At 62.4% G+C, this 113,438-nt stretch carries 107 protein-coding genes, 2 tRNA genes and 1 pseudogene (2 of these 110 only partly in view); 43 read left to right on the plus strand and 67 right to left on the minus strand.

The genetic code is table 11. From position 1 onward, the window contains the following. A protein-coding gene (locus HPQ62_RS13495) for an arylsulfatase (RefSeq protein ID WP_280516280.1) crosses the window boundary here: on the minus strand, positions 1–1,019 show its 5' portion. The gene continues 760 nt to the left of window position 1, outside the view; the window shows 1,019 of its 1,779 coding nt (coding positions 1–1,019); it begins with the start codon at positions 1,017–1,019; its stop codon lies off the left edge, out of view. A gap of 315 nt (positions 1,020–1,334) precedes the next feature. On the opposite strand from HPQ62_RS13495, the gene HPQ62_RS13500 reads away from it, so the two are divergent. Beyond that, entirely contained in the window at positions 1,335–2,369 is a 1,035-nt protein-coding gene (locus HPQ62_RS13500; RefSeq protein ID WP_174803094.1) for an AraC family transcriptional regulator ligand-binding domain-containing protein, read from the plus strand. 5 nt (positions 2,370–2,374) lie between these two features. Here the strand turns inward: HPQ62_RS13500 and HPQ62_RS13505 are convergent, their stop codons facing one another. Next, positions 2,375–2,977, minus strand: coding sequence for an exopolysaccharide biosynthesis protein (locus tag HPQ62_RS13505; RefSeq protein WP_342343714.1), 603 nt, complete (start codon positions 2,975–2,977; stop codon positions 2,375–2,377). A gap of 139 nt (positions 2,978–3,116) precedes the next feature. Here HPQ62_RS13505 and HPQ62_RS13510 point away from each other — a divergent pair, with 139 nt between their 5' ends. Continuing rightward, a complete protein-coding gene (locus tag HPQ62_RS13510) occupies positions 3,117–3,371 on the plus strand; it encodes a hypothetical protein (protein ID WP_174803096.1) in 255 nt (84 codons plus the stop codon). Between the two features lie 63 nt (positions 3,372–3,434). After that, positions 3,435–3,701, plus strand: coding sequence for a DUF7218 family protein (locus HPQ62_RS13515; RefSeq protein ID WP_174803097.1), 267 nt, complete (start codon positions 3,435–3,437; stop codon positions 3,699–3,701). Positions 3,702–3,716: 15 nt separating this feature from the next. Here HPQ62_RS13515 and HPQ62_RS13520 read toward each other — a convergent pair whose 3' ends face one another. After that, positions 3,717–4,184, minus strand: coding sequence for a MarR family winged helix-turn-helix transcriptional regulator (locus HPQ62_RS13520; protein ID WP_174803098.1), 468 nt, complete (start codon positions 4,182–4,184; stop codon positions 3,717–3,719). A gap of 186 nt (positions 4,185–4,370) precedes the next feature. Between HPQ62_RS13520 and HPQ62_RS13525 the strand changes: the two genes are divergently transcribed. The 3 genes from HPQ62_RS13525 to HPQ62_RS13535 are packed head-to-tail and all read left to right on the plus strand — an operon-like array spanning position 4,371 to position 9,162. Then, positions 4,371–6,146: an N-acetylglutaminylglutamine amidotransferase gene (locus HPQ62_RS13525; protein WP_174803099.1), complete on the plus strand. Its 1,776-nt coding sequence runs from the start codon at positions 4,371–4,373 to the stop codon at positions 6,144–6,146. 10 nt (positions 6,147–6,156) lie between these two features. Next, complete coding sequence (gene ngg, locus HPQ62_RS13530) at positions 6,157–7,965, plus strand: N-acetylglutaminylglutamine synthetase (protein ID WP_174803100.1); 1,809 nt, start codon at positions 6,157–6,159, stop codon at positions 7,963–7,965. Between the two features lie 3 nt (positions 7,966–7,968). Further along, on the plus strand, positions 7,969–9,162 hold the full coding sequence (locus tag HPQ62_RS13535; RefSeq protein WP_174803101.1) for an osmoprotectant NAGGN system M42 family peptidase: 1,194 nt from the start codon (positions 7,969–7,971) through the stop codon (positions 9,160–9,162). 41 nt (positions 9,163–9,203) lie between these two features. Here the strand turns inward: HPQ62_RS13535 and HPQ62_RS13540 are convergent, their stop codons facing one another. The 23 genes from HPQ62_RS13540 to HPQ62_RS13650 all read right to left on the minus strand — a co-directional run bounded on the left by HPQ62_RS13540 (position 9,204) and on the right by HPQ62_RS13650 (position 33,421). Then, positions 9,204–10,136: an acetamidase/formamidase family protein gene (locus HPQ62_RS13540; RefSeq protein WP_174803102.1), complete on the minus strand. Its 933-nt coding sequence runs from the start codon at positions 10,134–10,136 to the stop codon at positions 9,204–9,206. Between the two features lie 358 nt (positions 10,137–10,494). After that, positions 10,495–11,274: a FadR/GntR family transcriptional regulator gene (locus tag HPQ62_RS13545; protein WP_174803103.1), complete on the minus strand. Its 780-nt coding sequence runs from the start codon at positions 11,272–11,274 to the stop codon at positions 10,495–10,497. After that, on the minus strand, positions 11,271–12,260 hold the full coding sequence (locus tag HPQ62_RS13550; protein WP_174803104.1) for an ABC transporter ATP-binding protein: 990 nt from the start codon (positions 12,258–12,260) through the stop codon (positions 11,271–11,273). The genes HPQ62_RS13545 and HPQ62_RS13550 overlap by 4 nt, the downstream gene beginning before the upstream one ends. After that, positions 12,253–14,187 carry a dipeptide/oligopeptide/nickel ABC transporter permease/ATP-binding protein gene (locus HPQ62_RS13555; protein WP_174803105.1) on the minus strand — a complete coding sequence of 645 codons (1,935 nt, stop codon included), beginning with the start codon at positions 14,185–14,187 and terminating at the stop codon, positions 12,253–12,255. Before HPQ62_RS13555 ends, HPQ62_RS13550 begins: the two co-directional genes overlap by 8 nt. Then, a complete protein-coding gene (locus HPQ62_RS13560) occupies positions 14,187–15,131 on the minus strand; it encodes an ABC transporter permease (protein WP_174803106.1) in 945 nt (314 codons plus the stop codon). Before HPQ62_RS13560 ends, HPQ62_RS13555 begins: the two co-directional genes overlap by 1 nt. 501 nt (positions 15,132–15,632) lie before the next feature. After that, the gene (locus tag HPQ62_RS13565; RefSeq protein ID WP_174803107.1) at positions 15,633–17,192 is read right to left on the minus strand and encodes an ABC transporter substrate-binding protein; all 1,560 of its coding nucleotides are present in this window, start codon (positions 17,190–17,192) and stop codon (positions 15,633–15,635) included. Between the two features lie 251 nt (positions 17,193–17,443). Then, positions 17,444–18,025, minus strand: a complete 582-nt coding sequence (gene phnN / locus HPQ62_RS13570; protein ID WP_174803108.1) for a phosphonate metabolism protein/1,5-bisphosphokinase (PRPP-forming) PhnN — start codon at positions 18,023–18,025, stop codon at positions 17,444–17,446. Between the two features lie 3 nt (positions 18,026–18,028). Continuing rightward, on the minus strand, positions 18,029–19,168 hold the full coding sequence (locus HPQ62_RS13575; protein WP_174803109.1) for an alpha-D-ribose 1-methylphosphonate 5-triphosphate diphosphatase: 1,140 nt from the start codon (positions 19,166–19,168) through the stop codon (positions 18,029–18,031). After that, the gene (locus tag HPQ62_RS13580) at positions 19,168–19,875 is read right to left on the minus strand and encodes a DUF1045 domain-containing protein (protein ID WP_174803110.1); all 708 of its coding nucleotides are present in this window, start codon (positions 19,873–19,875) and stop codon (positions 19,168–19,170) included. Before HPQ62_RS13580 ends, HPQ62_RS13575 begins: the two co-directional genes overlap by 1 nt. A gap of 237 nt (positions 19,876–20,112) precedes the next feature. Continuing rightward, positions 20,113–21,495, minus strand: a complete 1,383-nt coding sequence (locus HPQ62_RS13585; RefSeq protein WP_174803111.1) for a S41 family peptidase — start codon at positions 21,493–21,495, stop codon at positions 20,113–20,115. Further along, the gene (locus HPQ62_RS13590; RefSeq protein WP_174803112.1) at positions 21,485–22,852 is read right to left on the minus strand and encodes a murein hydrolase activator EnvC family protein; all 1,368 of its coding nucleotides are present in this window, start codon (positions 22,850–22,852) and stop codon (positions 21,485–21,487) included. The genes HPQ62_RS13585 and HPQ62_RS13590 overlap by 11 nt, the downstream gene beginning before the upstream one ends. A gap of 126 nt (positions 22,853–22,978) precedes the next feature. Then, positions 22,979–23,461: a 23S rRNA (pseudouridine(1915)-N(3))-methyltransferase RlmH gene (gene rlmH, locus HPQ62_RS13595; RefSeq protein WP_174803113.1), complete on the minus strand. Its 483-nt coding sequence runs from the start codon at positions 23,459–23,461 to the stop codon at positions 22,979–22,981. A gap of 94 nt (positions 23,462–23,555) precedes the next feature. After that, on the minus strand, positions 23,556–23,978 hold the full coding sequence (gene rsfS, locus HPQ62_RS13600) for a ribosome silencing factor (RefSeq protein ID WP_174803114.1): 423 nt from the start codon (positions 23,976–23,978) through the stop codon (positions 23,556–23,558). A 109-nt stretch (positions 23,979–24,087) separates the two neighbouring features. Beyond that, entirely contained in the window at positions 24,088–24,954 is an 867-nt protein-coding gene (locus tag HPQ62_RS13605) for a hypothetical protein (RefSeq protein ID WP_174803115.1), read from the minus strand. Further along, positions 24,951–25,532 (minus strand): nicotinate-nucleotide adenylyltransferase, encoded by a 582-nt coding sequence (locus HPQ62_RS13610; protein ID WP_174803269.1) that lies wholly within the window; start codon positions 25,530–25,532, stop codon positions 24,951–24,953. Before HPQ62_RS13610 ends, HPQ62_RS13605 begins: the two co-directional genes overlap by 4 nt. A 34-nt stretch (positions 25,533–25,566) precedes the next feature. After that, positions 25,567–26,835, minus strand: coding sequence for a glutamate-5-semialdehyde dehydrogenase (locus HPQ62_RS13615; protein WP_174803116.1), 1,269 nt, complete (start codon positions 26,833–26,835; stop codon positions 25,567–25,569). Then, entirely contained in the window at positions 26,828–27,973 is a 1,146-nt protein-coding gene (proB, locus tag HPQ62_RS13620) for a glutamate 5-kinase (RefSeq protein WP_174803117.1), read from the minus strand. Before proB ends, HPQ62_RS13615 begins: the two co-directional genes overlap by 8 nt. Position 27,974: 1 nt before the next feature. Then, on the minus strand, positions 27,975–29,033 hold the full coding sequence (gene obgE / locus HPQ62_RS13625; RefSeq protein WP_174803118.1) for a GTPase ObgE: 1,059 nt from the start codon (positions 29,031–29,033) through the stop codon (positions 27,975–27,977). A gap of 118 nt (positions 29,034–29,151) precedes the next feature. After that, a complete protein-coding gene (locus HPQ62_RS13630; RefSeq protein ID WP_174803119.1) occupies positions 29,152–29,706 on the minus strand; it encodes a GNAT family N-acetyltransferase in 555 nt (184 codons plus the stop codon). After that, positions 29,703–30,341: a GNAT family N-acetyltransferase gene (locus HPQ62_RS13635; protein WP_174803120.1), complete on the minus strand. Its 639-nt coding sequence runs from the start codon at positions 30,339–30,341 to the stop codon at positions 29,703–29,705. Before HPQ62_RS13635 ends, HPQ62_RS13630 begins: the two co-directional genes overlap by 4 nt. A gap of 144 nt (positions 30,342–30,485) precedes the next feature. After that, complete coding sequence (rpmA, locus tag HPQ62_RS13640; RefSeq protein ID WP_174803121.1) at positions 30,486–30,758, minus strand: 50S ribosomal protein L27; 273 nt, start codon at positions 30,756–30,758, stop codon at positions 30,486–30,488. Between the two features lie 39 nt (positions 30,759–30,797). Next, positions 30,798–31,112, minus strand: a complete 315-nt coding sequence (gene rplU, locus HPQ62_RS13645) for a 50S ribosomal protein L21 (protein ID WP_174803270.1) — start codon at positions 31,110–31,112, stop codon at positions 30,798–30,800. Between the two features lie 326 nt (positions 31,113–31,438). Further along, positions 31,439–33,421: an alkyl/aryl-sulfatase gene (locus tag HPQ62_RS13650; protein WP_342343715.1), complete on the minus strand. Its 1,983-nt coding sequence runs from the start codon at positions 33,419–33,421 to the stop codon at positions 31,439–31,441. Between the two features lie 351 nt (positions 33,422–33,772). Here HPQ62_RS13650 and HPQ62_RS13655 point away from each other — a divergent pair. Next, a tRNA-Ser gene (locus HPQ62_RS13655) sits at positions 33,773–33,862 on the plus strand. Positions 33,863–34,010: 148 nt separating this feature from the next. On the opposite strand, the gene HPQ62_RS13660 is transcribed toward HPQ62_RS13655, so the two are convergent. The 4 genes from HPQ62_RS13660 to HPQ62_RS13675 form a co-directional block, all read right to left on the minus strand. After that, on the minus strand, positions 34,011–35,459 hold the full coding sequence (locus HPQ62_RS13660) for a DUF6880 family protein (protein WP_174803122.1): 1,449 nt from the start codon (positions 35,457–35,459) through the stop codon (positions 34,011–34,013). 281 nt (positions 35,460–35,740) lie between these two features. Further along, positions 35,741–37,441, minus strand: a complete 1,701-nt coding sequence (locus HPQ62_RS13665) for a flotillin family protein (protein WP_174803123.1) — start codon at positions 37,439–37,441, stop codon at positions 35,741–35,743. A gap of 23 nt (positions 37,442–37,464) precedes the next feature. Further along, positions 37,465–38,085: an OB-fold-containig protein gene (locus HPQ62_RS13670; RefSeq protein ID WP_174803124.1), complete on the minus strand. Its 621-nt coding sequence runs from the start codon at positions 38,083–38,085 to the stop codon at positions 37,465–37,467. Between the two features lie 5 nt (positions 38,086–38,090). After that, complete coding sequence (locus HPQ62_RS13675; RefSeq protein ID WP_174803125.1) at positions 38,091–39,227, minus strand: PspA/IM30 family protein; 1,137 nt, start codon at positions 39,225–39,227, stop codon at positions 38,091–38,093. 159 nt (positions 39,228–39,386) lie between these two features. Between HPQ62_RS13675 and HPQ62_RS21195 the strand changes: the two genes are divergently transcribed. Further along, positions 39,387–39,515: a hypothetical protein gene (locus tag HPQ62_RS21195; RefSeq protein WP_280516281.1), complete on the plus strand. Its 129-nt coding sequence runs from the start codon at positions 39,387–39,389 to the stop codon at positions 39,513–39,515. Positions 39,516–39,537: 22 nt separating this feature from the next. Here the strand turns inward: HPQ62_RS21195 and HPQ62_RS13680 are convergent, their stop codons facing one another. The 4 genes from HPQ62_RS13680 to HPQ62_RS13695 all read right to left on the minus strand — a co-directional run bounded on the left by HPQ62_RS13680 (position 39,538) and on the right by HPQ62_RS13695 (position 43,089). Next, positions 39,538–40,788: a cysteine desulfurase-like protein gene (locus HPQ62_RS13680; RefSeq protein ID WP_174803126.1), complete on the minus strand. Its 1,251-nt coding sequence runs from the start codon at positions 40,786–40,788 to the stop codon at positions 39,538–39,540. Positions 40,789–40,810: 22 nt separating this feature from the next. Further along, positions 40,811–41,554, minus strand: coding sequence for an amino acid ABC transporter ATP-binding protein (locus tag HPQ62_RS13685; protein ID WP_174803127.1), 744 nt, complete (start codon positions 41,552–41,554; stop codon positions 40,811–40,813). Beyond that, on the minus strand, positions 41,554–42,225 hold the full coding sequence (locus tag HPQ62_RS13690; protein WP_174803128.1) for an amino acid ABC transporter permease: 672 nt from the start codon (positions 42,223–42,225) through the stop codon (positions 41,554–41,556). The genes HPQ62_RS13685 and HPQ62_RS13690 overlap by 1 nt, the downstream gene beginning before the upstream one ends. A 78-nt stretch (positions 42,226–42,303) precedes the next feature. Continuing rightward, complete coding sequence (locus HPQ62_RS13695) at positions 42,304–43,089, minus strand: ABC transporter substrate-binding protein (RefSeq protein ID WP_174803129.1); 786 nt, start codon at positions 43,087–43,089, stop codon at positions 42,304–42,306. Between the two features lie 157 nt (positions 43,090–43,246). On the opposite strand from HPQ62_RS13695, the gene HPQ62_RS13700 reads away from it, so the two are divergent. Genes HPQ62_RS13700 through HPQ62_RS13710 form a run of 3 tightly spaced genes read left to right on the plus strand, consistent with a single transcriptional unit; the run spans position 43,247 to position 45,311 of the window. Then, the gene (locus HPQ62_RS13700; RefSeq protein ID WP_174803130.1) at positions 43,247–43,936 is read left to right on the plus strand and encodes a FadR/GntR family transcriptional regulator; all 690 of its coding nucleotides are present in this window, start codon (positions 43,247–43,249) and stop codon (positions 43,934–43,936) included. Between the two features lie 28 nt (positions 43,937–43,964). Beyond that, positions 43,965–44,378 (plus strand): DUF3830 family protein, encoded by a 414-nt coding sequence (locus tag HPQ62_RS13705; RefSeq protein ID WP_174803131.1) that lies wholly within the window; start codon positions 43,965–43,967, stop codon positions 44,376–44,378. 30 nt (positions 44,379–44,408) lie between these two features. After that, positions 44,409–45,311 (plus strand): LysR family transcriptional regulator, encoded by a 903-nt coding sequence (locus tag HPQ62_RS13710; RefSeq protein ID WP_174803132.1) that lies wholly within the window; start codon positions 44,409–44,411, stop codon positions 45,309–45,311. Positions 45,312–45,324: 13 nt separating this feature from the next. On the opposite strand, the gene HPQ62_RS13715 is transcribed toward HPQ62_RS13710, so the two are convergent. Continuing rightward, entirely contained in the window at positions 45,325–46,101 is a 777-nt protein-coding gene (locus tag HPQ62_RS13715) for an HpcH/HpaI aldolase family protein (RefSeq protein ID WP_206678077.1), read from the minus strand. A gap of 179 nt (positions 46,102–46,280) precedes the next feature. Here HPQ62_RS13715 and HPQ62_RS13720 point away from each other — a divergent pair, with 179 nt between their 5' ends. Genes HPQ62_RS13720 through HPQ62_RS13730 form a run of 3 tightly spaced genes read left to right on the plus strand, consistent with a single transcriptional unit; the run spans position 46,281 to position 49,134 of the window. Beyond that, positions 46,281–46,841, plus strand: coding sequence for a TRAP transporter small permease (locus HPQ62_RS13720; protein ID WP_174803133.1), 561 nt, complete (start codon positions 46,281–46,283; stop codon positions 46,839–46,841). Further along, positions 46,838–48,118, plus strand: a complete 1,281-nt coding sequence (locus HPQ62_RS13725) for a TRAP transporter large permease (protein ID WP_174803134.1) — start codon at positions 46,838–46,840, stop codon at positions 48,116–48,118. Before HPQ62_RS13720 ends, HPQ62_RS13725 begins: the two co-directional genes overlap by 4 nt. Positions 48,119–48,162: 44 nt before the next feature. Then, on the plus strand, positions 48,163–49,134 hold the full coding sequence (locus tag HPQ62_RS13730) for a TRAP transporter substrate-binding protein (protein WP_174803135.1): 972 nt from the start codon (positions 48,163–48,165) through the stop codon (positions 49,132–49,134). Between the two features lie 60 nt (positions 49,135–49,194). On the opposite strand, the gene HPQ62_RS13735 is transcribed toward HPQ62_RS13730, so the two are convergent. Then, positions 49,195–50,136, minus strand: a complete 942-nt coding sequence (locus HPQ62_RS13735) for a dihydrodipicolinate synthase family protein (protein ID WP_174803136.1) — start codon at positions 50,134–50,136, stop codon at positions 49,195–49,197. Positions 50,137–50,140: 4 nt separating this feature from the next. Here HPQ62_RS13735 and HPQ62_RS13740 point away from each other — a divergent pair, with 4 nt between their 5' ends. Genes HPQ62_RS13740 through HPQ62_RS13750 form a run of 3 tightly spaced genes read left to right on the plus strand, consistent with a single transcriptional unit; the run spans position 50,141 to position 53,129 of the window. Next, positions 50,141–50,323 (plus strand): hypothetical protein, encoded by a 183-nt coding sequence (locus HPQ62_RS13740; RefSeq protein WP_174803137.1) that lies wholly within the window; start codon positions 50,141–50,143, stop codon positions 50,321–50,323. Positions 50,324–50,341: 18 nt separating this feature from the next. After that, positions 50,342–51,757 (plus strand): dihydropyrimidinase, encoded by a 1,416-nt coding sequence (gene hydA / locus HPQ62_RS13745; protein ID WP_174803138.1) that lies wholly within the window; start codon positions 50,342–50,344, stop codon positions 51,755–51,757. 1 nt (position 51,758) lies between these two features. Then, positions 51,759–53,129: a flavin monoamine oxidase family protein gene (locus HPQ62_RS13750; protein ID WP_174803139.1), complete on the plus strand. Its 1,371-nt coding sequence runs from the start codon at positions 51,759–51,761 to the stop codon at positions 53,127–53,129. Positions 53,130–53,241: 112 nt separating this feature from the next. Here HPQ62_RS13750 and HPQ62_RS13755 read toward each other — a convergent pair whose 3' ends face one another. The 9 genes from HPQ62_RS13755 to HPQ62_RS13795 form a co-directional block, all read right to left on the minus strand. Then, positions 53,242–53,958 carry an SDR family NAD(P)-dependent oxidoreductase gene (locus HPQ62_RS13755; protein WP_174803140.1) on the minus strand — a complete coding sequence of 239 codons (717 nt, stop codon included), beginning with the start codon at positions 53,956–53,958 and terminating at the stop codon, positions 53,242–53,244. Then, positions 53,958–54,740, minus strand: a complete 783-nt coding sequence (locus tag HPQ62_RS13760; protein ID WP_174803141.1) for an SDR family oxidoreductase — start codon at positions 54,738–54,740, stop codon at positions 53,958–53,960. Before HPQ62_RS13760 ends, HPQ62_RS13755 begins: the two co-directional genes overlap by 1 nt. Before the next feature lie 11 nt (positions 54,741–54,751). After that, positions 54,752–56,170, minus strand: coding sequence for a diaminopimelate decarboxylase family protein (locus HPQ62_RS13765; protein ID WP_174803142.1), 1,419 nt, complete (start codon positions 56,168–56,170; stop codon positions 54,752–54,754). Between the two features lie 24 nt (positions 56,171–56,194). Continuing rightward, positions 56,195–57,100, minus strand: a complete 906-nt coding sequence (locus HPQ62_RS13770) for a dihydrodipicolinate synthase family protein (RefSeq protein ID WP_174803143.1) — start codon at positions 57,098–57,100, stop codon at positions 56,195–56,197. A 1-nt stretch (position 57,101) separates the two neighbouring features. Then, the gene (locus HPQ62_RS13775; protein WP_174803144.1) at positions 57,102–58,511 is read right to left on the minus strand and encodes an aminotransferase; all 1,410 of its coding nucleotides are present in this window, start codon (positions 58,509–58,511) and stop codon (positions 57,102–57,104) included. A 17-nt stretch (positions 58,512–58,528) separates the two neighbouring features. Next, entirely contained in the window at positions 58,529–59,614 is a 1,086-nt protein-coding gene (locus tag HPQ62_RS13780) for an ABC transporter ATP-binding protein (protein ID WP_174803145.1), read from the minus strand. A 17-nt stretch (positions 59,615–59,631) separates the two neighbouring features. Next, positions 59,632–60,465, minus strand: coding sequence for a carbohydrate ABC transporter permease (locus HPQ62_RS13785; RefSeq protein ID WP_174803146.1), 834 nt, complete (start codon positions 60,463–60,465; stop codon positions 59,632–59,634). Beyond that, complete coding sequence (locus tag HPQ62_RS13790) at positions 60,462–61,358, minus strand: ABC transporter permease subunit (protein ID WP_174803147.1); 897 nt, start codon at positions 61,356–61,358, stop codon at positions 60,462–60,464. The genes HPQ62_RS13785 and HPQ62_RS13790 overlap by 4 nt, the downstream gene beginning before the upstream one ends. Positions 61,359–61,483: 125 nt before the next feature. Continuing rightward, the gene (locus HPQ62_RS13795; RefSeq protein WP_174803148.1) at positions 61,484–62,833 is read right to left on the minus strand and encodes an ABC transporter substrate-binding protein; all 1,350 of its coding nucleotides are present in this window, start codon (positions 62,831–62,833) and stop codon (positions 61,484–61,486) included. Positions 62,834–63,106: 273 nt separating this feature from the next. Between HPQ62_RS13795 and HPQ62_RS13800 the strand changes: the two genes are divergently transcribed. Both HPQ62_RS13800 and HPQ62_RS13805 read left to right on the plus strand, forming a co-directional pair. Then, positions 63,107–64,561 carry an NAD-dependent succinate-semialdehyde dehydrogenase gene (locus tag HPQ62_RS13800; protein WP_174803149.1) on the plus strand — a complete coding sequence of 485 codons (1,455 nt, stop codon included), beginning with the start codon at positions 63,107–63,109 and terminating at the stop codon, positions 64,559–64,561. Next, positions 64,561–65,349: an IclR family transcriptional regulator domain-containing protein gene (locus HPQ62_RS13805; protein WP_174803150.1), complete on the plus strand. Its 789-nt coding sequence runs from the start codon at positions 64,561–64,563 to the stop codon at positions 65,347–65,349. Before HPQ62_RS13800 ends, HPQ62_RS13805 begins: the two co-directional genes overlap by 1 nt. 27 nt (positions 65,350–65,376) lie before the next feature. Here HPQ62_RS13805 and HPQ62_RS13810 read toward each other — a convergent pair whose 3' ends face one another. Then, on the minus strand, positions 65,377–66,516 hold the full coding sequence (locus HPQ62_RS13810) for an NAD(P)/FAD-dependent oxidoreductase (protein ID WP_174803151.1): 1,140 nt from the start codon (positions 66,514–66,516) through the stop codon (positions 65,377–65,379). Further along, entirely contained in the window at positions 66,513–68,198 is a 1,686-nt protein-coding gene (locus HPQ62_RS13815; RefSeq protein ID WP_174803152.1) for an FAD-dependent oxidoreductase, read from the minus strand. The genes HPQ62_RS13810 and HPQ62_RS13815 overlap by 4 nt, the downstream gene beginning before the upstream one ends. A 173-nt stretch (positions 68,199–68,371) precedes the next feature. On the opposite strand from HPQ62_RS13815, the gene HPQ62_RS13820 reads away from it, so the two are divergent. From HPQ62_RS13820 to HPQ62_RS13840, 5 genes are all read left to right on the plus strand, one after another. Then, positions 68,372–69,127: an SDR family NAD(P)-dependent oxidoreductase gene (locus HPQ62_RS13820; RefSeq protein WP_174803153.1), complete on the plus strand. Its 756-nt coding sequence runs from the start codon at positions 68,372–68,374 to the stop codon at positions 69,125–69,127. A gap of 144 nt (positions 69,128–69,271) precedes the next feature. Continuing rightward, positions 69,272–70,081: a transporter substrate-binding domain-containing protein gene (locus HPQ62_RS13825; protein WP_174803154.1), complete on the plus strand. Its 810-nt coding sequence runs from the start codon at positions 69,272–69,274 to the stop codon at positions 70,079–70,081. Positions 70,082–70,150: 69 nt separating this feature from the next. Beyond that, positions 70,151–70,834 carry an amino acid ABC transporter permease gene (locus HPQ62_RS13830; protein ID WP_483308174.1) on the plus strand — a complete coding sequence of 228 codons (684 nt, stop codon included), beginning with the start codon at positions 70,151–70,153 and terminating at the stop codon, positions 70,832–70,834. Next, the gene (locus HPQ62_RS13835) at positions 70,834–71,514 is read left to right on the plus strand and encodes an amino acid ABC transporter permease (protein WP_174803156.1); all 681 of its coding nucleotides are present in this window, start codon (positions 70,834–70,836) and stop codon (positions 71,512–71,514) included. Before HPQ62_RS13830 ends, HPQ62_RS13835 begins: the two co-directional genes overlap by 1 nt. Next, positions 71,501–72,238, plus strand: coding sequence for an amino acid ABC transporter ATP-binding protein (locus HPQ62_RS13840; RefSeq protein ID WP_174803157.1), 738 nt, complete (start codon positions 71,501–71,503; stop codon positions 72,236–72,238). The genes HPQ62_RS13835 and HPQ62_RS13840 overlap by 14 nt, the downstream gene beginning before the upstream one ends. Positions 72,239–72,274: 36 nt before the next feature. Here HPQ62_RS13840 and HPQ62_RS13845 read toward each other — a convergent pair whose 3' ends face one another. Further along, entirely contained in the window at positions 72,275–73,411 is a 1,137-nt protein-coding gene (locus HPQ62_RS13845) for an NAD(P)/FAD-dependent oxidoreductase (protein WP_174803158.1), read from the minus strand. 215 nt (positions 73,412–73,626) lie between these two features. Between HPQ62_RS13845 and HPQ62_RS13850 the strand changes: the two genes are divergently transcribed. Beyond that, positions 73,627–74,754 carry an NADH:flavin oxidoreductase/NADH oxidase gene (locus HPQ62_RS13850; RefSeq protein WP_342343716.1) on the plus strand — a complete coding sequence of 376 codons (1,128 nt, stop codon included), beginning with the start codon at positions 73,627–73,629 and terminating at the stop codon, positions 74,752–74,754. A 109-nt stretch (positions 74,755–74,863) separates the two neighbouring features. Further along, positions 74,864–75,676: an IclR family transcriptional regulator domain-containing protein gene (locus HPQ62_RS13855; RefSeq protein ID WP_174803159.1), complete on the plus strand. Its 813-nt coding sequence runs from the start codon at positions 74,864–74,866 to the stop codon at positions 75,674–75,676. 124 nt (positions 75,677–75,800) lie between these two features. On the opposite strand, the gene HPQ62_RS13860 is transcribed toward HPQ62_RS13855, so the two are convergent. Both HPQ62_RS13860 and HPQ62_RS13865 read right to left on the minus strand, forming a co-directional pair. After that, entirely contained in the window at positions 75,801–76,739 is a 939-nt protein-coding gene (locus HPQ62_RS13860) for a dihydrodipicolinate synthase family protein (protein ID WP_174803160.1), read from the minus strand. Positions 76,740–76,878: 139 nt separating this feature from the next. Beyond that, the gene (locus tag HPQ62_RS13865) at positions 76,879–77,649 is read right to left on the minus strand and encodes an SDR family NAD(P)-dependent oxidoreductase (protein ID WP_174803161.1); all 771 of its coding nucleotides are present in this window, start codon (positions 77,647–77,649) and stop codon (positions 76,879–76,881) included. Between the two features lie 98 nt (positions 77,650–77,747). Here HPQ62_RS13865 and HPQ62_RS13870 point away from each other — a divergent pair, with 98 nt between their 5' ends. From HPQ62_RS13870 to gcvPB, 4 genes are all read left to right on the plus strand, one after another. Next, positions 77,748–78,686, plus strand: coding sequence for a 3-hydroxyacyl-CoA dehydrogenase (locus HPQ62_RS13870; RefSeq protein WP_174803162.1), 939 nt, complete (start codon positions 77,748–77,750; stop codon positions 78,684–78,686). After that, a complete protein-coding gene (locus HPQ62_RS13875; protein WP_174803163.1) occupies positions 78,632–79,774 on the plus strand; it encodes an ATP-NAD kinase family protein in 1,143 nt (380 codons plus the stop codon). Before HPQ62_RS13870 ends, HPQ62_RS13875 begins: the two co-directional genes overlap by 55 nt. Before the next feature lie 68 nt (positions 79,775–79,842). Then, positions 79,843–81,225 (plus strand): aminomethyl-transferring glycine dehydrogenase subunit GcvPA, encoded by a 1,383-nt coding sequence (gene gcvPA / locus HPQ62_RS13880; protein ID WP_174803164.1) that lies wholly within the window; start codon positions 79,843–79,845, stop codon positions 81,223–81,225. Continuing rightward, positions 81,222–82,736, plus strand: a complete 1,515-nt coding sequence (gene gcvPB / locus HPQ62_RS13885) for an aminomethyl-transferring glycine dehydrogenase subunit GcvPB (protein WP_174803165.1) — start codon at positions 81,222–81,224, stop codon at positions 82,734–82,736. Before gcvPA ends, gcvPB begins: the two co-directional genes overlap by 4 nt. Before the next feature lie 22 nt (positions 82,737–82,758). Here gcvPB and HPQ62_RS13890 read toward each other — a convergent pair whose 3' ends face one another. The 7 genes from HPQ62_RS13890 to HPQ62_RS13920 all read right to left on the minus strand — a co-directional run bounded on the left by HPQ62_RS13890 (position 82,759) and on the right by HPQ62_RS13920 (position 88,964). Further along, positions 82,759–83,667 carry an N-acetylglucosamine kinase gene (locus tag HPQ62_RS13890; RefSeq protein WP_174803166.1) on the minus strand — a complete coding sequence of 303 codons (909 nt, stop codon included), beginning with the start codon at positions 83,665–83,667 and terminating at the stop codon, positions 82,759–82,761. 4 nt (positions 83,668–83,671) lie between these two features. After that, complete coding sequence (locus tag HPQ62_RS13895) at positions 83,672–84,343, minus strand: N-acetylmannosamine-6-phosphate 2-epimerase (protein ID WP_174803167.1); 672 nt, start codon at positions 84,341–84,343, stop codon at positions 83,672–83,674. Next, positions 84,340–85,197: a carbohydrate ABC transporter permease gene (locus tag HPQ62_RS13900; protein ID WP_244629691.1), complete on the minus strand. Its 858-nt coding sequence runs from the start codon at positions 85,195–85,197 to the stop codon at positions 84,340–84,342. Before HPQ62_RS13900 ends, HPQ62_RS13895 begins: the two co-directional genes overlap by 4 nt. Continuing rightward, entirely contained in the window at positions 85,194–86,114 is a 921-nt protein-coding gene (locus HPQ62_RS13905; RefSeq protein ID WP_174803168.1) for a carbohydrate ABC transporter permease, read from the minus strand. The genes HPQ62_RS13900 and HPQ62_RS13905 overlap by 4 nt, the downstream gene beginning before the upstream one ends. Positions 86,115–86,179: 65 nt before the next feature. After that, on the minus strand, positions 86,180–87,421 hold the full coding sequence (locus HPQ62_RS13910; RefSeq protein ID WP_174803169.1) for an extracellular solute-binding protein: 1,242 nt from the start codon (positions 87,419–87,421) through the stop codon (positions 86,180–86,182). A 58-nt stretch (positions 87,422–87,479) separates the two neighbouring features. Continuing rightward, a complete protein-coding gene (locus HPQ62_RS13915) occupies positions 87,480–88,538 on the minus strand; it encodes an ABC transporter ATP-binding protein (protein WP_174803170.1) in 1,059 nt (352 codons plus the stop codon). Between the two features lie 352 nt (positions 88,539–88,890). Then, positions 88,891–88,964, minus strand: a tRNA-Gln gene (locus tag HPQ62_RS13920). A 260-nt stretch (positions 88,965–89,224) separates the two neighbouring features. Between HPQ62_RS13920 and HPQ62_RS13925 the strand changes: the two genes are divergently transcribed. From HPQ62_RS13925 to HPQ62_RS13935, 3 genes are all read left to right on the plus strand, one after another. After that, positions 89,225–90,721 (plus strand): Ppx/GppA phosphatase family protein, encoded by a 1,497-nt coding sequence (locus HPQ62_RS13925; RefSeq protein WP_174803171.1) that lies wholly within the window; start codon positions 89,225–89,227, stop codon positions 90,719–90,721. Between the two features lie 2 nt (positions 90,722–90,723). Further along, on the plus strand, positions 90,724–91,428 hold the full coding sequence (locus HPQ62_RS13930) for an RlmE family RNA methyltransferase (RefSeq protein ID WP_174803172.1): 705 nt from the start codon (positions 90,724–90,726) through the stop codon (positions 91,426–91,428). A 280-nt stretch (positions 91,429–91,708) separates the two neighbouring features. Then, the gene (locus HPQ62_RS13935; protein WP_174803173.1) at positions 91,709–92,800 is read left to right on the plus strand and encodes a GGDEF domain-containing protein; all 1,092 of its coding nucleotides are present in this window, start codon (positions 91,709–91,711) and stop codon (positions 92,798–92,800) included. Positions 92,801–92,814: 14 nt separating this feature from the next. Here HPQ62_RS13935 and HPQ62_RS13940 read toward each other — a convergent pair whose 3' ends face one another. Then, entirely contained in the window at positions 92,815–94,110 is a 1,296-nt protein-coding gene (locus tag HPQ62_RS13940) for an alpha/beta fold hydrolase (RefSeq protein ID WP_174803275.1), read from the minus strand. Between the two features lie 135 nt (positions 94,111–94,245). After that, on the minus strand, positions 94,246–94,644 hold the full coding sequence (locus tag HPQ62_RS13945; protein ID WP_174803174.1) for a DoxX family protein: 399 nt from the start codon (positions 94,642–94,644) through the stop codon (positions 94,246–94,248). A 230-nt stretch (positions 94,645–94,874) separates the two neighbouring features. Here HPQ62_RS13945 and HPQ62_RS13950 point away from each other — a divergent pair, with 230 nt between their 5' ends. Together HPQ62_RS13950 and HPQ62_RS21100 are read left to right on the plus strand one after the other, a co-directional pair. Next, entirely contained in the window at positions 94,875–97,199 is a 2,325-nt protein-coding gene (locus HPQ62_RS13950; RefSeq protein ID WP_174803175.1) for an NADP-dependent malic enzyme, read from the plus strand. A 444-nt stretch (positions 97,200–97,643) separates the two neighbouring features. Further along, the gene (locus HPQ62_RS21100) at positions 97,644–98,369 is read left to right on the plus strand and encodes a helix-turn-helix transcriptional regulator (protein WP_244629692.1); all 726 of its coding nucleotides are present in this window, start codon (positions 97,644–97,646) and stop codon (positions 98,367–98,369) included. An 83-nt stretch (positions 98,370–98,452) separates the two neighbouring features. Here HPQ62_RS21100 and HPQ62_RS13960 read toward each other — a convergent pair whose 3' ends face one another. After that, positions 98,453–99,034: a thymidine kinase gene (locus HPQ62_RS13960; protein WP_174803176.1), complete on the minus strand. Its 582-nt coding sequence runs from the start codon at positions 99,032–99,034 to the stop codon at positions 98,453–98,455. Between the two features lie 162 nt (positions 99,035–99,196). Here HPQ62_RS13960 and choV point away from each other — a divergent pair, with 162 nt between their 5' ends. From choV to HPQ62_RS13985, 5 genes and pseudogenes are all read left to right on the plus strand, one after another. Next, entirely contained in the window at positions 99,197–100,276 is a 1,080-nt protein-coding gene (gene choV, locus HPQ62_RS13965) for a choline ABC transporter ATP-binding protein (protein ID WP_174803177.1), read from the plus strand. Then, a pseudogene (locus tag HPQ62_RS13970) lies at positions 100,269–100,760 on the plus strand (HugZ family pyridoxamine 5'-phosphate oxidase); the annotation flags it as partial. The gene choV and the pseudogene HPQ62_RS13970, both read left to right, overlap by 8 nt. A 222-nt stretch (positions 100,761–100,982) precedes the next feature. After that, positions 100,983–101,303 carry a metalloregulator ArsR/SmtB family transcription factor gene (locus tag HPQ62_RS13975; protein WP_174803179.1) on the plus strand — a complete coding sequence of 107 codons (321 nt, stop codon included), beginning with the start codon at positions 100,983–100,985 and terminating at the stop codon, positions 101,301–101,303. Between the two features lie 157 nt (positions 101,304–101,460). After that, on the plus strand, positions 101,461–102,789 hold the full coding sequence (gene aptA, locus HPQ62_RS13980; RefSeq protein WP_174803180.1) for an omega-aminotransferase AptA: 1,329 nt from the start codon (positions 101,461–101,463) through the stop codon (positions 102,787–102,789). Between the two features lie 74 nt (positions 102,790–102,863). Next, the gene (locus HPQ62_RS13985) at positions 102,864–103,736 is read left to right on the plus strand and encodes an aldose 1-epimerase family protein (RefSeq protein ID WP_174803181.1); all 873 of its coding nucleotides are present in this window, start codon (positions 102,864–102,866) and stop codon (positions 103,734–103,736) included. Positions 103,737–103,739: 3 nt separating this feature from the next. Here the strand turns inward: HPQ62_RS13985 and bglA are convergent, their stop codons facing one another. After that, complete coding sequence (bglA, locus tag HPQ62_RS13990; protein ID WP_174803182.1) at positions 103,740–105,383, minus strand: beta-galactosidase BglA; 1,644 nt, start codon at positions 105,381–105,383, stop codon at positions 103,740–103,742. A 189-nt stretch (positions 105,384–105,572) separates the two neighbouring features. Between bglA and HPQ62_RS13995 the strand changes: the two genes are divergently transcribed. Continuing rightward, a complete protein-coding gene (locus HPQ62_RS13995) occupies positions 105,573–106,604 on the plus strand; it encodes a glycosyltransferase family 4 protein (RefSeq protein ID WP_174803183.1) in 1,032 nt (343 codons plus the stop codon). Between the two features lie 29 nt (positions 106,605–106,633). Here HPQ62_RS13995 and HPQ62_RS14000 read toward each other — a convergent pair whose 3' ends face one another. Together HPQ62_RS14000 and HPQ62_RS14005 are read right to left on the minus strand one after the other, a co-directional pair. Beyond that, a complete protein-coding gene (locus HPQ62_RS14000; protein WP_174803184.1) occupies positions 106,634–107,980 on the minus strand; it encodes a GAF domain-containing protein in 1,347 nt (448 codons plus the stop codon). Beyond that, the gene (locus tag HPQ62_RS14005; protein WP_174803185.1) at positions 107,974–108,447 is read right to left on the minus strand and encodes a hypothetical protein; all 474 of its coding nucleotides are present in this window, start codon (positions 108,445–108,447) and stop codon (positions 107,974–107,976) included. The genes HPQ62_RS14000 and HPQ62_RS14005 overlap by 7 nt, the downstream gene beginning before the upstream one ends. A 197-nt stretch (positions 108,448–108,644) precedes the next feature. On the opposite strand from HPQ62_RS14005, the gene HPQ62_RS14010 reads away from it, so the two are divergent. After that, on the plus strand, positions 108,645–109,346 hold the full coding sequence (locus HPQ62_RS14010; RefSeq protein ID WP_174803186.1) for a hemerythrin domain-containing protein: 702 nt from the start codon (positions 108,645–108,647) through the stop codon (positions 109,344–109,346). Between the two features lie 108 nt (positions 109,347–109,454). Further along, a complete protein-coding gene (locus HPQ62_RS14015) occupies positions 109,455–110,057 on the plus strand; it encodes a YceI family protein (protein WP_174803187.1) in 603 nt (200 codons plus the stop codon). Between the two features lie 15 nt (positions 110,058–110,072). Here the strand turns inward: HPQ62_RS14015 and der are convergent, their stop codons facing one another. The 4 genes from der to sbmA form a co-directional block, all read right to left on the minus strand. Further along, positions 110,073–111,500, minus strand: coding sequence for a ribosome biogenesis GTPase Der (gene der, locus HPQ62_RS14020; RefSeq protein WP_174803188.1), 1,428 nt, complete (start codon positions 111,498–111,500; stop codon positions 110,073–110,075). A gap of 56 nt (positions 111,501–111,556) precedes the next feature. After that, positions 111,557–112,243: a tetratricopeptide repeat protein gene (locus tag HPQ62_RS14025; RefSeq protein ID WP_174803189.1), complete on the minus strand. Its 687-nt coding sequence runs from the start codon at positions 112,241–112,243 to the stop codon at positions 111,557–111,559. A gap of 92 nt (positions 112,244–112,335) precedes the next feature. Then, entirely contained in the window at positions 112,336–112,923 is a 588-nt protein-coding gene (locus tag HPQ62_RS14030; RefSeq protein ID WP_174803190.1) for an NnrU family protein, read from the minus strand. Positions 112,924–113,044: 121 nt separating this feature from the next. Continuing rightward, on the minus strand, positions 113,045–113,438 hold the end of the coding sequence (gene sbmA, locus HPQ62_RS14035; RefSeq protein ID WP_174803191.1) for a peptide antibiotic transporter SbmA. The gene runs 881 nt beyond the window's last position; the window shows 394 of its 1,275 coding nt (coding positions 882–1,275); the start codon falls outside the window, past its right edge; its stop codon occupies positions 113,045–113,047.

Below are 113,438 nucleotides of genomic sequence, written 5' to 3' on the forward strand. Positions count from 1 at the left end.
ACGAGACCGATATTGTCGTCAACCTGCTTCATCGCAGCTTCGTTGACGCCCCAGTCCTTGCCGCCCTGCGTGCCGAGCATGGCCTTGTACTTGTCGGACAGGACAGTGGTCACATGCATGCGTGCAGGATTGTACCAGACGAAGAAGGGCTTGCCGGTCTTGTCCGGGTCCTTGCGATCCAGGAAGTCGACGACCTTGGCCGAGATTTCCTCGTCAATGGTCGCCGAGCGGTCGAGCGTGATCGGACCTTCATCCGTGCAGCTCTGGTTTTCCTGCGAGCCATCGGAGGACGTGCAAGCGATCACCGGACGCGGCGGGGTCATGCACAGACCCTGGGACGGATCGATCGCGCCGTCGGGATCGGAAAGGCCGGGCACCGGCGTATTGGTGCAGGGCGGCACGATCGACTGAACGGTCGGGCTGGAGTTGATATCGGGGAAGCTTGCAGCCTGCATGGCGTCGAGGTGGTAGAGATAGCCCCAGAATTCCTCGAAGCCATGGGCGGTCGGCAGCGATTCAGCGGTATCGCCCAGGTGGTTCTTGCCGAATTCGCCGGTGGAATAGCCGAGGTCGCGCATGAATACGGCAAGCGAGGGCGTGCCCTTGCGCAGCCAGGATTCGGAGCCCGGAATTTCGGGCAGCAGCATGCCGACGCGGACGGGGTTCATGCCGGTGAAGAAGGCGGTACGGCCAGCCGTGCAGCTCTGCTCGGCATAGTAGTCGGTGAACATCATGCCTTCTTCGCCGATGCGGTCGATGTTCGGCGTTTCGCCGACCATCAGGCCACGGTGATAGATCGACGGCTGCATGTAACCGACGTCATCTGCCATGATGAAAAGGATGTTGGGCTGGCTTCCGGCCGGCTTGGCCGTGTCGGCGGTTGCAGCCGGCGCGCTGCTCTGGGCCGGCGCTGCGTCTTGAGCTAGCGCTGTCACGCTCGTCAGCGCCGACGCGCAAAGCGCTGTCGCGAGGAAGGCGGACGCCGCCTTCGCGCCTGTGATCCGGGGTAGTTTCATCATGATATTCCCTCCTTCGCGCATGGCTGATGTTCCATGACGCTGGTCATATGTTGCCTTTGAGGTTTGGCAACGTTAAGCTGTATAAAAGGGATGTGAGATCCACACGGTGTGACCCCGGCGCGACAATCACGCCCACCATTTTGATGCAAATAAAGCTTCTTAAACAATCGCTTAGTTAGCCTGAGTTACATGTAGACCGAGTTTGTGGCCAGCTTGCTCCTATCCCCACTCTGATATGGGATAGGATGTAATTCACCTGGCAGCTTTTCATTTCGCGTCAATCGGGAGATTATCTTGTCAGGAAATCGGGGCTTGGTGGGGCTTTCCAGAGCGCGGGGCATGGGTCTCCTGCCCAATTTCCTCGAAACAGGCGGAGGAGAAAAAGGGCTGTTCAAGGCGTTCCGCGCTGCCGGTCTGCCGATACAGACCCTGGATAACCCGAACATGCCGATCCCGGTTGCGGTGATGGCAGAACTGTTTGCCCAGGCCGGCGCCATTCTGGACGACCGCACTCTCGGCTTCCGGGTCGGGCGGGACACCAATTACCAGGGCTGGGGCGGATGGGCGCAGTACGGCACCCAGGCGCCCACGCTCGGCACCGGCATCAATCGCCTCAATGCCACCAACTGGGCGCACATGTCAGCCTTCGAGATGACGCTTCAGCCGGTTGGTCGCGGTTTCGTCTGGCGGGTCGTCCCCCCGCTCAGGCAAGACCGCATCATGCACTACACCGATCACCTTCTTTTTCCGATGTTGAGCTATGCGCGGCTTTATCTCGGCCGGGCATGGGTTCCGGAGTGGATCGAGGTGAACTATCCGCGCGACCGCGAGGCCCAGGTGATAGAAACCCTGCTCCAGGCGCCGCTGCGCTGCGGAGGAAAAGGCGTTGCGCTGCCGTTTTCAGCCGAGCAGCTGGCGCGCAAACAGCCTGAAGGAAAACTCGCCGCGCTGCAGGCTTTGACATTGAAGGATATCGCCGCCGATGTGGTGCTGCCGGAGGCGCAGGAACCCGCACGCTCCTTCTCCGCCATCGTTGCGATGCGGCTTCTGGAAGGCAAGAGCGATATCGAAGGGGCTGCACAAACGGTCGGGTACGGCGTGAGGGGGTTGCAACGCCGTCTGTCGACCGCGGGCTACACCTACAAGGATATTCTGGAGGCTGCCCGCCGCACGCGCGCGCTCGAGCTTCTCGCCCAGACCAATGTCTCGGTCGCCGAGATCGCTTTTTCGCTGGGCTATGAAGAACACGCCAATTTCTCGCGCGCGTTCCAGCGCTGGATGGGCATTTCCCCGTCAGCCTATCGCGCGAAGTTCGGCATTGATCGGCCGCGCACCTCACTGGCGGGCTGAGCGCCTCAGAGCGCGGAAAGCACGCTGGTCATGCCCCAGATCACGACGCCGAGCGGCACGAGGGCAAGAAGCGCGAAGATCCCGTCCCGGGTCAGGATCGAGAATGCAATCAGCGTCACCGACACCCCGATCAGCGACGATGAAAACGGGATGAATTCCATCACCGGCATCAATGCGCCGAAGATGACGCAGGCAAGCGGGAGCAGCCACAGGAGCGGCGGCTTGAACAGGAATGTCAGGCGCTCACGGGCAGCCCTGTCGATAAAACGGGTCATGGGGAGCAGCTTCTGCATGGCGGCGTGGAACTTGTCAGATTGCATTTCTCGGTTGCGGATCCAGCCGGGAAGCCAGATCTGGCTATGACCGACAAGCTGCTGCGCCGCGATCAGCAGGATGATCAGACCGCACAGCGTGGAAAGGCCGGGCACGCCGCTCAAGGGCGTGATCAGAACGAGCGCCGGCAGGATCAGCAGCGGCACGAAGGAGGCATGTCCGAAGGAGGAGACCAGATGGTCCACGGATACATGGTCCTCTCCTGCTTCCCGCATGGTCTGCTCAACAATTTCCGTCAGCGAATGAAACTCGCGCGGTGGTTCGGCGACGGACACGAAATGCTCCTGCTGAGTGCAATGCAATTCCTTCAAAAACGCCTGGCGCACGGCTTGGTTCCGCTGCCGGCGATACCGCCATTGCTTTTGGCCCCGGGCTGTGTACCTCATGGCAACAGAAGAACAGAGCGAGGAAATCATGTCAGAGCAACGTCTGGAACGTCTGGAAGCCCAGATCGCCGCCCATCAGGAAGTGCTGATCGCGCTTGCCGCAGCACTCGCGGAAGGCAAGGATTATTCGGTATTCCGCCGCGCACTCGATGGACTGCTGACGGTGAAGGGCCAGGAGGAGGATCCTGGCTTCGAGCCAGACGAATCCTTCGCCTTCGCCTATCGGGTCGCAGACACCATCCGCGCCATCGTGGACGGGGCGGAAGCACGCGCTAACCGCTGACTGCCCGGAACCAAACGCGCGCTCCGGTCGTTGCATCAAAATGACCGATCGGAGAGAGCGCCCATGGCAGCCGCGAAAGACAATGCTTCCATCAAGGACGAGGATACCTACGAAGCCCTGAGGCGCAACGGCGCATCCAAGGAGAAGGCCGCGCGGATCGCGAACGCGAAGGCCAATCCCGGCATATCCCCCTCGAAAAAAGGCGGGAAAGCATCGCCTTACGAGGAGTGGACGCGCGACGAACTGTATGAGCGCGCGCGCGAGATCGGCATCGATGGCCGATCGTCCATGAAGAAATCCGAGCTGATCGCGGCCCTTCGCAACCACTGAGGGACCGCGCTTGGCTTATGTCTTTTCCACGTCGTGTCGATCCAGCAGATCGGCCACCATTGTGAACGCGGCGACGATGTCCTGCTGTTTGGTCTTGCTGAAGGACGCGAAATCCGAGGCGAAACCGTCGGCAAAAAACGCAGGCGAGGAAAGAAGCGCCTCACGCCCCGTTTCCGTCAGCTCGGCCTGGACTGTGCGGCGGTCGCTGGTGGAGCGGTTGCGCCGGATCAGGCCCTTGGCCTCAAGCTTGTCAAGAATGGTCACGGTGGTCGCGGCGCTGAGATCGGCCTGGCGCGAGATCGCCGCCGTCGTCAGCGCGCCCTGGTCGCTGACCGCCTTCAAAACCACGATCTGCGGTATGGTCAGCCCGGATTCCCGCCCTATCTGCTTGGAGCGGGTGTCGATTGCGTGGGCGATGCGCCGGATCGCCTTCATCACCGCTTCCGCATTCACTGCCGCCATGTCCGTCTCGATGTCCATCATGATGGCAATCAGTTACAGCAGAAATGATTTGAACTCAAATGATTTCTGCTGTAACTAAACACAACCCTTAAGCGCGGGCCCAGGCCCGTCGCCGACCAGAAACTGCGCCGCGCGATGATCGCGACGGCGCTTTCACCCATGGCCCGTTCAGGCGGGCCGAACGTTCAAGGAGCGACCGAGCCGACCATGTGTGGTATTGCCGGAGAGATCAGATTCGATGGAACACTTGCCGATTCCGAAGCCGTGGCCCGCATCACAGAGGCGCTCGCGCCGCGTGGGCCGGATGGCAGCGGCATATTTGCACAGGGGCGCTTCGCCTTCGGCCACCGCCGCCTGAAGATCATCGATCTTTCGGAAAAGGCCGCCCAGCCGATGACCGATCCGGAACTCGGCCTCACCATCGTCTTCAACGGTTGCATCTACAACTACCCGGAGCTGAAGCGCGAGCTGGAGGACAAGGGCTACAAGTTCTTCTCCACCGGCGATACCGAAGTCATCATGAAGGCCTATCATGCCTGGGGTCGCGACTGCGTGAAGCGGTTCCACGGCATGTTCGCCTTCGCCATCGTCGAGCGCGACAGCGGCAAGGCGATGATCGCGCGCGACCGGTTCGGCATCAAGCCGTTCTATTATGCGACCAGCGGCCGCAACATCCGCTTTGCCTCGACGCTGCCTGCGCTGTTGAAGGGCGGCGGCATCGACAAATCGGTCGATCCGGTGGCGCTCCACCATTACATGTCGTTTCACGCCGTCGTGCCGCCGCCGCATACCATCATCAAGGGCGTGCGCAAGCTGCCGCCGGCCACCACCCGCTGCTTCGAGCCCGATGGTTCGTTCGAGGATATCCGCTACTGGTCGCCGAAGCATGAGCGCGATACCGCGACGGCCAATCTCAGCCGCGAGGAATGGCGCGACCGGGTTCTCGATGCGCTGAGGACCGCCGTGCGCCGCCGCATGGTTTCCGACGTGCCAGTCGGCGTGCTGCTGTCAGGCGGCGTCGATTCCTCGATCATCACCGGACTTCTCGCCGAAGAAGGCCAGAAGGACCTGATGACGTTCTCGATCGGCTTCGAGGAAGCCAATGGCGAAAAGGGCGACGAGTTCACCTATTCCGACCTGATCGCCGAGCGCTTCGGCACCGATCACCACAAGATCTTCGTGCCGTCCTCCGAATTGATGAGCGCGCTGCCCGATACCATCAATGCGATGTCGGAACCGATGGTGTCCTATGACAATATCGGCTTCTTCCTGCTGTCGCGCGAGGTTTCCAAGCACATCAAGGTGGTCCAGTCCGGTCAGGGCGCGGACGAGATTTTCGCCGGCTATCACTGGTATCCGCCGCTCGAGAACTCGAATGATGTCGTCGGCGATTATGCCAAGGGCTTCTTCGACCGCGACCATGCCAAGATGGCCCGCCACCTTTCGCCGGAATGGCTGGCGCAAGAAGATGTCAGCCGCGCCTTTGTCGAAAGCCATCTGATGGCGGGGGGCGCCGAAGGCCCCGTTGACCGGGCGCTGCGTCTCGACAGCCAGGTGATGCTGGTCGACGACCCGGTCAAGCGCGTCGACAACATGACCATGGCCTGGGGCCTCGAGGCGCGCGTGCCGTTCCTCGATCATGAGCTTGCCGAGCTTGCGGCCACCATTCCGCCGGAGTTCAAGCTCAATGACGGCGGCAAGGGTGTGCTGAAGGATGCCGCGCGCCTGGTCGTGCCGCATGAGGTGATCGACCGCAAGAAGGGCTATTTCCCGGTGCCCCAGCTCAAATATATCTCCGGCGAATATCTCGACATGGTGCGCGACGTCCTGACGAGCCAGGTGTCGAGCGAACGCGGCCTGTTCAACAAGGCCTATCTCGACGACCTGTTCATCGATCCGATCGGCCACATCACGCCGCTGCGCGGTTCGGAACTGTGGCAGGTCGCGCTTCTGGAAATGTGGCTTCAGTCACACGACATCTGAGGGTAGGCCGATGAGTTCGGACAAAGGCTCCAAAGACGACCACCGCGGGCGCGATGCCTATTCGCATCGTCTGAAGCGGATGCGTTCGCAGGGCATGAAGCCGCCGATCAGCAATGATGGCGGCGGCATGACGGCGGATGCCTCGATCGATTGCGGTTGGGGGCGCGTGGTCTTCGGCCAGACGTTTTCCGATACCAAGCTTCTGATCGAGACCCTGCGCGCGGAAGTGCCGGACCACCGCGATATCGCGATCTATGTGCGTGATCCGCATGTGGTGCTCGCCAATGCGCCGCAGGAGGTCTTCCTCGACCCATCCCACACCTACCGGCTGGAGCTTTCCACCTACCGCCCGGCCTCAAAGCCACCGCAGGGCTTCTTCATCCGCCGGTTGACGTCGGAGATCGATGCACAGGCGATCAACAGGATCTATGCCTCGCGCGGCATGGTCGTGGTGCGGCCCGATTTCTTCTGGCGCCAGCGCGATGCCCGCTCGATCTCCTATTTCGTGGCGGAAGAAGAGCATAGCGGCGACATTCTCGGCACCGTAACCGGCATTGACCACACCCGTGTCTTCAACGATCCGGAAAGGGGCTCATCGCTCTGGTGCCTTGCAAGCGACCCACAGGCCCGACAGCGCGGCATCGGCGAAGCGCTGGTGCGCCGGCTTGCCGAGCATTTCATCGCGCGCGGCGCATCCTATCTCGACCTGTCGGTGCTGCACGACAACGACCCGGCGATCCGGCTATACGAAAAGCTCGGCTTTCGCCGCGTGCCCTACTTCACCGTCAAGCGGAAGAACCAGATCAACGAGAAGCTGTTCACCGGCCCGGAAGCCGAGGATTACGAGGCGCTCAACCCCTATGCACGGCTGATCGTGACCGAGGCGCGCCGCCGGGGCATTTCGGCGGAGATCACCGACGCCAAGGGCGGCTTCTTCCGCCTTTCCTATGGCGGCCGCTCGATCCACTGCCGCGAGAGCCTTTCCGAACTCACGACGTCGGTCGCCATGTCTATCTGTGACGACAAGTCCGTGACCAGACGGTTCGTCGAGGAAGCAGGCGTTAAGGTTCCGCGCCAGATGACCTCGGATGCCGGCGATGACGCCATTCGCGGGTTTCTGGAAGAGGCGGGCCACCTCGTGGTCAAGCCCGCGCGCGGCGAGCAGGGCCGTGGCATTTCCGTCGGCATCACCACATTCGAGGACCTTCAGGCCGCCGTGAAGGAAGCCAAGGACTATTGCGACACGGTGCTGATCGAGGAGATGGTCGATGGCGAGGATCTTCGCCTGATCGTCATCAATTACCGGCTCGTGGCGGCAGCCGTGCGCCGTCCCGCCCATATCGTGGGTGACGGCAAGTCGACGATCGAGCAGCTCATTGCCAACCAGAGCGAGCGGCGCAGGGCCGCCACGGGCGGCGAATCCTCGATACCGCTCGATGCCGAAACCGAACGCACCGTGCGCGATGCCGGCTACACCTTTGCCGATGTGCCCAAGGCCGGCACCGAGATCCGGGTGCGCCGCACCGCCAATCTCCACACCGGCGGCACCATTCACGACGTCACCGACATCGTGCACCCCAAGCTTGTCGATGCCGCGATCTCGGCCGCGCGGGCGATCAACATTCCCGTGGTGGGGATTGACCTGATGATCAAGTCCCCGCAAAACCCTGATTATGCCTTCATCGAGGCCAATGAGCGGCCCGGGCTGGCGAACCACGAACCGCAGCCGACGGCAGAACGGTTCATCGACCTGCTCTTCCCGCTCTCCATGCCGGCCGGCATGCGCCACTCCGCGCGTGAGGCCCACAAGAACGAGTGAGACATGAAACGACTGACGATAGACGCCGATTACCTCGCCGATATTCTCAAATCGCTGCTCGCGATCCCCTCGCCCACAGGCTACACCGACCCGATCGTGCGGTTCGTGACCGGCGAACTGGAAAAGCTGGGCCTTTCTGCGGAACTGACGAGGCGGGGCGCAATCCGCGCAGTCCGCCAGGGCATCGACAGCCGCGGCGCCCGCGCCGTCGTCTCCCATGTCGACACGCTCGGCGCCCAGGTAAAATATCTGAAGTCCAACGGCCGGCTCGAACTCGTCCCGATCGGAACGTGGTCGGCCCGCTTTGCCGAAGGTGCACGCGCAACGATCTTTACCGAGAAGGGTTCCTATCGCGGCACTATCCTGCCGCTGAAGGCCTCCGGGCACACCTTCAACACCGAGATCGACGAGCTGCCGGTCGGCTGGCAATATGTCGAGTTGCGCGTCGATGCGCTGACCCGCGACGAGCAGGATCTTGACCGGCTCGGCATCGAGATCGGCGATATCGTTGCCATCGACCCGCAGCCGGAATTCATGGAGAACGGCTTCATCGTCTCCCGCCATCTCGACAACAAGGCGGGTGTTGCCCTGATGCTGGCCGCCCTGAAGGCGATGCAGGAGGAGAAGGTGGAAACGCCCGTCGCAAGCCACTGGCTGTTCACCATCGCCGAGGAAGTCGGCGTCGGCGCCTCCTCGATCGTCTCGCCCGAGGTCGCCTCGCTGGTCTCGATCGACAATGGCACCACCGCGCCCGGCCAGAATTCCTCCGAATTCGGCGTCACCATTGCCATGGCCGACCAGACCGGGCCGTTTGACTGGCACCTGACCAAGAAGCTGGTGGATGTCTGCAAGGCCAATGACATCCGCTACCAGAAGGATGTGTTCCGCTATTACCGCTCGGATTCAGCAAGTGCGGTGGAGGCAGGCGCCGACGTGCGCACGGCACTCGTCGCCTTCGGCGTCGATGCCTCGCATGGCTATGAGCGCATCCACATGCATGCGCTGCGCTCGATTGCGGAAATGATCACCGCCTATCTGACCTCCGATGTCGAGATCAAGCGCGACTTCCAGCAGTCCGGCCCGATGGCAGGGTTCACACGCCAGCCGATCGGCAAGGCGAAGCAGGATCTTTCGGCCGACGTGGAAAGCGACAAGATCGACGATGCCGCCCATCCGCACCACGCGGGTCATGCCTGAGGTAACGATGGCGCGCGCCCCGCAGAACAGCGGCGGCGCGCCTAGCCGAAGACGATGCGCGGAAAATAGAACGACACCACCCAGTTCGGCGCATCCACGATTTCGCTGATCCTGAGATCGCCCGCAACCGAGCACAGCATGTAGGCGTCTTCGGGCGAAAGTCCGCGCGATGCCGAAAGGTGATCGATCATGCCGGAAACGGCGTCACGGGCGGCCGCCATCAGATCCGGGCCGACGCCGGTCGTCACCTCGTAGCCCCTTTCATCGAGATGGCGGGCGATCGGCCCCCTTGTCTCGAAACGCGGAAATTTTGGGGCCGCGCCCTTCACCACCTCGACCGTGATTTCGACATCCATCGCGCTTTCGATCGCCGTGCCGCAGACCTCGCCATCGCCCTGTGCGGCGTGGGTGTCACCCAGCGACAGCAGCGCGCCCTCGACGGCGACCGGCAGATAGAGCGTCGCACCTGCTGCAATGTCGCGAATGTCGAGATTGCCGCCGACATGGCGCGGCGGGATCACCGAATGATTGCCGGGTTCCGCCATCGCGACGCCGATCGTGCCGATGAAGGGGCGCAGCGGGACGCTGGCGATATCGTTGAAGACGGCAGGTGTTTTCGCCGTGGTGTCATAATCCCAGAGCTTCAGCTTCGGTTCTGCGAACTGATCCGCCAGCAGTCCGAAGCCGGGGATGACCGCGCTCCAGCCGAAGCCGGACGGCGAGAATTCGTGGATCGTCACCTTCAGCGCATCGCCGGGCTCGGCACCGTCCACATAGACCGGGCCGGTGAGCGGGTTGGCGTTGGCAGGTTCTGCGGTCAGGATATCGGCGGCGGTGCTTTCGTGGTGATAATGCCCATTCCCGGCGTCACGGCAGGAAAAGGCAATGGTTTCGCCCGACCTTGCAAAATGCACCGGCTTGATGGAGCGGTCCCAGCCAAGATGGCAATGGTCTGAATGAATTGTGCGGATCATCGAGCGTTCCCATCATGGGCAGAGTTGGTCGGGTGACGGAGTTTCAGACATGCTTCCCGCAGATCGAAAGCGAGCAAATGCCCTCGTAGCTCTCCCTTCGTGTCAGGCTCGGGCTTCACCCGAGCATCCAGGCCACACGGAGAACGCTGCCTGGACCCCCGGGTCAAGCTTGAGGGTGACGCGGAAAGGCGGAAGGCACGCCGCTCCCGACAGGCGAGAAGCCTCGCAAAGGTCTGGCCTTCACTTGGACGGGATAGGCGATCCATCAATTGCCGTGCCTTTCGTCATCGGTTGCGCGCGCCGAACGTTAAGCGCCATCCATCTCCATGTTCGGCGCTTCCTCACCATACAAGCGCCCTCAACGCTCCGTCTCCCGGTTCAGCCGCGCCCGCTCAAGCATATAAGCCTCGGCTTCGGCCATATGTTCCGCCATGATCTGGCGCGCCTTGTCCGGATTGCGGCTGCGGATCGCCTTGATCAGCTCGACCTGGTAGAAGATGCCGGTTTCCTTGAGGCCGGGATTGGGGGTCTGGTAGATCTTGCGGCATTCGGGAAGGTCACGCAGAAGGTTCAAAAGCAGGCCGCAGGTAAAACCCAGAACCGCGTTCGTCGCATGGCGCGAAAGCTCCGCGTGGAAATCAAGCTCGGCAAGGCGCTGGAGATATTCCTCTTCCACGGTGACCGGCTCGGCTTCATAAAGGCGGAGTTTCGCCTGCAGGTTTTCGATGGCTGCCTCCGGCAGCGCCAAGGCGGCCTCTGCCGCAAGCTCCGGCTCAAGCGATTTGCGCAGCGCATAGATATCGGAAAGCGAAGGCGGATTGCCGAGGAACAGGTTGGTGACCGTCTGGATCGCCTCACCCGGCGCCACTGCCCTTGCAAAGACACCGCCTCCGGGCCCGGTCTTGCTCGCGATCATGCCCTGGAATTCGAGGATCTTCAGCGCCTCTCGCACCGTGCCGCGCGAGGCGGAAAGCTGTTCCGGCGAAAGCCACTCGGACGGCACCCTGTCTCCCGGCTTCAGCCCGGCATCGACGATACGCTCGCGCAGCATGTCGGCGATGATATCCGGGCGCTTGCGCTTCTTTTCGGCAAAGGGCGGTGCAAATGCGTGACGGCTCTCGTCGCTTGGTTTCCTCATGGCGCTCTTTTGGTCATCGGATGAAAACAGGCAGCCCTGTGACCCGGTCCTGCTGCCGCTTCCTCTATCGGCGGAACGCTCTGCTGACAATGCTCCGTTCCGTTCGGACAGCGCGCGAAGAAGGCGCAGCCCTTCGGCGGATTGTAGGGGTCGGGCAGTTCGGCCTGCCGGTCGCCGCCGGACACCGCCTTGCGGCCGGGCGCGGGCGCAGAATTGAGCAGCAGATGGGTATAGGGATGCAGCGGCTCGGCAAACACCTGATCGCGGCTGCCAAGCTCCACGATCCGCCCGAAATACATCACCGCGACCCGGTCCGAGATTGATTCCACCACCGAGAGATCATGGCTGATGAACAGATAGGTGAGCCCGAAACGGGCCTTCAGATCATCGAGAATGTTGAGCACCTGCGCCTGCACCGAGACGTCGAGGGCAGAGACCGGCTCGTCGAGCACGATCACTTCCGGATCGGCGGCCAGCGCCCGGGCTATGCCGATCCGCTGGGCCTGTCCGCCGGAAAACTCATGCGGATAGCGCTCGAGAAATTCGGGCGCGAGATTGACCGCCTCCATCAGCTCTTCCAGCCGCTTCTCGCGGTCGGCCTTGTTCATCTTCAGGAGATGGATGAGCGGGGCTTCCAGAATGGTGCGGATCTTCTTGCGCGGGTTGAGCGAGGAGACCGGGTCCTGGAACACATACTGCACCTGACGGGCAAGCGCCCGCGGGTTTTTTCGGGCCTCGTGGGCGAGATCGCGGCCCTCGAGGGTGATCTTGCCGCCGGTCGGCAAATCGAGGCCCGAGAGCAGGCGCGCGAGCGTCGACTTGCCGCAGCCGCTCTCGCCGACAATGCCGAGCGTTTCGCCCTTGCGCACATTGATGGTGACATCCTGGACGGCGTGGACGGCGGGCAGCCTCTTGCCGAACAACGTCTTGCCGCCGCCGAAAATACGCTCGGCGCGGTCGATTGCGATCAGCGTTTCCTCAGGCATCGGCAGTCTCCCGGTTGAGCGGATGGATGCAGCGCGCGCCGCGCTCATCGCCGAAGGACAGCATCGGAATGTCGCCCTTGCGGCAATCGGCCTGCACGTAAGGACAGCGGTCGGCAAAGGCGCAGCCATCCGGCAGGTCGTTGACCACCGGCGGACGGCCCTTGATGGCGTCGAGCCTGCGGTCGGGTTCGCCCAGAACCGGCACGCAATCGATCAGCTTGGCGGTGTAGGGATGGGCAGGATTGGCGAGGATCTCCTCGGTCGTGCCGGTCTCCACGATCCGCCCCGCATACATCACCGCCACCCGGTCGCAGATTGCCGAGACCACGCCGAAATCATGGGTGATGAACAGGATCGCGGTGTTGCGCTCCTTGCGCAACCCGTTCATCAGCTCAAGGATCTGCGCCTGCACGGTGACGTCGAGCGCGGTCGTCGGCTCGTCGGCGATGATCAGCTTCGCGTCATTGGCAAGCGCTATGGCAATCGAGATGCGCTGGCGCATGCCGCCGGAAAGCTCGTGCGGAAATGCCTTCAGCCGCTCGGCCGGGTTGGGGATCCGCACCGATTCCAGAAGCTGCGTAGCCTCGTCGCGGGCCTCTGATTTCGACAGCGGCTGATGCGCCTGGATCGCCTCGATCAGCTGATCGCCGACGGAATAAAGCGGATGCAGCGTCGACAGCGGATCCTGGAAGACATGGCTGACCGCCCCGCCGCGCAACTGGCGGATGCGTTCGTCGCTTGCGGCAAACAGGTCCTCGCCGTCAAACCACGCTGCGCCGCCCGCGATACGTCCGGGCGGCGTCGGCACCAGCCCCATCAGCGACATCGCCGTCACGGATTTTCCGGAGCCCGATTCGCCGACAAGCCCGAGACATTCGCCATCTCTCAGATGCAGATCAACGCCGCCGACGGCCTTGTAGATGCTGCCGCCGACATGAAACTCGGTGCGCATGTCCTGCACATCGAGCACCGCGCCAGCGCGCGGCTTTTCGGCGGGTGCCTTCTCGCGCTTGACCGCCGTGCGGGCGCCGGGGCGCGCCAGCGCGCCGGATTTCAGGCGCGGATCGAGTACATCGCGAATGCCGTCGCCGAGGAGGTTGATGCTCATCACCAGCGCGAAGATCATCAGGCCCGGCACCATCGAGACATGGGCATCGGTGAACAGCACCTTGCGCCCATCGCCCAGCATGGAGCCGAGATCGGCCTGCGGCGGCTGCGCGCCGAGGCCCAGGAAGGAAAGGCCGGCCGTCTCCAGGATCATCCAGCCGATCGTGGTCGACATGGTGATGATGATCACCGGCAGGACATTGGGCAGAACTTCGCCGAACAGGATGGCAGCATGCGATTTACCGGAAAGCCGCGCCGCATCCACGAACTCCCGCCGCGACAGGCCAAGCGTCATGCCGCGAATGTTGCGGGCAAAGAACGGAATGTTGACGACGGCGATCGCATAGAGCGCGTTCAGGAGGCCGGGGCCCAAGACGGCAACGATCGCGAGCGCCAGCAGGATATAGGGAAAGGCCATGACCATATCGATGCCGCGCATCAGGATATTGTCGGTCTTGCCGCCCGCATAGCCGGCCACGAGGCCGATCAGCGAGCCGAAGAAGGCTGCAATCAGCGTCGCCGAGACGCCGACGGCAAGGCTGACGCGTGTGCCCCAGACGAGCCGCGACAACAGATCGCGGCCAAGCGCATCCGTTCCAAGCAGATGGCCTTCGGAAAGCGGCGGCAGCAGGCGGACAGAGGGATCAGTCACGTTCGGCGGCTGCAGCGGCAGGATCGGCGCTGCAATCGCCACCAGGACGATCAGCGTCAGCACGATCAGTCCGGTGGTGGCAAGCGTGTTGTTCAGCAGCAGCTTCAACGTGCTCGGACGGCTGCTCTTCTTCTTTCTGACGGGGGTGGACATCGTGGCATCGGTCATCAGCGCAACCTCGGATCAAGCATGGTCTGGACGACGTCGGCGGCAAGGTTGAACAGCACATAGGCTGCCGCCACGATCAGCACGCCCCCCTGAACGGTGAGCAGGTCGCGGGTGGAGATCGCGGTCACCAGCATCGAGCCGATGCCCGGCCACTGGAACACGGTCTCGATATAGACCGCGCCGCCGAGCACGAAACCGGCCTGGATGCCGAGCACCGGAATGACGGAGACCAGCGCCGCCTTGAAAGCGTGGCGCATGATCACCCGGCGCTCCGTGAGCCCCTTGGCGCGGGCGGTGCGGATATAGTCCTGGCGCAACACTTCCAGCATGGATGTGCGGGTAAGCCGCGCCACCACGCCCGTTGCCACGACCGCGAGGGTAAAGGCCGGCAGGATCAGGTGTTTGAGAAGATCGAGTGGACCACCGCCGCCATAGATCGCGTACATGCCGCTTGCCGGCAGCCATTGCAGCTTGACGGCAAACAGCAGGATCAGCAGCAGGCCGAGCCAGAAGGACGGCACCGAAATGCCGATCAGCACGAACAGCGTCACCAGCTTGTCGGTCACGCCATACTGGCGCACCGCCGAGACGATGCCGGCCAGCAGCCCGAGGATGGAACAGAGCACCAGCGAGGTTCCGGCCAGGATCAGCGTATTGCCGAAACGCTCGGTGATGATGTCGATCACCGGACGGTTCTGGGTATAGGACCGGCCGAAATCACCGTGGAGAATATTGCCGAGCCAGATGAAGTATTGCTGCACCAGCGGCTTGTCGAGCCCGAGCGCCCGGTTGATACGATCGACATTTTCCGGCGTCGCATAGGAGCCGAGAATGGCGGTTGCCGGATCGCCCGGGATCATCGCCATGATCGCGAACACGATGATGGTGAGGCCGAACAGCACCGGTATGACCGTCAGGAGCCGCTTCAGGATGTATTGTGCCATGGCATGTTCTCCATATGGGTGGCCATGAAACGAAGGACCAAGGGCCGATGGCGTCTGCCGCAAAGCCCCCGAATCGTCTCGCCCCGGAGGGGAGAGATGTCGCGAAAGCGACAGTGAGGGGAGAGTGTCTCCCCACGAACGGCCTCACGATCCGATCCGATACGCTGCATCACCCTCACTGCCCCTTTCGGGGCATCTCTCCCGCAAGCGGGAGAGAATATGGGGAGCAAGCAGCGCAGCCCTGCGACGAGGCCTGCCCCGCTCTCTGTCGTCACCCTCGGGCTTGTCCCGAGGGTCTAAGCACGTACCAGTACGATTGGCGTTTCGGGTCAGAAAAGGTCAGAAGGAACTGCCTTGCTGACTGACCATGGACTCCGCTCGCATGGAGAGGGGATTAGATCCTCGGGACAGGCCCGAGGATGACGCCCGTCAAGAGGACAGGTTAGCGCCCGAACACTGGACAGGTTTGTCGCCAATCCGGGCGCTTGGGCAGCCGCCCGATCAGTTCGGCTTCGCCACCTTCTGCAGCTGCAGGAAGAAGGACGGCTGGAGCTTGAAGTTTTCGACGCTCGCCTTGGTGACGGCGTTCTGCTTCCAGTTGGCGACGAACACCCACGGAGCGTCTTCCTGCACGATCGCCTGCATCTTCTTGTAGAGTTCAGCGCGCTCGGCCTGATCGGTGGAGGTCCGGGCCTGTTCGAGAAGCGTGTCGACATCCGGGTTGGAATAGTAGCCGGAGTTGAAGCCGCCCTTGTCGGGGAAGGCCTCGGAGCGCAGCGCCAGATAGGGCAGCGTGTCCGGGTCGTTGGTCATCCAGGCCATTTCGGCCATGTCGGCCTTGCCTTCGAGACCGGGGTTCACCTTGCCGAGGAAGGTGTTCCACTCATAGGTCTCGATCTTGACCGGAACGCCAACGGCCTGGAGGTCGGCCTGGATCTGGGTGGCCATCGCCTGCGGCTCCAGCATGCCCGAACCGCCTTCAGTGACGTAGAAGGTCAGCTCGGAACCGTCATAGCCGGCTTCTTCCAGGAGCGCCTTCGCCTTTTCCGGGTCGTAGGGGTAAGGCGACAGGCTGTCGTCATACGCCCAGGCGAACGCCGGCGGCGTCGGGCCTGCGGCAACATCGGCCGTGCCCTGCAGGATGTCGTTGACGATCGCTTCCTTGTTGATCGCGTAATTGACCGCCTGACGGATCTTCTTGTCGGCGAAGACGCCATCCTTGGTGTTCAGGATCAGGAACCAGACATGCGGTCCGGCCTGCTCGTAGACCTGGTAATTGTCATTGCCGGAAAACTGCTGCAGCGCATCCGGCGGCACCTCGACCATCACATCAAGACCACCCGAGAGCATTTCGGCAACACGGGTATTAGCATCGGTGATCGGGCGGAACACGACAGCCTCAAGCGGCGGCGCGCCGTCCCAGTAATCGGCGTTCTTCGACACCACGACCTTGGCGTTCGGATCCCACTCCTCGAACTTGAAGGCGCCGGTACCGGACGGGTGGCGGCCGAAATCCTTGCCATATTCCTTCACCGCTTCCGGCGATACGATCAAACCTGTCGGATAGGCGAGGTTCGAAAGAAACGGAGCATAGGGCTCGGTCAGCGCGAACTTCACCGTCATGTCATCAACCACCTCGACCGTGTCGATCGAGGAGAAGAAGAAGGCCAGCGGGAACGGTCCGGTGTCGTAATATTCGCTGTCTTCGTTCAGCATGCGGTCGAAGTTGAACTTCACCGCCTCGGCGTTGAAATCCGAACCGTCGTGGAATTTTACGCCCTCGCGCAGCTTGAACGTATAGGTCTTGCCGTCCTCGGAGATGTCCCAGCTTTCCGCAAGCGCCGGCTCGACTTCGAGCGTGCCGTCCTTGTAGCGCACCAGGCCGTCATACATGTTGACGAGGATGCGGAAGTCGTTGACGGCGGTGTCGGTTGCGGGATCGAGCGATTTCGGTTCGGCGATCTGACCGACAATCAGCACGTTGGGTGGCGTCTGTGCCATCGCCGGTGCGCCGAATGCGAGCGACGCGGCAGCCAGCGAGGCTGCGAGGATGCGTTTCATCTGGCGGTTCTCCTTCGTTGGTGGTTACCTTAATTAATTATGAAGAATCTGTAATTGACAAGTATTTATTATGATAAATTTTTACGCGCATCACCTTGCCCTCCCCGATTGCCGAGAGCTGTCAAGCACTTAACGATGAGCGAAAATGGGCAGAAACGGCCCGATAAAGGCGTCGATCAACGCCGTCCAGCAGGCGATCGTCGCTGAATGCGAGGCAGGAGAAAACAGCTGGCTGGAAGCCGGTAGCGCCCTCAGGCCGTGCCGCGTTTTCCGTCAGGCTGCCGGTCGAGGAAGCCTTGAATGAGTGCCACCAGCGCTTCTCCGGCAACCTCGAGCGCATCCGAATTGTCGATCGTCACCGCATCGAAATCGTCGTGGACGGCAAGCGTGGAGCGGGCGAGACGGGCGGTGATCTCGTCGCCGCTTTCGCGTCCCCGCGCATTGAGCCGCGCGGCGAGGATCTCCGGCCTGGCGGTGACATTGACGATGGTGAGGTCGGCAAAGGCTGCACGGAATGCGCCGAGCGCCTTGCGCGATCCGTTGCAGAGCGCCACGCCACCCTTCTCGACAAAACTACGGTGCTCGACGGGGATGCCATAATGAAGCCCATGAGCGCACCAGGAGACCGCAAAGCCGCCTGCGGCCTTCTCGGCGGCAAAGGCTTCGGGCGTCATTGTATCATGAACTTCGGTTGCGCCATCGCTATGGCGCGTGATCACCCTACGCACCACCGCAAAACGCGGGTGACCGGAAAGCCGCGCGGCCACGTGGTTGATCAGGCTGTCCTTGCCCGCACCGCTGGGGCCGACGATGACGATCACCCTCCCCCGCATCGCTCACGCCACCCGTTTTCCGGACCGCCAGACGGACCGGACCACAGGCGCACCGGATGGGCGGAAGACCCGCACGAAATCGGCGCGCAGACCTTGCGCGATCCGCCCACGGTCATCAAGGCCAACCGCCCTGGCCGATGTCGCCGTCACCATGCGGATTGCACGCGGCAGCGTTACCGTCTCGATCGTATCGGCAAGGAGAAACGGCGCATAAAGCAGGCTCGATGGCACATAGTCGGAGGACAGAAGATCAAGCACATCGGCGCTCGCAAGGTCGCGTGCGGCGATATTGCCGGAATGCGACTTGCCGCGCACCACGTTCGGCGCGCCCATAAGCACCGAAAGTCCAGCCTTGTGCGAGGCCTTCGCGGCCTCGAAACTCGTGGGGAATTCGGCAACGGCAACGCCGTGGCCGATCGCCTCCTCCACATGCGCGACCGTAGCGTCGTCGTGGCTTGCAACGGCGATGCCGCGTGCGGCGCAATGGTCGGAGATCATCTGGCGGTGGCGCGCGGAATAGCGTTCGGACTGGGCTACCCTCTCAGCGACGAAGGCCTTGAACGCCTCGTCATTCATGCCGCGTTTCGGCTTGTAGAACAGCTCGTACTGCTCGAGATCGGTAAACTGACGCTGACCGGGCGCATGGTCCATCAATGACGCCATCTTGACATGCGGATCGTTCTCGAAGCCTGCAAAATGCTCCATCACATTGGCGGCGGAGACCTCACACCGCAAATGCAGGAAATGCTGCGCCTTCAGCCGCGTTTCCCGCTCGGCCTGCTCGATCGCATCGGCCATGTCGCGCATCTCGCCGAGATCGAAGCCGTCGGTCTCGTCCGAGCCCATGCGCAGGCAATCGAACACCGTGGTAATGCCGGAGGAAATGATCTGGGCATCATGCGCCTGCACTGCGGCAATCTTGTCCCAGCGCACGCCGGGGCGCGGCGCATAATGGCCTTCCAGATGGTCGGTGTGGAGCTCGATCAGGCCGGGGAGGACGTAATCGCCTTCCATATCCTCGCCGTGCTCGCTCTTTCCGGTGTCGATGTCGACGATCACGCCGTCGCGCGCGACCACCGTGCCCATCAGGATTTCGTCCTCAAGCACGATGCGCGCATTGGTCAGAATGGTTTCCTTGCTCATCACGCAGTTTCCTCCGCATTGCCACCGGTCAGCTCCTGCCAGCGGCGAATGACAAACGGTGCACCGCGCCGTTCCTCGATGAACAGACCAAGCCCGGAAATGTCGAGCGGCTTGCCGATGAAGGGCGCGAAATAGGTCTTGATTGCGGTCTCGACGGCATGCGTGTCCGTGCCGGTGACAGGCCCGGTAAGCGTCATGTGGAAGCGGAAATCGTCGAAGACGTAGGGATAGCCCCATTGCTCCAGATTGTGACGTTCGTTCTCGGTGAGCGTCTCGGGCTTTCGGCGGGCGATGTCCTCGACCGACAGGGGCGCCCGCATCGGCTCGAAATACCGCACGACGCTTTCGGCAAGGTCCTGCAGCGGATCGCTTGGTTGTGAGGGAACAAGCGCGTAAAACTTGCCGAGCCTGGCAAGGGTGATTTCGGGCAGGCGCACGGCATGCTGCCTGCGGCAGAACACATCGAACGCCGCCTCAAGCGCTGCGGGCGTGGTGTTGCCGGCAAGTGTGAACGGCGCCTTCAGCGTGGCATGGAAGCCGTAGCGGGCGGCGGCGGCCGTCACCGTGCTCATCCGTCCTGCCGGCAGCGCGACATCGTCCGGAAACGGCCTTTCCTCGCCGGAAAAAACGTCATAGCCGAGCCAGCGGCTCGCGGCGATCGTCAGCGGATGGTCGATGGCGGGGGTGAAATAGATGGCGTAGCGCAAATCGTTTTCCTTGCCCGTGAAGGAGGGAGGATGGGGAAAGTGAAGGGATTCGTCTGCCTTGGCAAGGCATCAACGTGGTCAATGCAGCGGCCATGAGATTGGTTCCCTCGCCCTGAGCCCGTCCGGAACCGCCGCCGCGCCTGCAGCCAGCGCGGAACGGCCGGAGGCGCCCCCGGCCGGCCTGCCGGAAAAGAAGAAGGCCGGGGCGAGCCCGGCCTTTGATCTAGCGAGAATGCCTCAGTGGGCCTCTTCCATTTCCTGTTCCGGCTCTGCCGGCGCCTTGGCGGCCTGCAGTTCCTTTACGGCTTTTTCCGGATCGGCGGGGAAGGCATCGTTCTGGATCGTGCCTTCAAGCAGGTCGATTGCATATTTGAGCTGCACATCGTCCTTTGTTTCCCGCGGAACATAGGCAACGGAGCCGGAGCCCTCATCGGTTTCCTTGTCGCCCTGGATATGGCCGCGCAGGGCGGATTCGCCTTCCGGACGGATCAAGCCTTCAAGGTCTTCTGGCAGAACCTGCTCAACGATGATGTCCGGGCTGATGCCGGTGCCCTGGATGGAGGTGCCCGACGGCGTGTAATAGAGCGCCGTCGTCAGCCGCAGCGAGCCTTCGGCGCCGAGCGGAACGATCGTCTGGACCGAGCCCTTGCCGAATGTGCGGGTGCCGACCAGCGTCGCCCGCTTCAGATCCTGCAGCGCGCCTGCAACAATTTCGGATGCCGAGGCCGAGCCGCCATTGACGAGCACGATCAGAGGCTTGCCATCGGTCACATCGCCCGGTCCCGCATCGAAACGGCGGGTCTCGCTGGCATTGCGGCCGCGGGTGGAAACCACCTCGCCTTCGTCGAGGAAGGTATCGGCAACGGCAACGGCTTGGTTGAGGAAGCCGCCGGGGTTCAGGCGCAGGTCGAGGATATAGCCCTTGAGCTTGTCCTCCGGGACCTCCTTCTTGATCTCGGCGATCGCCTCGAGCAGGCTGTCGTCGAGCTTCTCGTTCATGAAGGTGGTCAGGCGGATATAGCCGATATCGTCGTTTTCGACGCGCCACTTCACCGACTGCACCGGAATGACACCGCGCACGATCGTCATTTCAATGGGCTTGGCCACGCCTTCGCGCAGGATGGTGATGTCGATGGGCTCGCCCACCTCGCCGCGCATGCGGTCGACGGCATCATTGAGCGACATGCCATGCACGCTTTCGCCGTCGATCTCGACAATCTTGTCGCCGGCAAGCACGCCGGCATTGGAAGCGGGCGTGTCATCGATCGGGGCCACCACCTTGACGACTTCGTCCTCCATGGTGACTTCGATGCCAAGGCCGCCGAATTCGCCCTTCGACTGGTCGCGCATGTCTTCCGATTCCTCGGCCGTCATGTAGCTCGAATGCGGATCAAGGCCGCCCAGCATGCCGTTGATGGCATCCTGGATCATCTTTTCCTCATCGGGCGGCGAGACATACTGACTGCGGACCCGCTCGAAGACATCGCCGAACAGCGACATCTCGCGATAGGTCGAATCATCGCTGGCCGCGCGCGCCGGTATATCGGCTGAAACCAGAATGCCGGTCGCCGAGGCGCCGATCACGGCGCCAGCCAGCAGAAGCGTTGCCCTACGTATCATTGCGTGCCTTTCCATCAGTATTGTCCACCCACCAGGGTTGAGAATCGACCGGCTTCCCATCGTGTCGCAACTCAATGTAGAGCGTCGGCCTGTCCGTTTCCAGCGCCATTGTAGCAGCGCTTGCGATCCGTGTGGTGCCCATTTCGGCGAGCGGCTCGCCGGAGAAGACGAAATCGCCCTGGTGCACCTTCAGATCATCCAGTCCCGTCATGACGACATGGTAGCCGTCGCCGACATTGAGGATGACCATCTCTCCGTAACTTCTGAACCGCCCCGCGTAAACCACCGTCGCATCGGCCGGTGCGCTCACCAGCGCGCCGGGCCGGGCTGCGATCGTGATGCCGCTTGCCGTGTGACCGGTGCCATCGGGGTCGCCGTAACGGCGCAGGATATCGCCCGAGACAGGCAGGACCAGGCGGCCCTTGAGATCGGAAAATGGATATGCGGGCGCAATGCGGTTTTTATCGGGCGTCGATGACAGCGCACGCTGACGCGCCTCCGCCTGCTGCGCCTCGCTCATCTGGCGGCGCTTTTCCTCTTCCTGACGGGCAAGGAGGGCGGCATTGCGCGCCGATGTGATTTCGGTTTCGAGGCTTGCGATCAACCCGTTGAGGTCGGTCGCGCGCGCGGCAAGCAGCTCGGCCTGGCGGCGCTCCGCCTCCAGCGCCTCGGCGCTTGCAGCACCCGCCTTCTCGTTTTCGGCAATCAGCAGATCCATCCGCCGGCTTTCCTCGGCAAGGCTGTCGAGATCGCCCGCAAGCCCGTCGCGCGCCTCGATCTGTGCAGCCTTGACGTCCCGCAGTTCGGTCAGATCGGCAAGCACGCTCTCCATGCGGCCGCGCATCTCCGGCACGACCCCGTTCAGCAGGATGGCGCTCCTGACGGAATCGAGCGCATCGCCGGGCGCAACCAGCAGCGCGGGCGGCGGATCGCGGCCCATGCGCTGCAGCGCCGCCAGCACATCCGCCAGCACATCGCGCTCCGCATTCAAGGATGCCTTCAACGCATCTTCATTCGCGCGCAGCGCGGCAAGGCGGGTCTCGGCGGAAACGATCTGGTCTTCCAGCTGGCGTCTGCGGTCGGCAGAAGCGACAAGCGCCTGCTTGAGGCCTGCCGTGTCACCCGAGAGCTTGTCGATCTCGCCCTGAAGCGCCGTGATCTTGTCCTTCGACAGCGTGATCGCGGTTTCGATCTGGTCAAGCTCGATCTTCTTGTCGGAACGCTCATTGCTCAGCTGATCCACGAGTTCCGTGGAATCCGCACTTGCCTCCTCGGCCGCGGCGGGCAGCGCAATCGCCCCGGCCGCAAGGCCGAGGGCAAGCACAATCCGCAATGATCTGGCCGTGGTCGCAGACATGGACATTCCGTGCGAGGAAAACCGGATTTAGAGCGCCTTCAGGTTAACGAAACAACAACGCCGCACGAACACACAATATTTTGATGACCGAGACATCGTCTCAAAGGCAACCGCCTGCGCCACATCTCAGACGCGGTGATAGGGGTGCCCCGACATGAGCGTGACCGCGCGGTAGAGCTGTTCGGCCAGAAGAATGCGCACGATCTGGTGCGGCCACGTCATCGCGCCGAAATTGATCGTCAGATCGGCGCGCGCGGCAAGGGCCGGATCAAGGCCGTCGGCGCCGCCGATCGCGAAGATCATCTCGCGCTTGCCGGCATCGCGGAACTTCTCGATCTGCCCGGCAAAGCCGACGCTGTCGAAGGATTTGCCGTTCTCGTCGAGCAGCACCAGAACGGTATCGGAGGAAATCGCGTTTTCGAGCGCCGCCGCTTCCTCGCGCTTTCGGGTTGCGGCATTGCCGGCGCGGCTTTCATTGACCTCGGTGACGCGGGTGAAATCGAGCCCCTGCGCCTTGCCGGTCTTCTTGAGCCGGTCCAGATAGCGCGCGACAAGTTCCTTTTCCGGTCCGGATTTCAGGCGTCCGACCGCGAAAATGCCGATCTGCATGTGTCTCGTCTTTCAGCCCGCAACAACCGCCCTGCCGGGTGCCTCAGGCATCCAGCGGTCCGTTCGGGCACATCACGCCGGCAACCAGCAAGGGCTAGTGCAGGCGTGCCTCGTTCATCTCAGGCGCCGACCACATCTTCTCGATGTTGTAGAATTCGCGGACTTCCGGCCTGAAAACATGGACGATCACATCGCCGGAATCGATCAGAACCCAATCGCCGGTCTCCTGACCTTCGACCTTGGGCGCGTCCGTTCCGGAATGCTTGATATCCTTCACCAGATGATCGCAGATCGCCATCACGTGACGGCTCGAACGTCCGGATACGACCACCATGTGGTCGCCCAGCGCCGATTTGCCCCTGATGTCGATGGTCACGATATCTTCAGCCTTCGAATCCTCAAGGCTGGCGAGGACGGTGGCAAGAGCCTGATCTGCGGACGAAACGCCGCTCTTCCTGCTCTGAGGCGCCAGATCGGCGCCCTTGGCGTGCAATGTTGTCAGTGTTCTTCCTTTCATCTGGAACAAGCACGGAATGCGACGCACCGACATGACGCGCCGCTTCCCTGAAAATGATGTCAAAGCGGGCCGTGTGCAAGAGTTTTCGGCACAAGAATTACACGATGCCCTAAGGCATCAGACGAAAGGCGATGGCGGTCGCATCGTCGCTGACCTTGTAGCGCGGGAATTTCCGGCCTTCGCTGTCTTCCAGCCGCTCGATCCGGCGGAGCCTTTCCAGAAGCGGCTTGAGCCCGCCGTCGAAGGCCGCTTCGATCAGTTCCGCGGCAGAATAGGCGCCGTAATTGTCGGTGAGCGCGGCAAAGCCATCCGAACAGACAAGTCCGCGCACGGCGCCGTCAAGCGCCACCTCCTCCCGCACCACGCGATCCGCAGCCTCGGGCACCAGACCGAGCGTGAACACCCGGCCATCCGGCGTGTTGTGGCGGCTGCGGCCTGCTCTCAGCGCCGCCATGGTCTCGTCATCGCCCGCGATATCGGCGGCCCCCTGAAACCCGCCGATGCGTTCAAGATGGCGGCGGGCCGCCTCGATCTCGGCATCGCGGCTGCCCTTCAGCGCCGTGGTCTCGAACAGCGCGCCGTCCGTTTCTCTCTGCAGAAACAGCCGGCAATCGCCAAGCCCGTAGGCAATCAGCCTGCGGCCCTCGACGCTCAGCATCTGGAAGGCGGCGGCAGGCCAGGCATAGCGCGGAAGATCACCCGCGCCTGCCCTGGCGCAATAGATGTCCCGCGCTTCGGAATTGATCGCACGCACCGTCTCGATCGCCGTCGAAGGTCCGGCCGCGCCGAAACGGCGGGCGGCGAGATCGGCAAGCCAGGCGGCATCGCTGGAAAAGCCCGCCATAACCTGCCGCCCGGCAATGCCCGTCGCGCCATCGATCACATAGACGCTGTGATCGTTCCACCCGAAGCGGTCATCGCTTTCACCGCCTTGCCGTCCCGGATCGGTGACATGGTCGATGATCGAAAGCCTCATCGTCCGCCCCGCAACAGCGTGGAGCTCTGGTTCGAGCGCGGGCCATGGATGAATGTCCAGGCAGGCGGGCGCATATAGGCCAGCAATTGCGCATCGCGCTCGCTGACCCGCGCCCGGTCCAGCGTTCGTGCTGCCTTCGAGGACAGATAAGTGAGCGTCGCGCCGGGCCGGTCGATCACCGCGATCGGCACGCTTGCGGCAATCCTGCGCCACTCCTGCCATCGGTGGAAAGAACCGAGATTGTCGGCGCCCATGATCCAGACAAAGCGGACGCCCTTGTGGCGGCGCAGGATATGCTCGATGGTGCGCGCAGTATAGGCCGTGCCGAGCCCCTGTTCGAGCGCGGTGACGATGATGCGCGGATCGCTGGCGATGGCCTCCGAAAGCTTGAGCCTTTCGCCAAGAGGGGCAAGGCCATTGCCGCTTTTCAGCGGGTTTCCGGGCGTCACCAGCCACCACAGCCGGTCGAGCCCCAGCCGCTGGATGGCAAGCCTTGCCACCAGCGCATGGCCTTCATGGGGCGGATTGAAGGACCCGCCGTAAAGGCCGATGGTCATGCCGGGTGCCGTTGGAGGCATCACGAGATGGCGGCGCGCGACTGTCCTCACGCCGTCAGGCCCGGGTCTGGCCACTGCCGCGGACCAGATATTTGAACGAGGTGAGCTGTTCGACGCCGACCGGCCCGCGCGCATGCATCTTGCCGGTGGCAATGCCGATCTCGGCGCCCATGCCGAACTCGCCGCCATCGGCGAACTGGGTCGAGGCATTGTGCAGGAGGATCGCGGAATCGATCTCGTTGAAGAAGCGGGCAACGACAGCGGGATCCTCGGCGATCACCGCTTCGGTATGATGGGACGAATATTTTCCTATATGCGCGATCGCACCCGAAATACCATCGACCAGCTTCACCGCGATGATGGCGTCGAGATATTCGGTGGACCAGTCTTCCTCATTCGCTTCTTCGCGGCCCTTCGCATAGTCGATCATATCATGGTCGACCCGCACCAGGCAGCCCTTTGCTTCCAGCGCCTCGATCAGGGGCGCTGCGAAGGTGTCGGCGGCAGCGCGGTCAATCAGCAGGGTTTCGGCGGCCCCGCAGATGCCGGTGCGGCGCATCTTGGCGTTGACGACGATCGCGCGGGCCATGTCGAGGTCTGCGGACTTGTCGACATAGATATGGCAAAGCCCTTCCAGATGGGCGAATACCGGCACGCGCGCTTCCGACTGCACCCGGGCAACAAGGCTCTTGCCGCCGCGCGGCACGATGACATCGACATTGCCGGAAAGGCCGGAGAGCATTTCGCCAACGGCAGCGCGGTCCGTGGTCGGCACGATCTGGATCGCGTCTTCGGGAAGCCCCGCCTTTGCAAGGCCTTCGGAAAGCGCTGCATGAATTTCGGCCGCAGACAGCGCCGAATCCGAACCCCCGCGCAGGATCACCGCATTGCCGGCCTTGAGACACAACGCGCCGGCATCGGCCGTCACATTGGGCCGGCTTTCATAGATCACGCCGATCACGCCAAGCGGCGTGCGCACCCGCTCGATGGCAAGCCCGTTGGGCCGATCCCAGGCGGCGATCACATCACCGACCGGATCTGCCAGTGCCGCAATGGCGCGGATACCGTCTGCCATCGCCTTGATGCGGTCGCCGTTGAGCTCCAGCCGGTCGATGAAGGAACCGGTGATCCCGTTGTCTTTGGCGCGGGCGACATCGTCGGCATTGGCGGCGAGGATCGCGGCGCTGTTCGCCTCGATCGCATCGGCCATCGCCAGAAGAGCCCTGTTCTTGGTATCCGTCGACGCGATCGCGAGCGCGCCTGCTGCCTTGCGGGCGCGGCGGCCGAGATCGGCCATGACGGTTTTCACATCGTGATCAGGCATGGGCCGATCCTTCCCGTTTCTGCACCGACATCACGAGATCGTCGCGGTGGACCATCGCCGCGCGGGCGGGATAGCCGAGGATTGCCTCGATGCCGGTGGATTTCTGACCTGCAATCATCCGGGCCTCGTCGCTGTCATAGCCGGAAAGCCCGCGGGCGATCTCGCCGCCCTGCTGATTGACGATGGCGACGGTATCGCCGCGCGAAAAATGCCCGTCGACGCCGGTGACGCCGGCCGCAAGCAGGCTGTTGCCGCGCTTGAGGGCGGCCGCCGCACCGTCATCGATATGGATCGTACCGGCGGGCAGAAGCTGGCCGGCAATCCAGGTCTTGCGCGCGCTGACCGGCGTGCTCGACGCATGGAAGATCGAATGACGCGCGCCCTCGGCGATCGCCCGCAGCGGATGGTCGATCTTGCCCGACGCAATGATCATCGCGCAGCCGGAACCGGTGGCGATCTTTCCGGCCTCGACCTTGGTGCGCATGCCGCCGCGCGAAAGCTCCGAGGCCGCGCCGCCGGCCATGGCCTCGATCTCGGGCGTGATCGCCGGAATTTCGGCAAGAAACCGAGCATTGGGATCGAGATGCGGCGGAGCGGTGTAGAGCCCGTCAATGTCCGACAGCAGCACCAGAAGGTCCGCGCCGATCATGGTGGCGACGCGGGCGGCGAGCCGGTCATTGTCGCCGTAACGGATTTCGCTGGTGGCGATCGTGTCGTTCTCGTTGATGATCGGCACGGCGCCGACCTTCAGCAATTGTCGCAGCGTGGCGCGGGCATTGAGATATTGCCGCCGCTCCTCGGTGTTCTGCAGCGTCAGCAGGATCTGACCGGCGACGATATCGTGCGCCTTCAGGCTTTCGGTCCAGGCCCCGGCAAGGCCGATCTGGCCAACGGCGGCGGCGGCCTGCGCCTCTTCAAGCTTCAGCGCGCCCGCGGGCACCTTGAGCACCGTGCGTCCGAGCGCAATGGCGCCCGAGGAGACCACGAGCACCTCGACGCCGTCGCGCTTCAGCGCTGCGATATCATCCGAAAGCCGGTCGAGCCAGGCACGCTTCAGCCCGGTCTTTCCATCAACGAGAAGCGCCGAACCGATCTTGATGACGATCCGGCGGTAATGGGCCATCACCCGCCCGCTCATGTCAGGGCTCCCACTTGTCGTGGCGGCCCTTGTCTTCCGTCGGCTCGGGCGCGGTCACGCCGAGACGGGCCTCTTCGGCGCGGATCACGCTCGCCAGTTCACGCTGCACTTCGGTCATGCCGGTCTGGGCAATGGCGGAAATGGCGTGAACCGGGCCGCCGCTTTCCTTTTCCAGCGCCTTCTTCTTCTCTTTCAATGCCTCGTCATCGAGGATATCGATCTGCGACAGCGCCACGATCTCCTGCTTCTCGCCGAGCTCGGGATCATAGGCCTCAAGCTCCTTGCGCACCGTCCGGTAGGCGGAGGCGACATCCTCCTCCAGGCTCGAGACCAGATGGAGGAGAACGCGGGTGCGCTCGACATGGCCGAGGAAACGGTCGCCGATGCCGACCCCCTCATGCGCGCCCTCGATCAGGCCGGGAATATCGGCCAGAATGATCTCGCGCCCGTCAATGCTGGCAACGCCCAGATTGGGGTGGAGCGTGGTGAAGGGGTAGTTGGCGATCTTCGGCCGGGCGCGGGTGACGGTTGCAAGAAAGGTCGACTTGCCGGCATTGGGCAGGCCGACGAGACCGGCATCGGCAATCAGCTTCAGCTTGAGCCAGACCGTCTTTTCCTCGCCCTCAAGGCCGGGATTGGCCCAGCGGGGCGCCTGGTTGGTGGAAGACTTGAAATGGGCGTTGCCGAAGCCGCCATTGCCGCCGGCGGCAAGCCGGTAGCGCGCGCCTTCCTCGGTCAGATCGCAGATCAGCGTTTCCTTGTCTTCCTCGAAGACCTGGGTGCCGACCGGCACCTTCAGGGTCACGCTCTCGCCCTTGGCGCCGGTGCGGTTGCGGCCCATGCCGTGTCCACCGGTCGCGCCCTTGAAATGCTGCTGGAAGCGGAAATCGATCAGCGTGTTGAGGCCGTTGACGGCCTCGATCCAGACGTCGCCGCCGCGCCCGCCGTCACCGCCATCCGGTCCACCGAACTCGATGAACTTCTCGCGGTGAAACGACACCGATCCTGCCCCGCCATCGCCGGAGCGGATATAGACTTTTGCCTCATCGAGAAATTTCATCGTTCGGTCGCTTCAGTTTGAGTGATTGCCGCATCGATATAGGCCATGCGGGCGAAGGTCAAAGATTATCGTTATTTTCGTGGGTGAAGCCGGGCCGCCTGAACGGCCCGGCCAATTATCAAAACCGATACGGTTGAAACGTCGCCGGCGTCAGCGCGGTGGTGATCTCCTGGGTCATGCGGCCGCGGCTCACCGACCATATGTCGCGCTGGCCGGTGACCTTGAAGCCGAGCCGCTGCAACACCTTCAGCGAGGCCGGGTTGTCGGAGAACGCGCCGGAATGGAGCGTCGCCGCCGTCTCTTCGAAAAAGCGTTCCGCCAGGCCCGACACCGCCTCGCTCATGAAGCCGCGGTTCCAGTAATAGCGGCCAAGCCAGTAACCGAGATGATAGCCGCCCTGCCGCCGCTCGATCGAGACGAGCCCGATCGGCACGCCATCACCCGGCTGGGTGATCGCCATGGGCCAGTTATCGTCATAACCGACCTGATCGAGCCACTCGACCGCGTCTTCGAGCGTGAATGTGCCGGGAACACGGGCGAGCATGCGGGTGACATCGGGATCGCCAAGCAGGCTTGCGATCCGTTCGGCATCGCCGGCGCGGACCCGACGCAGCTGCAGCCTCGGCGTCTCGATGACGCGGCAGGGGCCGAGCAATTCGGCCACCGCGCTCATCGCTGGCCTCCCCAGCTCTTCAGCGACATCCAGTTGCGCCGTTCGAGCCGGTACCACTCGACCGCAACCGCGCTGCCGACGGCGAGCGACTGGACCATGCCCGGACCCTGGAACTGGAAGCCGCACTTGTGCAGCACCCGCCTGGAACTGGCATTGACGACCCGGCACCGCGCATCGATATGGTCGACTTCGCTGCGGGTGCGGAAGATCATGTCGATCAGAACCTGAACCGCCTCGGTGGTGTAGCCGTGGCCCCAATAGGGCTCGCCCAGCCAATAGCCGATCTCGACGACATCCTCCTCGTGCGGAATGTTCTCGATCCCGCAGCAGCCGAGGAATTCGCCGTTGTCGGCCTTGGTGATGGCATAGACGCAATTGCCAATCGCGCCCTCTTTCGTTCGCTCCACGAAACTGGCGGCATCTGTCACGGAATAGGGATGCGGCATGCGCGACACCATGGTCGCGATTTTTTCGTTGTTGGCGAGATGGGCAATGGCGTCAATGTCATCTTCGTGCGGGGCTCTCAGGACGAGCCGTTGCGACAGAAGAACGGGGCAATCCCGCCTTTGACTATCCGGCCTTAGCCGCTCTCTGGAAAGCCGGGATTGGCTCTCCCTTTGTAGATCCCTTTGCATTTTCTCAGTCCTTTCCTGGGTTTGAAACGAAAGAAGGGAAGATGGTGGCGTCCCATCTTCCCTTCTCTCTTCAAAACCCAGGTCGGGTGACCTGAAATTTCAAGCCGGGTCAATGAGACGCCGGCTGTTTTAAAGCGTTCCGGCTTATTCCGCTGCTTCGGCCTGTTTCGGGGCCACGGACACATACATGCGGCCATTGCCGCGCGCGCGGAATGTCACGTTGCCTTCGATCTTCGCAAAAATGGTGTGGTCCTTGCCCATGCCGACATTGTCGCCGGGATGCCACTTGGTGCCGCGCTGACGAATGATGATGTTGCCCGGAATGACGTTCTCGCCACCGAACTTCTTTACGCCAAGGCGCTTGGATTCAGAATCGCGACCGTTGCGCGAGGAACCGCCAGCTTTTTTGTGTGCCATTGGAGTTCTCCTTTAAACCTTCGAAATCTGCTCTAACGATCAACCGGCGACGATGTCGGTGATCTTTACGACCGTGTGATGCTGACGATGGCCGCGCGAACGCTTGGAGTTCTGGCGACGACGCTTCTTGAAGGCGATGACCTTCTTGCCGCGGGTCTGCTCGACAACTTCCGCCTTGACGAGCGCGCCCTTGACGAAGGGAGCGCCGATCGTGGCGTCAGCGCCTTCGCCGACCATGAGCACTTCAGCAAATTCAATCTTTGCGCCTTGATCGCCATCGAGCTTTTCGATGGTGATGACATCATCGGCGTTGACGCGGTACTGTTTACCGCCGGTCTTGATGACTGCGAACATATTTTGACCTTTCATGTTCTCGCCCGGTTCTGCGCGCCCGAAAGGCGTGCGACCGTCTTTTTGTCAGTCTGGTTAAAGCAGCGAGTTCGAAGAGAAATTCTTTTCAAAACCCGGTCTGCCGGTGAAACGGGAGCAAGCCCCCGAACATGCGCGCGCCATGAAGACACACGCGTCCGGCAGCGTGCTTACGCCAGAGTTGATCGGAAGTCAATAAACAAGGGGCTTGGCGCGCCATTTTCTGCCGCGCGGTGTCTGCCCGCAGCGCCGGCACCATCTCCCCTGCCCGGATTGGGTTTTCCCTGGGCAGGGGAGCCAAGGCAAACGGGCTACGGCGTGACGATGTTGAACCAGAAATCCGGCACTTCGACATAGCCGAGCAGCGTCTTCACGGCCTCCCGGTCGCCATCGAAGGAGAGGTCGCCCTTCTCGATCGCCTGATCCACGGTCTCCTGCTTGAGAATCAGGCTGGACAGCGTGTCCCGGCTGAGCTTGACCGTGACGTCTGCATCCGGCGCGGTGACGCCCGCCGTATGGTTCAGCGTGCCGTTCGAAAGCTCGAGCAGGTAGCTGCCGTCCTCGCCGCCGAAATCGACATTATAGGTCGCGCTCGCCGTTCCGGCCTTTCCGGCATCGATCAGAATGGCGAGATAGTCGAACAGCATGTCCGGATCCATCGCGCGGATCGTGTCCGGACTGACGCTGTTTGCGACCGGCAGATCGGCAATGCCGTTTCGAAGCTCCTGGGCGCCTGTCAGATAGAAATTGCGCCAGGGCCCGGATTCGGCCTGATAGCCGAGCTGTTCCAGCGCATTGGCCTGCAGCGCCTTCGCCTTCTCATTGGTCGGATCCGCAAAGATCACATCATTGACCACCTGCGCCACCCAGCGATACTTGCCATCCTCATAGGATTGCTGCGCCTTTTCGAGAACCGCTTCGGCCCCGCCCATGTAGTCGACATAATTCTTCGCCGCTTCGGTTGGCGGCAGTTCGTGCAGCGTTGCGGGGTTGCCGTCAAACCAGCCGAGATAGAAATCATACGTCGCGGCGACATCGTGATAGAGCGAGCCGTAATAGCCGCGATTGGCCCAGACATCGGCAAGGGCCGGCGGCAATTCCACCTGTTCGGCAATCTCGCGCTTGGTATAGCCCTGGTTGACGAGATGAAGCGTCTGATCGTTGATGTAACGGTAGAGATCGCGCTGGCTGGTCAACAGCTTGTTGATGTTGTCATTGCCGAAGGTCGGCCAGTGGTGCTGGGCAAACATCACCTCCGCCTCCCCGCCCCAGCGGGTCTTGGCGGCGTTGATATATTTCGACCAGGCGAGCGGATCCCGGGTCTTGGCGCCGCGCAGGGAATAGGTGTTGTGCAGCGTGTGGGTAATGTCCTCGGCCGCCTCGATCGCCTTCTTCTCCTCGATATACCACAGCATTTCCGACGGCGCCTCGGAGCCGGGCGCGAGCATGAAATCATAGGTCAGTCCGTCGATGACCTCTTTCTGCCCATCGCTGGAGATCGTATCGGTGGGCGCGATCAACGTCACCTCGCCGCCATCCGACGTGGTCATGCCGAGACCTGCGCCCACCTGGCCCTTGGCATCTGCCGGCAGGAGCGCACCATACATGTAGGATGCGCGCCGGCTCATGGCATTGCCGGCCATGACGTTTTCCGCGATCGCGGCATCGAGAAAGCCTGCGGGCGCGTAGACCTTGACCTTGCCGGCCTTGACGTCATCCTCGCTGATGACGCCGCGCACGCCGCCATAATGGTCGACATGGCTGTGGGAGTAGATCACGGCCTTGACCGGCCTTTCGCCGCGCTCCTTGTAATAAAGGTCCAGCGCCGCCTTGGCGGTTTCGGATGAGATCAGCGGATCGACGATGGTGATGCCCTCGTCGCCTTCGATGATCGTCATGTTGGAGAGGTCCTGGTTGCGGACCTGATAGATGCCGTCGGTGACCTCGAACAAGCCGGCCATGTTGACCAGCTGAGATTGCCGCCAGAGGCTCGGATTGACCGTGGCGGGAGCCTTGCTGCCCTCCTTCACGAAATCGAATTCGGCCGGATCCCATACGGTGATGCCGGAGGCATTCTTGAGCGGGCCTTCGGGCAGCGGCGCAATCAGCCCCCTGCTGGCATCGGCAAAATCGCCGGTATCGTCAAATGGCAGCGCCTCCAGCACTGCCTTGTTGGCCGCCATGGTCGACGCCGTCGCCTCCTGCCGGACGTCGGCGGCACCGGCCGCGAAGGCTGGACCGGACAGCAGCATGAACCCCAATGCAACGGTGGACAACAGTCTCTTGTTCAACACGCATTCGCTCCTTCACGAGAGCCGGATGAACGGGCAAGGCCGCATTCATGCCGGATGGTCAAGGCGCACCCTTCGCTGCGTGCTTCTTCGACACGCTGGAGGCGAAATCTGGAGGATTATCTATCCTGAGTTAAGGCAAAATCATGGCCGGTCTTGAAGGATATGCCGGCTTTGACCGCGCTCCTGTGTCCACGACCAGGCTGACCTTTGAGGAAGGCCCAGGTGCGAAAGATGACCATGGCCCCTCCAGAAGGCCAGACCGCGCAAAAACTGCAATCATGACCCTTGCAAGAGCGCGCTTTGCCCGCTAAGAGACACCCCGCGTCACAACGCAAGACCACGGCACTTTATGGAGAGGTGGCAGAGTGGTCGAATGCACCGCACTCGAAATGCGGCATACGGGCAACCGTATCGAGGGTTCGAATCCCTCCCTCTCCGCCAGATTTTTATTTGAAAATCAATGGTATATACAGCGACTATCTGAGCATATCGGTGGCACGAAGAGCATGGTTCGCTTCAGGTAGGCGTGAGGGCTGCGACGGGGGCGGTTTGATGAAGCGATCGGCGGGGCCTTTTTGCCGCAGCTTCCTCAGCACAGCCGATCCATGGCCGCCCAAAAGCGCGTTTTCCCGCCTTGTTCGCGTTGCAACTTGTCCAGGTAAACATCGTGTGGCTCGTATGAGCCGAAATCATCGATCTGCAATGCCAGGGTCTCGCACTCGATCAGGTGCCTCGCTGCATGCTTGTAGCGGCTCGAACGGGTGTTCTCGAGGCTGAAGTCGATCATTGCTCTGAGTAGCAGCGTCGCCGCAAGCGGATACCGTTCCTTTAACGCCTCGCTGGCTGGTGTCAGAATTTCATAATCGTTGCCATCGATCTCGGCATGTCGATCCAGAGTGAGTGCATTGGCTTCGCGACGCGCCGGCCATTCCATGAAGAACAGCAGAGCCGCATTCACGTCTGGATAGGCCGCGACCCAGGACATTGCTTTTTCCTCGGCCTCAATGTCATCGAAATCCGGCAGGCGTTTCAAATAGTCGCGAAGGTGCTGCGGTTCGAGCAAGGCTTGGAAGCAACGCCATCTGAACTGTTGCGCCTCATTGGCCCTTCCCAGCGCCTCGAGTGCTTCTGCCCGTGACTGCTCCCATTCCAGAACCGGGAAAGACCGGCCCTTCTCCGGGGACGCCTGATCCAGCCGCGTCAGAGCTTCTCCCGCTCGGCCGGCCTTCAGCAGCCGCTCGGCCATCCTCGCGGCGATAACAGGTGACTTCCTGGCCTGTTCGGTTTGCAGCGCGATATAGGCATCGACATCGCCCTCTGCATCGGCAATTGCCTCAAGCGCGATGTGGGCGGAAAGACCGTCGTGACGGCTATAGACCTCGTCCTCGTGAATCGGTCCGTTCTGGCTCATGCCGATGATCCGGCCCTCCCGTCGGGGTTTTTCCTGTCTGGCCTCGTCGAGCCATTGGGTTGACAGTTCTTTCAGGCATGCAAGTCCGCCAGTTCCGAGTGCCGGGATCATCTCTTCGATCAGCGGATCATATTGCCCGTAGCCATTGTCCTGCAGCGCCTGGAATAGCTTTTCGGCCAATGCTTCCGGGGACGTCTTTGATGCCTTTGCGATGCGCCCCGCATCAGCGCAGGCGGCATGAAAACTCTCAATAAGCGAACCGCTACCATCATCGGAACGGGCAAAAATAGAATCGGACAGATGCAGAAACCGCCAGATCAGCTCCAGAGCTTCATCGGGGTCTTGAGGTTCAAGTTTCTCGGTAATCGCCAAGCGCTGGGTCTCGAGGTCCGCTTTCAGCTTCTTGACCTTTCGCCAGTCGATGAAGCTACGGGCGCGCTGTATGCGGCTGAGGTGCTTATTAATTTCCCGGGCCACTTCGGCGCTGCTTTGTTCCCCGGCGAGTTCCAGGCGCAGGCGTCGCTTATGAGCTGCGCTTCCAGTCGATATTTCGATCAGAAGTTCTGCCAGCCGCTTTGTCCCCAGCGCCTCCAGGTTCTTCGCGTTGAGCGTTGTTTTCTTGGCCATACCTTGCTGGTCCCATTCGATATTGCGCGAACGCTATAACGCAGACAGAGACAGGCCAAGTCCTGTCTAGATTTGTGCCGGGGCAGTCCTTTGCAGCCCATGAGCGGCATCCTATGCGTGAGCGTATATAGTCAATCCGCAGATCACGATGGCGACAATATCCACGCTCAGAGGACGCCGGCAGGCCTGGTTTGCAAGCGGAACATTCGCAGGATGCGGCCCCCGGACGACATATCCGGGGTCGCAAGCCTCGTCGGGACATCATGCCCATGCGCTGATTGTCAGTCGTCCGTGTCGCCATCCAAAGGCGCGGTCGGCTTGTTGCTTTCGCCCTGGTCCCGATGCAGGCTTCCCATCAGCGATGCAATGGCATTGTCACCCTCGAAGCCGGCCTCCTTCAGCAATTGATCAAGGATAGGCTTGTTGGCCTGGTAGGACAATAGCTGGCCGGCCAGGCCTTCGCCCAAGCCGATGCCGCCCGATGCAGAGCCTGCACCTCCGGCACCTCTGCCAAGCATTCCCCCGGTGTCGAAGATACGGATGTCGGAGATCTTCTCGATCGGCTTTACCGCTTCGGCCAGAGCTTCTGGAATGATGCGGATGCGCTCGCGCAGGATCTCGTATTCGATGATGGCTGCACTCAGCTTGTTGCGCGCCTCATTCAGCAGAGCCTCGCTCTGGGCCTTGGCCTTTCCGGTCTCCAGCACGCCCTTGGCATTGATGATGGCGGCTTCCGCTTCGGCATTGGCGAGTGTCTTGATGGCATCTGCCTTGTCGAGAGCCGCCTGCTTTTCCGCCTCGGCACCGACCGTCACGGCAGTGGCTTCCGTCTCGGCGGTCTTGCGTGCATCGATGACCGCGATCTGGCGCTCACGCTCGGCGATTTCGATGGCGCGTGCCGTGCCGACCTTTTCCTCTGCGGCAATGGCAAGGGCGCGCGCGGTTTCCGCAGCCGCCTTGGCCTCTGATTCCTGGCGGCTCTTGTTAGCTACGGCGATGGCGCTTTCCTGTTCGACGATCTGGAGATCCCGACGCGCCTCGGTGTCGCGCTGCTGGACAGCGCGGGTCGTGTCGATATTGGCGCTCTCTCGCACCTGCTTTGCCAGTGCTTCGCGCTCGGCAATAGCCTGTTCGGCGCCGATACGGGCCTCTTCCTCGGCACGCTTGGCTGCCTGTTCCTGCTGCGCTGTCTCCGCCCGCGTCGCGGCCGACTTGTTGGCAATGTCGCGCTGCTGATTGAGCTCCGCCTCGCGTTTCGTGCGCTCGATCGTCAACGACTGCTGGCGTGCCTCAAGATCCTTCTGGGCGATGGCCACTTCAGTGTCGCGGACGATTTCGTTGCGCTCCTTCTTGCGGCCTTCGGTGATCCGGGTGAGCGCGGCAAGACCATGTGCGTCGAAGAAGTTGTTTTCGTTGAAGTGCTTGATGTCCGTCTGGTCGAGGCGGGTCAGAGACACCGATTCGAGCTCAAGTCCATTGGACTGAAGGTCGGCACCCACGGCTTCCTGCACGGCCTTTACGAAATCCATGCGCTGTTCCTGTAGTGCGTCGAGCGTCATGGTGGCCGCCACCGAGCGCAAGCCATCGACGAACTTGGCCTCGATCAGCACCCGCAACTGTTCGGCATCATTGGTCCGGCTGCCGAGGGTCTGTGCCGCCAGCGCGATCGAAGATGCATCGGGCTTGACGCGAACATAGAATTCAGCGCCGATATCCACGCGCATGCGGTCCTTGGTGATCAGAGCATCGCCCTCGCCGCGCCGGACCTCCAGGCGAAGGGTTTTCAGGTTCACCCGGGCGATCGAGTGAAAGATCGGCAACACGATGGAGCCGCCATCCAATACGACCTTCTGACCGCCGAGGCCGGTGCGAACATAGGCCTCGTCACGGCTGGAGCGGGTGTAAAGCGTGGCAAGGACCAGGCCGATGCCGCAAATCAGGACAACGCCGACTAGGGCGGGCAAAAACAGACCGTAAAGCATGGAAACTCCTGAAATAGGTGCCGCTAGGATGAAAGAAGGTCCGGCGGGGCCGGTATTGCAAGAAAGACGCCGGAGGCAAGATCAACGACAAGCACCGGCGCGCCAACCATGATTGGGACTTGGTCACCGGCGGCCCTGGCGCGCAGCACGTGCCAGTTGCCATGCTGGTCCTGCAGTTTGACGCGACCGGGAAGCCCCTGATCGAGCGGACCGACGGTGACTTCGCCGATACGGCCGATCAGATCTGCCAGGTCCACGGCGTATGTCTCATCCTTCGGCACGATACGGGCGACCCATCGGCTGGAGACACGCACGGCCGGCAAGGCGAGAACGAGCGCGGCAAGGCTTGCCACAATTGACGGCAACGGAGACCAGAGCGCGCCGGCGCCAATCTGGATGACAAAACCCGCCATCGAGAACAGCCCAAGCATCAGCATGATCAGGATCAAAACCGGCACCCTGCCAACATTCAGCCAGGACATCAGTCCGGATATGTCGCCATGATCGTCCGGCAGCAGGTTATCGACCGTCTCGCCCACTGAGAAACCGATCATCAGGCAGACCAGTTCGATGCCGACGAGCGCAAACAGCATGATCGCAGCCACGGCAAAGGGAAGGGAATCCTGCGAAAGGAAAAGATCCATAGGGGTCAGTTCCGATTGGCCTTGAACGCGTTAAGCCTTGCCTCGATCGCCCGTTCGCGGTGCAGCCTGTCAAGTTCGTCCAGTTCGGCGCTGGCGGAAGTTTCGCTTCCCGGCACGCCCGTGACGCGGGTAATGGCTGCGGCCGCACGATTTGCGCCGGCGAGCGCGCCCGGCTTGCCCTGGCTCGCCCCCGTCTCATCGACAATGCGTGAGGCGCTGCTCTTCAGCTCGACCAGCCGAGCCTCGACTTCGCGCTGCGTCGCGAGCACCGCCTGCAGGGCCTGCTGGCCGTCCTTTATCTGGCTTTCGACATCGGCCATTGCCTTGTCGAGTGCCGCAAGCTGCGATTCCAGATCAATCTGGCGGGCAACGCCGGCCTTGGCGAGGTCATCGCGGCCGGCGTCCACTGCTGCCGTGATCTTTTCCTCCAGCCTCTGGATATCCGCGGCAATTTCCTTGTGGCGGCTGAGAATGCGGAATTCCTCGGCGCGGGCCTTGCCGATGTCGTTGCGGGCCTCTTGGGCGGCCTCGGCGATCTCGCGCAGCGCCTGCTCCACCACGATGATCTTGTTGCTTCCTTCCGCCTTGTCGACGGCATTGTTCGCAAGACCGGCAATAAGGCGCCCCATGCGGGACAGAATGCTCTCGTTCATCATCATATTCCCCTCCGTTCGATGGCTGTGTGGCGTGACGCCGATCAGGATGTGATATCTGCCATTTTCTGCCAGAAGCTGTGCGTTGAAGACCTCGAGTTGTCCGTTGCTGTAGCCGACGACATCATAGGGTATCGAAACCCGGCCCCTCACGGTCGCGACCGTGAGATCAGTCGGCCCCTTGATGGTAAAAAGCTTTTCGTCCAGCGGCAGCCGGTCAATGGCAGGCTTGCGCCCCAGGCTGGACGCAAAGTCTCGCAGCCCCAGTGTGACCATGCGTGCCGGAAGCCCCGTTCGGGTTCTGATCGTCTCGTAGGCGAGTTCGTGCAGGGTCACGAGGTTGGCACCGGCCTTGCCGATGGCGGTCTCCGCCGTGAGCATCGAGAACATGGCGGCATAGGCGGCCATCGTCTCATCCAAGGCCTCCCTTGCGGCCTGTCCGGGTGCGAGCTCGTAACGCAGTATGGCGGTCTGTGGCGAATTTTGCATAGCATCAACGTAAAGCACCGCTTTTGTGCTTTCAAGGGCTGTTTCAATTTTTAAATGCATCTTCTCTAGATGCACGCAGATGGAAGTTGCAGACCATGGCGCACAGGGGCTCTCACACGCGGCACGTTACGACACGGCTCGGCATTTCAAGAGACGCAAATGGCAAAGAATGGATGTGCCCGCCCATTCATTGGCGACGAGCACGAGGACCTCTTCGACAAAGGTCCGGAAGCCCTGAAGGGGGCCGCACGCGGCTTGAGCATGCTTCCGGAAAAGCGCGACCGGTAGGGCCGGCGAGATCGGGTAGGCTTCACGAAACCGAGGAGCCGTCGGACAGAATCGTGTCCAGCGCGGCCGTCAGGCGATCGACTTCCTCGATGGTGTTGTAATGCACCATCGAGACGCGCAGCATGCCGCCGTGGTCGGTGAGACCGAGATATTCGGCAAGGCGGCGCGAGTGGAAATCGCCGTGCCGGATCGCGACCTGAAAGCCATCGACCTTACGGCAGATGTCGGCGGCATCCCGGCCATCCAGTCGGAAGGCGATCGTGGGCACCCGCCGGCGACCATCCGCTGACGCATCGCCGATGATGGTGCAGTCGTTGCGGGCTCTCATATAGGCCAGCAGCCGCTCGGAAAGGGCTTCCTCCTGTGCGGTGATCGCGCGGTAGGCGGCCTCGACCTTCATCCTTGACGAACCGGTTTCTCCGGCCCGTTCGCCAAGCCCAGTCAGATAATCGACGATGCCGCAGGTGGCGTAGGCGAGTTCGTAATTCGGATTGCCGGGCTCAAGCTTGCCCGGAACCTTCTCTTTCCCGTAGAAGTAGTGATAGAGCGTGTCGAGTTCGGCGAGAAGCGCGTATTTTCCGTACATCAGCGCGTAATGCGGACCGAACACCTTGTACAGGCTGAAGACGTAGAAGTCGGCGTCGAAAGCCTGAACGTCGATGGCACGATGGGGCGCATAGGCAACTGCATCCACGCAGATCAGAGCGCCGCGGGCATGCACGAAATCGGCGATCGCGCGGATGTCGTTGACGGCGCCGAGGATGTTGGAGACATGGGTGACCGCGACCAACCGGGTGCGCTCGCTCATCAGCGGCTCCAGATCCTCCAGCTTCAGCGTGAGCGTCTCCCGGTCGAGGGGCCAGAATTTCACCACGACGCCGCTCGCCTGCAGCCGATCCCACGGGCCGATGTTGGATTCGTGGTCGCTGACGGTGACGATGATCTCGTCGCCGGGCACAAACTGGCTTTCCATGGCGCGGGAGAGGTTTTGGAGGAGAACCGTGGTCGAGGGGCCGAACACGATTTCCTCCGGTCGCGCCGCGTTGACGAGCGTCATGCCCGCTTGGCGCGCCTCGTGCAACGCGGCAGCCGCCGATTGCGACACCGCATAGGATCCGCCGATCTGGACATTCTTTTCAAATAGAAACGTGTTGATGCGGTCGACAGCACTTTTCAGTATCTGCGAACCGCCGGCATTGTCGAAGAACGTGCAGTCCTGTTTCAGTCCTGGAAACTGGCTGCGCACGAAATCGAGATCGGGCAAGGGGGGCATTTGGTCTACCTCTTGATGTTGTTCAGTGGTTAAGGACGGCGCGCAGGAAAGCGCGTGTGCGCGGCTCGGCGGGCGTGTCGAAGACGTCGGCAGGCGTTCCGGCCTCGACGATGCGCCCGCCATCCATGAAGATCACCCGGTCGGCGACCTGACGGGCAAAGCCCATTTCATGGGTGACGACGATCATGGTGACCCCGGTCTTGGCGAGATCACGCATCACGTCCAGCACTTCTCCCACCATTTCGGGATCGAGCGCGGATGTCGGCTCATCGAACAGCATCACCCGCGGCTCCATCGCGAGCGCCCGCGCAATCGCGACGCGCTGCTGCTGGCCGCCGGAAAGCTGCGCCGGATATTTTTCCGCCTGCTCGGCGATTCCCACTCGGCTCAGGAGCGCCAGCGCGAGCGTCCGCGCGCGCGCCGCCGAAAAGCCGCGCACCCGCATCGGCGCCAGCATGACGTTGCGGACCACGCTCATATGCGGAAACAGGTTGAAGCTCTGGAACACCATGCCGACTTCGGCGCGCACCTGCGCAAGTGCGGGGCCGCGCCGGACCGCAAGGCCATCGATTTCGATCACGCTACCGGCGTCGCAATCCTCGAGCCGGTTGATGCAGCGGATCAGCGTCGACTTGCCGGAACCGGACGGGCCGATGATGCAGACGACCTCGCCTTCCGCGATATCGAGATCGATGCCGTGCAGCACGGTGAAATCGCCGAACGCCTTTGTCAGGCCGCGCATGGAAACGAGCGTGCGGCCGGTCATCAGCGGCGCCCCCGGCTGAAATGCTGCTCCAGCCGCGCGACCACCGAAACCATCGGCCACAGCATCAGCAGGTAGATGATCGCCGCGCCGATAAGCGGCGTCGGATTGGCGTGGAGCGCCTGGGCCTGGGTCGCCTGCTTCAGGAGATCCGGCATGGCAACCACGGAGGCAAGGGCGGTGTCCTTCAGGACGTTGATGCAATTGTTGGTGAGCGGCGGAATGACGATGCGGATCGCCTGGGGCAGGATGATATCGGCCATGGTATGGCGATCGGACAGCCCGAGCGCGCCGGCCGCCTCGAACTGCCCGCGCGGGATCGCCTGGATGCCGGCGCGAAAGATCTCGGCGGTGTAGGCCGCCGAAACCAGCGACAGGGCGGTGACGGCGGAGAGAAACGCGGACAGTTTGATGCCGACGAAGGGCAGCGCGTAGTAGACCACGATCAGCAGCACCAGAAGCGGTATCGAGCGGAAGATATCGATATAGACGCGGATCAGGGCGGTGACCGGACGCGGCGCGTATAGCCTCATGATCGCCAGAAGGAGGCCGCCGGCCAGGCCTGCGAGAATGCTGGTGATGCCGATCTCGATCGTGACCAGCAGGCCGCGCAGCAATTGCGGCAGACTGTCGATGAAGACGTCGACATTCAGGAATGTATTGATCAGGTCCATGGAAGACGAAGGCTCCGGGAGCGCCGGCCGACGCGCCAAAGCGCGCCGGCCGGCCTTGATGGGAATGACAGGCGGGCGTTACTTCGCCTTGGGCATATCCATCACTTCAACCGTGGACGTGCCTGCATCCGGCGCCGTGCCGAACCAGTTTTCGTAGATTTCGGCAAGCGTGCCGTCCTCTTTGAGTTCGGTGATCACGGTGTTCACCTCGCCGGCAAGGGGTGCGTCCTTGTTGAACATGATCGAATATTTCTCGCCGGTCGGAATGCGCTCGACCACCTTCAGTTCGGGCTTGTCCTTCACATAATAGAGAACGGCTGGAATGTCGGAGATGTAGCCGTCGATACGACCCGCCGACATGTCGAGCATGGCAGGCGCGAGGCCTTCATAGCGCTTGATATCGGAAAAACCGTATTCGCCCTTGTGGGCTTCGGCCCACATGTCGCCGGTCGAGCCGGTGTCGACGCCGACGACCTTGCCGTCCATGCCCTCAAGTCCGGTGATGCCGGTGGAGGTTGCCGTCGAAAGCGACTGGTCGCTGTCATAATAAGGCTGGGCGAAGGACACCGATTCCAGGCGTTTGTCGGTAATGGTGATCGACGATACCGCCATGTCGATGCGACCGGACTGCACGGCGGAGAACAGGCCGTTGAACGGCGTGTTGACGAATTCGACGGTCTTGCCCATGCGGTCCGCGATCTCGGTCACGAGATCGACCTCGAAGCCGACCGGCTTGCCGCTTGCATCTTCGAATTCCCACGGAACATTGCCGATATTGGCGCCGACGGTCCAATCCGCAGCATTGGCACCGGCAGCCGCCAGAAGTGCTGCAGACAGAAGCGTCACGCGAAGTGTATGTTTCATAAGAGTTCCCCTTGTTTTTTTGGTCGAAACGGATGTACCAATGGTACTCCGGACTAACTGGTCTGACCAGTCAGTCCATTCATGCACGGCTTTGACCGCTTTGCAATATGCCGGATAAAAAATAGACTGTGACGCGAGAGAAGAAGGGCGGGACTGCATGCTAACAAAGACATTGCTGCCACAGTCGGTGGCGCGCCAGCTGCAGTCGATGATCCAGTCCGGCCAGCTGAAGGATGGCGAAAAGATACCATCGCAACGGGACCTTTCGATCCAGTTCGGCATCAGCCGCGCCTCGCTTCGCGAAGCGCTGCTGACGCTGGAGACATTGGGGCTCGTCAAGACCGAGCCCGGACGCGGCACCTTCGTGACCCTCAATCGGCAGCAGAATGCCGGCACGGCCGAGACCTGGCGCTATGCCGACAGCTATTCGGTTTTCGATGCCTTCCAGACCCGGATCATGCTCGAGGGCGAGATCGCCCGCCTGGCCGCCGGTCGGCTGACCCAATACCAGCTGGACCTGATGGAAAACGCCACCGCGACGATGGAGACGAGCTGGGCCGAACAGGATCTGATCGCCAATGTCGAGGCCGACCTCCAGTTCCACAGCACGATCGTGTCCGCCTGCTCCAACGCCATGCTCCGCAATCTTTATGACGTGGTGCGCGACACGCTGACCGAAACCCAGCGCCAGCCGATCCCGCGCACCGACCCGGAGCGCATGAAGGCCTCCGTCGGCGAGCACCGCAAGATCATCGCCGCATTGCGCGCCGGCGATGCCGAGGCCGCGGGCGCGGCCATGCAGAACCATATCCGCAACACGGCGCAATGCGCCGGTCTCCAGCCCTGACCCCTCCCCTCCTGCCAATGGATTGCCCATGAAACTGAAGATCACCGCCGGCCCGTTCGTCTTCGACGCCGTTCTCGAGACCGAAAAGGCGCCAGAAACCTGCAAGTCCTTCGCCGCGCACCTGCCGTTCAGAAGCCAGGTCGTGCATGTGCGCTGGTCCGGCGAAGGCGTCTGGATCCCGCTCGGCGACAAGGATTTCGGCGTCGGCTATGAAAACCACACCAGCTACCCCGCGCCGGGCCAGTTCATCCTTTATCCCGGCGGCATCAGCGAGACCGAGATTCTTCTGGCCTATGGCGGGGTCCATTTCGCATCGAAAATGGGACAGCTTGCCGGAAATCATTTCATTACCGTCACATCCAATCTCGACAAACTGCACGAACTGGGCACGATGGCGCTCTGGAAAGGCGCGCAGGACATCGTGTTCGAAAAGGCCGAATGACCAGCCCGCCAGGTTTGGAGCAGACGGACATTGAACCTCAGACAGCTTGAGATATTCCACGCGGTGATGACCTCGGGAACCACGGTCGGCGCCGCCGAGGCGCTTGGCATGTCGCAGCCAGCGGTCTCCAACGCGATCAGGCATCTGGAGCTGGTGGTGGGTTTCACCCTGTTCGAACGGCTGAGCAACCGGCTGGTGGCGACCGAAGAGGCCAAGCTGCTCTATGCCCGTGCCGAGCCGATCTTCCAGCTCCAGCAGAGCGTCAACCAGAGCGCGCTCGACATCAAGGCGGGCCATATCGGCCGGATCCGCGTCGTCGCCACATCGGAGGTGACCGAGTCGCTGGTGCCGATGGCGATGCGCGAGTTCCTGGAGCGCTTTCCCGACGTGTTCGTCGTGCTCGATACCAAGCCGCTTCACAATGTGCTGGAGGCGGTCGAGGCCGGGATTGCAGATGTCGGCTTCGCCATCGATCCGGGCGAGCGCCATTCGCTGCTGCTGCAGCCGATCGACGAACTGCGCACCGTCTGCATCTGCTCCGCCGACAGTCCGCTTTCAAAATTGCCGTTCGTGACGCCGCAGGATCTGGCGCAGGAGCGGCTGATCTGCCCGCTTTCAGGCACCCGGATTGCAATGCTTCTGGAAGAGGCCTTCCGCAAATCGGCGATCCCCTATGAGCCGAAGGTGGAGGTGCGGTTTCTGAATGCGGCAGCCCGGATCGTGCAGGAAGGCTGGGGCGTGGCCCTGCTTGACGAGGTGACGGCAACCTCCGGCCATTATTCCGACCTGACCGTGCTGCCGTTCGAGCCGCGCATTCCGCGGCCGCTGACGGCGATATTGTCCCGCAGCCACGCGGTTTCGCGGCATTCGCGCGAATTCATACGCACCTTCACGCTGACCACCGGAACGCGGATCGCCGAGATCAGGGGCTGACGGCCGTCCTGTTTCAGGCCTCTTCGGCGATCTTGCGAAAATCCGCCAATGCGCGCGCGGCGCCGTCAAAAAGCAGATTGATCTCGTTGGTGGCGACAATCATGCGCGCGCCGAAGTCGAGCGCGTGGCCGCGCAGCATCTCCGGCGGCAACCCCATGGTTCCGAAGGTCTTGCCGCTTGAACCGGCCGCCCGGCCGATCTTCTCAAAAGCGGATCTGACATCGGGATGGCCGATATCGCCGGGGTGGCCGAGGGCGGCGGCAAGATCGTTGGAGCCGATCATCAGCCCGTCGATCCCGTCAAGCGCCGCGATATCGCCTGCCGCCTCAAGCCCGCTCCGGCTTTCGATCATGGCAATGACCTTCGTGCTGGCCTCGGCGGTTTCGACAAGCCTTGCCACCGTCACCGGCTCGAAGCCGTTGATGGCAAGCGGGCCCGGCAGAGCACGCTCCCCGATCGGCAGAAAGCGGGTCTTCCTGACGATGGCACGGGCTTCTTCCAGCGTATCCACATGAGGAACGATCACACCCACCGCTCCGCAATCGAGCACGCGGGCGATATCGGCGGAGGACGGGCCGGTGACGCGGGCATAGACCGGCATCTTGGCAAGCAGCCCCGCCACGCAGATATCGGTCACCTGATCCAGCCCGATGCGGCCATGCTCCATGTCGACCACCAGAAAATCATAACCGGTCCGGCTGGCAATCGACACCATCTCGACGGTTCCGACGACACAGACGGCAAGGCCGATCGTGGCGTCAGCGGCAGGCGGGCTAGCTTGGTGTTTCATGATGCTTCCAACGTATTGAGACTGGCAGTCACTGTCTTTATCGCCATCGCAACCGCGATAATCAATGCGAATTATGCCTATAATTTAGGCATGCCTAAATATAATACACACCCCACTGGTGAGCGCCGAAAAGCGCGCTAAGCTTGGCCGATACCGCAGCGACAACTGAGGACAACGCCATGCACACCGAACTTGCCGCCGAGCAGGATGCCAAGGCCGACGGGCCGTTTCTGGCGAAGCTTCCGCGTCTGGCGCTGACGCTGCTGCGGCACATCGTCGATGGGGTCGCCATCTGCCTTTTCATCTACATGGCGTTTGCGATCCTCGTGCAGATCCTCGGCCGTTACGTCTTCAACTACTCGATCGCCGGCACGGAAGAAACCGCGACCTTCGCCCAGATATGGCTGGTGATGCTCGGCGCCGGCATTGCGATGCGCCACCGCCAGCATGTGGGCGTCGATGTGCTGATCGTCAGGTGTCCGCAATGGCTTCAGAAGCTTGTCGGCGGCCTCTCCTTCCTGCTCGGGCTCTGGTTCCTGGTGGTGGTGATCAATGGCAGTTTCGGCCTTGTCGCCATCGGGTTGATGGTCAAATCGGCGGCGCTGAGACTGCCGCTGGTCATCCCCTACGCCGCCATTCCCGTCGGCATGACCTATTTCGCGCTGGAATTCACCATCGCGACGCTGCCGGACCTTCTGTCGCGCAGCAAGACCGGCATCCTTAAGGGAGAACAGCTATGAGCCTCGCCTTCGGCGGTTTCGCCCTCCTGATCTTCTCCGGCATGCCGATCGTGCTGGCACTTGGCGTGGCGGCCATGGTCACGATCATCGCCTTCACCGACGTGCCGCTCACCATCATCGCCCAGCGCGTCTATGGCGGCGTCAATTCCTTCCCGCTGATGGCGATCCCGTTCTTCGTCGCCGCCGGGCTCATCATGGAGGCAGGCGGCATCGCCCGCCGCTTTGTCGAACTGGCGACCGCGCTGGTGGGCTGGATCACCGGCAGCCTGTTCATGGTGGCAATCACCACCGGGACCGGACTTGCGGCAATTTCCGGCTCCGGCTCGGCCGATACCGCCGCGATCAGCTCCATCCTTGTCCCGGAAATGAAAAAACGCCGCTATGACGTCGATATGGCGGTCGCCATCATCGCGGCTTCCGGCTCGATGGCATCGATCATTCCGCCCAGCATCGTCATGGTGGTGATCGCGATCACCGCCAACCAGTCGATCGGCGCGATGTTTCTCGGCGGCATCGGCCCCGGCATCCTGATCTCGGCAAGCCTTCTCCTCGGCGCATGGCTTTACGCCAGGAATGGCGGCCCGGCCTACAGGGATGCGGAGCCGTTTTCGCTTGGCCGGCTTGGCAAGGTGTTCATCGATGCCGTACCCGCGCTGTTCGTGCCGGTCATCATAGTCGGCGGCATTGTCGGGGGCGTCTTCACCGCCACAGAAGCCGCCTGCATTGCGGTGTTCGTGACGCTCGGCATCTCGTGTTTCGTCTATCGCGAACTGAACCTGAAGGATCTGGCGCCGCTGGTCCTCAGGACCGTCAGCCTTTCCGCGGCCGTGCTGATCATCGTGTCGACGGCCAGCATCTTCTCCTGGATCATCGCCTCGCTTGGCGTCACCACCGCGCTCGACCACTGGCTGCGCGACGTTGCCGCCTCGCCCTTCGCCTTCCTGCTGATCGTCAACCTGCTGCTGCTCGTCGTCGGCATGTTCATGGAAAGCATCTCGGCCATCCTCATCCTGTTGCCGGTGCTGATGCCGATTGCCGTCAGCTACGGCATCGACCCGGTCCAGTTCGGGGTGCTGATGGCGCTCAACCTGTCGATCGGCCTGATCACGCCGCCCTACGGCATCTGCCTTTATGTCGCGGCGATGGTCGCCGGCCGGCGCATCGAGCAGGCCGCCTCGAAGGTGTGGCTGCCGCTGATCCCGATGATCATCGTCCTGCTTTTGACGGCGTTCTGCCCGGCGGTGACGCTGTTCCTGCCCAATCTGGTCTACCGCTGACCCGATCTCGACTGCCATCCTGAAAAAACAAAAAGGGGAATGATATGAAACTTATACCGGCCTTTGGCCTAGCCGCACTCCTGTCCGCGACCGCGCTGCCCGCATTTGCTGCGGACTATGTCTTCAAGGTCGCCCATACCAATGCCGCCGACGAAGTTCAGGACAAGGGCCTGCAGCTGATGCGCGACCTTCTGGAAAAGAAGACCGACGGCCGCGCGACGATCGAGATATTCCCGAACGGCGTGCTCGGCGACGAGGCCCAGCTCGTGGAAGGCACGATGCTCGGCACGCTCGACATGGCGATGACCGCCAATTCGACGATTTCGAACTATATCACCGACTTCCGCGTCTTTGACCTGCCCTTCCTGTTCACCAGCATTCCCGCGCTCAGCGAAAAGCTGGAAGACGAAACCGTATATTCCGCGATGGAAACCTCGGCCGAAAACGCCGGTTTCGAGCTGATCGGCGTGTTCTCCTCGGGCATCCGCCACCTGATGACCAAGGAGCCGGTTGAAAGCATCGCCGACCTTCAGAATCTGAAGATCCGCACCATGCAGAACCCGATCCACGTCGATGCCTTCCGCTCCTTCGGCGCCAACCCGACGCCGCTTGCCTATTCCGAACTTTACGGCGCGCTGCAGAGCGGCGTTGTCGACGGCGCGGAAGGGGCTGCCACCAACTATACCGGCCAGAAGCTCTACGAAGTCGCCCCCGATTTCGCCATTCTCGGCTGGCTGAACATGACGGCCGTGGTGTTCATGAACGAAGGCAAGTTCGCCGCTCTGCCGGAGGATATTAAGGTGGCGCTCAAGGAAAGCGGGGAGGAAGCCTCGCTCTGGCAGCGCCAATATGTCGATGACCAGGAAAAGCCGCTTCTCGATGCGCTCGTGGCCAAGGGCGTGACGATCAGCCATCCCGATCCGGCTCCGTTCCGCGAAGCGGTCATTCCGCTTTACGAAGAGATGCTGGAGACCGACAGCCAGAAGGAACTGTTCAAGCTGGCGACCCAGGACTGACAGGGCGATGTGCGGCGGCGGGATGATCCACGCCGCCGCAGTTTCTTGCCCGGTCGGTGTTCAGAGCATCGACCGGAGCAATCTTTCAAGTGCGTGAAACTCCTCGGGCGCGGGCATCCGGTTAGGCGGCAGCACCCGGGCCGAGGGAATAAGGCCAAGAATATGCAGGCAGGCTTTCAGACGCGCCGTGGGCGTGGCGCCGGATCGCTTTCGATAGATCGCGACGGACAGCGGATAGAGCCGTTCATGCACCGCGCGCGCGGTCTTGAAATCGCCGGCGCTGGCCGCCTCGAACAGATCGCAGACGAGACCGGGGACGACGGCGGCAAGGCTGACCTGACTGCCCGTGGTGCCGATCAGATAGCATGTCAGAAGGTGCTCATCGCCCGACGCCATCACCGAAAGGTCGGGCCGCATGCGTTGCGCAAGACGCCAGTTCTCCTCATAGGTCGCGACCTCCCAGCTTCCCTCCTTCACTCCGGCAACGGACGGCAAGGCCATCAGCGCTTCCAGCGTATCGGAACGGTAGGCCATCGGGCCGGTGGCAACCGGAGCCTGGTAGAGCACCAGCGGCAGGCCGGAGGCCTCGGCGATGCCCGTATGATGGGCGACCACCGTCTCGCGATCCTGTCCAAGCGCCCAGCCATTGGGCGGGAACACCAGCAGCGCATCCGCACCGGCCTCAGTGGCATCGCGGGCCATGGCGGCGGCCTTTTGCGTGCTCTCGCTGTAGATCCCCGCGGTGATGAAGGCGTCAGGGCGCGCGGCCTCACGGGCGATCGCGACAACCGCCTTCATCGCATCGCGCGAAAGCTGCGCATTCTCCCCGGCATGGCCGTTGACCAGCAGGCCGTTGATGCGCGGCTCGGCCATGACCTGCGCGATATGCGCCGCAAGCGCGCCTTCGTCGATCGCAAACCCTTCGGTGAAGGGGCAGACCGTGGCCGCGTGAATGCCGACAAGCCGCTTAGCGGCCGTCGCGGAAACGATGGGGGTGGACAAGCGCATGATCTCCATTGGATGGGAAGCCGAGCCGGCCCTAGAGGGCGGCGAAATCACCATGTTTTCAGGTGGAAATCAAAACATGGCGCGCCACCGATGGCAAGCCATTTTTTCCATAAATATCAATTACATAACTTTAAAATCCGGATGGTTTTCGCGCCTGTTTCCATGCGCGTCGATCGTCTGAAACCATGGAGCATGACAGATGTCTTTTGACACGATCATCAAGGGTGGCACCGTCGTTACGGCATCCGACACGTTCAAGGCCGATATCGGCATCCGCGCCGGGCGGATCGCCGCCATTGCCGAGGCGCTTGACGATGCGGCAACGATCATCGACGCCGGCGGCAAGCTGGTCATGCCCGGCGGCATCGACAGCCACGTTCACATTTCCCAGCCCGGCGCGCCGGATGTTGTAATGGCAGAAGACTTTGAAAGCGGCACGATCGCCGCCGCCTTCGGCGGCAACACCACGGTCATGCCCTTCTGCCTCCAGCAGAAGGGGCAGACGCTGCGCGAGGCACTGAAGGCCTATCACGCCGAGGCGGATGGCCGCTGCCATATCGATGTCAGCTTCCACCTGATCCTCACCGATCCGAATCCGGGTGTTCTGGGCCAGGAACTGCCGGCGCTCGTCGAGGAAGGCTATACCTCGCTCAAGGTATTCATGACCTATGACGACATGATGCTGAAGGACCGCGAGCTGCTGGAGGTGATGGCCGCCGCCCGGCGCACCGGCGCCTTCGTGATGATCCATGCCGAAGGCTATGACACGATCCGCTTTCTGGCCGACGCGCTGGAAGCCGAGGGCAAGACCGCGCCCTATTATCATGGCCCCTCCCGGCCGGTCGCGGTGGAGCGCGAGGCGACCCACCGCGCGATCAGCTTTGCCGAAATCACCGACGTTCCGATCATGATCGTGCACGTTTCCAACCGGCAGGCGATGGAGGAGATCGAGCGCGCGCGGCGGCGCGGCCTCAACATTTCCGGCGAAACCTGCCCGCAATATCTGGTGCTGACGGAAGAGGATATGGACGGCGAGGCAATGCAGGGCGCGAAATTCGTCTGCAGCCCGCCGCCGCGCACCACCGAGGATCAGGCCGCCTGCTGGGAGGGCCTGCAGCACGGCATTTTCTCGGTGTTTTCCTCCGACCACTGCCCCTATCGCTTCGCCGAGGACGGCAAGCTGACGGCGAAGGCGCATGACGGCTTTCGCTGGGTGCCGAACGGCATTCCCGGCATCGAAACGCGCCTGCCGATCCTGTTTTCGGAAGGCGTCAAGAAGGGCCGCATCAGCCTCAACCAATTCGTGGCGCTGACGGCGACCAACCATGCCAAGACCTATGGCCTCTACCCGAAAAAGGGCACGATCGCGGTCGGCGCCGATGCCGATATCGCGCTCTGGGATCCGGATATCGTCCGCACCATACGTCAGACGGATCTGCACCATGGCTGCGACTACACGCCTTACGAGGGTCTCGAGATCACCGGCTGGCCGGTGCTGACGATGCTGCGCGGCCGCGTCGTTACCGAGGGCGACACGCTGGTTTCGACCGCGCCGGAAGGCCAGTATCTGCCGCGCGAACGCTCGCCTTTCACCACCGGCAAGCAGATCCTCTGACATGACGGGCGGCGAACGATCCGCAACCGCCGCCGGCGACCACCTCCATGATGTGATCATTGTCGGCGGCGGCATTGCCGGGCTTGCGGCGGCCCGGAGTCTCAGCGGGCATGACATCGTGGTGCTGGAGGCGGCGGACCGGCCCGGCGGACGGATCCATTCCACGATCGGCGCTGAGGGCCTGAAGAATTTCGGCGCGCATATGTTCGGCGGACCGGGTTCGATCGTCGGCAATCTGTGCGCAGAACTCGGGCTTTCCCTGCGCCCGATCGATGCGAGCCTGATGGGCATCGCCTATGGCAAGCGCCTGCAACTGAAAGGCAATCCCTCGCTTCTGCCGTTCACACTGCCGCTTGCCCCCATCGCCCGTATTTCGCTTGCCAGGGCCGGACTGAGGCTCAGGAAGGGGTCTGCCGAGGCAGCGGACATGCTGCGCGCGAGCCAAGACCTGCCATGGGCCGAGATGACGGCTCGTCGCCTTGCTTTCGGGCAGGATGAAACCCTGCTGCAAAGGCTCGGCAAGCTCCACCCGCAAACGGCCGGTTTGATCCGCGCGATCACGGAGCGCTGCGGCGGCGATCCGGCGATCATCTCCGCCGGCCACGGCCTCAGATCCTTCGCCAATGTGTGGTCTTCATCCTCCCCCGGCTTCAACCTCGCGGGCGGATCTGCCCGCCTGCCGGAAGCGCTTGCCGAACGCCTTGGCAAAGCCGTGAGGCTGCAGACGACGGTCGAGCGTGTGGAACGGCATGAGTGTCATGTCCTCATTCATGCGCAGGATGCCGCCGGGCGGCCTGTCAGCCTCCGCGCCAAGACAGCGATCGTGGCAACGCAAGCGCCAGTAACGCACAGCATCGCAAGCGATTTGCCGGAAGACACCAGGGCAGCGCTTGCCGCGGTGCGTTACGGCCCGTTCCTGTCCGTTGCCATCAACATCAAAGAGCAGGCGCCGGGGCCGATTGAGCGCAGCTACGCCGTTTCCATGCCGAATATGAATTTCAGCGTGCTGTTCAACCAGTCCGTCAATCGCTTCGCGCTGGCCGATCACGAACGCGGCGGCAGCCTGATGATGTTTGCGGGCGCTGCGCGCGCCGAAGCGCTCTCAAAAGAGGATGATGCGACGATCGCATCCCGCGCGCTTTCCGATCTCCATGATCTTTTCCCCGCCTTTGAAATCGCGGGCGAACCGGTGGTGAAGCGCTGGCAGAGCGGCGCGCCTTTTGCCTTCCCGGGCCGCGCGGCGCTCCAGCCCGCGCTGACCCGACCACTGGAACGCCTGGCGCTTGCCGGCGACTATCTCGAATTTCCAAACATGGAGGCTGCGATCCAGAGCGGATATGCCGCCGCACGCTATGTCGGGAAATGGCTGTAGGACACGATATCGCAGACCGCCCGCTCCCATGCCGGGTCAATCGTTGCGATCTCAGCATCGCCGACGCCCGGCCATCACGCCGATGACACGGATTGCAAGCGGACGCATAGCCTCAAAGAGAGCTTTCGAGCCGCGTGTTCATCACCAGTTCGGCAACCGAGGCATTGTCGGGCAAAGACAGCAGGAAGCTGACGGTGGCAGCGATCGTCTCGGGCGCAATGCGGTTGGCCGCAGGCGTCACGCCCGGTATCGAGGCAACGAGGTCGGTATCGACAGCACCCGGGCAAAGCGCGGTGACCCTGACGCCCTTCTCCCATCCCGCGAACTTTGCGGCATGGCTCAGCGCCAGAACGGCGTGCTTGGTCATGGTATAGGCGACGGAAACGCCCTCGCGGTAGCGCTTGGCGTCGGTCGAGGCGACGTTGATGATGCGGCCATTGCCGGCCTGTTCGAGCGCGGGCAGCGCAAGCCGGATCAGCCGATAGGGCGCCTTGACGTTGACGGCCCACATCTCGTCCAGCACCGCCTCGTCGCCTTCGCGCAGGTCCAGCGCGCGCAATATGCCGGCATTGTTGATCAGCCCGTCAAGCCGGCCGAAACGTGAAAGCGTGGCATCGAGCCAGCTCTTGGCATCGTCCGGCACGCTGGCATCGAATTTTTCGACGATTGTCCGCGCCGGATCGAAACCCTCCGGCATCACCGGGCGGCGCATGCCGAGCGAAAGGCAAAAGCCGTCATCATGCAGCCGCTGCGCAATCGCCCTGCCGATCCCGCGCGACGCGCCCGAGATCATGATCACGCGGCCTTCCGGCGAGAGCGAAGCGGCCATCAGAATATCCCCTGATAGACGCCGCCATCATTCACGATGTTCTGGCCGGTGATGTAGCCGGCATTGGCGCCGCACAGAAAGGCGATCAGCTCGCCGCATTCATGCGGATCGGCAAACCGGCCCGCCGGGGTCGATTTCAGCCGGTCCTCGACGATCGCCTCATAGGTGGTGTTGCCGCGGGCTGCATGGCCGTGGAGATTGGTCTGCAGCGCATCCGTGTCGAAGAAGCCCGGCAGCACGCTGTTGATCACCACATTATGCGGCACCAGTTGGCGCACCATGGAGGCGATCGCACCGGCAAGCGCCAGACGGGCCGCATGGGACTGGCCGAAATTGACCTGCGGAAACTTGATGAAGCTGACCGAAATATTGACGATCCTGCCGAATTTCCGTTCGCACATGCCGGGCGCCACACTCTGGATCATCTCCAGCGAGGCGAAGCAATGGGCCTCGAACCACATGTCCCAGTCGTCCCGCGACAGCGTGCGGAAGTCGGACGGCGTCTGGCGCAGGCCCGGATTGGTGACGAGAATATCCGGGTCCGGGCAGGCGCCAAGCGCTTCCGCCCGCGCCTTCCTGTCGGTGACGTCGGCTGCTATGGTTTTGACCGTGACGCCGTGGCGTTCGGAAATCTCGTCGGCGGCAGCCGCCAGCGTATCGGCGTTGCGGGCAAGCAGCGTGAGGTTGACGCCTTCTGCGGCGAGCGATTCCGCTGCAGCCCGGCCAAGCCCCTTGCTTCCGCCGCAGACGAGCGCGTGACGTCCCTTGATGCCAAGATCCATGGTCTGGCCCCCTATTCCGGCTTGAACGAAGCGGCGAGAAGACGCGGCGGCACCCGGAAACGGCCTGCCACATCGCGCAGCTGCTCGCGCTCGGTGGTGAGATCCGCAGCGTCACCCGCGACCAGAACCGTTGCCGGCAGAAGCTGGGCGTTGTAGCGGGCGGCGGAGGATTCTGTGTAACCGCCGGCATCGAGGAAGGCGACATAGTCACCGCGCTTCAGCGCCGGCATCTTGCGATGCGGGCCGACCTCGTCGGAGTTGCAGAGCGGGCCGACAAGGTCGACCGTCTCGACTGGCTCCGCGCCCGCATCCTTCACCGGCACGGCATGATAGTACCAATCGAGCACGGCGGCCCAGGACAGGTGATTGGTGGAGAGATCGAGATTGACCCACTTCTTGGAGGAGCCCTCCTTGATCGCGCCGACCCTGCCGACGGCAACGCCTGCGGGCCCGGACAGCGCCCGGCCCGGTTCGAGCCTGAGCTTGGGCATCGGCAGGCCGTGCTTTTCGGTCTCCTCGCGGATCGCGGTGATGCAGGCCTTGGCGTAATCCTCGGGCGTCGGCGCGCTGGCATCATCGAGCTGGCTGTTTGGGCCGGTTCCGTACCATTTGCCGAAGGTCCAGCCGCCGCCGATATCGATGCAGGGCGGCGTCCAGCCGGTATTGTCGCGGATAAACGCAGACCAAGTGATCATCTCGCGCGCCATCACTGCGAAGTCCGCCGGCACGTTGGACATGCGGCTTAGATGGAAATGCGTTTCCTTGAGATGCATGCACGGCATGGACTGCGCCCGCTTGACGATCTCGACCGTCTGCTCGCGGTTCATGCCCCATTTGGTGGAATCGCTCTGCTGTTTCAGCGTGCCCGGGCCGTGCATGGAAACCCCGCTACGATCCCTCAGCGGATCAAGATCGAGCTTCAGGCGAATGCCGAGATCGACATCGCAATCGAGCCGCTCGGCAATGGCCGCGATCCGGTCGAGTTCGTCCATGGCGTCGATATTGATGCAGAGCCCGTTGGCGATCGCCATTTCAAGCTCGTCATCCTGCTTGTTGGAACCGTTGAGGACGAGCGTCTTCGGGTTGGTGCCGGCAAGCAGCGCCATGTACATTTCCTGCGCGCCGAAACAATCGCCGCCGGCCCCTTCCTGATTCATGATGTGGCGGATGGCGAGGCCGTTGTTCGATTTGTTGGCGAACAGGATTTCGGTTTCCGGATGGTATTTCTGAAACGCATCGCGGAAGGCGCGGTAGTTATGCCGCAGCTGGTTTTCCGACATGATGTAGAGCGGCGTGCCGTATTTTTCGGCAAGCTCCTGCACATCGCAACCATCAACGAACAGATTGCCGTTCGGCCCGATCCCGATGAATTCCCCGAAGGTGGTGGAATAATTGCCGGGCTTCAGTTCCGGCGCATTGGTCTTTGACATCAGAAGCTCCCTTGTTTTCGTTGATCAGATCAGGCCGAGCGCCTTGAGGCCGGTTTCGAGCCCCTTCAGCGGTTCGCCTTCGAGCGGGCGCAAAGGCCGGCGCGGCCTTCCACCGCCGGCAAGGCCCATCATGTCCATGGCCGCCTTGGTGGCGGGGTAAAGCGTGCGTCCGCCGCTGGTGCAGAGATCGGTCAGCTTGCGGCCGAGCGCCTGCACCTCTGCAGCCTTCTCGCGGTCGCCATTCTTTGGCGCGAAGTAGAGATCGAGCCCGCCATGCGGCCACATGTTGGGGAAGCAGTCGACCGTGCCATCGGCGCCGAGATCGACGGCGGGAACGCCGAACACCGAAGACGGGCCACAGAAGACCCTCAGCTTTTCATGCACGGCGAGGTAGGTGGCGTAGTAGTTGTTCCAGTCGCCCGAGCTCTCCTTGACCGCAACCACACGGTCGAGCTCTGCCAGCCGCACGACGATATGCGGCAGAAGCGCATTCACCGCATTGCCGGGGATATTGTAGGCGACGACCGGCAACCCGATCCGATCATTGACGTCTGAAAAATGCGCGACGATCTCGTCATCGGAAAGCTTGACGAAATAGGGCGGAAGGATCAGCGCGCCGTCGACGCCTGCCTTTTCGGCGGCGTTGGTGAGGTCGACGGTCTCATCGACCGTGACCGCGCCAGTGCCGACGATCAGCGTGCCCTTGCCCTTCATCACCTCGGCGGAGATTTCGTAAAGCCGCTTGCGCTCGGCATTGGAAAGCGCCCAGAACTCGCCGGTGCAGCCGCCGGCGACGATGCCGGTGGCGCCCTCGCCGATCATGCGCTCGACGTTTTGGGCAAAGGCTTTTTCGTCGATCGCGCCGTCATCCGTAAACGGCGTGGTGACGGCGGGCATCGGGCCCGCCCAGTTGACGCTGTTTCTGTCCATCCTACTGCTCCGTCCAGAGTTTTTCGGCGACGAGCTGATCCATGACAGCATCGACCGCAGCGCGAACGCCCGTCACCATCTCCTCGATTTCGTCACGGGTGATGATGAAGGGCGGCGAGAACGAGATCGTGTCCGCATGGGGAAGCGCGCGGGTGATGACGCCGCGATCGCGGGCCTCCTTCACGACCCTGGCGGCAATCTTCAATGTCGGATCGAAGCGGGTCATCGGGTTCTTGTTCGCCACGAACTCGACGGCGCCGATCAGCTTTTCTCCACGGATTTCGCCGACCAGCGGATGGCCATCGAAGCCGGCATGAAGCTGCTGATGCAGGAAGGCGCCGGTTTCCGCCGCCTTGCCGATCAGCCCGTCATTTTCGATGATCTCGAGATTGGCGAGTGCTGCGGCGGCCGACAGCGGATGGGCTGTGTAGGTATAGCCATGGCCGAAGGGACCGAACTTCGCCTGCCCTTCCACAACGGTGCGCCAGACCTTCTCCGAAACGATACAGCCAGACAGCGGCACATAGGCCGACGTGATGCCCTTGGCGACCGTGATCAGGTCCGGCTTCATGCCCATGACCTTGGAGCCGAACCAGTCGCCCAGACGCCCGAAGCCTGAAATCACCTCGTCGGCGATCAGCAGGATCTCGTATTTGTCGAGCACGGCCTGGATCGCGTCATAATAGCCTTCCGGCGGCACGATCACGCCGCCGGCGCCCATGACCGGCTCCATGATCATCGCGCCGACAGTCTCCGGTCCTTCGGCGAGGATCAGCGCTTCCAGATCGGCGGCAAGCTTTGCCGAAAAATCGGCATCGCTCATGCCGGCTTCCGCTTCCCAGAGACGGTAGGGCGCGGTGGTGTGGCGCACGAAGGGCAGCGGCAGGTCGAAACCGGAGTGCAGCGACGGCATGCCGGTCAGGCTACCGGACACAACGGTAACGCCGTGATAGCCGCGATTGCGGGCGATGATCTTCTTCTTCTCAGGCTTGCCGCGCGTGTTCCAGTAATACCAGACCAGCTTGACCTGGGTGTCGTTGGCATCCGAGCCGGACTGGCCAAAAAACACCTTGGACATGCCTTCCGGCGCCTTGGAGATCACCTTTTCGGCGAGCAGCGCCGGGGTATCGGTGCCCCAGGAGGAGAAGGAGTGGAAATAGGGAAGCCGCATCGCCTGGTCATGCAGCACATCGGCAATCTCCTTGCGGCCATAGCCGGCATTGACGCACCACAGCCCCGCCATGCCGTCGATATAGGATCGGCCATGATTGTCGGTAAGCCGCGAGCCTTTGCCCTCGACGATCACCGTCGGCCCCGCCTTCTCGTGCTCGGCGAGCGCGGTGAAGGGATGGAACAGGTATTTCTTGTCGATCTCCTCGAGATCGGGCGTGTTGCGCAGGATGTTCGTCATCCCAGTCTCCTGAATTTTCAAGGTCTGATATCGCGGTTGAGCCGGCGGCCGGAGCCGGCATCAAAGAAGTGCAAACGATCGCGGCGGAGATCGAATTTGACGGTCTCGCCGGCTTTGAGCGCCGTGTCGCCGGAAATCCGGGCCGTCACATCCTCACCGTCGATATCGAGGATGACGATGGTTTCGTGGCCGGTGGGCTCGACGATGCGGACCTTCGCGACGCCCGGCCCGTGACCGACTTCGATCACTTCCGGGCGGATGCCGAGCGTGATCGGCGCGACACGGTCCGGGCGCGCTTCAACCACGTCATCCGGCAGATCGAAGACATGGGCGCCGAGCTTCAGCTTCAGGCCGCCTTCGGCAAGAAGTTCGGCCGGAACCAGCGTCATCGACGGCGTGCCGATGAAGGAGGCGACGAAGGTATTGACCGGACGGTTATAGATTTCCGAAGGCGTGCCGAACTGCTGCAACTCGCCGCCATGCATGACCGCGATATGGGTCGACATCGTCATTGCCTCGAGCTGGTCGTGGGTGACGTAGACCATGGTGCGGCCGAGCCTCCTGTGCAGCTCGATCAGCTCGGAGCGCATATGAGCGCGAAGCTTGGCATCGAGGTTGGAGAGCGGCTCGTCGAGGAGGAAGACCTTGGGCTCGCGCACCAGCGCCCGGCCGAGCGCCACGCGCTGCTGCTGGCCGCCCGAAAGCTCCTTCGGCTTGCGGTCGAGCAGAGGGCCGAGCTGCAGAAGATCGGCGGCGGCCTTGATGCGCGTGGCGTGCTCCGATTTCGGCACGCCGCGTTTCTTGAGCGGATAGGCGATGTTCTCACGCACGCTCATATGCGGATAGAGCGCGTAGGACTGGAACACCATGGCGATGTCGCGGCTGCCGGGGGCCACATTGTTGACCTCGCGCTCGCCGATCCTGATCCTGCCTTCGGTCGGGTGTTCGAGGCCCGCCAGCATTCTGAGCGTTGTCGTCTTGCCGCAACCCGATGGACCGAGCAGGGAGACGAATTCGCCGGAGCGGATATGAAGGTCGAGGCCCGGGATCGCGACGACGTGCCCGAACTTTTTCTGAACCTTTTCAAATACAACATCTACCAAGAAACTGTCCTCAATGCTCAGCCCTTCACGCCGCCGGCGCCGAAGCCGCGGGTGAGGTAACTCTGCAGGAATGCGAAAATGATGATGAGCGGGATGCTCATCATGACCGATGCCGCCATCAGCAGCGACCAGTCGATATTGAAGGCGGTGATCAGCATGTTCATCACGCCGGTGGTCAGCGGCCGCACCTGATCGGAATTCACCAGCACCAGCGCATAGAGATATTCGTTCCAGGCAAGGATGAAGGTGAACAGCGCCGTCGAGATGATGCCCGGCAGCGCCTGCGGCAGGATGACGTCGACGAAGGCACCGATCCGGCTTGCGCCATCCACAAGGGCCGCCGATTCCAGATCTTCCGGAATGCCGGCCATGAACGAGCGCAGCAGCCAGAGCGCATAGGGCAGCGAAAACGTGGTGTAGGCGATCACCAGGCTCGGCAGCGAATTGGCGAGCCCGATCTTGACCATCATCAGATAGAGCGGGATCAACAGCACGACGGACGGCAGAAGGTAGGTGAACAGCACCAGACCCGCCAGCGTTTCCCGCCCACGATAGCGAAACCGCACCAGGCTGTAGGCACCGAGCGCACCCACCACGATCACAAGCGCGGTCGTCGACGTTGCCAGGATCATCGAGTTGCGGAAATAACGCAGGAACGGCGTTTCCCGGAGCAGGATCATGTAGTGCTCGAAGGTCACATGATCTGGCAGGAACTGCGGCGGAATGCGAAACAGTTCGCTCTGCGGCTTGATCGATGTCAGCACCATCCACACCAGCGGGAAGGCGATGACGACAACCAGCGCCCAGGTTACGATGTTGACAACAACCGTGCCCAGCAAGCCACGTCTCATGTCGCGCTCCTTCTTGCCCGCGCCAGATAGAACAGCATGAACACCAGCATCACGATCATCATCGCCACCGCGTAGGTCGCGGCCATGCCCATCTGGTTGAGCCCGAAGGCCTGCTGGTAGACGATCAGCGGCAGGGTGCGGGTATTGTTCAAGGGACCGCCGCCGCTCAACAGATAGATCAGGTCGAATTCCTTGAAGTCCCAGATGATGCGCAGCAGGATCACGATCGACAGAACCTCCTTGAGTTGCGGCAGGGTGATGTCGAAGAAGCGTCCGAAGGCGCCGGCGCCATCGATGCGCGCCGCCTCATAAAGATGTTCGGGAATGGTCTGCAGCCGCGCCAGCACGGCGATGACGACGAAGGGAAAGAACTTCCAGGCGCCGACCGTGATCACCGAGATCATCGCATTCGGCATCACGCCGAGATAGTCGATCGGCATGTCGGTCAGGCCGACCGCCATCAGCATGTGGTTCAGGATGCCGTAGAGATCGTTGAACAGCCAGCGCCACACGAGCACGGCCACCACCGTCGAGACGAAATAGGGAAACAGCACCAGGCTGCGCGCGAGCGAGCGGAACAGGATGTTCTGGTTGAGCAGCATCGCCATGCCGACGCCGAAGACGACCTGCAGCACCAGCGTGCCGGCGGTCCACAGGATCGTGGTCCAGAGCGCGAACCAGAAATAGGAGGAGCCGAGGAGTTCGACATAATTGTCGATGCCGACGAACGACCCCTTCAGCGTCGGGGTGTAGATCGAGAAGAACGACAGGTAGATGGCGGAAATCAGCGGATAGACGATCACCGCCGAGAGGATGAGTACGGTCGGCGCGATCAGCGCAAGGCCGATCAGGCCATAGCGCTTCTGCAATGTCATGCCTTGTTTGTTCGCCACGATCTCTTCCGATGGTTGCGGCGCGCTCCTGCGCCAGTAAAGCCTTCAAGCGGTTCGCGCTCTGGCAGCGCGTGATCGACGCATCGCGCGACAGGCGCGATGCGTCCCGATGATCGGGCAAGGCCCTATTCGGCCATGATCGATTCGATCTTGTCGGACGTATCCTTGACGACGGTCTTGGCGTTCTCGCCGTTCAGCACCACGCGCTGCACCATTTCGGCAATCGCATTGCTGGCGATGATGTCGTTGGCCTTGACGTTGGGCTTCCAGCCGTTTTCCTCGTAACCGAGATTCTTGCCCTTGGCGGCGGCGTTCGCCATGAGTTCAACCTCGGGCTCGTATTTCTGGATGATCGGATTATCGAGATAGGCGGGATCGTTGGCGATCGTCTTCAGCACCGGCAGGATATGGCCGGGCGCGGCATGGAGCTGCGGGATATAGCCGGCGGGCTGGAACAGGAAGGCCGCGAACTTCTTGGTCATGTCCATGTTGGATGCGCCTGCCGGGATGAACACCGACGGGAAGTCGTTGAAGGTCCACGGGTTCACATCCGGCGAAATCGTCGGATAGACGGCGCAGGTCACGTAATCTGCAATGGCCGGGTTCTGGGCGGTCACGTTCGCAAGCACGCGCCCGGCATAGATGCCGGTTGCGGAAGCGCCGGAAACGAAGGCCGTCAGGCTTTCGCCCCAGGAATAGTTGCTGGCGCCCGGCGGGCAGAACTCGCGCATCGACTGGTAGAATTCGAGCGCATCATAGGTGCCCTGGCTGTCGAGCGCGATATCGAGATCCTTCGAGAACACCTGGCCGCCGGCGCGGTGGATGAAGCCGATGAAGATCAGCGAGGTCATCGAGTTGAGGCCGTAGGGAAGCGGCGCGCCATAGATGCCGCCGCCCTGCATCTTGCGGCAGGCTTCGCGCAGTTCGTCGAAGGTCTCAGGCTTCTTGTCGATGCCGGCCTTTTCCATCAGGTCCTTGCGCAGCCACAGCATGTCGGCGGCGGTATTGCCGATCGGCGTACCGCAATAATGTCCGTCCGCCGTCTTGTAGACATCGTTGGCGCCGGGGAAATAATTCTGCTCGCCGATGGCGGCGATCACGTCGTCCATCGGCTCGACCAGGCCCTGGCCATAATAATTCTGCGCGGCAAAGGACGGAAGGTGCGTCAGCACGTTCGGGACCTGGCCCGACGCGAATGCGGCGGCGAGCTGGGCCGGGTAGCCCTCGTCGGAGGTCGGCTCGAACAGCACCTTGACGCCCGGATTTTCGGCTTCGAAAGCGTTGATCTGGTTCTTGTACATCGCAAGCTGATCGGGAGACGCCTGCGTCGACCACCAGCGGATGGTGATGTCCCCGGCGGCAAAGGCGCGACGCGAGAAGGCTGGCGCCGCCCCGATAAGCCCGGCAGCGCCAATGCCCTGCAGCACGGTGCGGCGCGAAACGGCTCCGGTCAGTGATGTGGATTTCTTCGACATGTTAACGCATTCCCCTCATAGATGACGATTGATTGATTTTGCGTACAACTGTGCGCATAGTGTGCATCGAATTCGTTAAATGACAAGATGAGAGCCCTCATTTTTCGCGAAAAATCACCGCGCGACCTGACGATCGCGCAACATTCCTCGAATTCTTCGAAGAAAATCAGGGTTTTCTAGGAACGAAAAATGTGCACACTTGTACGAAATCGATGACAGTGGATCATCGATGATGTACCCAGTTTCAAGGCATCACATGAAGGAAGTCTCGCCATGAATATCGTTCAGGACCCGTCTCTCCTACGCCAGGCATTCTATGCCGATGGCACCTGGCACGAGGGCGGTGGCGACCGGATCGACGTCTTCAACCCGTCGACCGGCGCACGGATCGGCTCCGTCCCCAAGGCAAGCCGCGCCGAAACCGTGGCGGCGATCGAAGCCGCGCAGAAAGCCTTCCCGGACTGGGCCGCACGGCCCGCCAAGGAACGGTCGGCGATCATGCGCAAATGGTTCGAGCTGATCGTTGAAAATGCCGACGATCTCGGCCGGTTGCTGACGGCTGAACAGGGCAAGCCCTTCGCCGAGGCGCGCGGCGAAATTCTCTACGGCGCCGCTTTCTTCGAATGGTTCGCCGAAGACGCCAAGCGGGTTGCCGGCGAAACGATCGAGCCGCCGACGCGCGACAAGCGCATGTTCGTGCTGCGCCAGCCGATCGGCGTCTGCGCCGCGATCACGCCGTGGAATTTTCCGATGGCCATGATCCCGCGCAAGGCCGGCCCCGCGATTGCCGCCGGCTGCACCATGGTGCTGAAACCGGCCAGCGCCACCCCTTTCTCCGCGCTCGCCCTTGCCGAACTTGGCGAACGCGCCGGCCTCCCGAAGGGCGTCTTCAGCGTCGTCACCGGCGCGGCAAGTGTCGTCGGCGAGGAGCTTGTCACGCATCCGCTGGTGCGCAAGATCACCTTCACCGGTTCAACCGAGGTGGGACGCGAGCTGATGGCGAAGGCAGCCGGCACCATCAAGAAGGTGGCGCTGGAGCTCGGCGGCAATGCACCCCTTATCGTTTTTGACGATGCATCGCTCGAAACCGCCGTGCAGGGCGCGATCGCGTCCAAGTTCCGCAACATGGGCCAGACCTGCGTCTGCGCCAACCGGATCTATGTCCAGGACGGCATCTACGACGCCTTCGTCAACCGCTTTGCCGAGGCGGTCGCCGAAATGAAAGTCGGCGACGGCTTCGATGACGGCGTGGCCCAGGGCCCGCTGATCGATGAAGCCGCGATCGCCAAGGTCGAGGATCACGTCGCCGATGCGCTTGCCAATGGCGCGCGCGTCGTTACCGGCGGAAAACGGCATGCGCTGGGCGGCACATTCTACGAGCCGACCGTTCTTGCCGATGCCACGCAGGCAATGAAGATCGCCCGCGAGGAAACCTTCGGACCGGTGGCCCCGATCATCCGCTTCAAGACCGAGGAAGAAGCGATCCGGATGGCCAATGACAGCGAGTTCGGCCTCTCGGCCTATTTCTTCACCCGCGACCTCGCCCGCACCTTCCGCGTGGCCGAAGCGCTGGAAGCGGGACAGATGGGCATCAATACCGGGCTCACCTCATTCGAAGGCGCGCCCTTCGGCGGCGTCAAGCAGTCCGGGATCGGACGCGAGGGTTCGCATCACAGCATCGAGGAGTTTCTCGAGCTGAAATATCTCTGCCTGGGCGATATGGGTTGATGGCAGAGGTGCAAAGCGATACCGGCACGCTCGGCCGTGACTATGTGAATGCGCTGGCGCGCGGGCTGGAGGTCATTCGCGTCTTCAGCCGCTACCGCCCGCGCATGACGCTGAGCGAAGTCGCGCAGGTCACGGGAATGACCCGCGCGACTGTGCGCCGGTTCCTGCTCACGCTTGCCCATGAAGGCTATGTCGAAACCGACGGCAAGTATTTTGCGCTGAAGCCGAAAGTCCTCGAACTCGGCTTTTCCGCGCTGTCTTCCATGAACATCTGGGACGTGATGCAGCCCGTGCTCGACACGCTGTCGGCCGAGCTCAGCGAAAGCTGTTTTGCCGCCGTGCTCGATGGAGAATCGGTCATCTACGTCGCACGCGCAACGCCCTTGAACCGGCGCATCAATGTCGGCATCTCGATCGGCAGCAGGGTGCCTGCGCATTGCGTCTCCACCGGGCGAGTGCTGCTTGCTGCGCTGTCGGAGGAAGCGTTGCAGACCTATATCGAGACAATGACGCTGACCCGATTTACCCCGAACACCGTAACCTCCAAGGTGCAGCTGCGCGATATGCTCGACGATGTCCGCCGCCAGGGTTTTTCGATCGTCGATCAGGAACTCGAGGTGGGCCTTCGCTCGCTCTCCGTCCCCGTGCGCGACGGCAGCGGCGCGATCGTCGCAGCGCTCAATGTCTGCTGCCCTTCCACGCGCATCTCGCTGGAAGACATGCAGACCCGCATCCTCGCCCTGGCGCTCGCCTCTGCCCGCGACATCGGGGTGGCATTGCACGATTAACGCCGGCCGGATCTGCTTTCGCGCGATTTACGCAAACCGCATCGGTGAATAATCCGAAAGGTCTTCGCCGGGATCAAGGCCGAGGATCGTGTCGCAGACGAGCCTTGCCGACAACGGACCGAGCGTATAGCCGGCATCGCCCGGGACCGCGATGTAGAGCCCCGGATGCGTGGTCACCGGACCGAGCACGCCCTTGCCATCCACAGATGTGTTGATGCCCGCCCATGTGCGGATGATCCTGAGCGGCGAAACCGCCGGCACGATGTGGCTGGCGAGCGTGACATTGGCGATCATGCTGTCGAGCCGGGTCCTTGGAACTCCGCGCCCTTCGGCGATATCGGCCGGCCATCCGCCACCGATCACGATCTGGCCGGTCGCAAACTGCTTCAGCGTGATCATCCGGTCGGCATGCTGAATGAGATGGCCGATCATCGGCGCGGCCGCCTCGGTGATATTCATGTGCAGCGGCTCGGCGCGGGTGGGGATCGTGAACCCAAGCATCGCCGCAAGCTTGCCGGTGCCCTCCGCCGCCGCGATCACAAGCGTGGCGCAGCGAACCGCTCCCGCATCGGACAAGGCCACACGATAGCCATCCGCTTCGCGCGCAAGGCCGGTCACGGCGCACCCTTCCCTCAGGCGCACGCCTTCGGCAAGCGCATGGGCCCTCAAAGCCGCATTGGCGCGCAGCGGATTGAGCTTGCCTTCGTCATGGCAGATTTCCGCACCGACAACGGCGGGGCCGAAATAGGGCGCGATCCTCTCCAGCGCGTCGCGCTCGAGCACATCAACCGAAAGCCCGAGCTTGCGTTCGCGCTCCGCCTTCACATGCAGGAAGTCGAGCTGTTGACGGTTTTCCGCTACCATCAGCCCGCCATTCTTCTTCAACTCGAAATCCGCGCCAAGCCGGGTTTCGAGGGCCTGCCAGAAGCGGGTCGCCTTGGGATAGAGCGGCAATTGCCGCTCCATCCCCGGCACGTTTTCCGGGTAAAGCTGCATGAAGCGGCTCTGCATCTGCACATGCAGGCTTCCGGCATTGGCTGTGGACCCACCGCCCTCGCCCCGGTCGACCAGCATCACGTCCCGGCCGGCCTCTGCCAGAAATGCGGCAAGCGCCATTCCGACGATGCCGCCGCCGATCACCACGACATCGCTGTCTTCCGCCTTCATTCCACTGTCTCGCCGGCGATATCGGCAATGCGCACCGGGCGCACCGGAACGCGGGGCGCAAAGCCGGAAAACTCGTCGCGCTCCCGTCCCGCACGCGCTGCCATCAGCGTATCGAGCACCGGCGCGCAATAACGGCCCTGGCAGCGGCCCATGCCGACGCGCGTGTGACGCTTGACCGCGCCGATCATGCTGAGATCCTCGGCAAGGGCATCCTCGATCTCGCCGAACGAGACTTCCTCGCACCGGCAGACCAGCGTTTCGCGATTGGCCAGCGACGGATGATAGCCGTCGAAGGCGTAGAGCCTCCAGAGCGCACTCTGGAACCTGCGATGGCGGGCAAGCGCAGCCGTGGCGTCAGCCTCGCCGGATGCCGCATGGCCAAGGCTTGCCGCCACGTTCGACCCGATGACCGTTCCTTCCGCAAGCGCTGCACGCGCCCCGCCAAGACCGGTGCAATCGCCCAGCGCATAAACATCGCTGACCGTGGTCTGCCCTCTGTCATCGCGCCGCGTGACAAGCTGGCGGCGCTGCGGATCGAAATCGTGACCACAGCCAAGCCCCCGCAGCAGCTCGTTCGCCGGCTCGAAACCATAGCCGAGACAGACGGCATCAACCGTGTAGCGACCGGACGGCTCACCCCCGTCTGCCGCACCGATGGAAACCGTCAGCGCGCCGCCGTCCCGCTCGATCCCGCGCACCACGGCGCTATGGATCATCGGGGCGCCAGCCTTCCGGCGCTTGCGATGGTAGCGAATGCCGTCAAGCACAAGCTTCGGTGACGCAAGGGCCATGGTGGCGAGTTCGCCGATCGCGCCTGCGCCGGGGGCGGCGGCGGCCTCGACTACGGCAACAATCTCGGCTCCGCCATCGGCGAGTTCGGCGGCGAGTTGCAGGTTGAGGGGACCATTGCCGGCGATCAGCACGCGCTTGCCGGGGACGCGGCGCGCGGTGCGCCAGAGCGTCTGGGCAGCCCCCGTGGTCATCACGCCCGGCAAAGTCCAGCCCGGCACCGGCCAGCCGCGCTCATAGGCGCCGGTGGCGATGATCGCCCGTTTCGGCCTGATCCTGAGTGCCGCCCCGTTATGCGTGGCGGCAAATTCGAGGGGAGCGAAAGCGCCCCAGACCGTGACATCATTCAGGATCTTGACGCCGATCGTGCGGGCGCGCTCCACCAGTGCCGCCCCCTCGCGATGCTGCGCATCGGGCGGCATGACGCCCTCTCCATCGACATCAGGCTGCTTGAAATATTGTCCGCCGGGCTTGCTGCGTTCGTCGATCATCAGCACCTCTGCCCCGGCGCTGCGCGCGGCGATCGCGGCGGATAGCCCTCCGGGACCGGCGCCGATCACCAGGACTTCCGGCTGCATCAGGCGAACGTCATCAATGGTCTTCGGCGCACCTGCCGATTGCGTGACATCGAGCGGCCGGGCGTGGGCTTCCGAGCGCGCGACGAGCGGCCCGGTCACCTTGACCATGCAGGCCCGCTCATTGGCCCTGCCATCGACCTCGACCAGGCAATCCTGGCACACGCCCATGCCGCAAAACATGCCGCGCGGCGCCTCATGGGCCGTCGTGCGAAACTGCCTGATGCCCGCAGCCGTCAGCGCGGCCGCCAGGCTCTCGCCATGGCGGGCCTCGATCCTGCGGCCGTCAAACGTAATGATTTCAGTTTTCCCGGTCATTCATCATCCGAAGAAAAGCGGCAGCCGTGTGCCGCGTGAGGAGCGTTTTCGCCGAAAACCAGGGGTCGGCATTGCGCCGTTTCGGATTCTGTGTTCTCTCTGCGAACTTCTGTACATATTTTTGCACGGCGCGGGAAGCTGCGCAAGCCCCGCCAAATTCCGGAGAAGAAGAAATGTCCAATATGCTCGAGGGCAAGGTCGTTCTGGTTACCGGCGGCGCCCGCGGCCTCGGCGCGGCGATCATCCGCCGCTTTGCGGACGAGGGCGCAATCGGCGTTGCCGCCGACCTCACCTTCGCAAATGACAGCGATCCCCTGCCCGAAGGCTTCACCGCGATCGAGGCCGATATCAGCGACGAGGATGAGGTGCGCGCGATGATTGCGGAGACCGTGTCGCGCCACGGCAGGATCGATTGCCTGATCGTCAATGCCGGCCTGGTGCCGCCATGGTCGGAGACGACCGGGATCGATCTTGCGCAATGGGACCAGGTGATGGCGGTGAATGCGCGCGGCGCGCTTGCGACCCTGAAACATGCGGTGCCGGCGCTTACCGAAAGCCGCGGCTCGGTGGTGCTGACTGGTTCCATCAATTCGCTCATCGCCCATCCGCGGCAGCTGATCTATACCGCAAGCAAGCATGCCGTTCTCGGCATATTGCGCGCTGCCGCCCTTGATCTCGGACGCTTCGGCATCCGGGTCAACGGCATCGCTCCCGGTCCGATCGCGACCGATGCGCTGCTGTCGCGCATCCGGGACCGCGCGAAATCCGGTCCGTCCGAAGCCGCGGCGCTCGAAGCGCTTGAAAGCCAGACCGCGCTCGGGCGGCTTGCCACCGTGCAGGAAGTGGCCGCCACGGTCGCCTTTCTTGCAGGCAGCGCCGCAAGCGGCATATCCGGTCAGTTGCTGCGCGTTGATGCCGGGATGGCCTGAATTACTAAAAACGGACAAATGTTCGCATTACGCACTTTTCTTATTGACGCAACGCCAACGAATTGTCAGCTTAGCGGCGGGTTTGAGAGACGCTTCAGACCGGATAGTCAACGACCGGCACAGGTCGGAACAGGAGAACAGTTCATGCTTGGTAAATTACTTTCGCTTGCATCCATTGCGCTGGTCGGGACCGCCATCTTCATTGCCCCCGCCGAGGCCCGTTCGCTCGATGAGATCATTCAGTCCGGAACAATCCGGGTCGGGGTCAACCCGAACTTCCCGCCGATGAGCTCTTACGGGGAGAAGAACGAGCTGGAAGGCTTCGACATCGATGTCGGCAACAAGATCGCCGAGTCGCTGGGCGTCAAGGCTGAGTTCGTGCCCACCGAAACCGCACAGCGCGTGCCATTCCTGGTCGCCGACCAGATCGACATCTCGCTTGGTGCGCTGACCCGCACCGCCGAGCGCGCCAAACTGATCGATTTCACCGTGCCCCTGCACACGGAATCGATGGCAGTGCTGACGACCGACAAGATTGACGCCACAAGCTGGAAAGACCTCGACACCGCCGACATCACGCTGGTGAACATGCGTGGCAACTGGTCGGTGGACTTCCTGAAGGAACAGCTGCCGGCGTCGAAGGTCCTGCTGGTCGAGTCCAATGCCGATACGGTGCGGGCCATCGCCCAGGGCCGCGCCGACGCGCTGGTGGAGAACATCGACTTCTTCATGGCCTTCACGAAGAACTATCCGAACGTCAACTGGAAGACGCTGGATGACACGATCTTCACCAATTATGACAGCATCGGCGTCGCCAAGGGCAATGACGGCCTGCGCCTGTTCCTCAATGTCCTGCTTTATGATCTTCATTCCAGCGGTTATATCAACGACGAATGGGTCTCCTGGTACGGCACTCCGATGCTGAAACCGGTGGTCCCCAATCCGTTCTTCTGATCGTTTTGCCCGGACGCCGGATACGGCGCCGGGCTTTCTTCCGGCTGAATTTGCCCGCCCCGGGAAAGGGTGAGACACTTGCATTATACATTCCAGTTCGGCGTCGTTTTCGACGAGCTTGCCTATCTTCTTGGCGGAGCCGTGATAACGCTGGAGATTGCCTTCCTTTCATTCTGGCTCGGTTCGCTGATCGGCCTTGGCGGGGCAACCGCCAAGCTCAGGGGCGGCAGGGTTCTGCGGGCCATCACCAATGCCTATGTGGTGTTCTTCACCAACACGCCCGCGCTCGTGCAGATCTTCTTCCTGTTCTATGCCCTGCCGGATATCGGCATCCTGCTGAACCCGTTTGGCGCCGTCGTCATCGGCATGACGATCAATACCGGTGCCTACATGACCGATATCCTGCGCGGCGGCATCCTTTCGGTGCGCCAGGCGGAGATCGAGTCGGCGGAAGTGCTGGGCATGTCCCATCTCCAGACGCTGCGCTATGTCATCCTGCCGCATGTCGCCAAGACATTGTTTGCGCCGCTCAGCAACTTCTTCATCTGGCTGGTGCTTGGCAGTTCCATGGCGGCGATCTTCGGCGTCGAGGAACTGACCGGACGCGCCATCAACATCTCGACCCAGAACCTGCGCACCATCGAGACCTTCATCGTGGTCGCGGGGATCTACATTCTGCTGACCGTGATCGCATCGGCGGCACTGGCACTGATCGGCCGCTGGGCCTTCCGCGTCAGAGCGAGGATTTTCTGATGCTCGACAGAATCATTCAGGAAGCGCCGCGCTTCTTCACCTATTACAACATGATCTTCATCCTGAAGGCGATGGGGACGACCTTGCTGCTGACGGCGCTCGGCTGCGTGACCGGCTTCGTCTTCGGCTTCATCATCGCCGCCCTGCGCTCCACGCGGGCGAAGGTCCTGCTGCCGCTCAGGCTGCTTGTCACATTCTATGTCGAGATTTTCCGGCGCATCCCGTTTCTGGTCATCTTGTTCATCGTGATGTTCGCGATCCAGGTGATCAGCCGCAACATGTCGCTGTTCACGATCGCGGTGATCTCGATCTGCCTTCTGTCGACCGCCTTCCTGTCGGAGATTATCCGTGCCGGCGTCGAATCGGTCCCGCGCCAGCAGGTGGAGGCCGCCGAAACGCTGAATTTCGGCTTCTGGCGCACCCAGTTCCACGTGGTCCTGCCGCAATCATGGAAAGTGATCATTCCACCGGCATTCGCCTTCATGGTGATGTTCATCAAGGATACCTCGCTCGCCTCGCAGATGGGTGTGATCGAGCTGACCTTTACCGGCAAGAGCCTGATGAACCGCGGCTTTTCGCCATTCCTCGTCTATGGCGTGGTGCTTGCCGGCTATTTCGCCCTTTCCTATCCGCTGACCCGGCTTGGCGCCTATCTGGAGAAACGACTTGCCTCTTCTTGAAGTCAAAAACCTGTCCGCCCATTACGGCGATCACAAGGTTCTGGAAAACATCTCGCTGTCCATCGAAAAGGGCGAGGTCGTCAGCCTGATCGGATCTTCGGGCTCAGGCAAAAGCACGCTGCTTCGGGTGTTGATGGGTCTCCTGAAGCCCTCCTCCGGCAGCGTCGTCATCGATGGCGAGGCCATCAATTACGGCTCGCGCGCGAGCCTCAAGGCCATGCGCGACCGGATGGCGATCGTCTTTCAGCAATATAATCTGTTCCAGAACATGGACGTGCTGCGCAACGTCACGATCGCGCCGGTCGAGATCAAGAAGCGGCCCAAGGCCGAGGTCGACGCCGAAGCGCGCGCCATTCTCGAACGCGTCGGCCTGTCGGCCAAGCTGAAAGCCTATCCGGACCAGCTTTCCGGCGGCCAGCAGCAGCGCGTGGCGATCGCCCGGGCGCTGACGCTGAGGCCCGAGATCCTGCTGCTCGATGAAGTGACGGCCGCCCTTGACCCCGAACTGGTCACCGAGGTTCTCGATACCGTCGGTCAGCTTGCCAATGAAGGCATCACCATGCTGATCGTCTCGCACGAAATGAACTTCGTGCGGCAGGTGTCCTCGCGCGTGGTGATGATGGACCAGGGCCAGATCGTCGAGACAGGCGCGCCCGGGGATATCTTCGACAATCCGAAGGAAGCCCGCACCAACGCTTTCGTCTCCAAGATACTCCGGCATTGAGGGGGCGGCATTAAGGGGGCGGCTTTGACGCCGCCTTCACCCTTTCGGCAGGAAGGGTGCCAGATCGATGTCGAAAGGGGCTTCGCGCCCCTGCACCATGCTTGCCACCAGCCGCGCCGCGACGGGTCCGCCGGTAAAGCCCATCCATGGAAAGAAATTGACGAAAAAGCCCGGCAGGCCGGGCAGTTCGCCAAAGATCGGCTTCCAGTCATCCGTGCCGTTCACGAATGCCGCCCAGCTCCTGACGATCCTGATATCGCCGAGCGCAGGCACCACGGAAAGCGCCACCTGCATGTTGCGCCTCAGCGATTGCGGGTTGGCAACCGGCGTGCCGTTCGGCCCGATATCGGCCTCCCAGCCGCCACCGATCAGCAGCGAGCCGACGCCGTTCTGCTTCAGCGTCAGCTTGTCCGAGGCGCAGTAGAGAAGATGCGGGATCAACGGCGCGATCCGCTCCGAAACGCTGACCTGGATCGGAAACGCCTGGACATCGGCAAGATTGGCGCCGAGCATGGCGGCAATCTTGCCAGCATCCGAACCGGCGGCGTTGACGACCCGCCGGGCGCGGAACACGCCCCTTTCGGTGGAAACCGCATAACCATCGCGCTCCCGGTCGATGCCGCGCACCTCCGTCATCCGGTTGATCGTTGCGCCGTGGCGAATCGCCGCCCGCGCAAAGGCGGGCGCGACGGCGAAGGGGTTGGCCTTGCCCTCCTGCGGACAGAACGCCCCTCCGATCAAGCTGTCGGCGACATAGGGCGCTTCGCGGGAGAGGTCGGCGCGGTCGAGAATCCGGATCTCAAGCCCCTGGCTGCGCTCGAACACGGCCTTGCGCTCGATCGCCGCCATATCGGCCTGCGTGCGCGCAACCAGCAATCCGCCGCCGAGCTTGACCTCGAGATCAGCCCCGAGCTCCTCGCCAAGTCCGCGCCACATGTCGACCGACCGTGCGAGAAGACCCACCGTCGAGGCATAGGCCGCCGCCCAGGCATCGCCTTTCCTGACGAAGGGATCATGGGGTATCTGCGCATGCAGGCTGCCGGCATTCGAGCCCGATGCCACGGTATTGAGATCCGCGCGCTCCAGCAGCGTCACATCGACGCCGTCGCGCGCGAGATAAAAGGCCGTCGCCGCACCCGCCAGACCGCCGCCGATCACGATGACATCCGTCATATATTCACCCTTCAGAGCAGATCCGCATCTTACCGAAATGCCGGAGGCGCTCTATCTGACCTGTTCTATCGCGATTTCGCGGATGGTATCACCAGGCCGCGATAAGCGTTGCTTTGCTGCCGCTTGGCTTTATTTGTTCGCTATGATAACTTTTGTTCGCATTTCGCAGATATAAAATCAATCCGCATGACCCATTTAGCAAGCAGGAAATTCGCGTGACCTCTCCCATGCTCTTTACCCCCTTCACCCTCGGCAATGTCACCTTCCCCAATCGTGTCGTGGTGTCGCCCATGTGCCAGTATGAGGCGGTCGACGGGTATGTACAGGATTGGCACCGTGCCCATCACGCGCGCTTTGCGCTTGGCGGCGTCGGCGGCGCGGTCGTCGAGGCGACGGGCGTGACGGCCGAGGGCCGCATTACGCCGTCCTGCCTCGGCATCTGGGACGACAGCCAGATCGATGGCCTTGCCACGATCACCGCTCTCTACCGCAAATACGGCATCCCGACCGGCATCCAGCTTGGACATTCCGGGCGCAAGGGAAGCTCTGCCTCCCCCTGGGATGGCGCGGGGCCGCTTGACCCTTCTTCGCCCGAAGCCTGGCAGACAGTGGCCCCTGGCGCCGTCCCCCATTCCGAAGGCTGGCCGGCGCCGCATGCGTTGGAAGCCGATGAAATCGGCGAAATCGTGGACGCCTTTGCCGCCGCCGCCAAGCGCGCGGTCGCGGCCGGCTTCGACTTCGTCGAAATCCACGGCGCCCATGGCTATCTCATCCACACGTTCATCTCGCCGCTCTCCAACACCCGGACGGACAGCTACGGCGGCAGTTTTGAAAACCGCATCAGGCTGGCGCTGGAGGTGACCGAAGCGGTCCGCGCCGCAATTCCCGCCGATATGCCGCTGTTCTACCGTGCTTCTGCTGTCGACCACGCGGAGGGCGGCCTGGACATTGGCGACACGGTGCGCCTTGCCAAGGCGCTGAAGGAGAAGCGCGTCGACCTCATCGACTGCTCGGCGGGCGGCATCAACGGCCCGGTCGCGCGCACCCGCATCCCGCAGACGCCCGGCCACCAGATCCCCTATGCCGACGAGATCCGCCGTGACGCAGACATCGCCACCATGGCCGTGGGCCTGATCACGGACGCCGCACAGGCAGAAGCCGTGATTGCCGAAGGAAAGGCCGATCTCGTGGCGCTCGGGCGCGAACTCCTGTCGGATCCGGCGTTCGGCTATCATGCGGCGGTGCAACTCGGCCTTGCCGATCCGGAATCCGTTCTGCCGAAAAACTACGGCTTCTACCTGTCACGCCGTCGCGAGGCGCTCGCACGCCATGGTAAATCCTGACAAGGGAAACAAAACCACGTGCACAAACGTTCGAAATCAGGGGGTGTTGCTTGCAACATCTTCCAATCAACAATAAGCCGGTACGTTCATGTACCGCACGGGGGAAACGATGACCACAACAGCAAAGACCAAGAAGCTGGCCGATATCGGTTCTCCCGAGGATGACAACGCCCGCGATTACGTGACCTCGTTCGCGCGCGGGCTCGACGTGATCCGCACGTTCACCCGCTCGAAGCCGTCGATGACGATGAGCGAAGTGGCGGAGCAGGCGGACATGAACCGCGCCGCCGCGCGCCGCTTCCTGCTGACGCTGGTGCGCGAGGGCTATGCCCAGTTCGACGGCAAGTATTTCAGCCTCAATCCGAAGATCCTGGAACTCGGCTTTTCGGCGCTCGCCTCGATGAACCTGCCCGAAGTCGTGCAGCCCGTGCTGAACGACCTTGCGGAGAAGCTTCAGGAAAGCTGCTTCTGCGTGGTGCTGAGCGGTGATTCCTGCGTCTATATCGCCGCCGCCAAATCGCGTCGCGTGATCAACGCCTCGATCGAGCTTGGCGGCCGTGCGCCCGCCTATTGCATGTCATCAGGCCGGGTCCTGCTCGGCGCGCTGAACGACCGGGCCCTCGACGCAGCCCTTGAAAACGTGAAGCTTGTACCCGTTACCGAGAAGACGGTCACCTCCAAACTGGAGCTTCGCAGCGCCATCCGCGATGCCAGGACACGCGGCTATTCGGTGGTCGACCAGGAGTATGAAATCGGCCTGCGTTCGATCTCTGTCCCGGTTGCCGATCGTTCGGGCGCGGTGATCGCGGCACTCAATGTGTGCTGCCCGAGCCCGCGCTACACGATCGAGGAAATGATGCAGAAGGTGCTGCCCGTGCTTCTCGACAGCGCAAGCCGCATCACCCAGGCGCTCCCGCACTGATACCGTGGCGCGCACGCGTGAAAGCCGGTCCTTTTAGGGCAAGGTCTGCAAGATCGCTTATTGGCCACTGCGGCGCCTGAGGCCTCTCTCCCGCGAACGGGAGAGAGGAGAAGGATGTTCGCTATCAGGCCGCAGCCTCGATCTCATCCACCAGCCTGTCGAGCTCATCGATGATACCAGAAATCACTTCGAGGCGCTGACGGCCCTCCTCGCCCAGAGAGGAAAAGGTCGTGAGCGGCGCGCGCACATCGCCGACGGGATAGCCCGCGCGGGCGGCGAGCGCTTTCGAGTAGCACTGATGTCCATAGGTGGGATGACCCTCGGCGATCGTGTGCTCGATCTTCGTGATATGCGCCTGGATCTTCTTCGCATCGTCGATCCGGCCCGCTTCCAGCAGTCGCCACAGCGCCTGGATGGCGCGCGGGATATAATTGCCGAAGGGATCGACATAGCCGACGGCACCCAGCAGGAAGGATTCGACGATCCGCTCGCCGGCAAACACATTCATGACGCCATCGGTTTCCCGAATCACGTCAAACACGCGGCCGACATCGGTCGAGGCTTCCTTGATGTAACGGATCTGTCCGAATGCCGCCGTCAGCCTTGCGACCAGCGTTGCCGGCATATCGACATTGGAGGTGAAGGGATTGTTGTAGAGCATGATCGGCAGGCTGGTGGCCGCACAGATCGCCTTGTAATATTCGAAAATCTCGTCATGCGTGGGCGTGTAATAATAGGGCGGCAGGATCATGAGCCCGTCTGCGCCAAGCTCCTCCGCCATGGCCGCATATTCGGCCGCCTTTTTCGTATAGGCATTCATTGCGCCGACCAGCACATGCATGCGGCCGTCGACGTGGCGCACGGTCGCCTCGATATAGGCACGGCGCTCCTCATCGCTCAGCGTCAGGAACTCGCCGGTCGTTCCGAGGATGATGACGCCGGGAACGCCGCATTCGACCTGCCAGTCCAGAAACCGCCTGAGGGCCTCGAAATCGATCTTCTCACCGTCTTCGGTGAACGGGGTAACGGTGACCGTGTAGCTGCCACGGAATTCTGCTGCCATCTGGCATGTCTCCTGATCTTACCAAACGTCGCAGCCGGAACGGACCGGAGCGACGCAGCGCGATAATGCGCGTCCAACGCACATTTGTTCATAATACGCACGATGTCAACCGCGCCTTGGGTCGAATTCCGGAGCGATTTCAGCGGATATAGCTTGCGCCGTTGAAATCGATTGTCCCACCGGTCATGTGCCGGCAAGCCCCGGTTGAAAGAAAGCCGATCAGGTTTCCGATCTCCTCCGGCGGCACCCATTCGCCCATGGCAAGGCCTGCCGTCAGCTTCTCGACCCCGCCGAGCACGGCTGCGGCATCTTCAGACATGCGCGTCTTCACCACGCCCGGCGCGATGATGTAGGCAAGAATGTTCCGGTCAGCATAATTGCGCGCAATTGTCTGCGTTGCCGCCTTGATCGCGCCCTTGGATGCGGCGTAGGCGATCGTCTTCGGGCTGGACGATCCGCGCTGCGCATTCCAGCTGACCACCGAAATGATGGTCCCTCCGCCGTTTTCCTTGTAATGACGCACCGCCGCCCGCATCAGATCGGCGGGAGCGCGGACATTGACGGCAAGGGTCTTTTCCCAGACATCGTCCCACTCCGCCTCCTCCTCCTCGATGCCCCCGGCATTGATGAAGACGGCGGCATTGTTGACGAGAACATCGACCCGCCCCTTCCAGGCAACCGCTTCGTCCCAAAGACGGCGGACATCGGAAAGCCTTCCGAGATCAGCCCCGATCAGTTGCACCCGCGCCGGATCGAACCCGGCAACAGCGTCTTCGGCGCCGGCGCGGTCGCTGCCGTAATGGGCGATCAGATTGGCGCCCATGCCCAGCAGAACACGGGCGGTGGCCGCGCCTATCCCCTTCGATGCGCCGGTGAGGAGGACGGTTTTACCTTCGAGCGAAAATGTCATTGTTCGAATCCCGGAATTTTGTTTATGTTTACTAGACGAACATTTGTTCGAATATCAACGGGTTTTTATACCACTCCCATACCGCAAGGCTACCGATCATGACAGTTTCCACCCCCATAGCCATTGTCGGCTCCGGATCGATCGGCGCGGCCTGGGCAATCGTGTTTGCCCGCGCAGGCTTTGCCGTCAATCTCCATGATCCAGCCGAAGGCCAGCTCGACAAGGCCCGCGCAGCCATCACCGACCGGCTCGCAGAGCTCGCCAATCATGCATTGCTGGATGAACCACCAGCCGCGCTTGCGGCACGGATCACCTATCACAGCCAGCTCGAAAGCGCCGTCGGCGATGCAGCCATGGTGATGGAGGCCGCGCCGGAGGTTCTGGAGATCAAACGCGACCTGTTCGCCCGGCTGATCGCGCTGACGGGTTGCGAAACCGTGCTTGCCTCCTCCTCCTCGGCCATCACCGCCAGCCGGTTTGCAGGGGCGCTCGAAGGGCGCGAGCGCTGCCTCGTCGCCCATCCCGGCAATCCGCCCTATCTTCTGCCGGTGGTGGAACTCGTTCCAGCGCCTTTCACGGCACCCGCGATCTTTGAAACGGCGACCAGGCTGCTTTCCGAGGCCGGCATGTCGGTGGTTCAGGTCAACAAGGAGGTGGAGGGTTTCGTCTTCAACCGCCTTCAGGGCGCCGTGCTGCGCGAAGCCTATTGCCTGGTGCGCGATGGCGTGGTCGGGGTCGACGACCTCGACAAGATCATGCGTGACGGGCTCGGCCTGCGCTACGCCTTTATCGGCCCGTTCGAAACCAGCGATCTCAACGTGCGCGGCGGCATCGCCGCCCACGCCGCGCGCATGGGCGAAGCCTACCGGCGCATGGGTGCCGAGCGCGGGCAGGACGATCCCTGGACCGACGATCTCGTCGCCGATGTCGATCGTCAGCGCCGCGCCGTCCTGCCGCTGGAGCAATGGGAAGACCGCGTTGCATGGCGGGACCGCGCCTTGATGGCGATGAACCGGTTGAAGCGCGATCTCGCATGATCGGACTGATCGTCAATCCCCTGGCCGGCATGGGTGCACGGCTTGCCGCGCGCGGCAGCGACCGTTTCGCCGATATCGAAGCGGCAAGAGCGCAAGGCGCGATCGCAACGGCCGGGGACATGGCGATCCGCGCGCTGAGACGCCTGCCGGCCTGTCGCATCCTGACCGGCGCGGGCGGCATGGGGCTGGAGGCGGCGCGCGATCTCGGCTTTCAGGCGGAGGCGCTGATGGCGGCCGGTCCGCTCTCCACCGCCGCCGACACGCGCCGGCTTGCGGCGCTGATGGTCGACCGCGGCATTTCGCTGATCCTGTTTGCGGGCGGCGACGGCACCGCGCGCGACATCTTCGCCGTGACCGGCGACAGGGTTCCCCTCATCGGCATTCCGGCAGGCGTCAAGATGCATTCCGCCGTCTTTGCGCTGACTCCTGAAAAGGCGGGCGATATAGCAAGCCGCGTACGTACCGGAAGCTTTGCCCGCCGCCCCGCCGAGATCATGGATGCAGACGAGGCGGCCCTTGCCGCAGGGCGCCCGTCGGCCCGCCTGTTCGGCTACGCCGCCACCCCCGACATGCCTCACCTGTTGCAGGCCGCAAAAGCCGTGCGGACCGATGGCGGCAATGCCGCGATGATGGCGCTCGGGCGAAGGATCGCCCATGCCGCGCCATCCGGCGACCTGATCCTGCTTGGTCCCGGCACCACCATGCAGGCTCTCAAGCAGGGTTTCGGGATAGAGGGGTCGCTGATGGGCGTCGATGCGGTGCGCGGCGGAGAGCTACGCGCGACCGATGCCACCGCCAGCGCGCTCGAAGCACTCTGCGCCGCTGCGCGATCCATCAGCCTCTATGTCGGCGTCATCGGCAATCAGGGCTTCGTTTTGGGCCGCGGCAACCGCCAGATTTCACCGGCCGTGATCCGCGCCGCCGGCCGCGACAACATCCACATCGTGGCAACGCGCGAGAAGCTTGCGGCCCTTTCGCGCCTTTACGCCGATACCGGCGATCTCGGTCTCGATACCGAACTTGCCGGTTTTCACCGGGTTCTGACCGGCCCGAATGACAGCATGGTCATGCGTCTGGGGGAGGACTGACGCCCGCGCCTTGTTAATTTCGAACATTTGTGCGAATTTCAATCGACAGTCGATCTTGAGGAATTTTCATGCCCACCCATTCCCATCCCTGGATGGCCAACAGCGTTTCGGCGATCAAGGCCGAGATGCTCAAAGAAACCGGGGCGCCTTCCATTGCTTCCCTGTTCAGCCAGATCCCGGCCGACCATTATCGCAAGACCCCGCTTTCGCTTCCGGCACAGTTCCGCTCGGAGGCCACGCTGAAGCGCCATCTGCGCGAAATGGCAGCTGGCAACCGGGATTGCGAGGCCAACATTTCCTTTCTCGGCGGCGGCATCTGGCAGCATCACGTGCCTGCGGTCTGCGACGAGCTGGTGCGCCGCCAGGAATGGCTGACCTCGGTGTTCGGTTCGCCAGAATCCGATCACGGCCGCAACCAGGCATGGTTCGAGTTCTGCAGCCTGCTCGGCGAACTGATCGAGATGGATCTGGTAGGCATGCCGGTCTACAGCTGGGGCTGCGCTGCCGGCCACGCGATCCGCATGGCTGCAAGGCTGACGGGCCGCTCCGCCGTTGTGCTCGCCGGGCCGATGTCGCCCGAGCGGCTTTCGGTGATCGAAACCTATTGCCGGTCGGCCACGCCCGGCCGCGCGATCGCGATCCGCCTTTGCCAAGCAGACGGCGCAACCGGCCGCATTGATCCGGGCAAGCTTGCCGCCATGGTGGATGGCGAGACGGCAGCGGTCTATTTCGAAAACCCCAACTATCTCGGACAGTTCGAGGTGGCGGCAGAGGAAATCGCGGCGATCGCGCGCAAGGCCGGGGCACTCACGATCGCCGGCATCGACCCGCTTTCGCTCGGCATCGCCGCATCGCCCGCAGCGCTTGGTGCGGATCTGGTGGTCGGATCGCTGCAGCCGCTCGGCGTCCATATGCATGGCGGCGGCGGCGTCGGCGGCTTCATCGCCTCGCCCCACGAGGAACGCTTTGCCCGCGAATACCCGACCTTTCTCGTCAGCGCCGCACCGACGGCCGTTGCCGGCGAAACCGGCTTCGGCCTCAGCCTGTTCCACCAGACCTCCTATGGCATGCGCGACGAGGGCAAGGACTGGACGGGCAATTCCACCTATCTCTGGACCATCGCCGCCGCCGCCTACATGGCTCTGCTTGGCCCGGAGGGCTTCGTCGAACTCGGCCGCGCCATCATTGCCGGTGCCCACGCCGCCGCAGCAAGGATCGGTACCGTGGCCGGCGTCGAAATCGTCTATCCCGGAGGCTTCTTCAAGGAATTCGTGGTCGATTTCACCGGCACCGGCAAGGCCGTGGCGAATATCAATCAGTCCCTCCTGGAGGAGCGCATATTCGGCGGCATCGATCTCGGCGATGGCAAGGCGCTTTACTGCGTCACCGAAATCCATGCCGACGCCGATATCGACCGTCTGGTCGCAGCACTGGAAAGGGCCGTCAGATGACCGGTTATCACGCTCCCCGCTGGAATGAACCGATCATCACCGAAATGGGCAGTCCGGGCCGGCGCGGCCTGATGTTCGATGGTGACAGCGCCGCCGATGCGCTGGTGCCGGCCGCTCTTCTGCGCAAGGCGAAACCCTGCCTGCCCGAACTTTCCGAGCCGGAGGTGTTCCGCCACTATCTGCATCTTGCCCAGATGACGCTCGGCATGCAGGGGGTAAGCCTGTTCGGCACCTGCACGATGAAATACAATGCGCCCGTCAGCGAGGCGATCGCCTGGCGGCCGGACATGGCCGAAACCCACCCCGCCCAGCCGGTGGAAACGCTGCAGGGCACGCTCGGCTTCATCCACGGGCTCGACATGATGCTGCGGCAGCTGTCCGGCATGGACCGCTTCATCTTCCAGCCGGGCGGCGGCGCCGATGCCGCCTATACCCATGCCGTCGTCACCCGCGCCTTCATGGAAGCGCGCGGCGAGGGCGGCAGGCGCGACGAGATCATCACCTCGATCCAGTCCCACCCGTGCAATCCGGCAACGGCGGCAACCGCCGGCTTCAAGGTGATCACGCTGACGCTGGAGGAAAACGGCTATCCGTCTCTGGACCAGCTGAAATCCGTGGTTTCCGATCGCACCGCCGCGCTGATGATCGGCAATCCGGACGACATGGGCATCTACAATCCCGAAATCCGTGAATGGGTGAGGATCGTGCATGAGGCCGGCGGCCTGTGCTTCTACGATCATGCCAATTTCAACGGCGTCATGGGCAAGCTCAGCGCCCGCGAGCTTGGTTTCGATGCCTGCATGTACATGCTGCACAAGACATTCGGCGCGCCCAAGGGCGGCAATGGCCCCTCCGTCGGGGCCTATGGCTGCTCGGCGGAGCTCGCCCCGTTCCTGCCCGGCCCGCTGGTGGTGCAGGATGCAGACGGTTTCCGTTTCGATGACGCCCGCCCTGAAGCTGCAGGCAAGATCCGCGAATATCTCGGCAATGTCCAGCAGGTGATGAAGGCCTATGCCTGGGTCGCCGCCATGGGGGCCGACGGCATCCACGAGGCCTCGGATCTCTCCGTGCTCGCCAACAACTATATGGATGCCCGCCTCGCAAAGCTGCGGGGCCTTTCCCGCTCCCACCCCCATATCGAAGCGCCGCGTATGGAAATGACGCGCTGGTCCATGGAACCGCTCCTGAGGGAAACCGGTGTCGGCGTGCTCGATGTCCAGGCCCGCATCACCGATTATGGCATCGATGCCTTCTGGCTGAGCCACGAGCCGTGGATCGTGCCGGAGCCGTTCACGCCGGAGGCAGGCGAGATGTGGTCGAAGGAGGATATCGACCGCTGGATCGATGCGCTCGCCGCCGTCATCGACGAGGCCTATACCGATCCCGATCTCGTCAAATCCGCCCCCCACAACCAGGCGATCCACCGCCTGAACGGCAACGACCTCAACAATCCGGACCGCTTCGCCACGACCATGCGGCGCTTGAGAAAGACGCACGGTAGGATGGGATAGGCGGGGCCGCTTCGCCTGTCGATCAGTCTGTTTGCTCAGTTCTGGAAAAGAGCGCGCACGCCAGGCGGGCGGCGCCTTCGGCCTGGTCGAGGATCGGGAAGCGGGCCTCGCCTTCAAGCTCCCTGCGGATCGTTTCGGCAATCACCGGGTGAAGCCTCAGAACGCCGCCGATGAAGGCGACGGGGTGAGCGCCCTTGCGGGCGATCAGGATGTTACCGAGGCGGGCAAGCGCTGCACCGGCCTCGACGAGAAGCGCCAGCGCGTAAGGGTCACCGGCCTTTGCCGCATCCGCCACGGGCCGGGCAAGCGCGCCGATCTGCCCCCGGTCGCCGCCATAGATATAGGCGCGCATGTCCGACCAGTCGTCCGCGCCGACCGTGGCGTAGAGCGCATCGGCAAGCCCCTGCATGTCGCCGGGAGCGCCTTCCTCGTCGATCCGGCGGTAAAGCGCGCGCACGGCGGCAAGGCCGATCCAGCCGCCGGAGCCGGCATCGTCGATCAGAATGCCGCGCCCGCCGATGCGGAAGAGACCGCCATCCTTTTCGAGGTGAACGGCAATCGAGCCCGTTCCGGCTGAGACGAGATGGCCCTCGCCCGGCTGAAACAGGCAGCGATAGGCAAGCTCGATATCGTCGGAAATGAAAATCCGCTCGCGCCGCACATCAAGGGCCGCCACCAGCATGGCTTCAATGTCGCCGCGTGCGCGCGGGCCATAGCCGGTAAGCCCGAAGACGGCGGCCTCCACGGGAACCGAAATTTCCGCTGCAATGGCGGCGATGCTGGCGGCAAGCCTTTCGCGCGATTCGGTGTTGAAGGTGTGACCGGTGGCGCCTGCGGACGCGCCGCGCTTCACCACATTGCCGGCCTCGTCGCACAGCACGAAACGCGATGCCGTTCCGCCGATATCACCGCCCAGAAAATAGCCGCCCATGGCCTCAGCCCTCGATCTGCCTGACGAAACCGCGGGTGATCTCGCGCGGATTGGTAATTGCCGTGCCGACAACCACCGCATAGGCGCCGCAATCAAGCGCGCGGCGGACGCGCTCAGGGGTCGAAAGCCGCCCCTCGGCGATCACCGGCGTCTCGATGCGGGCGGAAAGCGCCTCGATCAGGGCGTAGTCCGGCAGGTCGTCATCGCGGCGCGTGTCATCGGTATAGCCGGAAAGCGTGGTTGCCACATAGGTCGCGCCCATCTGTGCTGCGGCGATCCCTTCTTCGCAGGTGGCGATATCGCAGAACACCTCGAGACCGAGCGTTTCCCTGATGTGCCGGATCAGAATTTCCGGCGCATCGCCCCGGCGGGCGCGCCGGGTCGCATCGATGCCGATCACATCGGCGCCGGCTGCAGCAAGCGCATCGCAGGCGGCAAGCGTCGGCGTGATATAGACCGGCACATCCGGCGAAAACTGCTTGTCGATGCCGATCACGGGAAGGCCCGCAGCCTTCACCGCGCGCACATCGTCCGCGCCATTCGCACGGATCGCCGCAGCACCGCCATCGCGGGCGGCAAGCGCCATGGCGCCCATGAAGAGGGCGCCGTGAAGCGGATTGTCGGCGCGCGCCTGGCAGGACACCACCAGCCCGCGCCGCTGCAGCTTCAGCGTCATTTGATCGCGCCCGAGGTCATGCCGTTGATGAACTGCCGCGACAGGATGATGTAGAGCAGCGTGATCGGGGCTGCGGCAAAGGTGAGCCCTGCAAACAGCACGCCCCAATTGGTGGTGTATTCGCCCATGAAGCTCGTCAGACCCTGCGGCAGGGTTTTCAGAAGGTCGTTCTGGATGAAGATCAGCGGGAAGAAGAAGTCGTTCCAGATCGGCACCAGATTGTGGATCGCGGCAATCACCATCGCAGGCCGCGCCAGCGGCAGCATTACCGACCACATGATCCGCGCTTCCGATGCGCCATCCATGCGGGCGGCATCTTCAAGCTCGCCCGGCAGGGAGCGTATGAAGCCGGTCATGATGAACACGGTCGAGGGCAGGCCCATGGCGATGTAGATCAGGATCAGCGACAGCTGGCTGTCGAGCAGGCCCATCTTGCGCATCAACACGAACAGCGGAATGACGGCGAGCTTCAGCGGCAGCGTCAGTCCGGCGAGGAAGAACAGCAGCAGAAAGCTGGAACCCCGGAAATGATAGCGTCCCAGCGCATAGGCCGCCATCGATCCGAGTACCAGGATGGCGAGGATCGACGAGCCGGTGATCAGCAGCGAATTGAAGAAATAGCGGACGAAATGGGTCTCGGTCCAGATCGCCTCGAAATTCGAGAGATCCGTGAAATCGGGGATGGCGAAGGGCTCGCGGAAGATCGCCATCGAAGGCTTGAAGGCCGAGAACACCATGATGATGATCGGCGCGATCATGATGAAGGTGTTGGCGATCAGCAGGATCTGCAGCAAGCCGTCGCGCCCGAATGTGCGCATCAGGCCGGAGCGGTCGGTGTAGCTCGTATCGCTCAAAGCTCGATCTCCCGGCGGCGCAGGTAAAGCGTCATGGCGGTGGCAAACACGGTGATGAAGATGAAGACGAGGGCTGCCAGCGCCGAGCCATGGCCGAAATCGGAACTGCCGGCGCCCGGATTGCCGAAGGCGAGCCGGTAGAAGTAGAGCGCCAGCACATCGGTATTGCCAAAGGGCGAGCCGCTCATGCCTTCCATCACATAAGGCAGTTCAAACCAGTTGAACGAACCGATGAACTGCAGCACGAAGACGATGGTCGCCGCAGGCGCCACCAGCGGCCAGACGATCTTGCGGATCTTGACCCACTCGCTTTCCGTCTCCATGCGCACCGCATCGTAGATTTCGCCGGGAATGCGCTGCATGGCGGCGAGGAAGATCAGTGTCGGAAAACCGACCCAGTGCCAGGCATTGACGAGGATCAGCGAGGCAAGCGCCGTATCCGACTGCCCGAGCCAGGGCTGCGCCCATTCGGCAAGGCCGACGGCCTTCAGCGTCTGGTTGACGATGCCGAACAGCGGATTGAGGAACAGCTTCCAAAGATAGCCGACAATCACGGTCGACAGCACCACCGGCAGGAACACCGCGATGCGATGGAAGCGCGCCAGCGGGAATTCGCGCCACAGCGCATAGGCCAGAATGAAGGCGGCGCCGTTCTGGACCACCATCAGCGTGACGAACACGATCATGTTGTTGATGAAGGCGTTCTGGACCGTGGACTTGTAGGGTTCGGTAAACAGCACGTCGTAGAAATTCTGGAAGCCCACGAATTCGCCGCGGGCCATGCCGTTCCAGTGGAAGAAGGCATAGGCGAGCGCCGAGACGATCGGGTAGGCGACAAACAGCAGCATCACGGCAAGCGCCGGCAGGATCAGGCAGGTGATCCAGAGGCCACGCGGTGTCGGCATCAGGCGGTTCATGGCATTCGCTTCCGTCTTGCTCACAGCGAGCCGGCCGCAAGGGCCGGCTCACATATCAGGAGTGATCAGTTCTTCTGGAAGGGCTCGTAATAGGTCGACAGGCCCTCGGTCACGGTCGCGCCGACCTCTTCAGGCGTCGCCTCGCCCGCCATCATCTTCTGGACGTTTTCCTGGACCAGCGTCGATCCGGACGGCTGTTCGAAGCGGAAATTCACCAGCATCATGTAGGGCATCGAGGTCTTGTTGAGCTCCGACACGGCCTTCAGGTCCGGATTGTCGAAGGTGACGCCCGGGATCGGCGAGATGTTGGAAAGCTCGGTGGCAAAGGCCTGGCCGAATTCCTGCGAGGCGAGGAAGTTCAGGAACTTCAGCACCGCATCCTTGTGCTCGCTCGCCGCATTGCCGGCATAGCCGCCATCGTAGAACACGGCGACCAGGCCCTCATCGCCCGCGTTGACCACCGGGGCCGGAATGGCGCCGATATTAATGTCGGGGTTCATGCCCTTCATCGCGGCGATCTCATAGGAGCCGCCAACGAACATGCCGGCCATGCCGGTTGCAAACAGCTGCTGCGAGGAGGCGTAATCGAGACCGATGAAGCCCTCCGGGAAATACTGGCTCATATCCTTGATGCGGGTCAGCGCATCGACGAAGCGCGGATCGGTGAAATCAGCATCGCCGCTCATCACGTCCTCGTAGAACGGCTTTCCCATGGTTGAGGAACCGAGACCGAAGGTCAGGACCTCGTTCTGCCAGGCGTCCGCCGTGCCGTTGGCAAAGGCGTAGAGGCCGGCTTCCTGGAGCGCCTCGGCCGCAGCCTTCATGTCGTCCCAGGTCTTCGGCGGCTCGAGACCGAGATCGGCGAACACGTCCTTGTTGTAGAGCACCATCATGGTCTGCGAGGCGAAGGGGATGGCGTAGACGGTGTTGTCGGCGCGCAGCGTTTCCGCCTTCAGCGCATCGGCCGGAAAATCCTTGAGCGCCGGCACGTTTTCTTCCGTCAGCGGCATCAGATATCCGCCGGATGCAACGCTTTCGAACGAGCCATAGGCGCGCACCATCATCGCGTCCGGACCGGCGCCGCCGGCAAGCGCGGTCGACAGGATGGTGCCGTAATTGACGGCCTCGATCATCCTGAGTTCGACATTGATATCCGGGTTTGCCTTTTCGAAGGTTTCGATGAAGGCTTCATATTGCGGCACGTCTTCCACGCGCCATCCCCAGAAGGAGATGTCTTCGGCAAAGGCCGGTGCAGCCATGCCGGCAAAGGCGGTGGCCACCAAAAAAGTTCTGGCAAAGGATGTCATCAGATCGTTCCTCTTGTTCGTTCCCCTGAATTACCGATGACAAGCAGACACGCGGTTCTCAAACGCGCTTGCCGCTCGCCCTGTCAAAGACGTGAAGCGCATCCTCCTGCGCCGTCACGGTGACCTCGTCGTCGGCCTCGAAAAAGACGGTTGGCGGCACCCTGATGGTGACCTGCTCGCCGCTTTTCAGCCGAACGTAAACATATGAATCGTCGCCGAGATATTCGGTGTAGATGACATTGCCGGCAAAGCCGTCCCCGCCTTGTTCCGCCGTGACGGACAGGCTGTCGGACCGCGCGCCGATGGTGAGCGCGCCATCGGCAATGCCTGCGGGCGCCCGGATTGCGCCGCTGCCTGAAATGCCGAGCCTGCCAGCGCTGCTATCCACATCGAGCAGCGACATTTTCGGCGAGCCGATGAAGGTTGCGACAAAGGTATTTGCCGGCGTCTCGAACAGTTCGCGCGGGCTGCCCACCTGCTCGATATAGCCATTGTTCATCACCACGATCCGGTCGGCAAGCGTCATCGCCTCGACCTGGTCATGGGTGACATAGATCATCGTACCGCCGATCTCGCGGTGGAGGCGTGCGATCTCGATGCGCACGTCAGCGCGCAGCGCTGCATCAAGGTTCGAGAGCGGTTCGTCGAGCAGAAACACATCCGGCTTGCGCACCACCGCGCGCGCGATCGCCACGCGCTGGCGCTGGCCGCCGGAAAGCTCGCGCGGTTTGCGCTTCAGATAGTCCTCGAGCCGGAGCATCCGCGCCGCCTCGGCGATGCGGGCCTCGACCTCGTCTTTCGACAGCCCCATCAGCCGGGCGCCAAAGGCCATGTTCTCGTAGACATCCATATGCGGATAGAGCGCATAGGACTGAAACACCATGGCAGCGCCCCGCTTCGAGGGCGCGACGTCATTCATGATCTTGTCATTGATGGAAAGCGTGCCGCCGGAAATCGGATCGAGCCCCGCGATCAGCCTCAGCAGCGTCGATTTTCCGCAGCCCGAAGGTCCGACGAAAATGATCAGTTCACGATCGCCGATCTCCAGATCGATCCCGTGCAGCACTTCCGTTTCCTTGAAGCGCTTGACGATACCCTTGAGTGATAGACGCGCCAAGAAACTTGCCCTTCGACAATACCATTAAAATACCAATTCGATCATTGCTGTTTTATCGTCAACTGTAAAGAATCAATTCGGGGCGATCCCGTTTTTTGAAGGCGCTTCACAGGAACCGACACGTTTTCAATTGTTTAGAGACATACGGAAAGACCGGCGGGCCACGACCCCTTCCGTTTGCCCGGAAAGCCAGCGTCCTTCCGGTTCGCGCAGCATTGCGTGGCACCCGCCAAGGGAGCGGCACGCAGCAAAGCGAGCGAGCGACGCCGCGCTTCAGGCGTAAACCGGCAACACACGGAAGACGCGATGCCGGGGCGATGCGATTTCAAGGTATAAGATGGTCTGGAAGGATTGGCTGGGGAACCTGGATTCGAACCAGGACTAACGGAGTCAGAGTCCGTGGGTCTACCGTTAACCTATTCCCCAACGACGGCGCCGGGCGCCGCGGATGTGGAGGGCTTATAAACAGAAACGCCGGGCTTTGCCAAGGGGGGAAGCGAACTTTTTCATCGCCGGCCCTTTTGCCGTGCCGGCGGGGATGCGTGCGCCTGTCCGGTCGGCATCGCTTCGAGAAAAGGCATTGGCCTTCTGCCGTCGCACTGCTATGGTGTTGCCAACTGAAAATCATATGAGCGCCTTGCTGCGAGCCAATTTGTCGGTTTGCGCGGCGCGATGGAATTGGCAAAGTGGAAGACCCCCAAAACAGCGCAGGGCTGTCGGATGGCGGGGCGCGCTTGAACAATGGCGGCAAGGGCAAACGCGCCCGTCGCCGCTCCCGGAAAGGTCGCCCGAAGGCGTCCGCCGGAGTGCCCGCATCGAACGTGGCTGCCTCATCCGGCGGCAACGCGCAGGCACGTTCATCCGACGCCAACGATAAGAGCCGTCAGCGAAGCGCCAAGGCATCCGCAGGCGAGCGGCAAACCGCCCCCCGTCCCGATGACGAACAAACTGCGCGCGATGGCGACAAGCCTTCGCGCCGCAACCGCAAGCGGCGGCGTGGTCGCCGGTCCCATACCAAGGGCCCGCTGGGCGCAGACGGCTGCAAGCACGTTCCGGGCGCGGAACAGAAGCCGGCGCCCGTCGCCGTCGAAAAGCCTGTCCCCGCCCCTGCCGTCAAGGAAGAGCGCAAGGCGCCGCCACGTCTCTATGGCAACGGCCTTTATGCCGCGCTCGATCTCGGCACCAACAATTGCCGGCTGCTGATCGCCCAGCCGACCCGCAATCACCAGTTCCGGGTGGTCGACGGGTTTTCTCGCATCGTGCGCCTCGGCGAAGGTCTTGCCGCCACCGGCAGCCTGTCGCCTGCCGCGATGGATCGCGCCATCGACGCGCTGACCATGTGTGCAGCAAAGCTCCGGGGACGCTCCGTCAAGCGCATGCGGCTGATTGCGACCGAAGCCTGCCGCGCCGCCGACAATGGCGAGATCTTTCTGAAACGGGTGCGGGCGGAAACCGGGCTGGACCTCGAAATCGTCAACCGCGAGACCGAAGCCCGCCTTGCGGTTTCAAGCTGCGCCTCGCTGATCGGCCGCGAAACCCGTTCGGCCGTGCTCTTCGATATTGGCGGAGGCTCATCGGAAATCGCGGTGATCAAGCTGGGCGAAAACCGCTCGCATCGCATCGCCAATCATATTTCGCACTGGACGTCGCTGCCGGTCGGCGTCGTCACACTGTCCGAGCGCTATGGCGGACACCATGTGACGCCAGAGATCTTCGAGAACATGGTGTCGGAAGTCTCCCGCCTGCTCGGCGATTTCAGTTGCCCCGAGATTGGCGGCGGCGCGGATGACGACGGCTTCCATCTGATCGGCACATCCGGCACGGTCACCACGCTTGCTGGCGTCCACCTCGACCTGCCGCGCTACGACCGGCGCAAGGTCGATGGAATCTGGCTCACCGATGACGAGGTCTCCGCCATGCAGGCAAAGCTCTTGTCCTGGGATTTTGCAGGACGGGCGGCCAATCCCTGCATCGGGCCCGACAGGGCAGACCTCGTTCTGGCGGGCTGCGCCATCCTCGAGGCCATCCGCAGACGCTGGCCGGCATCGCGCATGCGCGTTGCCGATCGCGGCCTGCGCGAAGGCCTTTTGACCGACATGATGATGCATGATGGCGTCTGGCGCAAACAACGCCGCCGCGGCAATTACGCCAGGCGTCAGAGCACCACCGCAGACAAGGACTGAATGTGACCAAACCACCGTCCAAGCCGGTCAGGACCGGCCGAAAAATCGGCCAGAAGGTCAAGAAGTCCAAGCTGAAGGCGTCCTCGCGCCGATGGCTCGAACGGCATATCAACGACCCCTATGTGCAACGGGCGAGGACCGAGGGCTACCGCGCGCGCGCGGCCTACAAGCTTCTGGAAATCGACGAGAAGCATAACATCCTCAAGGGCGCCCGCCGGATCATCGATCTTGGCGCCGCCCCCGGGAGCTGGTCCCAGATCGCCGCCAAGGTTACCGGTTCCACCGACACCAACATCCGCGTTGCGGCGATCGATTTTCTGGAAATGGACGGCGTTCCCGGGGTCAAGTTCTTCCAGATGGACTTCCTGGACGAGACGGCGCCCGATCTTCTGCGCGAAGCCCTCGACGGTCCGCCGGATGTGGTCATATCGGACATGGCAGCGCCGACGACCGGCCATCGCCGCACCGATCACCTGCGCACGATGTATCTGTGCGAAGTGGCGGCCTATTTTGCGGTCGAGACCCTTGCCGAGGGCGGACACTTCCTTGCCAAGACCTTTCAGGGCGGCGCTGAGAACGATCTGCTCACCATGCTCAAGCAGAACTTCCGGCAGGTCATTCACGTCAAGCCCGCAGCATCGCGGTCGGAATCGGTCGAGATGTTCGTGCTGGCCAAGTCGTTCAAGGGACGAAAGCAAGACCAATAGACTCGCAGACTTTCTTGGCAGCGAATGGAACTAATCTAGCACCGGCGCCTTTATATTTGATGGAACCGGATTGCGGCCTTCCATATTCCGAAAGCCGATTACGGTAGGCGCAATGCAGGTTTTGCCACGTCTGGATATTCAAACCCTCGAGGTGGTAGGTCTCTTAACATCTATCATTGCAGCCATCGTGTGGGCGGCGACCTGCCTTGCTTATCGCAACCTGCCGACAGCGCGCTATCTGTTGGCATCGAGCCTGACGCTCGCCTTCGGATCGGGGGTCATGACCTTTCTTCCGCAGGAAAGCGCCTCCCTGCTTCCCGTGTTTGCACAGGAAATCATAGTCTCTGGATTTTGGCTGCTCTATCTTGGAACGAGGCGCTTTTTCGGGCGCGCGATCCGGGTGAAGCCCGTTTCCACTGCATTGCTGATCACGCTCGCCCTGCTGATATTCTTCCGGGAGCGCTGGCTTCTGCGCGACTCGATCTTCGTTTTTGCACAGATCCTGCCACTGTTCCTCATTCTTCCGCTCTTCGTGAAGCATGGAAACCGCCACAGCTTCGGCATCCCGCTTGCGGCTGCGGGTGTGGTGATCGGCATGCTGTCGCATCTGGCCACCGGCATTTCCAGCGCGATGATGGGACTGCAGGATTATGTGTCTCCTGCAACAGAAAACGTGCAGTCTTACGGCTTGCTCCTGATCATTGTCAGCGGATCGCTGCTCATCTTCGGCATCGCCGTCATGATCATCGAAAATCTGCTTTACGAGGCGGAGAACATCGCCAGGCGCGATGAGCTGACCGGCATTTCCAACCGCCGCGATTTCATGAAGCAGATCGCGCGCGTTCACGCATTCTGCGAATCGGAAAACGTGCCCTATGGTGTGCTGATCTTCGACATCGACAGGTTCAAGAGTTGGAACGATACCTATGGCCATGCGACCGGGGACGAGGCTTTGCTTCATTTCACCCGGACCATTCTGGGCCAGCTCGACGATTCACAGCTTCTGGCGCGCACCGGCGGAGATGAATTCTGCCTTCTTTTGCCAGGGAAGGCGGAGAAGCATCTCAGCGAGATTGCCGAGGCAATGGTCGTCACCGTGCGCAATCAGCCGCTCTCGATCGATGGCCAGCCGCTGACCATGACGATCAGCGTCGGCGGTGCGGTGTACATGCCGGGCAGCCAGGAAGACTACAACGACATTCTGGCCAAGGCGGACAGCGCCCTCTATCGCTCCAAGAACAACGGCAGAAACCAGTTCAGCCTCTACGACGAACGAGAGGGAAGAACCGGGGATGTGGCGCCCTTGCCGCGGTTCGGGCTGATCTCTCAACCGGAAGCGGTCGGCGCCCATCTGATGGAACGCCGCGCCTGACAGCAATGCCGCCGTTACGCATGCGGCCCGCCGGATGCCCGGATCATGTCGCGCAACCGCTTGAACACCGCCGTCGATTGACCGACGCCGTCATGCTCATATTCATTGGTGATCCAGACCTGGCTGTTGCCAAGTCTTGCTGCGGTCTCCTGCGACAGACCAGCATCGACATACATGTCATCATGGTAGAGCGCGGCTGCAACCGGAACGTCGTTCGCGAAAAGCCGGGTCGCGTCATAGAGCGGCGGATTGTCCGTTCGCGCAGCAAGCGCTTCGGCTGCCTTCCGGAACGGCCTCAGGGACCGGATTTCCTCGAACATCCACGGATAGATCATCTCGCCCGTCAGCATCAGCGGGCGCTGCGCCGGATCGAACCGCGGAAACTCGCTCCTGACCCGTTCGGCCGCGAAGTTCATCGCGGAAGGCCCCTGCGCATAGATGCTTTCATGCAGCAGCGCATAGAGCGGATTGTCATAAAAGCCGGTCTCCGCCATCACGGAGGCGAGAAATCCGTCGGAAAGCCGCGTCTCTTCCGGATCGGCAAAGGCCTGCTCGAACAGGAAATGCAGGGCTTCGAAACCAATGCCGCGGCCGAGCGCCATGCCAAGGCCCTGCAAGCGTTTGACGCTCAGCCGGTCGCCATCGGGCAGACGCACATCCGCGCCCTCGAGCACATCGGCAATGCGCGCGATCAGGCGCGTATCGTCCTGATAGCGCTGATAGTAACGGCGGTTCTTCTGAAGCACGCGCGGATAGGTGCGGCGATAGACCGTTTCGGCATCGGCGGAAAGGCCCGCAAGGCCGCCGGTGACATAGCAGGCGGCAAGCCCCTCAGGCGCGCGCGAAAGATAGGTGAGCGTGATGAAGCCGCCATAGCTCTGGCCGAGCGTTTCCCATTTGACATTGCCCAGCAGCTGTCTGCGGATATGCTCGCAATCGGCAACGATGCTGTCGGCGCGGAAATGCATCAGATAGTCGGCGGCAGCCTCGCCCGTCTCGAAACGGGAGATCACATGCGCGTCGATCCGGCTGCTGCGCCCGGTCCCGCGCTGATCGATGAGGATCACCCGATGGGTCTTCAGCGCTTCTTGCAGCCATGCAGGCCCGCTGCCTACGGGACGGGGTGACTTGCCGCCCGGTCCACCCTGCAGATAGGCAAGCACGGGAAGCGTCTCCCGCCGCTTCATCGGGTCGACGATTTCGCGCACGAAAATCTGCACCACTGGGCCGTCCGGCCTCGACCAGTCGAGCGGCGCAGGCACAAGCATGTCCCTGATCATCATGCCCGGTACGATATATTGCTTCGGCATCATGGCGCCGGCTCCCCTGGTTTGTCAGCCGAGGCCTAAAGCGGATCGGGCCAAAGGGCAACCTTGCTGTGCTCCGCCGACAAAAAAGCGGGCCCTGAGGCCCGCTTCGAGAGGTCCGGCATAAGGAAAGGCCGGTCAGATCTTGGACTTGACCTTGCCGTCGAGGCTGAAGGCGCCGGGGCCTGCAAAAACCAGGTAGAGGAAGATGAAGCAGAACAGGATCGCCGCATCACCGCCGTTGCTGGCCGGATAGAGCGAGGACGGTGCGTGGAACGTGAAATAGGCAACAGCCATCATGCCCGAAAGCACGAAAGCCGTAACGCGGGTAAACAGGCCCAGCACGATCAGCGCGCCGCCAATGATTTCGAGGATGCCACCGATCCACAGCATCGAGAACATCGGGGGATGCATCTCGGAAACCGGGAAATGCAGGATCTTCATGGTGCCGTGTTCAAAGAAAAGAATGCCGGCGACGACGCGCAAGAGCGCAAGAAACATCGGCGCCATCGGCTGCAACATACGGTTGGTACTCATTCATCTGCTCCGTGATAAAGAAAGCGTTTGCCGCGCAGGCGCGGGTTGATTTGTCGCCAACATACCTGAAATCGCGGCCTGCGAAATAGCTGCAGTAGTAAACACTGCGTCATCGGGAACGATCGAAAAGCGTGCGAACCGCGGCGACGGATTGCAGTTCCTTTTCTCCCCCCATATAGTCGCCCGACTTAATCGGGACCGGCAGGCAGGCCGGGCAAGGAGACCACAGGATGAGCGATACAACGGATAAGAAGCCAGCCGGAGACGACCTCCAGCAGCAGGCGCTTTTTTACCACCGTTATCCGCGCGCGGGCAAACTCGAGATCCAGGCGATCAAGCCGCTCGGCAACCAGCGCGACCTCGCGCTCGCCTATTCGCCCGGCGTCGGCGCCCCCTGCCTCGCAATCCATGAAAATCCGAGCGATGCCGCACAATATACCTCTCGCGCCAATCTTGTGGCCGTGATCTCCAACGGCACGGCGGTGCTGGGTCTCGGCAATATCGGCCCGCTCGCCTCCAAGCCGGTGATGGAGGGCAAGGCCGTGCTCTTCAAGAAGTTTGCAGGCATCGACGTTTTCGACATCGAGATCGATGCCCCGACCATCGATGGCATGGTGTCCACCATTTCAGCACTCGAGCCAACCTTCGGCGGGATCAATCTCGAGGATATCAAGGCGCCGGAATGTTTCGAGGTCGAGCGAATCCTGCGCGAGAAGATGCAGATCCCGGTCTTCCATGACGACCAGCACGGCACCGCGATCATCGTGGCGGCCGCGATCCTGAACGGGCTGGAACTTGCCGGAAAGTCGCTGTCGGACGTCAAGATCGTCGCCTCCGGCGCGGGTGCGGCAGCACTCGCATGCCTCAACCTTCTGGTCTCGCTCGGCGCCAGGCGCGAGAACATCTGGGTGTTCGATATTGACGGCCTGGTCTATCCCGGGCGCGAAACCCACATGGATCAGTGGAAGGCCATCTATGCGCAGGCAAGCGACAACCACAAGCTTGCCGACCACATCAAGGGCGCGGATGTCTTCCTCGGCCTGTCGGTCGCAGGCGCGCTCCAGCCATCGCTTTTGAAGCAGATGGCGCCGCACCCCATGGTGCTGGCGCTCGCAAACCCCGTGCCCGAGATCATGCCCGATCTGGCGCGTGCCGAGCGCGACGATGCGATGATTTGCACCGGAAGGTCGGATTTCCCGAACCAGGTCAACAACGTGCTGTGCTTCCCCTATATCTTCCGCGGCGCGCTGGATTGCGGCGCCCGGACGATCAACGAGGAAATGAAGATGGCCGCCGTGCGCGCCATCGCCGGTCTTGCCAAGGAGGAGGTCTGGGAGGCCTCGCGCAATGCGGCAAACGGCGAGCCGCTGATCTTCGGTCCGGATTACCTGATCCCCTCGCCCTTCGACCCCCGCCTGATCCTCCGGATTGCCCCGGCCGTGGCGCGCGCCGCCGAGGAAACCGGCGTGGCAGAGCGTCCGATTCCGGATTACGATGCCTATTACGAGCATCTGACCCGCTTTGCCTTCCGCTCGGGCCTGGTGATGAAGCCCGTGTTCGCCGCCGCCAAGGCCGCCGAACACAAGCGGGTGATCTTCTCCGACGGCGAGGATGAACGGGTGTTGCGCGCCGCCCAGGTTCTGGTGGAAGAAAACATCTCCAAGCCGATCCTGATCGGCCGCCCGAACGTGCTCGAAACCCGGTTGCGGCGTTATGGCCTGCGCATGCGGCTTCACGAGGATTTCGAGATCATCAACCCGGAGAGCGACAGCCGCTTCCGGGAATATGTCGAGGAATATCTCTCCTTCGTCGCCCGCAAGGGCGTGACGCCCGATCGCGCCCGCACCATCGTGCGCACCAATACGACGGTGATCGGCGCGCTTGCGGTAAAGCGCGGTGACGCAGATGCGCTTCTGTGCGGCGTGGAAGGCCGCTTCGACCGGCATCTGCGCGATATCGGTGACATCATCGGCAAGCATGAGGATGTTCGCGACTTCTCGAGCCTCGGGCTGCTGATCTCGAACCGCGGCGCAACCTTCTTTGCCGATACCCACGTCACGCACTCGCCCTCGGCAGAGGAGATCGCCGAAACCACGATCCAGTCTGCCCGGGCCGTCGCACGCTTCGGCATCACGGCGAAGGCCGCCCTGGTCTCGCATTCCAATTTCGGCTCGCGCGATTCCGAAAGTGCGACGAAGATGCGGGAAGCCCTGGCCCTGGTGCGGGCCCGGATGCCGGAACTCGAAGTCGACGGCGAAATGCACGGCGATACCGCCCTGTCGGAGGATCTGCGCGAGCGCGCCATGCCCAACAGCACGCTTTCCGGCGAGGCCAACCTGCTGATCTTCCCCTCGCTCGATGCTGCGCACATCACCATGACCGTGGTGCAGGGCATGACCGACGCGCTTCATGTCGGCCCGATCCTGCTCGGCAGCGCCCTTCCCGCGCACATCATGTCGCCCTCGGTGACCTCGCGCGGCATTGTCAACATGGCAAGCCTTGCCGTTGTCGAGGCCGATGTCGCAGCCGCAGATCACCGTCAGGCAGCCGAATAAACATCCGGCCGGATCCTGCAAGCTCTTAAGTGAAGCCTGTCGCCGTCAGACCCACGGTCTGACGGCGACAGGCGTTTGAGCGGCATTGATCTTGCGGCCTTCGTACCGGCGCCCTCTCCGGCGCAGGCCAAGTTTTTCCATCCGAAGGCATGGCAGCGGCGCTTCCGGCTCGGCGGCGACGGGATGGATCACGCACGCAGACGCCACCATGAATTGCATTGTGAGCCGCAATGCGCCCGTTGAAATACAACCATTACATGTGTATTATACGATTCGAGAGTGAAAAAATCGCGATTCAGACCCGATTATCGGCGAATATCGCGCCAAATGATAAGAGCATTTCTACCGAACTGATATCAATTATGCCCCACGACGATGAACCGTGAGACTGGCGGATAGAGGTTTGACATGAAAAAAAAACAAAGAATACATGACATACCGTACATGACAACCGATGGCGAAGACACATTGTCTGCAATCAAGCGCCGGATTCTGGCGGCGGCTTCCATGCCGGAGCTGATCATCCAGCTTGGTGAGTGCACATCAACCTTTGGTTTCATCCACTTCACGTTGATGGACGTCCCGTCCAAGCATTCAACACGCGTTCAGCCGTTGATCCACTTCAGCTCGCTGCCCCAGCCTTACATCGCAGCCTATGATCAGGCCGAATTGCTGAAAGCTTCGAAATTCATTCGCCGCTGGAGCGAGGGGGTCTCTCCGGTCGCCTGGGACAGCCATGCGAATTTTGATCCGACGGATCCCGCACAGGTTTTTGGCCTGCGGCTGAGAGCCATCAATGTTCGCATGGGCGCGGTCTTCCTGGCGGCGCCGGTCGCCGCCCGCCAGCAACTGGCCCTGATGGTATATGGCAGCCGGGCGCCGCTGAGCGCGCATGAAAATGCGGATATCCAGTCGCTGGCAGATGCCGCCTTTATCCGCTTTCACCAGTTGCGCCCTGCGCCCCAGACCGGCTTCAAGAGCCTGTCTTCGAGAGAAGTCGAAGTGATCAGGTGGACGGCGGAAGGCAAGACGTCGCATGAAATCGGCAGGATACTGAGCCTCTCCGACCATACCATCAATGCCTATCTCGCCAATGCCATCCGCAAGCTTGAATGCGTCAATCGGGCCCAGCTTGTGGCGAAGGCGATCCGGCTTCAGCTGATCGATTGACGCGCAGGAAAGACAGGCTGCCTTCGCGGTGCCCGGCGCCAACCGGAGCGAGCGCCCCTTGATATGAGACGACCGCCGACGTTTCAGCGGCGGCCGGTCTTTTCCTTCCAGTGCACCCGGCAATAGGACACGTAGCGGTCATTGCCGCCGACCTCGATCTGCGGCCCGTCAAGCAGGGCGTTGCCATCCTGATCCTGGCGAACGACCATGGTTGCCTTGCGTCCGCAATGGCAGATCGTCCTGACTTCACGGATCTCGTCGGCGAGGATGAAGAGTTCGGTCGAGGCCGGAAACAGCCGCCCCATGAAGTCGGACCTCAAGCCATAGGCCATGACCGGGATCTTGAGCTCATCGACCACACGCGCGAGCTGCCAGACATGATCAGCGCCCGCGAAGTGGACCTCGTCGACGAAAAGGCAATCGATCGCGCGCTCTTCGTTCAAGGCTTTTGCGCATTCGTAAAGATCGCTCTCGGGGCCGAAGGTCACGGCATTCGCCTCAAGCCCGATGCGCGAGGAGACCACGCCCTTGCCGCCACGATCGTCGAATTCGGCAAGCAGGATGACGGCATGCATGCCGCGCTCACGGTAATTATAGGCGGCCTGCAGAAGCAGGGTCGATTTTCCCGCATTCATCGTCGCGTAGTAATAATGCAGCTTTGCCATGGGCGATCCTTTTTCCTTCCTTTTGCCGCGATCGGCGGCATACAAGAAGCCGAAATCATAGATAGCCACAGAAATCGAAACGCCGCCCGTCTTGCCGCCCCACGTCGGATGTGACACATATCCGCCCTCCATTCCGCCTTTCGCCAGCCCGATACAGATCCCATGGAAACAGCCGTCGAAATCAACGCCGTCGATATCGTTTATGGCAAACATGTGCGCCGCGCCCTGCCGCTCATGGATGCCGGTCATTCCCGTGACGAAATCCACCGGCGCACCGGCAATCTCGTCGGGGTCTCGAATGCGACGCTTTCGGTTTCGCGCGGCGAGATCGTTGTGCTGATGGGCCTTTCCGGTTCGGGCAAGTCCACGCTGCTGCGCGCCGTTAACGGCCTTGCGCCCGTGATCCGCGGCGAGATCGGCGTCAGAACCGAAGAGGGCCTCGTCAATCCCTACCGTGCCAACGCAAAGACGCTGCGGGCGCTGCGCTCCCATACCGTTTCCATGGTGTTCCAGCAATTTGCTCTGCTGCCATGGCTGAGCGTTGCGGATAATGTCGGCTTCGGGCTGGAGCTCTCGGGCATGGCGAAACATGAACGCCGCGCGCGGGTGGAAGAACAGCTGGAACTCGTGAACCTGACGCGCTGGGCAGATCAGCCGATCTCGGCCCTGTCGGGCGGCATGCAGCAGCGCGTGGGCCTTGCGCGCGCCTTTGCCACCGGCGCGCCCATTCTTCTGATGGATGAACCGTTTTCGGCGCTCGATCCGCTGATCCGCTCGCATCTTCAGGATGAGTTGCTTGCTCTGCAGCAAAGGCTGAAGAAAACGATCCTGTTCGTCAGCCACGATCTCGACGAAGCCATCAAGCTCGGCGACAGGATTGCGATCATGGAGGGCGGACGGCTGATCCAGACGGACACGCCGCGCGCCATCATCAGCCGCCCCGCCAATGATTATGTCGCCGATTTCGTGGCCAATACCAATCCGCTTGCGGTGCTGACCGCAGCTGACATCATGGTGCCGGTTTCCTCGCGCCGCCAGCTTGAAACGCAGATCGCGGCGACCGTCAAATCGGCGACGCCTGCGATGACGCTGATCAGGCTGCTTGCCGAGCGGCCGGGCACGATCGGCGTGGTCGAGGGCGGCCGGATCGCGGGAACGATTTCCGCGCGCGAGATCGCCGCCGGCCTCGCGCCGCGCCGGCCCGAAAGCCTTTCGCATGTGTCAGGTCACGCCGATGGCTGAAAACAAGGATCCCTTCCTTAAGGCCGACGCCGAGGCCATCACGCTCGCAAAGACGCTGCTGCGGGATGCGTCCTATGCGGCCATTGCGGTCAACGAACCGGAGACCGGCTTCCCGCTGGCAAGCCGCGTGCTCCTTGCCACCGACAGCGACGGTACGCCGATCATCCTGGTTTCGGCACTGGCGAGCCACACCAGGGCGATCGAACGCGACCAGCGGGTGTCGCTTCTCACCGGTGAGCCTGGAAAGGGCGATCCGCTGGCCCACGCCCGGATGACGACCCGCTGCATCGCAGGCCGGGTGCCGCGCGACAGTGCTGCCCATCAGGCGCTGCGCGCAACGTTTCTCGCGCGCCATCCGAAGGCACGCCTCTATATCGATTTTCCCGATTTCTCGCTCTTCCGCTTGACGCCGGTTTCGGCCGACCTCAATGGCGGCTTCGGGCGGGCCTATCGCATCGATGGCCAGAGCCTGGTCGATCAGGCCTGAGACCGGGCGGCCGCAGCAACTGCCGCAAGCGGCGACAGGCCTTTACTTGCGCAGGCTCTGTTTTCCAAAAGTACGAACAAGTCTTGCCCGGATTCGGCTCTTTTCCGCCGAAAATACCCTAAATTTCACATTATTTTTTTGCACGCGCTTGGGCTACATTCCATTTTAGGCATTTTAAAAAATCTTGGGAAAGCCGTCCAAGGATCCAGGAGAACTGATGTGAATACGAACACACTTTCAGAAAAGACATCTCCCGCCGCTGATCTGCTTTCCGCGATGGCAAACCCCAAAAGGCTGCAGATCCTTTGCGTTCTGATCGAGCGCGAGATGCCGGTGGGGGCACTGGCTGTGAGGGTTGGCCTCAGCCAGTCAGCGCTGTCCCAGCACCTCTCCAAGCTGCGGGCACAGAACCTGGTGGAAACGCGCCGCGAAGCCCAGACCATTTATTACAGCACCCATGCCGAACCGGTGCGCAAGCTTCTCGACACGCTCGGCGAAATCTACAGCGAGGAAATGCTCGGCGACCGCAAGGCCGGCTGACGATCCTTCGAGGCCGGGCCTGGATGTCATCCAGGCCTCTCCCGGCTTCGCCAAACGGCTTTCGCTTGACGGCGTCAGCGCCGCTGATAACGTGCTCCAAAGCAGCAGCAATGCAATGAAGACCCGGAAACGGGTCCCTTTCTTTTGGAGCAGATTCATGTCCGACAGCGCCAATGTGACGCCCAACAATCTCGATGCGTTCTGGATGCCGTTTACCGCCAATCGGCAGTTCAAGAAGGCGCCGCGCATGTTCGTTGCGGCAAAGGACATGTATTACACCACGGCCGATGGCCGTCAGGTGCTCGATGCGACATCCGGCCTCTGGTGCGTCAATGCCGGCCACTGCCGCCCCAAGATTACCGAGGCGATCCAGAAGCAGGCGGCCGAACTCGACTATGCGCCCGCCTTCCAGCTTGCCCATCCCAAGGCATTCGAGCTTGCGAACCGGCTTGTCGACATCGCTCCGGACGGGCTCGATCACGTTCTTTACACCAATTCCGGCTCGGAATCGGTCGAAACGGCGCTGAAGGTCGCGCTTGCCTATCACCGGGCCAAGGGCGACGGATCGCGGTTCCGCCTGATCGGGCGCGAGCGCGGCTATCACGGCGTGAATTTCGGCGGCATTTCGGTCGGCGGCATCGTCTCCAACCGCAAGATGTTCGGCACGCTTCTGACCGGCGTCGACCATATGCCGCATACTCATCTGCCCGAGAAGAACGCCTTCACCAAGGGCCAGCCCGAACATGGCGGAGATCTCGCGAGCGAACTCGAGCGGATCGTGACGCTGCATGATGCATCCACGATCGCAGCCGTGATCGTCGAGCCCGTGGCGGGCTCCACCGGCGTTCTCATTCCGCCAAAGGGCTATCTGCAGAAGCTGCGCGACATCTGCACCAAGCACGGCATCCTGATGATCTTCGACGAAGTGATCACCGGTTACGGCCGTCTCGGCGCGCCGTTTGCAGCCCAGTATTACGGCGTGACGCCCGATATCATCGTCACCGCCAAGGGCCTGACCAATGGCGTGGTGCCGATGGGCGCCGTGTTCGTGACCTCAAAAATCCATGACGCGTTCATGAACGGGCCCGAGCACATGATCGAGTTCTTCCATGGCTATACCTATTCCGGCAATCCGCTGGCGTCCGCCGCGGCACTCGCCACGCTCGACACCTACAAGGAAGAGGGCCTGCTGACCCGCGCGCAAGAGCTTTCGCCCTATTGGGAAGAACAGCTCCACAGCCTGAGGGACTGCCCGCATGTGATCGACATCCGCAATACCGGCCTGATCGGCGCGATCGAGCTCGAGCCGATTGCCGGCGAACCGACCAAGCGCGCCTTCACCGCCTTCCTGAAGGCTTACGAGTCTGGCCTGCTGATCCGCACCACCGGCGATATCATCGCCATGTCGCCCCCGCTGATCATCTCCAAGACGGAAATCGACGAGCTGTTCGACAAGATGCGCAAGGTGCTGCAGGACAATATCTGAGACGAGCGCATGTGCGACAGCGTGCCGGATCGACCATCCGGATTGCTGCACTGCGGCAAGAAGGAGACGACGCCATGGCCGACGACATTCTGATCGAAAACGAACACCTTGCCGTGGCGGTGGCCGCGCTCGGTGCGGAAACCCGCTCGATCACCACGCGCGACGGCAGCGAATGGCTCTGGGATGGCGATCCGGCCTACTGGACCGGCCGCGCGCCGGTTCTGTTTCCGATCGTCGGCAAGGCGCCGGACAATCGCCTGACGATCGAGGGCGCTTCGTTTCCGATGCAGCAGCACGGCTTTGCCCGCAAGAGCCCGTTCACGCTCGCCGATCGGAGTGCGACCGCCTGCCGGTTTTCGCTCGAGGCAAACGCTGACACGCAGATGGCCTATCCATTTGCGTTTCGCCTTTCCATCACGCACGCGCTTGAGGGCAGAACCCTGTCCGTCACCGCCGAGGTCGCCAATCTCGACGAGCGGCCGATGCCCTTCGGCTTCGGCTTCCATCCGGCCTTCCGGTGGCCGATGCCGGGCGTCAATGCAGGCCATGTGCATCATATCGCGCTGGCAAACGGCGCCGAGCCTTCGATGATCCGTCTGCGCGACGGGCTTCTCGATCTTGCGCCGCGTCCCTCCCCCTTCTCGAAAGGCCTGCTGGCGCTTGATCACGACTATTTCGAAGAGGATGCGATGATCTTTCCGGAAGGGGCCGGCGATCAGTTGAGCCTCAACGCCGAGGATGGCCCCTCGCTGCACTTCCGCTTCGAAAACCTGCCCAATCTGGCGCTCTGGACCAAGCCCGGCGCACCCTATATCTGCGTCGAACCCTGGCATGGCATGGCGGCAGCCCACGGAAAAGGGCCGGCCATCGAGGACCGGCCCTTCACGAAAACGCTCGAAGCCGGCGACACTGCCACCTTCTCGTGGAGCGTCACCATCGACCGGTGATCGTCATATCCGCGCGCAGAACCCGTCATAGGCGCCGAGTTCCACCGTTGCGCCATTGAGCACGCCTGTCATGCCCGGAAGGTCGAGCGTCTCAACGTGGTCGACGGCCATCTGCATTGCGGCCGTCCGCGGCGTCTCGGCGAAGTTGAACACGAACAGCAGCGTCTCGTTGTCCTTCGAGCGGGTGAAGATCAGGATATCGTGGTCTTCGCTGTCCATGAATTGGATCTCGCCGTCAAACAGGGCGGCATGCTCCTTGCGGAACGCAAGCGTTGCCCGGTAGTGGCTGAAGACCGTATCGGGAAGCGGGGCCTGCTCGAAGACCGAGAGCGGCAGATGCTCCGCCGGGACGGGCAGCCACGGCTTCTCAGCGGTGGAGAAGCCGGCATCCGGCGGCACATTGCTCCACGGCATGGGCGTGCGGCAGCCATCGCGGCCCTTGAAGGACGGCCAGAAACGGATGCCGTAGGGATCGCGCAGATCCTCGAAGGCAAGCTCCGCCTGCGGCAGGCCGAGCTCCTCGCCCTGATAGAGGCAGATCGAGCCCTTCAGCGTTGCAAGCACCGACAGCGCAAGCCGCGCCACCGGTTCGCGCTCTTCCTCGCTGCGGGCAAAGCGCGACACATGGCGGTCGACGTCGTGGTTGGAAAACGCCCAGCACACCCAGCCATCGGTGACGGTGGCGAAGAAATTCTCGACGCAGTGGCGGATATGGCCCGGCGAGAAATTCGGCCCCAGAAAGTCGAACGTATAGCACATGTGCAGCTTGTCATTGCCGGCGGTATAATCGGCCACCGTCTTCAGCGAACGCGCGCCATCCCCCACCTCGCCAACGGAAGACCGGCCCTCATACTCGTCGAGCAGAGCTCGGAATCGCTTCAGGAAGTCGATGTTTTCCGGCCGGGTCTTGTCGTAGATGTGCTTCTGGAAGCCATAGGGATTGACGTCGGGCGCATCGAGGCCCGCGCCGTCGTCATCGCCCTGCATGGGCGGGTTGTCGCGCAATTCCGCATCGCAAAAATAATAGTTGACGGTGTCGAGCCGGAAGCCGTCCACGCCGAGATCGAGCCAGAAGCGAACGGTCTCGAGCAGGGCATCCTGCACCGCCTTGCTGTGGAAGTTGAGATCCGGCTGGCTCGCCAGGAAATTGTGCATGTAATATTGCTTGCGGGTGCCGTCCCATTCCCAGCCCGGCCCTCCGAAGATCGACATCCAGTTGTTGGGCGCCGTCCCGTCGGGCTTGGCATCGGCCCAGACATACCAGTCGGCCTTGGGGTTGTCCCGGCTGGAACGGCTTTCCTCAAACCATGCATGCTCGTCGGAGGTGTGGGAGAGTACCTGGTCGATGATCACCTTCAGCCCCAGGCGGTGTGCCTCACCGACAAGCGCCTTGAAATCATCGAGTGTTCCAAACATCGGATCGACATCGAGATAGTCCGAGACGTCATAGCCCATATCCGCCATGGGCGACTTGAAGAAGGGCGACAGCCAGATGGCGTCGACGCCGAGTTCCGCGACATAGGTCAGCCGCCGTGTGATGCCCGGCAGATCGCCGATGCCATCGCCGGTGGTATCCTGAAAGGAGCGCGGATAGATCTGGTAGATGACGCCGCCGCGCCACCATTCCGGCCTGTTATCACTCGTCATGGAAAATCCCTTGCTCGAAATGCACCCCGGCCAGCCTATCTGCCGGACCGCGCGAGGTAAATGCGATGAAGACCTTTCTTTGCAACGCACAATGACGACGATAGTTGGCCTGTAATATGGCTGACACATGGGCGGGCTAAAGCGGCTGAAACCCGAGAAATGCCTCCCAGTTTGGGGAATCACCTGCGCATGCATGAACCGGCAAAGAGACTGACCCTCATTTCCGATGCCTGGCATCCGCAGGTGAACGGCGTGGTCCGCACCATCGAGAACACCAATGCCCAGCTTGAGAAGATGGGCGTCAAGGTGACGATGATCACCCCCGACATGTTCCGCAATATCGGCATGCCGACCTATCCGGAAATCCGGCTGGCGCTGACAAGCTATCGCCGCGTTGCGCAGCTGATCGAGGACAGCAGGCCCGATTACGTTCACATCGCCACCGAAGGCCCGCTGGGTTACAAGGCGCGCCGCTGGTGCCGAAAGAACGATTTCCGGTTTTCGACCAGCTACCACACCCGCTTTCCGGAATATGTCTCGGCGCGTTTTCCCGTGCCGATCGGCATGCTTTACGGAATGATGCGCAATTTCCACAATGCCGGAAACGGCTGCATGGTGGCCACCGACAGCCTTGCCCGCGAACTGAAGGCCCACGGGTTCAACAACCTGAAACCGTGGAGCCGGGGGATCGATACCCGTCAGTTCCATCCGCGCCCCAAGAGCGACGCGCCGTTTGGGGGTCTGCCAAGACCGGTTTTTCTGACGGTGGCGCGGGCGGCTGTCGAGAAGAACCTTCCGGCCCTCTTGTCGCTGGATCTGCCGGGCAGCATCGTCATCGTCGGCGACGGTCCGGCACGCCGTGATCTTCAGGAGAAATATCCGAAGGCCCATTTTCTGGGGATGCTGAAGGGAGAAGACCTGGCAAAGGCCTATGCCGAGGCCGACGTCTTCGTGTTCACGTCCAAGACCGACACTTTCGGCAACACCACGATCGAGGCGCTTTCAAGCGGCATTCCGGTCGCAGCCTTTCCGGTCACCGGCCCGCTCGACATTCTTGGCGGCCATGAGGAGGCGGGCGTTCTCGACGAGGACCTGAAAGCTGCCTGCCTGAAGGCGCTCTCATGTTCGCCTGAGAAAGCGCGCGCGCTGGGCGAGACCTATACCTGGGAAGCGGCTGCCACGCAGTTTCTGGAAAACATCATCGCCGCGCATGACGGTTGACCGGCCGCCGAGATCGCAGGCGGCGGGGGCTATTCACCGGAAACGGAAATTTCGGGCCTGCCGTCGATCACCAGCCGTATCTGACCACGCTCGGGCCGCTCCAGGCGCAAGGGTCCGCCGCGCTCTTCCAGCCGGCGGCGCAGCAGGATCAGCCGGGTCTCGAGATTGTCCTTGAAATCCGGAAGGTTGAGGCGGCGGTCCCTGCGAATTTCGCGATTGGAAAATTCGGTCCGGCCCGTCTGGACATAGCTGCTCACGAAATGGTGGAGCAGCCGTCCCGGCACGCCGCGAATGACGTATTCATTATCGATGAACACCCCTCCATCGTGCGGAAAGAACTGGAACCGGAACTCCGTGCGATCGCCGCTGTGGGTCTGGGGCGGCGCTGACGGCGCCCTCGCTTCGCCCGAAACATCGGCGAGTTCGAAATTGACGAGGCCAGAGGCCACCTGCGCCGCAATGATCCTGAGAACGGCTTCCTCGTCATGCGAAAAGTCGAAGCTCTTTTCCGATTCTGCGAACACCACACCGATGAGGCGGCCAGCGGCGATCATCGGCACCGCCACCTGGCTCTGCGGCTCCTCGATCATCGGCACGGGAATTTCTTCGCGGTTTGCCGCTGTTGACGCCGCGATCGCCGAGACATAGCGGCGGCTGCGCCTGAGATCGGGAATCCGCACAGTCTGCCGGCGTGCCGCCGCGACGCCGATGATGCCTTCGCCGAAGGCAATTTCGGCACCGAAGCCGAAATGCGGATAGCCGCGACTGGCAACCGTCACGAGCCTGTTCGTCTCGTGATCTGCCACCAGGATCATGGCGTGGCCGATGTCAAACCGTTCCGAAAGCAGCGCCAAGCTGGCGTCGAGCAGGGTTTCGGCATCGCCGACCTCCGCAAGCGCGCCTGCCGCCGCGGCCGCTTGCCAAAGATAATTGTCACGGCCATCCGTAGGCAGCGGCACCGGTTCCAGCGGCGCCACCGGATCGATGCGGCTGCATTCCTCAACGCGGTAGATGTCGACAGCCCGCAGGGCGAGCATGTGAGACGTTTCCTGAAGGCCCGACATGACGTCGAACTGGGCCGCCAGTCGCTCGAAAATCTCGCCGGAGCGGACCGAGCGCTCGAAAACGAGATCGAGGACATGCTGCATGCCGTTGCGGCCGTCCAGCACCACGAGCTTGGCCCTTCCCGTGATCTCGATATTTGCCGCCGTCTTCGAGAAAAACTGGTTCGAGAGCCCGACATGCTCGCTATCGATGTAGTGAACCTGCGACAGATAGGAAATGTTGGGCATGCCGGCGGCGTCGCTTGTGGCAATCACGGAGGGCATGATGCCCTCCAGGCTCTCGCGGATGGCCTCGAGCGGGACGCTCAGCATATGTCGCTCCGCAACCGGGCGCCTGCGCCTGGCCCCGGGGTCTGGACGAACAGGTCGGCGGGCCAGAACCGGATCGCGATCAAATCTGCATCGCAAAATACCGAGGAAAGCTGAAGGCGGCTGACACCCAGGCCTGCAAGGATATCAAGCATGACGGCAACATACCGCGCCGCACGCTCCACCTGCTCAGGGGATGCCCGTGCAACCGCGCCGATCGCGCCCTTGACCTGGATTGCCCTATAGCTGCTCGGGTTCGCGAAGGTCGCCGCGATCATTCCGCCTTTCGCCGCATTGGCGTAAAAGTCCGGCCACTGCGTCGAGGACGCCAGCAGCACGATATCGCCCTGATCCCCATCAAAATAAGCGCCGCATCCACGGCCGATATGGGGCCGCAGCGCCGCGTCGGTGATCGCCGCAACAATCATCACATTACCGGACAAAAATGCGGCGACGTCGTCTTCAAGCACGAAAGCCCCCCAGCCATACGCGATTGCCGTCGCGGCACTTTACGCCGAGCCTGCGGCAGCGACAACTGGCCGATAGGAAACATTTAGGAAAGCGGCAATGCGCTTAGCAAGCTTTTAGGAAGCGCCGGAAAAGTCGTGCAGCTAATGGGAAGTCGCCGCCGAACCGACGGCGTTTTCAACAAACCGGGGAGACCGAAATGAGCAATATCGACTTCATGGCCAACACCCCTCTCCTGGCCAACCGCTATGACCTTTACGGCGGCGTTCACAAGGGGCTTCGCCGCATGCAGTGCATGCTTCTTGCCCGACTCGGGGCCAATGACTTCGAGGACACCGCCGCAACCGAAAAGCTTCTCGCCGACCTGAAGCGCCTGCTGTCCATGGCCGCCGCCCATGTCGAACACGAGGACAGGGAAATCCATGCCGCGCTCCGGGCGCGCGCGATCGATACCGGCCTCCTGGACGAGCAGCACGACGATCATCGCGAGGCGTTCACCGTCATAGCCAACAAGATTGCCGCGATCGAAGAGAGCCGGGGCGCCGAGCGCATAGAGGCCGGGCGCGGGCTCTACCTCACCTTCGCCGCCTATATCGCGGATGACTTCGCCCATATGCATGAGGAAGAAACGGTGCTCTGCCCGATCCTGTGGCAGGCTTACTCCGATGCGGAACTGCAGGCGATCGAGATGCGCATCATCGCCTCGCTTCCGCCGGAAGAAAACATGGCGTTCACCCGAATGATGCTGCCGGCGATGAACCCGGCCGAACGCAATGCGATGGTCGGCGGAATGCGCCAGGGAATGCCGCCGGAGGTTTTCAACGCGGTCATCGAATTCGCCATCCGGCCTTCGCTCACCGAAGCGGAATTCGCGGCACTGCAGTCCGGTCTTGCGGCATGACCCCGGACACTTTCACCGCAAGCGCCTGCCGATGGCAACCGGATTGCGCCCGCTGCACCATGCGATCATGCCCGACACTTACCCCCTATATTCTCAAGGATGACAACAATGCGTCTCTATTCCCTCCTTCTCGCCCTGATGATCGCAAGCCCGGTACTGGCGGAAACGCCTCAGCCGGCGCCGAGCGGTCTCTATGAACAGGACAGTCCGCATACCAGCGTGACCTGGAAGATCGACCATTTCGGCCTGTCGCACTTCACCGCGCGCTTTATCGGCGCGAAGGCGAAGCTCGACTGGAATGCCGACACGCCGGAGCTTTCAACCCTCACAGTGGAGATCGATCCAACCTCCGTCAGGACCGACTTCCCGTTCCCGGAGGTCGAGGATTTCGATGGCAAGATCGGCAGTGATCCGGCGTTTCTTGCGGCAAGCCCGATCGTCTTCGTATCGAAGAAGATCGTGGTCACCGGCGACAATACCGGCCTGATCGAGGGCGAATTGACCATGCGCGGGGAAACGCATCCGGCCGTGATGGAGGCTACCTTCAATGGCTCGCTCGCCGAGCATCCGATCGAAAAGGTCGCCAAGCTGGGCTTTTCGGGGCACATGACGGTGAAGCGGTCGCTCTGGGGTCTCACATTCGCGACTCCCGCGCTCGGCGATGATGTCGAGGTGATCATCGAGACCGAATTCAAGCCGGAAGGCGCATAAGGCGGGAAACCGCCTTCAGCGCTTCTTCTTGCGCTTGTGCTCGAACGGGTTTTCGCCGGCCCGGAAATGGATCCGGATCGGTACGCCCGGCATGTCGAAATCATTGCGCAGGCCGTTGGTCAGATAGCGGATATAGCTTTCCGGCACGGCATCGGGGCGGGTGCAGGAAATCATGAAGCCCGGTGGACGGGTTTTCACCTGGGTCATGTATTTCATCCTCAACCGCCGGCCGGAAACGGCGGGCGGGGGATGGCTGACGGTCTGATGGTCGAGCCAGCGGTTGAGCCGGGCCGTGGAGATCCGGCTGTTCCAGACCTTGTCGGTATCGGCGATCGCCTGCATCAGCTTGTCGAGGCCGGTTCCGCGCTCGCCGGAGATCGGCACGGCGCGGATGCCGCGCGCCTGCGGCAGAAGCCGGTCGGTCTTTTCGCGCAGATCGGCGAGCACGGCCTGGCGGTCTTCGATCATGTCCCACTTGTTGAAGGCAAGCACGGCGGCGCGGCCTTCGCGGATGACCAGATCGACGATCTGCAGGTCCTGCTTCTCGAACGGGATCGTGGCATCGAACACGATCACCACGCATTCGGCAAAGCGGATCGCCCTCAGCGCATCGGAAACCGAGAGCTTCTCGAGCTTTTCGATCACCCGCGCCTTGCGGCGCATGCCGGCGGTGTCAAACAGCTTGATCGGCCGGCCGCGCCATTCCCATTCGACCGAGATCGAATCGCGGGTGATGCCCGCTTCCGGACCGGTCAGAAGCCGGTCCTCGCCGAGATAGCGGTTGATCAGCGTCGACTTGCCGGCATTCGGACGGCCGACGATGGCAACCCGAAGCGGCTTGCTGTCGTCGTAAGGGGCCGCCTCTTCCGGATTGTCGGCCTCTTCCTTGGACAGCATCACGTCGGTCGTCGCTTCGTCGACAGGCGCTTCCTTCGGAAAGGCGCGCTCCTCGCCGATTGCCGCGATGATCGCCTCGCGCAGATCGTTCATGCCCTGGCCGTGTTCGGCCGAAATCGGGCAAGGTTCGCCAAGCCCCAGCGTGAAGGCATCATAGAAGCCCGCATCGGAACCGCGCGCCTCTGCCTTGTTGGCAACCAGCACCACCGGCTTGCCGCGCCGGCGCACCATTTCGGCAAGCGTGTTGTCGGCTGGCGTCAGCCCGGCCTTGGCATCGACCACGAACAGCGACAGATCGGCCTCGTCGATCGCGGCTTCGGTCTGGGCGCGCATGCGGCCCGGCAGCGTATCGGCTGCGGCTTCTTCGAGACCGGCCGTGTCGATGATGGTGAAGCGCAGGTCATAGAGCTTTGCCTCGCCCGGCCGGCGGTCACGGGTGACACCCGGCGTGTCGTCGACAAGCGCCAGCTTCTGCCCCACCAGACGGTTGAACAGTGTCGACTTGCCGACATTGGGCCGTCCGACGATCGCGACCTTGAAACTCATGACACTGCTCTCCTGACGGCCTTTGCCGTAATCTCACCTGACCGTAGATGCCGCGGTCAGCCGGCGGCGCTTTCCTTCACATCGCCGTCGGCGGTCATCACCTCAAGCATGATCTGGGCGCGGTTCAGCACGTTGCGCGGCGCCTGCGGATCGTTGGAAATCTGTTCGAACCATTCCTGGGCGCGGGCATAGTCCTTCAGGCGAAAGGCCGAAAGACCAAGAATTTCGCGGGCCGAGAACCGGAACGGATTGCCATCGGCAGCCAGCTGCTCGACTTCGGCCGAAACCTGCTCATAGGTGCCGGTATCGACCATAAGCCAGCCGGCACGCAGCTTGGCCGCGTCGCGGATTGCTTCCGGCACGGCGCGATCCTTGCCGATCGACGAGAAGGCGGAGACCGCAGCGGCGGTATCGCCTGCCTCGGATAGCAGCGTCGCGGCGCGCAGCTGGGCGAGCACCGGATAGGCGCCATGACCTTCCTGCTCAAGCTGGGCGAGCGTTTCCTTGGCGGCATCGAGATTGCCGGCATCGATCTGGTTCAGCGCCGTCAGGAACACATCGCCCGACTTTGCCGCCTGGCGCGACTGCCAGTATTCATAACCGCGCCAGCCGGCCGTGCCGATCACGAGAATGACGGCTGCCGCAATCAGGATCTTGCCATAGCGCCGCCAGGCATCGCGCATCCTGTCGGAACGCAGTTCCTCATTCACCTCGCGGATAAAGCTGTCATCCTGATTTGCCATGGGCTCACTCCGGCGTGCATTTTGTTACGTGCCGGGCCTTCTAACCGTTTTTTCGTTCTGTTGTAAGGGCAAAAGCCGCTTCATCCTGCCGTTTATGCGCCGAACTGGATCGGCACGCCGATCAGCCAGACATGCAGCTTCCAGATGAACAGGCCCCACAACACGATACCGAGGACGAAGGCATAGGCGTCATAGCGCGCGGAGACGAAAGGTTTGCGGACGAGAAGCCCGGCCCGCTCCCGCCGCGCCAGCGAAATGCGCAGGATCACCGCCCAGATCAGGATGCCCGCAAACAGGATGACGGAAGCGGCCTCGCCATTGGCCAGAAGATGGGCAAAGGCCCAGATCTTCACCGAGAGCACCATCGGGTGCTTGGCGAAGGATGCCAGCTTTCCTGGCGGAAAGAAGCTTGCCGCAAGAAAGATCATCGCGATCAGCATCAGGAATACAGTCAGGTGAGCAAGCCAGAATGGCGGATCATAGAGGATGGCCCCGCCCTGCCGGGCACGCCCGAAGGCGAACACCATGAAGGCGAATTCCGCCAGCGCAACCAGCGAGAACAGGCCTTTCCAGGCATTCTCGCCGATCCGGCCGATCATCGCCCGGCGCAAGCCGGGCGCGAATGTGTGGATGAGATGGGTCAGGGTGAAAAGCAGAACCGCGATAACCAGCATCAGCATGGGCGCCCCCTCGGCAAACACGTCAATTGCCCGCACCTTACGATGGAAGGAGCGCGTTTAGAAGCGTTCTATTGCGCGCTCAGTGCGCGCGATGCCGCATCAGGCGGCGGGATGTCGCCCATCACCCTTCCGGATGCGGATCGGCAACGTCGCCGCCGGGCTCCTGGTAGTCCTCACGGTCGATTTCGGGCAGCGGCTGGCCGAAGATCGCGGCCTCGAAGGCGGCAAGACGCTTGTAGATCGAGATCAGCTCGATGATCGTCGACCACGACATCACCAGATACTGGAACGAGGAGGCCACCTGGCCGAAGGCGGAAACGATCTGCTGCACCAGACCGTAGGTCACCGCGCCCGCCACGATCGCCGGCACCAGGATGAAATAGGCGAAGATGTTGTCGGCCTGCAGGTAGAGGCTTCGGGCGAGGTTGAAATAGGTGTAGTGCAGGTAGAGCCGGAAATAGTTGCGCCTGACATTTTCGAAAAGCTCGCTCAGGGTCGCGGGATCCGCGCGGTCC

It is taken from the genome of Martelella limonii (assembly GCF_013344475.1).
Lineage (GTDB): Bacteria > Pseudomonadota > Alphaproteobacteria > Rhizobiales > Rhizobiaceae > Martelella > Martelella limonii.

Bases quoted from the DNA above. Each gene is read 5' to 3' on its own strand.
- HPQ62_RS13945 (WP_174803174.1), bottom strand. From the start codon at position 94,644: ATGAGTACCAACCGTATGTTGCAGCCGATGGCGCCGATGTTTCTTGCG.
- HPQ62_RS13890 (WP_174803166.1), bottom strand. From the start codon at position 83,667: ATGGGCGGCTATTTTCTGGGCGGTGATATCGGCGGAACGGCATCGCGT.
- HPQ62_RS13670 (WP_174803124.1), bottom strand. From the start codon at position 38,085: ATGGATCTTTTCCTTTCGCAGGATTCCCTTCCCTTTGCCGTGGCTGCG.
- HPQ62_RS13765 (WP_174803142.1), bottom strand. From the start codon at position 56,170: ATGTCAAAGACCAATGCGCCGGAACTGAAGCCCGGCAATTATTCCACC.
- HPQ62_RS13775 (WP_174803144.1), bottom strand. From the start codon at position 58,511: ATGACGAACATCCTGCGCAACACGCCCGATCTCGAGGAGATCGACAAG.
- HPQ62_RS13585 (WP_174803111.1), bottom strand. From the start codon at position 21,495: ATGATACGTAGGGCAACGCTTCTGCTGGCTGGCGCCGTGATCGGCGCC.
- HPQ62_RS13700 (WP_174803130.1), top strand. From the start codon at position 43,247: ATGCTAACAAAGACATTGCTGCCACAGTCGGTGGCGCGCCAGCTGCAG.
- HPQ62_RS13590 (WP_174803112.1), bottom strand. From the start codon at position 22,852: ATGTCTGCGACCACGGCCAGATCATTGCGGATTGTGCTTGCCCTCGGC.
- HPQ62_RS13630 (WP_174803119.1), bottom strand. From the start codon at position 29,706: ATGAGCGCGGTGGCCGAATTGCTCGGCCCCTGCCGCGTCATCGAGACG.
- HPQ62_RS13860 (WP_174803160.1), bottom strand. From the start codon at position 76,739: ATGGCAGCAGAATTCCGTGGCAGCTACACGGTCACCGTTACCCCGTTC.
- HPQ62_RS13555 (WP_174803105.1), bottom strand. From the start codon at position 14,187: ATGACCGATGCCACGATGTCCACCCCCGTCAGAAAGAAGAAGAGCAGC.
- HPQ62_RS13615 (WP_174803116.1), bottom strand. From the start codon at position 26,835: ATGCCTGATCACGATGTGAAAACCGTCATGGCCGATCTCGGCCGCCGC.
- HPQ62_RS13680 (WP_174803126.1), bottom strand. From the start codon at position 40,788: ATGCCCCCCTTGCCCGATCTCGATTTCGTGCGCAGCCAGTTTCCAGGA.
- HPQ62_RS13515 (WP_174803097.1), top strand. From the start codon at position 3,435: ATGGCAGCCGCGAAAGACAATGCTTCCATCAAGGACGAGGATACCTAC.
- HPQ62_RS13685 (WP_174803127.1), bottom strand. From the start codon at position 41,554: ATGACCGGCCGCACGCTCGTTTCCATGCGCGGCCTGACAAAGGCGTTC.
- HPQ62_RS13950 (WP_174803175.1), top strand. From the start codon at position 94,875: ATGAGCGATACAACGGATAAGAAGCCAGCCGGAGACGACCTCCAGCAG.
- HPQ62_RS13895 (WP_174803167.1), bottom strand. From the start codon at position 84,343: ATGACGCTGAAGCTGCAGCGGCGCGGGCTGGTGGTGTCCTGCCAGGCG.
- HPQ62_RS13865 (WP_174803161.1), bottom strand. From the start codon at position 77,649: ATGACATTTTCGCTCGAAGGTAAAACCGTCCTCCTCACCGGCGCATCG.
- HPQ62_RS13795 (WP_174803148.1), bottom strand. From the start codon at position 62,833: ATGTCGAAGAAATCCACATCACTGACCGGAGCCGTTTCGCGCCGCACC.
- HPQ62_RS13855 (WP_174803159.1), top strand. From the start codon at position 74,864: ATGACCACAACAGCAAAGACCAAGAAGCTGGCCGATATCGGTTCTCCC.
- HPQ62_RS13605 (WP_174803115.1), bottom strand. From the start codon at position 24,954: ATGAGGCTTTCGATCATCGACCATGTCACCGATCCGGGACGGCAAGGC.
- HPQ62_RS13755 (WP_174803140.1), bottom strand. From the start codon at position 53,958: ATGGCCGCTTCGCTCTCGCCGGAAGGCCGCGTGATCATGATCTCGGGC.
- HPQ62_RS13985 (WP_174803181.1), top strand. From the start codon at position 102,864: ATGGCCGACGACATTCTGATCGAAAACGAACACCTTGCCGTGGCGGTG.
- HPQ62_RS13665 (WP_174803123.1), bottom strand. From the start codon at position 37,441: ATGCTTTACGGTCTGTTTTTGCCCGCCCTAGTCGGCGTTGTCCTGATT.
- hydA (WP_174803138.1), top strand. From the start codon at position 50,342: ATGTCTTTTGACACGATCATCAAGGGTGGCACCGTCGTTACGGCATCC.
- HPQ62_RS13565 (WP_174803107.1), bottom strand. From the start codon at position 17,192: ATGAAACGCATCCTCGCAGCCTCGCTGGCTGCCGCGTCGCTCGCATTC.
- HPQ62_RS13740 (WP_174803137.1), top strand. From the start codon at position 50,141: ATGATCTCCATTGGATGGGAAGCCGAGCCGGCCCTAGAGGGCGGCGAA.
- HPQ62_RS13845 (WP_174803158.1), bottom strand. From the start codon at position 73,411: ATGACGGATGTCATCGTGATCGGCGGCGGTCTGGCGGGTGCGGCGACG.
- rsfS (WP_174803114.1), bottom strand. From the start codon at position 23,978: ATGAAAGGAAGAACACTGACAACATTGCACGCCAAGGGCGCCGATCTG.
- HPQ62_RS13800 (WP_174803149.1), top strand. From the start codon at position 63,107: ATGAATATCGTTCAGGACCCGTCTCTCCTACGCCAGGCATTCTATGCC.
- HPQ62_RS13520 (WP_174803098.1), bottom strand. From the start codon at position 4,184: ATGATGGACATCGAGACGGACATGGCGGCAGTGAATGCGGAAGCGGTG.
- HPQ62_RS13540 (WP_174803102.1), bottom strand. From the start codon at position 10,136: ATGATCCGCACAATTCATTCAGACCATTGCCATCTTGGCTGGGACCGC.
- HPQ62_RS13905 (WP_174803168.1), bottom strand. From the start codon at position 86,114: ATGAACCGCCTGATGCCGACACCGCGTGGCCTCTGGATCACCTGCCTG.
- HPQ62_RS13835 (WP_174803156.1), top strand. From the start codon at position 70,834: ATGCTCGACAGAATCATTCAGGAAGCGCCGCGCTTCTTCACCTATTAC.
- HPQ62_RS13730 (WP_174803135.1), top strand. From the start codon at position 48,163: ATGAAACTTATACCGGCCTTTGGCCTAGCCGCACTCCTGTCCGCGACC.
- HPQ62_RS13535 (WP_174803101.1), top strand. From the start codon at position 7,969: ATGAAACGACTGACGATAGACGCCGATTACCTCGCCGATATTCTCAAA.
- bglA (WP_174803182.1), bottom strand. From the start codon at position 105,383: ATGACGAGTGATAACAGGCCGGAATGGTGGCGCGGCGGCGTCATCTAC.
- HPQ62_RS13760 (WP_174803141.1), bottom strand. From the start codon at position 54,740: ATGGATCTTGGCATCAAGGGACGTCACGCGCTCGTCTGCGGCGGAAGC.
- HPQ62_RS13550 (WP_174803104.1), bottom strand. From the start codon at position 12,260: ATGCCTGAGGAAACGCTGATCGCAATCGACCGCGCCGAGCGTATTTTC.
- HPQ62_RS13770 (WP_174803143.1), bottom strand. From the start codon at position 57,100: ATGGACAGAAACAGCGTCAACTGGGCGGGCCCGATGCCCGCCGTCACC.
- HPQ62_RS13805 (WP_174803150.1), top strand. From the start codon at position 64,561: ATGGCAGAGGTGCAAAGCGATACCGGCACGCTCGGCCGTGACTATGTG.
- HPQ62_RS13690 (WP_174803128.1), bottom strand. From the start codon at position 42,225: ATGGACCTGATCAATACATTCCTGAATGTCGACGTCTTCATCGACAGT.
- HPQ62_RS13525 (WP_174803099.1), top strand. From the start codon at position 4,371: ATGTGTGGTATTGCCGGAGAGATCAGATTCGATGGAACACTTGCCGAT.
- HPQ62_RS13725 (WP_174803134.1), top strand. From the start codon at position 46,838: ATGAGCCTCGCCTTCGGCGGTTTCGCCCTCCTGATCTTCTCCGGCATG.
- HPQ62_RS13875 (WP_174803163.1), top strand. From the start codon at position 78,632: ATGGCGGGACCGCGCCTTGATGGCGATGAACCGGTTGAAGCGCGATCT.
- HPQ62_RS13560 (WP_174803106.1), bottom strand. From the start codon at position 15,131: ATGGCACAATACATCCTGAAGCGGCTCCTGACGGTCATACCGGTGCTG.
- HPQ62_RS14000 (WP_174803184.1), bottom strand. From the start codon at position 107,980: ATGCTGAGCGTCCCGCTCGAGGCCATCCGCGAGAGCCTGGAGGGCATC.
- HPQ62_RS14010 (WP_174803186.1), top strand. From the start codon at position 108,645: ATGAGCAATATCGACTTCATGGCCAACACCCCTCTCCTGGCCAACCGC.
- HPQ62_RS13935 (WP_174803173.1), top strand. From the start codon at position 91,709: ATGACCTTTCTTCCGCAGGAAAGCGCCTCCCTGCTTCCCGTGTTTGCA.
- HPQ62_RS13695 (WP_174803129.1), bottom strand. From the start codon at position 43,089: ATGAAACATACACTTCGCGTGACGCTTCTGTCTGCAGCACTTCTGGCG.
- rlmH (WP_174803113.1), bottom strand. From the start codon at position 23,461: ATGCAGATCGGCATTTTCGCGGTCGGACGCCTGAAATCCGGACCGGAA.
- ngg (WP_174803100.1), top strand. From the start codon at position 6,157: ATGAGTTCGGACAAAGGCTCCAAAGACGACCACCGCGGGCGCGATGCC.
- phnN (WP_174803108.1), bottom strand. From the start codon at position 18,025: ATGCGGGGGAGGGTGATCGTCATCGTCGGCCCCAGCGGTGCGGGCAAG.
- proB (WP_174803117.1), bottom strand. From the start codon at position 27,973: ATGAGCGGGCGGGTGATGGCCCATTACCGCCGGATCGTCATCAAGATC.
- HPQ62_RS13575 (WP_174803109.1), bottom strand. From the start codon at position 19,168: ATGAGCAAGGAAACCATTCTGACCAATGCGCGCATCGTGCTTGAGGAC.
- HPQ62_RS13660 (WP_174803122.1), bottom strand. From the start codon at position 35,459: ATGGCCAAGAAAACAACGCTCAACGCGAAGAACCTGGAGGCGCTGGGG.
- HPQ62_RS13510 (WP_174803096.1), top strand. From the start codon at position 3,117: ATGTCAGAGCAACGTCTGGAACGTCTGGAAGCCCAGATCGCCGCCCAT.
- choV (WP_174803177.1), top strand. From the start codon at position 99,197: ATGGAAACAGCCGTCGAAATCAACGCCGTCGATATCGTTTATGGCAAA.
- HPQ62_RS13820 (WP_174803153.1), top strand. From the start codon at position 68,372: ATGTCCAATATGCTCGAGGGCAAGGTCGTTCTGGTTACCGGCGGCGCC.
- HPQ62_RS13675 (WP_174803125.1), bottom strand. From the start codon at position 39,227: ATGCAAAATTCGCCACAGACCGCCATACTGCGTTACGAGCTCGCACCC.
- gcvPA (WP_174803164.1), top strand. From the start codon at position 79,843: ATGCCCACCCATTCCCATCCCTGGATGGCCAACAGCGTTTCGGCGATC.
- HPQ62_RS13750 (WP_174803139.1), top strand. From the start codon at position 51,759: ATGACGGGCGGCGAACGATCCGCAACCGCCGCCGGCGACCACCTCCAT.
- rplU (WP_174803270.1), bottom strand. From the start codon at position 31,112: ATGTTCGCAGTCATCAAGACCGGCGGTAAACAGTACCGCGTCAACGCC.
- HPQ62_RS13960 (WP_174803176.1), bottom strand. From the start codon at position 99,034: ATGGCAAAGCTGCATTATTACTACGCGACGATGAATGCGGGAAAATCG.
- HPQ62_RS13995 (WP_174803183.1), top strand. From the start codon at position 105,573: ATGCATGAACCGGCAAAGAGACTGACCCTCATTTCCGATGCCTGGCAT.
- HPQ62_RS14030 (WP_174803190.1), bottom strand. From the start codon at position 112,923: ATGCTGATGCTGGTTATCGCGGTTCTGCTTTTCACCCTGACCCATCTC.
- HPQ62_RS13610 (WP_174803269.1), bottom strand. From the start codon at position 25,532: ATGCCTCCAACGGCACCCGGCATGACCATCGGCCTTTACGGCGGGTCC.
- HPQ62_RS13870 (WP_174803162.1), top strand. From the start codon at position 77,748: ATGACAGTTTCCACCCCCATAGCCATTGTCGGCTCCGGATCGATCGGC.
- HPQ62_RS13815 (WP_174803152.1), bottom strand. From the start codon at position 68,198: ATGACCGGGAAAACTGAAATCATTACGTTTGACGGCCGCAGGATCGAG.
- HPQ62_RS14025 (WP_174803189.1), bottom strand. From the start codon at position 112,243: ATGGCAAATCAGGATGACAGCTTTATCCGCGAGGTGAATGAGGAACTG.
- HPQ62_RS13705 (WP_174803131.1), top strand. From the start codon at position 43,965: ATGAAACTGAAGATCACCGCCGGCCCGTTCGTCTTCGACGCCGTTCTC.
- HPQ62_RS21100 (WP_244629692.1), top strand. From the start codon at position 97,644: ATGACAACCGATGGCGAAGACACATTGTCTGCAATCAAGCGCCGGATT.
- HPQ62_RS13635 (WP_174803120.1), bottom strand. From the start codon at position 30,341: ATGCAAAGGGATCTACAAAGGGAGAGCCAATCCCGGCTTTCCAGAGAG.
- HPQ62_RS13910 (WP_174803169.1), bottom strand. From the start codon at position 87,421: ATGACATCCTTTGCCAGAACTTTTTTGGTGGCCACCGCCTTTGCCGGC.
- HPQ62_RS13720 (WP_174803133.1), top strand. From the start codon at position 46,281: ATGCACACCGAACTTGCCGCCGAGCAGGATGCCAAGGCCGACGGGCCG.
- HPQ62_RS14015 (WP_174803187.1), top strand. From the start codon at position 109,455: ATGCGTCTCTATTCCCTCCTTCTCGCCCTGATGATCGCAAGCCCGGTA.
- gcvPB (WP_174803165.1), top strand. From the start codon at position 81,222: ATGACCGGTTATCACGCTCCCCGCTGGAATGAACCGATCATCACCGAA.
- HPQ62_RS13810 (WP_174803151.1), bottom strand. From the start codon at position 66,516: ATGAAGGCGGAAGACAGCGATGTCGTGGTGATCGGCGGCGGCATCGTC.
- HPQ62_RS13940 (WP_174803275.1), bottom strand. From the start codon at position 94,110: ATGCCGAAGCAATATATCGTACCGGGCATGATGATCAGGGACATGCTT.
- HPQ62_RS13785 (WP_174803146.1), bottom strand. From the start codon at position 60,465: ATGAGACGTGGCTTGCTGGGCACGGTTGTTGTCAACATCGTAACCTGG.
- rpmA (WP_174803121.1), bottom strand. From the start codon at position 30,758: ATGGCACACAAAAAAGCTGGCGGTTCCTCGCGCAACGGTCGCGATTCT.
- obgE (WP_174803118.1), bottom strand. From the start codon at position 29,033: ATGAAATTTCTCGATGAGGCAAAAGTCTATATCCGCTCCGGCGATGGC.
- HPQ62_RS13715 (WP_206678077.1), bottom strand. From the start codon at position 46,101: ATGAAACACCAAGCTAGCCCGCCTGCCGCTGACGCCACGATCGGCCTT.
- der (WP_174803188.1), bottom strand. From the start codon at position 111,500: ATGAGTTTCAAGGTCGCGATCGTCGGACGGCCCAATGTCGGCAAGTCG.
- HPQ62_RS21195 (WP_280516281.1), top strand. From the start codon at position 39,387: ATGGCAAAGAATGGATGTGCCCGCCCATTCATTGGCGACGAGCACGAG.
- HPQ62_RS13545 (WP_174803103.1), bottom strand. From the start codon at position 11,274: ATGAGGAAACCAAGCGACGAGAGCCGTCACGCATTTGCACCGCCCTTT.
- aptA (WP_174803180.1), top strand. From the start codon at position 101,461: ATGTCCGACAGCGCCAATGTGACGCCCAACAATCTCGATGCGTTCTGG.
- HPQ62_RS13825 (WP_174803154.1), top strand. From the start codon at position 69,272: ATGCTTGGTAAATTACTTTCGCTTGCATCCATTGCGCTGGTCGGGACC.